107 protein-coding genes, 1 other RNA gene and 3 riboswitches (1 of these 111 only partly in view) are annotated in these 112,168 nt (G+C 37.8%); of the genes, 38 read left to right on the forward strand and 70 right to left on the reverse strand.

The annotated features are described in order from the left end of the window. Both CZ487_RS16955 and CZ487_RS27235 read right to left on the reverse strand, forming a co-directional pair. Positions 1–126, reverse strand: partial view of an acetoacetate--CoA ligase gene (locus CZ487_RS16955; protein ID WP_077213454.1) — the 5' portion only. It extends 1,860 nt beyond the left edge of the window; the window shows 126 of its 1,986 coding nt (coding positions 1–126); the start codon lies at positions 124–126; the stop codon falls past the left edge of the window. Positions 127–259: 133 nt separating this feature from the next. Continuing rightward, positions 260–433: a hypothetical protein gene (locus CZ487_RS27235; protein ID WP_202617845.1), complete on the reverse strand. Its 174-nt coding sequence runs from the start codon at positions 431–433 to the stop codon at positions 260–262. Positions 434–631: 198 nt separating this feature from the next. Here CZ487_RS27235 and CZ487_RS16960 point away from each other — a divergent pair, with 198 nt between their 5' ends. Continuing rightward, positions 632–1,516, forward strand: a complete 885-nt coding sequence (locus tag CZ487_RS16960; RefSeq protein WP_077215364.1) for an SDR family oxidoreductase — start codon at positions 632–634, stop codon at positions 1,514–1,516. A gap of 298 nt (positions 1,517–1,814) precedes the next feature. Here CZ487_RS16960 and CZ487_RS26375 read toward each other — a convergent pair whose 3' ends face one another. Both CZ487_RS26375 and CZ487_RS16965 read right to left on the reverse strand, forming a co-directional pair. Further along, positions 1,815–2,009: a hypothetical protein gene (locus CZ487_RS26375; RefSeq protein WP_139339587.1), complete on the reverse strand. Its 195-nt coding sequence runs from the start codon at positions 2,007–2,009 to the stop codon at positions 1,815–1,817. Positions 2,010–2,029: 20 nt separating this feature from the next. Next, the gene (locus CZ487_RS16965) at positions 2,030–2,299 is read right to left on the reverse strand and encodes a hypothetical protein (protein WP_077213455.1); all 270 of its coding nucleotides are present in this window, start codon (positions 2,297–2,299) and stop codon (positions 2,030–2,032) included. 140 nt (positions 2,300–2,439) lie between these two features. Between CZ487_RS16965 and CZ487_RS27240 the strand changes: the two genes are divergently transcribed. Continuing rightward, the gene (locus tag CZ487_RS27240; RefSeq protein ID WP_202617846.1) at positions 2,440–2,598 is read left to right on the forward strand and encodes a hypothetical protein; all 159 of its coding nucleotides are present in this window, start codon (positions 2,440–2,442) and stop codon (positions 2,596–2,598) included. Between the two features lie 62 nt (positions 2,599–2,660). Here CZ487_RS27240 and CZ487_RS16970 read toward each other — a convergent pair whose 3' ends face one another. The 6 genes from CZ487_RS16970 to CZ487_RS16995 form a co-directional block, all read right to left on the reverse strand. Next, positions 2,661–4,142: a flotillin family protein gene (locus CZ487_RS16970; RefSeq protein WP_077213456.1), complete on the reverse strand. Its 1,482-nt coding sequence runs from the start codon at positions 4,140–4,142 to the stop codon at positions 2,661–2,663. 227 nt (positions 4,143–4,369) lie between these two features. Beyond that, positions 4,370–4,566: non-coding RNA, 6S RNA (gene ssrS, locus CZ487_RS16975), on the reverse strand. Positions 4,567–4,660: 94 nt separating this feature from the next. After that, positions 4,661–6,079 carry an amidase gene (locus CZ487_RS16980; RefSeq protein ID WP_237562909.1) on the reverse strand — a complete coding sequence of 473 codons (1,419 nt, stop codon included), beginning with the start codon at positions 6,077–6,079 and terminating at the stop codon, positions 4,661–4,663. Positions 6,080–6,121: 42 nt separating this feature from the next. Beyond that, positions 6,122–7,693 carry a class I adenylate-forming enzyme family protein gene (locus tag CZ487_RS16985; protein WP_077213458.1) on the reverse strand — a complete coding sequence of 524 codons (1,572 nt, stop codon included), beginning with the start codon at positions 7,691–7,693 and terminating at the stop codon, positions 6,122–6,124. Between the two features lie 211 nt (positions 7,694–7,904). Continuing rightward, positions 7,905–8,549, reverse strand: coding sequence for a DUF2085 domain-containing protein (locus CZ487_RS16990; protein ID WP_077213459.1), 645 nt, complete (start codon positions 8,547–8,549; stop codon positions 7,905–7,907). Positions 8,550–8,576: 27 nt separating this feature from the next. Then, entirely contained in the window at positions 8,577–8,795 is a 219-nt protein-coding gene (locus CZ487_RS16995) for a hypothetical protein (RefSeq protein WP_077213460.1), read from the reverse strand. Positions 8,796–8,992: 197 nt separating this feature from the next. Here CZ487_RS16995 and CZ487_RS17000 point away from each other — a divergent pair, with 197 nt between their 5' ends. Further along, positions 8,993–9,172, forward strand: a complete 180-nt coding sequence (locus CZ487_RS17000; RefSeq protein ID WP_077213461.1) for a hypothetical protein — start codon at positions 8,993–8,995, stop codon at positions 9,170–9,172. A gap of 17 nt (positions 9,173–9,189) precedes the next feature. Here CZ487_RS17000 and CZ487_RS17005 read toward each other — a convergent pair whose 3' ends face one another. After that, positions 9,190–12,360 (reverse strand): DEAD/DEAH box helicase, encoded by a 3,171-nt coding sequence (locus tag CZ487_RS17005; protein ID WP_077213462.1) that lies wholly within the window; start codon positions 12,358–12,360, stop codon positions 9,190–9,192. Positions 12,361–12,547: 187 nt separating this feature from the next. On the opposite strand from CZ487_RS17005, the gene CZ487_RS17010 reads away from it, so the two are divergent. Further along, a complete protein-coding gene (locus CZ487_RS17010) occupies positions 12,548–12,829 on the forward strand; it encodes a ferritin family protein (RefSeq protein ID WP_077213463.1) in 282 nt (93 codons plus the stop codon). Positions 12,830–12,846: 17 nt separating this feature from the next. Beyond that, positions 12,847–13,194 carry a spore coat protein gene (locus tag CZ487_RS17015; RefSeq protein ID WP_077213464.1) on the forward strand — a complete coding sequence of 116 codons (348 nt, stop codon included), beginning with the start codon at positions 12,847–12,849 and terminating at the stop codon, positions 13,192–13,194. A gap of 43 nt (positions 13,195–13,237) precedes the next feature. Here the strand turns inward: CZ487_RS17015 and CZ487_RS17020 are convergent, their stop codons facing one another. Both CZ487_RS17020 and pdxR read right to left on the reverse strand, forming a co-directional pair. Then, complete coding sequence (locus tag CZ487_RS17020; RefSeq protein ID WP_077213465.1) at positions 13,238–15,430, reverse strand: putative bifunctional diguanylate cyclase/phosphodiesterase; 2,193 nt, start codon at positions 15,428–15,430, stop codon at positions 13,238–13,240. 244 nt (positions 15,431–15,674) lie between these two features. Further along, complete coding sequence (gene pdxR, locus CZ487_RS17025; RefSeq protein WP_077213466.1) at positions 15,675–17,072, reverse strand: MocR-like pyridoxine biosynthesis transcription factor PdxR; 1,398 nt, start codon at positions 17,070–17,072, stop codon at positions 15,675–15,677. Between the two features lie 128 nt (positions 17,073–17,200). Here pdxR and pdxS point away from each other — a divergent pair, with 128 nt between their 5' ends. The 3 genes from pdxS (at position 17,201) to CZ487_RS17040 (ending at position 19,421) form a co-directional block, all read left to right on the forward strand. Beyond that, positions 17,201–18,088 carry a pyridoxal 5'-phosphate synthase lyase subunit PdxS gene (gene pdxS / locus CZ487_RS17030; protein WP_077213467.1) on the forward strand — a complete coding sequence of 296 codons (888 nt, stop codon included), beginning with the start codon at positions 17,201–17,203 and terminating at the stop codon, positions 18,086–18,088. Continuing rightward, the gene (gene pdxT, locus CZ487_RS17035) at positions 18,089–18,709 is read left to right on the forward strand and encodes a pyridoxal 5'-phosphate synthase glutaminase subunit PdxT (protein ID WP_077213468.1); all 621 of its coding nucleotides are present in this window, start codon (positions 18,089–18,091) and stop codon (positions 18,707–18,709) included. 94 nt (positions 18,710–18,803) lie between these two features. Continuing rightward, complete coding sequence (locus tag CZ487_RS17040; protein ID WP_077213469.1) at positions 18,804–19,421, forward strand: TVP38/TMEM64 family protein; 618 nt, start codon at positions 18,804–18,806, stop codon at positions 19,419–19,421. Here CZ487_RS17040 and CZ487_RS17045 read toward each other — a convergent pair. From CZ487_RS17045 to CZ487_RS17055, 3 genes are all read right to left on the reverse strand, one after another. Further along, positions 19,418–19,975: a GNAT family N-acetyltransferase gene (locus CZ487_RS17045; protein ID WP_077213470.1), complete on the reverse strand. Its 558-nt coding sequence runs from the start codon at positions 19,973–19,975 to the stop codon at positions 19,418–19,420. The two genes, CZ487_RS17040 and CZ487_RS17045, sit on opposite strands and share 4 nt — an antisense overlap. 133 nt (positions 19,976–20,108) lie before the next feature. After that, entirely contained in the window at positions 20,109–21,785 is a 1,677-nt protein-coding gene (locus tag CZ487_RS17050) for a long-chain fatty acid--CoA ligase (protein ID WP_077213471.1), read from the reverse strand. Positions 21,786–22,026: 241 nt separating this feature from the next. Then, positions 22,027–22,413, reverse strand: a complete 387-nt coding sequence (locus CZ487_RS17055) for a globin domain-containing protein (protein ID WP_077213472.1) — start codon at positions 22,411–22,413, stop codon at positions 22,027–22,029. A gap of 166 nt (positions 22,414–22,579) precedes the next feature. Between CZ487_RS17055 and CZ487_RS17060 the strand changes: the two genes are divergently transcribed. Both CZ487_RS17060 and CZ487_RS27245 read left to right on the forward strand, forming a co-directional pair. Next, complete coding sequence (locus CZ487_RS17060) at positions 22,580–23,587, forward strand: DUF3231 family protein (RefSeq protein WP_077213473.1); 1,008 nt, start codon at positions 22,580–22,582, stop codon at positions 23,585–23,587. A gap of 74 nt (positions 23,588–23,661) precedes the next feature. Next, positions 23,662–23,802: a hypothetical protein gene (locus CZ487_RS27245; RefSeq protein ID WP_202617847.1), complete on the forward strand. Its 141-nt coding sequence runs from the start codon at positions 23,662–23,664 to the stop codon at positions 23,800–23,802. 66 nt (positions 23,803–23,868) lie between these two features. On the opposite strand, the gene CZ487_RS17065 is transcribed toward CZ487_RS27245, so the two are convergent. Further along, a complete protein-coding gene (locus CZ487_RS17065) occupies positions 23,869–24,762 on the reverse strand; it encodes a LysR family transcriptional regulator (RefSeq protein WP_077213474.1) in 894 nt (297 codons plus the stop codon). Positions 24,763–24,917: 155 nt separating this feature from the next. Here CZ487_RS17065 and CZ487_RS17070 point away from each other — a divergent pair, with 155 nt between their 5' ends. The 5 genes from CZ487_RS17070 (at position 24,918) to pabB (ending at position 30,014) form a co-directional block, all read left to right on the forward strand. Further along, the gene (locus CZ487_RS17070) at positions 24,918–25,316 is read left to right on the forward strand and encodes a CidA/LrgA family protein (protein WP_077213475.1); all 399 of its coding nucleotides are present in this window, start codon (positions 24,918–24,920) and stop codon (positions 25,314–25,316) included. Beyond that, positions 25,292–25,981, forward strand: coding sequence for an LrgB family protein (locus tag CZ487_RS17075; protein WP_077213476.1), 690 nt, complete (start codon positions 25,292–25,294; stop codon positions 25,979–25,981). The genes CZ487_RS17070 and CZ487_RS17075 overlap by 25 nt, the downstream gene beginning before the upstream one ends. A 197-nt stretch (positions 25,982–26,178) precedes the next feature. Next, positions 26,179–26,886: an NAD-dependent protein deacylase gene (locus CZ487_RS17080; RefSeq protein ID WP_077213477.1), complete on the forward strand. Its 708-nt coding sequence runs from the start codon at positions 26,179–26,181 to the stop codon at positions 26,884–26,886. 111 nt (positions 26,887–26,997) lie between these two features. Beyond that, a riboswitch (Lysine riboswitch) is annotated at positions 26,998–27,177 on the forward strand. 122 nt (positions 27,178–27,299) lie between these two features. Next, positions 27,300–28,184, forward strand: a complete 885-nt coding sequence (gene dapA / locus CZ487_RS17085) for a 4-hydroxy-tetrahydrodipicolinate synthase (protein WP_077213478.1) — start codon at positions 27,300–27,302, stop codon at positions 28,182–28,184. A 78-nt stretch (positions 28,185–28,262) separates the two neighbouring features. Further along, entirely contained in the window at positions 28,263–30,014 is a 1,752-nt protein-coding gene (gene pabB, locus CZ487_RS17090; protein WP_077213479.1) for an aminodeoxychorismate synthase component I, read from the forward strand. A gap of 72 nt (positions 30,015–30,086) precedes the next feature. Here the strand turns inward: pabB and CZ487_RS17095 are convergent, their stop codons facing one another. Both CZ487_RS17095 and CZ487_RS26760 read right to left on the reverse strand, forming a co-directional pair. Further along, positions 30,087–31,247: an acyl-CoA dehydrogenase family protein gene (locus CZ487_RS17095; protein ID WP_077213480.1), complete on the reverse strand. Its 1,161-nt coding sequence runs from the start codon at positions 31,245–31,247 to the stop codon at positions 30,087–30,089. Between the two features lie 246 nt (positions 31,248–31,493). Further along, on the reverse strand, positions 31,494–31,664 hold the full coding sequence (locus tag CZ487_RS26760) for a hypothetical protein (RefSeq protein WP_154676049.1): 171 nt from the start codon (positions 31,662–31,664) through the stop codon (positions 31,494–31,496). Positions 31,665–31,889: 225 nt separating this feature from the next. Here CZ487_RS26760 and CZ487_RS17100 point away from each other — a divergent pair, with 225 nt between their 5' ends. Together CZ487_RS17100 and CZ487_RS17105 are read left to right on the forward strand one after the other, a co-directional pair. Continuing rightward, positions 31,890–32,471, forward strand: coding sequence for an LOG family protein (locus CZ487_RS17100; protein ID WP_077213481.1), 582 nt, complete (start codon positions 31,890–31,892; stop codon positions 32,469–32,471). 180 nt (positions 32,472–32,651) lie between these two features. Then, complete coding sequence (locus CZ487_RS17105; protein ID WP_202617848.1) at positions 32,652–33,632, forward strand: NAD(P)H-dependent flavin oxidoreductase; 981 nt, start codon at positions 32,652–32,654, stop codon at positions 33,630–33,632. Positions 33,633–33,740: 108 nt separating this feature from the next. On the opposite strand, the gene CZ487_RS17110 is transcribed toward CZ487_RS17105, so the two are convergent. Continuing rightward, entirely contained in the window at positions 33,741–34,229 is a 489-nt protein-coding gene (locus CZ487_RS17110; protein ID WP_077213483.1) for a GNAT family N-acetyltransferase, read from the reverse strand. Positions 34,230–34,420: 191 nt separating this feature from the next. Between CZ487_RS17110 and CZ487_RS17115 the strand changes: the two genes are divergently transcribed. Together CZ487_RS17115 and CZ487_RS17120 are read left to right on the forward strand one after the other, a co-directional pair. Beyond that, positions 34,421–35,248 (forward strand): alpha/beta hydrolase, encoded by an 828-nt coding sequence (locus CZ487_RS17115; RefSeq protein WP_077213484.1) that lies wholly within the window; start codon positions 34,421–34,423, stop codon positions 35,246–35,248. Between the two features lie 231 nt (positions 35,249–35,479). Continuing rightward, positions 35,480–36,454 (forward strand): siderophore ABC transporter substrate-binding protein, encoded by a 975-nt coding sequence (locus tag CZ487_RS17120; RefSeq protein WP_077213485.1) that lies wholly within the window; start codon positions 35,480–35,482, stop codon positions 36,452–36,454. An 82-nt stretch (positions 36,455–36,536) separates the two neighbouring features. On the opposite strand, the gene CZ487_RS17125 is transcribed toward CZ487_RS17120, so the two are convergent. Beyond that, the gene (locus CZ487_RS17125; protein ID WP_077213486.1) at positions 36,537–36,815 is read right to left on the reverse strand and encodes a DUF1292 domain-containing protein; all 279 of its coding nucleotides are present in this window, start codon (positions 36,813–36,815) and stop codon (positions 36,537–36,539) included. Positions 36,816–36,955: 140 nt separating this feature from the next. On the opposite strand from CZ487_RS17125, the gene CZ487_RS17130 reads away from it, so the two are divergent. Continuing rightward, positions 36,956–37,252: a hypothetical protein gene (locus CZ487_RS17130; protein WP_077213487.1), complete on the forward strand. Its 297-nt coding sequence runs from the start codon at positions 36,956–36,958 to the stop codon at positions 37,250–37,252. 72 nt (positions 37,253–37,324) lie between these two features. Here CZ487_RS17130 and CZ487_RS17135 read toward each other — a convergent pair whose 3' ends face one another. From CZ487_RS17135 to CZ487_RS17145, 4 genes are all read right to left on the reverse strand, one after another. Then, positions 37,325–38,785, reverse strand: a complete 1,461-nt coding sequence (locus tag CZ487_RS17135; RefSeq protein ID WP_202617849.1) for a glycoside hydrolase family 3 protein — start codon at positions 38,783–38,785, stop codon at positions 37,325–37,327. Beyond that, positions 38,758–39,084: a glycoside hydrolase family 3 N-terminal domain-containing protein gene (locus CZ487_RS27250; protein WP_202617850.1), complete on the reverse strand. Its 327-nt coding sequence runs from the start codon at positions 39,082–39,084 to the stop codon at positions 38,758–38,760. Before CZ487_RS27250 ends, CZ487_RS17135 begins: the two co-directional genes overlap by 28 nt. Before the next feature lie 199 nt (positions 39,085–39,283). Then, positions 39,284–39,610, reverse strand: a complete 327-nt coding sequence (locus CZ487_RS17140) for a hypothetical protein (RefSeq protein WP_077213488.1) — start codon at positions 39,608–39,610, stop codon at positions 39,284–39,286. 152 nt (positions 39,611–39,762) lie between these two features. Continuing rightward, positions 39,763–40,134, reverse strand: a complete 372-nt coding sequence (locus CZ487_RS17145) for a hypothetical protein (protein ID WP_077213489.1) — start codon at positions 40,132–40,134, stop codon at positions 39,763–39,765. 221 nt (positions 40,135–40,355) lie between these two features. Between CZ487_RS17145 and CZ487_RS17150 the strand changes: the two genes are divergently transcribed. Beyond that, complete coding sequence (locus tag CZ487_RS17150) at positions 40,356–40,739, forward strand: SET domain-containing protein (protein ID WP_077213490.1); 384 nt, start codon at positions 40,356–40,358, stop codon at positions 40,737–40,739. A gap of 143 nt (positions 40,740–40,882) precedes the next feature. On the opposite strand, the gene tatA is transcribed toward CZ487_RS17150, so the two are convergent. The 3 genes from tatA to CZ487_RS17165 all read right to left on the reverse strand — a co-directional run bounded on the left by tatA (position 40,883) and on the right by CZ487_RS17165 (position 43,663). Continuing rightward, a complete protein-coding gene (gene tatA / locus CZ487_RS17155) occupies positions 40,883–41,080 on the reverse strand; it encodes a twin-arginine translocase TatA/TatE family subunit (RefSeq protein ID WP_077213491.1) in 198 nt (65 codons plus the stop codon). A 22-nt stretch (positions 41,081–41,102) separates the two neighbouring features. After that, entirely contained in the window at positions 41,103–42,818 is a 1,716-nt protein-coding gene (locus CZ487_RS17160; RefSeq protein WP_077213492.1) for a GMC family oxidoreductase, read from the reverse strand. Positions 42,819–42,892: 74 nt separating this feature from the next. Then, positions 42,893–43,663 carry a gluconate 2-dehydrogenase subunit 3 family protein gene (locus tag CZ487_RS17165; protein WP_077213493.1) on the reverse strand — a complete coding sequence of 257 codons (771 nt, stop codon included), beginning with the start codon at positions 43,661–43,663 and terminating at the stop codon, positions 42,893–42,895. A 114-nt stretch (positions 43,664–43,777) separates the two neighbouring features. Here CZ487_RS17165 and CZ487_RS17170 point away from each other — a divergent pair, with 114 nt between their 5' ends. The 7 genes from CZ487_RS17170 to CZ487_RS17200 all read left to right on the forward strand — a co-directional run bounded on the left by CZ487_RS17170 (position 43,778) and on the right by CZ487_RS17200 (position 51,906). Further along, positions 43,778–44,476, forward strand: a complete 699-nt coding sequence (locus CZ487_RS17170) for a hypothetical protein (RefSeq protein WP_077213494.1) — start codon at positions 43,778–43,780, stop codon at positions 44,474–44,476. A gap of 348 nt (positions 44,477–44,824) precedes the next feature. Further along, the gene (locus tag CZ487_RS17175) at positions 44,825–45,520 is read left to right on the forward strand and encodes a response regulator transcription factor (RefSeq protein WP_077213495.1); all 696 of its coding nucleotides are present in this window, start codon (positions 44,825–44,827) and stop codon (positions 45,518–45,520) included. Next, positions 45,513–46,517 carry a sensor histidine kinase gene (locus tag CZ487_RS17180; protein WP_077213496.1) on the forward strand — a complete coding sequence of 335 codons (1,005 nt, stop codon included), beginning with the start codon at positions 45,513–45,515 and terminating at the stop codon, positions 46,515–46,517. The genes CZ487_RS17175 and CZ487_RS17180 overlap by 8 nt, the downstream gene beginning before the upstream one ends. 100 nt (positions 46,518–46,617) lie before the next feature. Then, positions 46,618–47,382 carry an ABC transporter ATP-binding protein gene (locus CZ487_RS17185; protein ID WP_077213497.1) on the forward strand — a complete coding sequence of 255 codons (765 nt, stop codon included), beginning with the start codon at positions 46,618–46,620 and terminating at the stop codon, positions 47,380–47,382. Then, complete coding sequence (locus CZ487_RS17190) at positions 47,369–49,315, forward strand: FtsX-like permease family protein (RefSeq protein WP_077213498.1); 1,947 nt, start codon at positions 47,369–47,371, stop codon at positions 49,313–49,315. The genes CZ487_RS17185 and CZ487_RS17190 overlap by 14 nt, the downstream gene beginning before the upstream one ends. Positions 49,316–49,508: 193 nt before the next feature. Next, positions 49,509–50,255 (forward strand): hypothetical protein, encoded by a 747-nt coding sequence (locus CZ487_RS17195; RefSeq protein WP_077213499.1) that lies wholly within the window; start codon positions 49,509–49,511, stop codon positions 50,253–50,255. Between the two features lie 19 nt (positions 50,256–50,274). After that, entirely contained in the window at positions 50,275–51,906 is a 1,632-nt protein-coding gene (locus CZ487_RS17200; protein WP_077213500.1) for a glycosyl hydrolase family 18 protein, read from the forward strand. An 80-nt stretch (positions 51,907–51,986) separates the two neighbouring features. On the opposite strand, the gene CZ487_RS17205 is transcribed toward CZ487_RS17200, so the two are convergent. Beyond that, a complete protein-coding gene (locus CZ487_RS17205; RefSeq protein ID WP_077213501.1) occupies positions 51,987–53,186 on the reverse strand; it encodes a phosphoglycerate dehydrogenase in 1,200 nt (399 codons plus the stop codon). Between the two features lie 227 nt (positions 53,187–53,413). Beyond that, positions 53,414–53,494: riboswitch (ZMP/ZTP riboswitch) on the reverse strand. A 117-nt stretch (positions 53,495–53,611) separates the two neighbouring features. Between CZ487_RS17205 and CZ487_RS17210 the strand changes: the two genes are divergently transcribed. Continuing rightward, positions 53,612–54,379: a DUF3891 family protein gene (locus tag CZ487_RS17210; protein WP_077213502.1), complete on the forward strand. Its 768-nt coding sequence runs from the start codon at positions 53,612–53,614 to the stop codon at positions 54,377–54,379. A gap of 64 nt (positions 54,380–54,443) precedes the next feature. Here the strand turns inward: CZ487_RS17210 and CZ487_RS17215 are convergent, their stop codons facing one another. The 3 genes from CZ487_RS17215 to CZ487_RS17225 form a co-directional block, all read right to left on the reverse strand. Next, positions 54,444–56,279 carry an S-layer homology domain-containing protein gene (locus CZ487_RS17215; RefSeq protein WP_077213503.1) on the reverse strand — a complete coding sequence of 612 codons (1,836 nt, stop codon included), beginning with the start codon at positions 56,277–56,279 and terminating at the stop codon, positions 54,444–54,446. Positions 56,280–56,499: 220 nt separating this feature from the next. Then, positions 56,500–56,772 (reverse strand): hypothetical protein, encoded by a 273-nt coding sequence (locus CZ487_RS17220; RefSeq protein ID WP_077213504.1) that lies wholly within the window; start codon positions 56,770–56,772, stop codon positions 56,500–56,502. 31 nt (positions 56,773–56,803) lie between these two features. Continuing rightward, a complete protein-coding gene (locus CZ487_RS17225; protein ID WP_337189750.1) occupies positions 56,804–57,253 on the reverse strand; it encodes a 4-vinyl reductase in 450 nt (149 codons plus the stop codon). A gap of 137 nt (positions 57,254–57,390) precedes the next feature. Here CZ487_RS17225 and CZ487_RS17230 point away from each other — a divergent pair, with 137 nt between their 5' ends. Next, entirely contained in the window at positions 57,391–59,019 is a 1,629-nt protein-coding gene (locus CZ487_RS17230) for a sensor domain-containing protein (RefSeq protein ID WP_237562910.1), read from the forward strand. A gap of 123 nt (positions 59,020–59,142) precedes the next feature. Here the strand turns inward: CZ487_RS17230 and CZ487_RS17235 are convergent, their stop codons facing one another. From CZ487_RS17235 to CZ487_RS17280, 10 genes are all read right to left on the reverse strand, one after another. After that, positions 59,143–60,102, reverse strand: a complete 960-nt coding sequence (locus CZ487_RS17235; protein ID WP_077213506.1) for a nucleoside hydrolase — start codon at positions 60,100–60,102, stop codon at positions 59,143–59,145. A 135-nt stretch (positions 60,103–60,237) separates the two neighbouring features. Then, a complete protein-coding gene (locus tag CZ487_RS27255) occupies positions 60,238–60,528 on the reverse strand; it encodes an HNH endonuclease signature motif containing protein (RefSeq protein WP_077213507.1) in 291 nt (96 codons plus the stop codon). A 428-nt stretch (positions 60,529–60,956) separates the two neighbouring features. Next, positions 60,957–62,699 carry a CocE/NonD family hydrolase gene (locus CZ487_RS17245; RefSeq protein WP_084783325.1) on the reverse strand — a complete coding sequence of 581 codons (1,743 nt, stop codon included), beginning with the start codon at positions 62,697–62,699 and terminating at the stop codon, positions 60,957–60,959. 23 nt (positions 62,700–62,722) lie between these two features. Further along, a complete protein-coding gene (locus CZ487_RS17250) occupies positions 62,723–64,969 on the reverse strand; it encodes a molybdopterin-dependent oxidoreductase (protein WP_077213509.1) in 2,247 nt (748 codons plus the stop codon). 252 nt (positions 64,970–65,221) lie between these two features. Then, positions 65,222–65,974, reverse strand: coding sequence for an NADPH-dependent oxidoreductase (locus CZ487_RS17255; RefSeq protein ID WP_077213510.1), 753 nt, complete (start codon positions 65,972–65,974; stop codon positions 65,222–65,224). Positions 65,975–66,052: 78 nt separating this feature from the next. After that, positions 66,053–66,571: an RNA polymerase sigma factor gene (locus CZ487_RS17260; RefSeq protein WP_161949664.1), complete on the reverse strand. Its 519-nt coding sequence runs from the start codon at positions 66,569–66,571 to the stop codon at positions 66,053–66,055. 39 nt (positions 66,572–66,610) lie between these two features. Next, the gene (locus CZ487_RS17265) at positions 66,611–68,587 is read right to left on the reverse strand and encodes a DUF6449 domain-containing protein (protein WP_077213512.1); all 1,977 of its coding nucleotides are present in this window, start codon (positions 68,585–68,587) and stop codon (positions 66,611–66,613) included. Further along, complete coding sequence (locus CZ487_RS17270) at positions 68,562–69,461, reverse strand: ABC transporter ATP-binding protein (protein WP_077213513.1); 900 nt, start codon at positions 69,459–69,461, stop codon at positions 68,562–68,564. Before CZ487_RS17270 ends, CZ487_RS17265 begins: the two co-directional genes overlap by 26 nt. Next, positions 69,448–69,843, reverse strand: coding sequence for a GntR family transcriptional regulator (locus CZ487_RS17275; protein WP_077213514.1), 396 nt, complete (start codon positions 69,841–69,843; stop codon positions 69,448–69,450). The genes CZ487_RS17270 and CZ487_RS17275 overlap by 14 nt, the downstream gene beginning before the upstream one ends. 181 nt (positions 69,844–70,024) lie before the next feature. After that, the gene (locus CZ487_RS17280) at positions 70,025–71,437 is read right to left on the reverse strand and encodes a hypothetical protein (protein ID WP_077213515.1); all 1,413 of its coding nucleotides are present in this window, start codon (positions 71,435–71,437) and stop codon (positions 70,025–70,027) included. A 246-nt stretch (positions 71,438–71,683) separates the two neighbouring features. Here CZ487_RS17280 and CZ487_RS17285 point away from each other — a divergent pair, with 246 nt between their 5' ends. Both CZ487_RS17285 and CZ487_RS17290 read left to right on the forward strand, forming a co-directional pair. After that, on the forward strand, positions 71,684–72,937 hold the full coding sequence (locus CZ487_RS17285) for a sensor histidine kinase (RefSeq protein ID WP_077213516.1): 1,254 nt from the start codon (positions 71,684–71,686) through the stop codon (positions 72,935–72,937). Between the two features lie 258 nt (positions 72,938–73,195). Beyond that, complete coding sequence (locus tag CZ487_RS17290) at positions 73,196–73,537, forward strand: hypothetical protein (RefSeq protein ID WP_077213517.1); 342 nt, start codon at positions 73,196–73,198, stop codon at positions 73,535–73,537. A 184-nt stretch (positions 73,538–73,721) separates the two neighbouring features. Here CZ487_RS17290 and CZ487_RS17295 read toward each other — a convergent pair whose 3' ends face one another. The 5 genes from CZ487_RS17295 to CZ487_RS17315 form a co-directional block, all read right to left on the reverse strand. Beyond that, positions 73,722–74,018, reverse strand: coding sequence for a ferredoxin family protein (locus CZ487_RS17295; RefSeq protein WP_019154102.1), 297 nt, complete (start codon positions 74,016–74,018; stop codon positions 73,722–73,724). Beyond that, a complete protein-coding gene (locus CZ487_RS17300; RefSeq protein WP_077213518.1) occupies positions 74,018–75,313 on the reverse strand; it encodes an FAD-dependent oxidoreductase in 1,296 nt (431 codons plus the stop codon). The genes CZ487_RS17295 and CZ487_RS17300 overlap by 1 nt, the downstream gene beginning before the upstream one ends. Continuing rightward, entirely contained in the window at positions 75,297–76,331 is a 1,035-nt protein-coding gene (locus CZ487_RS17305; RefSeq protein WP_077213519.1) for an electron transfer flavoprotein subunit alpha/FixB family protein, read from the reverse strand. The genes CZ487_RS17300 and CZ487_RS17305 overlap by 17 nt, the downstream gene beginning before the upstream one ends. Continuing rightward, positions 76,331–77,158 carry an electron transfer flavoprotein subunit beta/FixA family protein gene (locus CZ487_RS17310; RefSeq protein ID WP_077213520.1) on the reverse strand — a complete coding sequence of 276 codons (828 nt, stop codon included), beginning with the start codon at positions 77,156–77,158 and terminating at the stop codon, positions 76,331–76,333. Before CZ487_RS17310 ends, CZ487_RS17305 begins: the two co-directional genes overlap by 1 nt. Positions 77,159–77,395: 237 nt before the next feature. Then, a complete protein-coding gene (locus CZ487_RS17315; RefSeq protein ID WP_077213521.1) occupies positions 77,396–79,306 on the reverse strand; it encodes a helix-turn-helix domain-containing protein in 1,911 nt (636 codons plus the stop codon). 351 nt (positions 79,307–79,657) lie between these two features. Between CZ487_RS17315 and dctP the strand changes: the two genes are divergently transcribed. Both dctP and CZ487_RS17325 read left to right on the forward strand, forming a co-directional pair. Then, positions 79,658–80,731 (forward strand): TRAP transporter substrate-binding protein DctP, encoded by a 1,074-nt coding sequence (dctP, locus tag CZ487_RS17320; RefSeq protein ID WP_077213522.1) that lies wholly within the window; start codon positions 79,658–79,660, stop codon positions 80,729–80,731. 237 nt (positions 80,732–80,968) lie between these two features. Further along, entirely contained in the window at positions 80,969–81,916 is a 948-nt protein-coding gene (locus CZ487_RS17325; RefSeq protein WP_084783326.1) for an L-lactate dehydrogenase, read from the forward strand. A 54-nt stretch (positions 81,917–81,970) separates the two neighbouring features. Here CZ487_RS17325 and CZ487_RS17330 read toward each other — a convergent pair whose 3' ends face one another. The 9 genes from CZ487_RS17330 to CZ487_RS17370 form a co-directional block, all read right to left on the reverse strand. Continuing rightward, on the reverse strand, positions 81,971–82,174 hold the full coding sequence (locus CZ487_RS17330) for a CLC_0170 family protein (RefSeq protein ID WP_077213523.1): 204 nt from the start codon (positions 82,172–82,174) through the stop codon (positions 81,971–81,973). Positions 82,175–82,188: 14 nt separating this feature from the next. Continuing rightward, positions 82,189–83,406: a Ger(x)C family spore germination protein gene (locus CZ487_RS17335; RefSeq protein WP_077213524.1), complete on the reverse strand. Its 1,218-nt coding sequence runs from the start codon at positions 83,404–83,406 to the stop codon at positions 82,189–82,191. Further along, entirely contained in the window at positions 83,387–84,496 is a 1,110-nt protein-coding gene (locus CZ487_RS17340) for a GerAB/ArcD/ProY family transporter (protein WP_077213525.1), read from the reverse strand. Before CZ487_RS17340 ends, CZ487_RS17335 begins: the two co-directional genes overlap by 20 nt. A gap of 1 nt (position 84,497) precedes the next feature. After that, the gene (locus CZ487_RS17345) at positions 84,498–86,111 is read right to left on the reverse strand and encodes a spore germination protein (protein WP_084783327.1); all 1,614 of its coding nucleotides are present in this window, start codon (positions 86,109–86,111) and stop codon (positions 84,498–84,500) included. 171 nt (positions 86,112–86,282) lie between these two features. After that, the gene (locus CZ487_RS17350) at positions 86,283–86,555 is read right to left on the reverse strand and encodes a hypothetical protein (RefSeq protein ID WP_077213526.1); all 273 of its coding nucleotides are present in this window, start codon (positions 86,553–86,555) and stop codon (positions 86,283–86,285) included. A 121-nt stretch (positions 86,556–86,676) separates the two neighbouring features. Further along, positions 86,677–87,618 carry a magnesium/cobalt transporter CorA gene (corA, locus tag CZ487_RS17355; protein ID WP_077215367.1) on the reverse strand — a complete coding sequence of 314 codons (942 nt, stop codon included), beginning with the start codon at positions 87,616–87,618 and terminating at the stop codon, positions 86,677–86,679. Between the two features lie 97 nt (positions 87,619–87,715). Further along, positions 87,716–89,314, reverse strand: coding sequence for a YndJ family protein (locus tag CZ487_RS17360; protein WP_077213527.1), 1,599 nt, complete (start codon positions 89,312–89,314; stop codon positions 87,716–87,718). After that, entirely contained in the window at positions 89,304–89,915 is a 612-nt protein-coding gene (locus CZ487_RS17365) for a DUF4166 domain-containing protein (protein WP_077213528.1), read from the reverse strand. The genes CZ487_RS17360 and CZ487_RS17365 overlap by 11 nt, the downstream gene beginning before the upstream one ends. A gap of 8 nt (positions 89,916–89,923) precedes the next feature. Next, positions 89,924–90,826, reverse strand: a complete 903-nt coding sequence (locus CZ487_RS17370) for a DoxX-like family protein (protein ID WP_077213529.1) — start codon at positions 90,824–90,826, stop codon at positions 89,924–89,926. Positions 90,827–91,025: 199 nt separating this feature from the next. Between CZ487_RS17370 and CZ487_RS17375 the strand changes: the two genes are divergently transcribed. Beyond that, a complete protein-coding gene (locus CZ487_RS17375) occupies positions 91,026–91,889 on the forward strand; it encodes a mechanosensitive ion channel family protein (protein WP_154676050.1) in 864 nt (287 codons plus the stop codon). A gap of 358 nt (positions 91,890–92,247) precedes the next feature. Then, entirely contained in the window at positions 92,248–93,186 is a 939-nt protein-coding gene (locus CZ487_RS17380; RefSeq protein WP_077213531.1) for a magnesium transporter CorA family protein, read from the forward strand. Between the two features lie 333 nt (positions 93,187–93,519). Here CZ487_RS17380 and queE read toward each other — a convergent pair whose 3' ends face one another. Genes queE through queC form a run of 3 tightly spaced genes read right to left on the reverse strand, consistent with a single transcriptional unit; the run spans position 93,520 to position 95,389 of the window. After that, positions 93,520–94,236, reverse strand: coding sequence for a 7-carboxy-7-deazaguanine synthase QueE (queE, locus tag CZ487_RS17385; RefSeq protein WP_077213532.1), 717 nt, complete (start codon positions 94,234–94,236; stop codon positions 93,520–93,522). Then, positions 94,229–94,705, reverse strand: a complete 477-nt coding sequence (queD, locus tag CZ487_RS17390; protein WP_077213533.1) for a 6-carboxytetrahydropterin synthase QueD — start codon at positions 94,703–94,705, stop codon at positions 94,229–94,231. The genes queE and queD overlap by 8 nt, the downstream gene beginning before the upstream one ends. Before the next feature lie 3 nt (positions 94,706–94,708). Next, complete coding sequence (queC, locus tag CZ487_RS17395; protein ID WP_077213534.1) at positions 94,709–95,389, reverse strand: 7-cyano-7-deazaguanine synthase QueC; 681 nt, start codon at positions 95,387–95,389, stop codon at positions 94,709–94,711. A gap of 32 nt (positions 95,390–95,421) precedes the next feature. Further along, a riboswitch (PreQ1 riboswitch) is annotated at positions 95,422–95,464 on the reverse strand. A 178-nt stretch (positions 95,465–95,642) separates the two neighbouring features. Here queC and CZ487_RS17400 point away from each other — a divergent pair. Continuing rightward, positions 95,643–96,413, forward strand: a complete 771-nt coding sequence (locus tag CZ487_RS17400; RefSeq protein ID WP_139339651.1) for a class I SAM-dependent methyltransferase — start codon at positions 95,643–95,645, stop codon at positions 96,411–96,413. 55 nt (positions 96,414–96,468) lie between these two features. Here CZ487_RS17400 and CZ487_RS17405 read toward each other — a convergent pair whose 3' ends face one another. The 10 genes from CZ487_RS17405 to CZ487_RS17450 form a co-directional block, all read right to left on the reverse strand. Further along, complete coding sequence (locus CZ487_RS17405; RefSeq protein ID WP_077213536.1) at positions 96,469–97,443, reverse strand: NAD(P)H-dependent flavin oxidoreductase; 975 nt, start codon at positions 97,441–97,443, stop codon at positions 96,469–96,471. Positions 97,444–97,795: 352 nt separating this feature from the next. Further along, complete coding sequence (locus tag CZ487_RS17410) at positions 97,796–98,464, reverse strand: aspartate/glutamate racemase family protein (protein WP_077215368.1); 669 nt, start codon at positions 98,462–98,464, stop codon at positions 97,796–97,798. A gap of 119 nt (positions 98,465–98,583) precedes the next feature. After that, on the reverse strand, positions 98,584–100,041 hold the full coding sequence (locus CZ487_RS17415; RefSeq protein WP_077213537.1) for a CoA-acylating methylmalonate-semialdehyde dehydrogenase: 1,458 nt from the start codon (positions 100,039–100,041) through the stop codon (positions 98,584–98,586). Positions 100,042–100,062: 21 nt separating this feature from the next. Then, positions 100,063–101,259 (reverse strand): iron-containing alcohol dehydrogenase, encoded by a 1,197-nt coding sequence (locus tag CZ487_RS17420; RefSeq protein WP_077213538.1) that lies wholly within the window; start codon positions 101,257–101,259, stop codon positions 100,063–100,065. 192 nt (positions 101,260–101,451) lie between these two features. Further along, complete coding sequence (locus CZ487_RS17425; protein ID WP_077213539.1) at positions 101,452–102,684, reverse strand: MFS transporter; 1,233 nt, start codon at positions 102,682–102,684, stop codon at positions 101,452–101,454. A 194-nt stretch (positions 102,685–102,878) separates the two neighbouring features. After that, the gene (locus CZ487_RS17430) at positions 102,879–103,874 is read right to left on the reverse strand and encodes an LLM class flavin-dependent oxidoreductase (RefSeq protein WP_077213540.1); all 996 of its coding nucleotides are present in this window, start codon (positions 103,872–103,874) and stop codon (positions 102,879–102,881) included. Between the two features lie 14 nt (positions 103,875–103,888). Next, positions 103,889–104,173, reverse strand: a complete 285-nt coding sequence (locus CZ487_RS17435; RefSeq protein WP_139339589.1) for a DUF3219 family protein — start codon at positions 104,171–104,173, stop codon at positions 103,889–103,891. A gap of 151 nt (positions 104,174–104,324) precedes the next feature. Continuing rightward, positions 104,325–105,800, reverse strand: a complete 1,476-nt coding sequence (locus CZ487_RS17440; protein WP_077213542.1) for a TerD family protein — start codon at positions 105,798–105,800, stop codon at positions 104,325–104,327. 238 nt (positions 105,801–106,038) lie between these two features. Continuing rightward, a complete protein-coding gene (gene htpG / locus CZ487_RS17445; protein ID WP_077213543.1) occupies positions 106,039–107,892 on the reverse strand; it encodes a molecular chaperone HtpG in 1,854 nt (617 codons plus the stop codon). A gap of 124 nt (positions 107,893–108,016) precedes the next feature. Next, positions 108,017–108,769 carry an NRDE family protein gene (locus CZ487_RS17450; protein ID WP_077213544.1) on the reverse strand — a complete coding sequence of 251 codons (753 nt, stop codon included), beginning with the start codon at positions 108,767–108,769 and terminating at the stop codon, positions 108,017–108,019. Between the two features lie 348 nt (positions 108,770–109,117). On the opposite strand from CZ487_RS17450, the gene CZ487_RS28180 reads away from it, so the two are divergent. Next, positions 109,118–110,500: a methyl-accepting chemotaxis protein gene (locus tag CZ487_RS28180; protein WP_237562911.1), complete on the forward strand. Its 1,383-nt coding sequence runs from the start codon at positions 109,118–109,120 to the stop codon at positions 110,498–110,500. Positions 110,501–110,572: 72 nt separating this feature from the next. Here CZ487_RS28180 and CZ487_RS17460 read toward each other — a convergent pair whose 3' ends face one another. Further along, positions 110,573–111,496 (reverse strand): ketopantoate reductase family protein, encoded by a 924-nt coding sequence (locus CZ487_RS17460; protein ID WP_077213546.1) that lies wholly within the window; start codon positions 111,494–111,496, stop codon positions 110,573–110,575. Positions 111,497–112,168 lie beyond the last annotated feature (672 nt).

Here is a 112,168-nt window from a genome sequence, read left to right on the forward strand (position 1 = left end):
ATAGTCTTCAAATTTCAAATTACGATTTCTTTCTAACCATTTCATATACTTTACTAAATTAGAAGTATTCTTGTATTCTTCAGACGGCTCCCAAAGCAGGGTGCCTTCCGTTACCTTTTGTGCCAAATGCCTCTCTCCCTTCTTAATGGCCTTAGTTTTAAATCTATTATATAACTATTCGGAATAGTAAGAAATATTTTCTTTGTTGAGAGGCATTCGACAAGCCATCATTATTTCAACAGTAATAATTAAGATGCTGTTAAATTAACGGATAGTACGGTTGATAACGCGGATGTACATAAAAAGGCGGTCTAGGACCAATTTTTGGAAGTTTAAAAATATAGTTACTGGCAGTGTAAAGAACTGCTTCTTTTTCATCAGAATGGTTCATTACGAGCAACCGTACAATCGGGCTGTATTGATAATCTTGCATGATTATTTACCTCCTCTGCTTACGTCTCCTGATTTTACTGTATTCATGATTTCTTATAAAAGAGCCCGTACTAAGACAAATTTAGATAGGCACTCTATGTGTTTACCCATCATATAGTAACGCAATAATGTTTTTTCCTGAGGAGGTTGCCCATTGTCTAAAAACAAAAGGAATAAAGATACTGGCCAAGAATATCCGATGCACCCCAATTACGGTAAAATTACGCAATTTGAAGAGGTTGCCCTTACGGTTCCTGAGCAGCGGCAACTACGACAGCCCGGTGTTGAAAAATATATGGTGCCCAGACCCATCATTGAAAATCCAAATTACCAAGGAAGCGAAAAACTTAAAGGAAAAGTTGCCATCATAACAGGAGGAGACAGCGGGATTGGTGCTGCAGCAGCAATTGCATTTGCCAAAGAAGGAGCGAATGTTGCAATTGCTTACTTAGATGAACATGAAGATGCCAATCGTACGAAAACGAGGATTGAAGAAATCGGTCAGGCTTGCCTGCTGCTGCCAGGTGATTTAAGGGAAAAGCAGCAATGTATTGATATCGTTGAAAAAACCATTAAGACTTTTGGTCGTTTAGATGTCCTATGTAACCACGTCGGAATACAGTTTCAACAATCGAGTTTACTTGATATTAGTGATGAACAATTTGACGATACCTTTAAAGTAAATATTTACTCGCATTTTTATACTACTAGAGCTGCACTTCCCCATTTAAAAGCAGGAAGCTCCATCATTAATACTGCTTCCGTTGTGGCTTATTATGGACACGATCAATTGATCGATTATAGTGCAACTAAAGCAGCCAATGTTGGTTTCACCCGTGCACTCGCAAATAACTTAGTGTCAAAAGGCATACGAGTAAACGCGATTGCACCTGGTAGAATCTGGACACCACTTATTCCGGCAAGCTTCTCAAGCGACCAAGTTCCACTTGCAGGAAATCCAATGGACCGCCAAGGACAGCCGTTCGAGCTGGCCCCTGCTTTCGTTTACTTAGCATCAGATGATTCCCGATTTGTAACCGGTCAAACCATCCATGTCAATGGAGGACAGGTGATGTCTTCTTAAGGAACTGTTACTTGGCTCATGGAAATAGGTACTAATCTTCATTATGGCTATGAGAACCGGTTCTTGTGTAGCGCGAGAAAGAGATGGTCTTCACCTTGGCTATGATGACCGTTTTTGGTTCATAGAACATAGAAACTGGTCTTCATCTGGGCTATGATGACCGTTACTCGTACTGCGAGAGGAAGAACCGGTTTTCATAAGAAGAATGATGACCGTTCTTGGTTCATAGAACACAGAAACTGGTCTTCATCTGGGCTATGATGACCGTTACTTGTACTGCGAGAGGAAGAAGCGGTCTTCATAAGAAGAATGATGACCATTTTTGGTTCATAGAACATAGAAACTGGTCTTCATCTGGGCTATGATGACCGTTACTGGTGCGCTGAGAGGAAGAACTGGTCTTCATTAAACGAGATGAAGACCAAATCATCCCGGTTGTCTGGAAGAATAGGTACTCAAAATCAACAACAAAAGCTGGTTTCGTCATAGACATGGTTGAAACCAGCTTTTACTTTATTCATCACGATAAAATGACCTTACTTTTTCTAAATCCTCCAACAATTGATACACTTCATCCTGTGTTAGGCGCAGCGGCAGTTGATCGTATAATGTAAGTACTTGTCCATCCTCGTCATGTTTATGTTTTAATAAATATTCGTAAAGATTAGTTACCTGGTTCTGTTTCATTGTTGATTGTGTTTCAAGATGTTTGAAAGTTTCCATTGAAAACTCATTTAATGCCGCATCAAATTCCCCGCCAATGATATTTCCGTTTAATCTCACACCATATGCCCCCTTATTCTTATAAACCTAGTATGTCTAATTAACAGAAAAAAGATTATTCTGGATGCCACGACAGCCAATATTTTTCAATTGTATACATTCCCTTATTTTTCGAATGCTACATAGCAGGAGGTGGTATTTTGGAAGAGCAGAAGCAAAATAAATCGAAAAAGATTGGCCAAAAATACGATTCCATGAATGCAATGGATCAAGGCACCAATTTAATCTCACAGGTGATTAACAATGCTACTGGTCTTGATGAGGGGAATGATGGTGAAAACCCAACTAATAAACGATAAAAATCCCTTATAACCTGATTCAAACAAGAGAAACTCCTCATCATTGACGAGGAGTTTTTCCATTAGTTTGCTTCATCAGTATTATGGTCTTCTAATTTTTCAACTGCCACCGGGGCTTGCTGGTTATTTGGTGTACCTCCGTTTCCTCTTGTAACATACGATTTCAGCAGCTCGCTTACATCAAGACCGATCATTTCCTTTAATGGTTCTTGCATATCGACCATTGTTCTGGTGATACTTTTCCCAAATGAAGGCACTCCCTGACCATTCCCTGAATCAATAATTTTAACGGATTCAATATTATTAAGCGGCTGTGCTATTTTTTCAGCAAAAATCGGCAGCATCTCGATTAGCTTTTCAGTGATAATCACATCACCGTGCTTTTCCATAGCCTCGGCGAGCAATTTCCGGGCTTCTGCCTCGGCTTTCCCGCGTTCACGGATAACATCAGCTTCAGCAGAACCTTCCTCACGGCGTATCCTTGCTTTAGCTTCCCCGTCAATTTCCGCCTTTCTTGCTTCCGCTTCCGCTTTTCTAGTAGTTTCATAGTATTCTGCGTCTGCTTTTGTCATTCTGACCTTACTTTCCTCTTCCTCTAATTTAACAGCACGTTCGCGTTCTAAGAATTTCAGTGTTAATTCTTCTTCCTTCACTTCTTTTGCCAGCTTTGCTTTCTCCAACTCATAAGACTGTTCGGATTTGGCACGAGCACGTTCTGTTTCCTCTTTAAAAGAAGCATCCTGCAAATCTTTTTCCTTTTTTGCTTCAGCGATGGCAATTTGACGTCGGTATTCTTCTTCTTTTGCTTCCTGATCCGTTTTAGCTCTGTGTATGCGAGTCTCTCTTTCACTGTTAGCTTCAGCTATCTCAGCTAGCTTGCGAACCTCTGCGATACGCGGCCTTCCTAAATTTTCTAAGTATCCATTTTCTTCATCAGCATCACGAATATCTGTGAGGCCTAATGAGGTGATTTTAAAGCCCATTAAATCGAGCTGTTTTTGAGCTATTTCGGAAACATCATGATTGAACTTTTCCCGGTCACTATTGATGTCCTCAACCGTCATCTTCGATAGAATTGCGCGAAGATTACTCCCCAGAACCTCAATAATTTCTGATTCAATTTCATCTTGATCTTTTCCTAAAAATTGCTCTGCATAATTGGCAATCCCATTTAAGGAATCAGCTACCTTGACCATTGCAACTGCATCAGCCACGATCGGCACACCGCCATTTGTATACACTCTAGGTGTTGACAGCATTAATTGGAACGATGTTAGATTAACTGGGGTTGCAGTTTGAAAACGCTTAAGGCGGTAACCGCCTCCTCTGATAATTTTCATCGAACGCCCTTCGTCATCTGTGAAAATATTTGACTCTTTTTCAGGGTCTCCAAGCTTTGGACCGGTAATGATTAAAGCTTGGTTGGACCTTGCTGTTCGATATCTAAATTTCATCCAAAAATAATATCCCACACCAACAATAGCTGCTACAATTAATATTGGAATCAACAGCGCGAGAAATCCAAAAATAGTTGACAAAAAAATCTTCCCCTTTCCAAGTTGTTTATTTTTGAAGGGAGAATCATGGATATATATTACTTCTTAGGAACTCCGAAAATTTTTAACTGATTATTCCGAATCTTAACACCATATGATTTTCAAGATCTCCCCTTCTTCCTGCTACAATAACTAATACGAACATAACGATGAAAAGTTTCAAAAAACACAAAAAAACCAGCTTCCGATTAGGAAACTGGTTTGGGTTTCAATAGGTTAAAGCCGCTATTGCCGTAATAAATTTATAAGAAAGTTTTAGACCACACTCCTCAAAGTGGGTGTTCGCAGAAACATTCCTGCCTGTCCTCCTTGTCTTATAGACGGAGGCATGTCATTCTCGTTTCAATGTAAAACTCCCTATTACAGCTTAAAGGTTAAAACTTAATTATGATTACGTACAATGCAGCCTGTGTTTTTATAATAATGTATTTTTATTTATTTTTCAATGGAATTATCTTGAAAATATAAATTTCCATAAACGCGGTTGTCTTGAAATAGAACCTTCGTTAAGCTAAGGACGGTTCAATATAAGTCTGAAAAGCCGTCTCATAAGCATGGCAAGCTTGTAAAACAAGTTTGTCAGCAAATCTGCTTCCGGCTACTTGTAGTCCAACCGGAAGACCTGCCTCCGTTAATCCAATAGGCAGTGATGCAGCAGGATGGCCTGTTAAATTAAACGGCTGTGTTAGCGTCCAATCTGTAGCAGGATTAACCGTTTTACCATTAATTTGATCTGGTCCCTGTAAATTGTGATCAAATGCTGTTGTTGCCGTTACAGGTGATATGAGAAGATCATATTGATTAAAAATCCTCTGGAATTCTTTCCAAACTCTCGTTCTCACTAATTCTATCTGCTTGTAATCTACAGCGCTTATTTTTCTGCCAATTTCAATGATCCTTGCTATTCCTTTTGAGAAGCTTTCTGGGTTTTGGTCATACAGCATGCCGTAATTAGCAGCCATTTTAACGCACCACAGGCCAGAAAACGCCCTTGACAGATCGCGGATACTCTCACCTAAGGAAAGGTCAACTTCTTCAACATGGCATCCGAGCGCACGGAAATTTGCTGCTGCTCGATGTATCACTTTACTGACATCATGAGAGATTTCATAAAGTCCAAAGTTCGGGGAAAACGCTATTCTTAAACCTTTCATATTATGTGATAAATCTTGGTAATTTTCATCAAGTCCAGGGACCGAACTTGGGTCGTTTGCGGAATAACCTTGCATGACAGAAAACAACAAGGCAGCATCCTCTACAGTCCTTGTCATGGGACCATTATGAACAAATGGATGCTGTGTCCCAAAGGAATTCTTTTGATCACCATCATGAGGAACTAACCCAAAGGTAGCCTTTAAACCAAAAATTCCAGTCAATGCTGCTGGTATTCGGATAGAACCCCCGCCATCACTGCCTTCCGCAATAGGAGCTAACTTCGCTGCTACGGCAACAGCTGAACCACCGCTGGAGCCTCCAGGAGTCAGCGAATCATTCCAAGGATTTTTTGTTACCCCAAATAATGGATTATCAGTCGTACCTTTATGACCAAATTCAGGAGTATTTGTTTTACCGAGAATAATTCCTCCCTCTGTTCTAATTCTTTTTAGGAAAGTAGGCTCACAGTCCGGGATATAGTCCTTAAAGATTGGGGATCCATATGTAGTAACCATCCCTTTTGTCGGCGTTAAATCTTTTATGGCAACAGGTATTCCGTGGAGTTTTCCAAATCCCTCATCTTTCATGATTAACTCTTCTGCTTTTTTAGCTTCTTCTATGGCCCTTTCATTAATTGTTACAAACGCATTCCATTTAGAATTATGTTTCTCAATTCGATCCAAATAAGCATTTACAACTTCAAGCGGGGATAATTCCTTTTCCTTCATAAGTTTTACTAGTTTAGTAGCTGAATAATCTGTAATAGACAAGCTCTTCACCATACTTTCTCAATATATTCTTATCACTTTCTATTAATTTATCCCTCTATCTTTTGCAGCCCAATACTGACTTTTCAAAGCTTTCTTATCTATCTTTCCATATGGTGTTAATGGAATATTTTCAACAAACTTTATTTCCTTCGGACGCTTATAAGAGGATAGCTGCTGACACAATTCATGAATGCTTTCTACTGTTGGCGGATTTTCCTTCGATGGAATTATCACAGCCATCACAGCCTCTCCCCAATCATCATGAGGAACTCCTATTACGGCAGCTAATTGTACACCTGGATGCTTTCCAATCAAGTTCTCTACCTCTGTTGTATACACATTCATTCCACCGCTTATGATCATATCTTTCTTTCGGTCCAATAAATATAAATACCCATCTTCATCCAGCATTCCAACATCCCCTGTATGGACCCAGCCCTGAACAATGGTCTCCTCAGTTGCATCAGGTTTATGGTGATAAAACTTCATATTATATGGGGTACTTGCAAGAATCTCACCTTCTGTCCCATGAGGTACTTCATTTCCGTTATCATCAACAATTTTTACTAAGCTGCTCATTACTGGCTGACCACAGCTTCTCAATCGTCTTTGATAAAGGTTGTCATCCATACGATGGTCATCTTTGCGAAGGGTGGTAATTAAATTTGGGGCTTCTGTCTGGCCATAAATCTGGATGAAAACCCTTCCAAAGATATTTAATCCTTGCTTTAGTCTCTCCGCAGTGATCGGTGCAGCTCCATACATGATCGTACGCAGAGATGAGAAGTTGTATTCTTGGTCCTTAATTTCATCCATCACTCGATAGATCATCGTTGGGACCATAAAGGTAAAAGTAATTCTATTTTCATGTATTCGATTTAAGACTATCTGAGGATGAAATCCTTTCTCCACCCAATGCTCAGCACCTTTAAGAAGTCCTGCCAAGACGACCATTCCCGCAGAATGCGGCAATGGGGAAGTAATTAAGATTTTTTCATCATGGTGGATTTCTAATTCCATAATATGTGCGAAAGTATTTTGAATGACGTTTCTTTGATCATGAACAACCCCTTTAGGAACTCCAGTTGTTCCACCCGTATAAAAAATCCCAGCAATATCTGTTGGAGAAGAATGCACTGCAACATCGGTCTCTAATTCGTTTCCTTGAAATTCATCCCAACTCATCCAATTATTAGGAAGTAATTCTGATGTAGAGAGTCCAACAACTAATTTTACGTTTCGTACATTACTCTCAATGTTCTGAAATTTACCAAAAAAACTTTCTCCCATAATGACAATCTCTGCACCTGAATCATTTAGAATATACTCGATTTCTTTTTCGCCAAGCATACTATTTAATGGTACCTTGGCTCCACCGGCTTGAACAAGCCCCATATCACTAATGACAAATTCAAGACAGTTTTCCATCATGAGCGCGACTCTTGTATTTGCTTGCACACCATGACGAAGTAATGCATGGGCGACTCGATTAGATGCCTTTTTCAAATTTTGATACGATAATTTCTTTCCTTCAAAAATCAATGCTGTTCTATTACCGTATTTTGTTAATGCATGATTGTATAATTTGTTTAAGGTATTCAGCTTTCCTTCCAAAGATTCTCCTCCTTTTCAGGTATTCGATATAGAAGATCGTACCGCTTTTATTTATTCTAAAAGGATAATTGTTTTATCGTCAACACAATTTTGATTATTCAAAAAATTATTAATCCTACTCCTTATATCATCTCCAGGGGATTTACTCAAAAAAAATATAATAGAATACTAAAAAGACCTAACCACCTCATAAGGTTAGGTCCTAAGATTGCTAACTTGGCAATATCCAGTCATGAAGATGGGATAGAATCACCAAAGTTAGGATACAACTCATAAGAGATAAACATGCCGATACATAATGATTTTTGATTTTCTTAAAAAATAAAAAAAACAAACTTGTAACCCAAATAATAATCGTCCCTATTACTAAGAAATTTAATAATAGGAAAGGTAGCATCGAAAGATATGTTAGGATAGAAATTACACCTGAAGCCAGTAAAGGGATAAAAAATTCCCTCATATTCGTTAAAACGGGTGTTTGAAATTTCTCTTTGAACGAATGTGATAATAAAGGAACAACAAAAAAGGGCAGTACTGTACCAAATACAAATCCTGTAATAACACGGATGAGATTATTTGTTGTATAAATCCCTAAATAAGATCCAAAGCCATCTATCATTAATGGAAACAATAAAAGTAGAAGAAAGAGACTGATTTTAGTAGAAGGAATAGTGGAAGATACGTATCTTTTTTTCAAAAATAAATATAACAAGGAACTAAAAATTCCAATGTAAATACCTGCACACCGACTGCAGATTGGTAAGTAATGACCGTCGATCATAAATGTACGTTCTGGCAACTGATGACAAATCGCTTTTCCGAGGAAAAAGGTGATATGTTCCAGGGTTTCAAGCATCAAAAAACCACCTTTAAATGCAAAAACCTAATAGCCATAGAATGCTGGCATAACTGAAAAAGCGGAAGCAGCAAACCAACAAACACAGCTTAAAACAATCGCTACAATCCCAACAATTAAGCATGTTTTACCTATTTGTTTCTTTTCCATGTCTGCATCATTCATCCAAACAATCCCCAATATGATTCCAGCCACTGGAACAAAGAACGAAAGGAGATACAGTAGAACTTTCACTCCTCCAGACATTTTCGTGACACCTCCACTAAGTAAACTATCCTCCCTGAAAAACACACCTACTTTCATTTGTATGTATTAATCAACAAAACTTTACTTGATATTTCAGCGGCTGTATATTTGTAACATTTGTTATATTTTTGCAATATTTATGATATAATCCGACTGGATACAAATAATTTCCAAACCATCATCTTGGAGGATTACTTATGGAAGCAGCATTTGCGATTATACCTTTTTTATTTATGCTTGTTATCTATTTCGCCGGCCTTGGGTTTGTGATATGGTTCGCAATCACTCTCATTAAATCACAAAAAGAACGAAATGCCATCCTAAAGGACATTTCGAACAAGCTGGATAAAATTGAGTTCAAAAATAAGGAAGAGTGACCTCTTCCTTTCTTGAACTATATATTGAATATTTCCCGTATATCCTCTTCTGTCAGAGTATATTGTTCTTTACTTTTCACATCAATGGTTTCATGAATTAACAATCTTTTCTTTTCTTGTAACTCATTCATTTTTTCTTCTATTGTTCCCCGAGCAACAAGCTTAATCACTTCAACCGCTTTTTTCTGCCCGATACGGTGAGCGCGGTCCTCTGCTTGTTCTTCCACTGCAGGGTTCCACCAGTTATCATATAGAATTACCGTATCCGCTCCGGTCAAGTTGAGTCCAGTTCCGCCTGCTTTTAAAGAAATGAGGAAAATGGAGCGTTCTCCCGAATTGTAGCGTTGGCATGTTTCCAGCCTTTCCTCAACAGAAGTCTGCCCATCAAGATAGAAGAACGGCACACCCTTATAAGCAAGTTCTCTTCCTATCAGCTGAAGCATCTTCGTGAATTGTGAAAAAATCAATACTTTCCTTCCGGCTTGTTGAGACTCCTTTATAATTTGCTGAAGCTGCTCAAACTTCGCTGAGCTCCCTTGGTAATCATGCACAAACAATGCTGGATGACAGCAAATTTGCCGCAATCTCGTTAAACCCGCAAGAATCTTGATTCGATTTTTTCGTAACGTATCCTTGTCAAGGTGCTTAAGAGTATCATGCCTAAGTTTTGCTAAGTAAGCTGCATACAGCTTTTTCTGTTCAGGAAGAAGATCGATGACTTCTATGGATGTTTGTTTTTCAGGAAGTTCTGACAGCACATCCTCTTTTAATCTACGAAGCAAAAAGGGCCGGATTCGCTTTGAAATCATCATACGTGAAAGCTCACTATATTCTTTTAAACCTAGAAAGAGTTCAGGAAAAACAACATGAAAAATTGCCCAAAGCTCTTCTAAAGAATTCTCAACGGGAGTACCTGTTAACGCAAAACGATGATCAGCGTTTAAGAGCTTTACTGATTTAGCAGTTTGTGTGTACGGGTTCTTAAAAGCTTGAGCTTCATCAAAAAATATTGTATGGAAATTTTGCTTTTCAAACCACTTAATATCTCTCCGCAAGATCGGATAGGAAGTAATATAAATATCCGTTTCTTCATCCTTAAGCCTCTTTTGTATTTCAAATCTTTTGGCTTTATTTCCATCTATAACCTGCGCTTTTACCTCAGGAGCAAACTTCAACAGTTCACCCAGCCATTGATAGGTTAAAGAAGAAGGGCTGACAACAAGAATCGGCTTTTTGCTGCCACGAATATTCAGAAGTTCTGAAATGATATAAGCAATTGCTTGAATTGTTTTCCCGAGCCCCATATCATCAGCAAGAATGCCGCCAAATCCATAATGAGCAAGAGTCTTCATCCATTTGTATCCAACCTTTTGATAGTCATGCAAGACCTCATTGATACTATCTGGAATGGCCACATCGTTTTTCCCGGGATGTTGGAGGTTCATTAAAAATTCACTAAACGACTCTTCATGTTTGAAAATATCTTGATGCACATATGGAAGACCACGTATCGTCGGCATCGTTATGAGTGTATCGAATTCTTCCTCCTGCTTAGGGACAGCCTTTAAAAACCGTTGGATCTCTTCATACTCCCTTGTCTCCAGAGATAGGAGGGTTCCATTTCGAAGGCGATAATACTTTCTTTTTTCCTCTAATGCTTGAAGAACTTCACGAATCTCTTTGTCTGGTATTCCATCCATCTCAAACTTAAATTCAAGCCAATTACTCCGCTCTTTCTTGATCCTTACTCTAATTTTAGGAAAATTTTTTCCTTTATAAATCCTGTTTCTTACCGCTGTCGTTGCATATATTTGAACCAGCTTTTCAAGTTTTGGGATCGTGTGAACTAAAAAATCATATTCTAATTTTTCATTCTGCAAAAAATACCCTTGACCACTGCTTGAAAACTTGGCATCTTCCATTAGTTTAAGAATGGCATCCTCTTTTACTCTATCTCTTGTAAAAAGAAGAGCAGGACTGTCTTCTCTTTTTTCCAATGGATTAATCATGATATTTTCATAGTGAAATTCTAATCCTGCCAGTAGCCGATTGCCGACACGATCCAAAAACAGCTTTGCAGCTAATGGAATGTTCGTCATTGCAGCAGATATACTAGGTGAAATTTCAACTTCCCCTAAATTTCTTAAGTTAGGTACAATTTTATCTAAAAAGAAGCTTAATTGCTCTTTGGAAATCGGGAGCTGCTTACTTCCTGAACGTTCGATCATTTGTGTTAATTTCAACAGCATACCAAAACCTTCCATGTTCATTACGGTAAGAGTACCATCTACAAGTACGGAGCGATATGGCTTTAACACGCTCATTTTGTCCAAGCCATTCAAAGCCAATTGATAACGTCCTTCTCCTAATTCAGCCAATATGAATTTTAAAGATAGGGGTGCATGAGCAACTTTAAAATCTTCATTTGTATGTTCCCATGTTACTGGTGCTTCATCAAGCATAGGGAGCAGCTTTTCCCAAGAAGAAGGTGGTATGATTATAAAACTTTTAAATTCTTTACGATCCCACTCCTTAGACAAGTTATTGCTGTATATCCGTTCATCTTGGGCAATTTGGATAAACTGCTGCAGCACCGCATCATCTTCTGTTCTGAAACATTGCTCACTTGGATTGAAAAGCGGTGTCTTCCCCCCTGTTTTTAAGTCTTCTAAGAAGCCTCGAATATCCTCCACTTCTCGTGCTTCAAGCTTAATCCCTGCCCCTATGAGCTGCGTACCGTCACTTAATTGAATAAGCTTCAATAAATACTCAGGCTGAAGAATTTTCCTTTGATCAAAATGCATCTGACGTGTTCGCGTTTTAAGAGCTTGTTCCTCAAAAAAAGAAAACAAATGGGGTGCTTGTTCCTGCCTGTCTGACTCTTCCTTTTTATTTGGATAGATTTGTTCCTGTTGATGATAAATAGCATGCAAAACAGCCGCTATATGCTGGCAATCCTTCTGAAAAGAGGCAAGCTTTGGACAGCTGCAATCTGCATAAAAACCGCCTCGGCCATCACTTTTAATGATTACATTGAAATTTTCCAAAGCATATACCTTTGCTTCACAGTACCCTTTTTCGTAACTTTCAATTGCTACTCTATTGCCGCGGAAAAACGTCTCACCTTTTTTAAAGGAAATGGTTCCACATCTATCTTTAATTATTTTTTGTGTTAATTTTATATCCAATTTTCTGCTCCTAACTCGCATTGCATTACCTTTTATTATAACAATAATAAGAACATTAATTAATCTCTTTTGTTTATCATGATTGCTTGGAATTTTTACCTATAGAGCAGCACAACTTAAATACGAATAATTACACTTTAGTTGAACATTCTAAGGATGTTAACAAAACCGTTAAAGGAGAAGAGATATGCAAAATATGCAGCAAAATATGCAACCGCAGATACCAACACCCCCGCGAGCAATTACGTCAAAAGATATTCTTTATTTAAAAGATGCTTTATCTTGGGAGCTGTTAGCATTTAAGAAATTTCATTTCTTAGCCCAGCAGTCCACAGATCCAGAAATAAAACAAGCACTCGACAAAGCTGGTGCAATGCATCAAAACCATTATCAACGATTGCTTACCCATTTACAGGTGGATAACAATACAGCTATGGCCAATATCCCAAGTCCTAATCAACAGCATTAATAAAAGAGGTGAAACACATGCAAAATCAACAATCGCAAAATAATAACCAAATCGCAAATCAACAAACTGGACAATTGCCAAAAGTGAAAGGCCCGGAGATGAATGATCGTGATTTTGTGAACGACGGGCTGAGCTCATGCAAGTATTTAACAGACAGTCTTAATATTGCGATTCGTGAAGCAAGTCATGAGCAGTTATATTCTGACTATCTGCAAATTCTTCAAGAAACACACCAAAGTTGTCGAGAGCTTTATAATTTAATGTTTCGAAAAGGCTGGTACAAGCTTGAAGCAGAAGAACAACAAAAAATTGATCAAGCCTACACCCAATTCAGCAACTATTCATCGCAATTCCCATATCATTAAACATAGAAAACAGGCACCTTCAAATGGAAGATGCCTGTTTTTTTTACATTACATTTGCTGGAACCAAAAATTGAATGATCTCACTTTCATTGACAGGCGGGCTAAATAGATACCCTTGTAGTTCATGACAGCCAATTTTAGTTAGTACATCCCTTTCACTCACTGTCTCTACCCCCTCTGCCACGACATTAAGGCTCAGCCTATTTGCATACTGTAAGATGGCTTCAACTAGTAACTCCTTTTTCTCATCCTTATCGATTCCGTTGATAAATTGTCTATCTATCTTAATTTCATCAACCGGAAGCTTTAATAAATGGTAAAGAGATGAATAGCCCTTGCCAAAATCATCAATCGAGATCATAACCCCTAAATTTTTGAGTTGCCAAAGCATCTCGGCAACTTCATGAGGATTTTCAATAAATACACTTTCTGTCACTTCAATTTTTAAATATTCGGGCTCCAATCCCACTCTTTCCAGAACCTCAGCCACCATAGAAACTATATAATTTTGTTGAAAATGTTTTGCAGAAAGATTAACAGAAATAGGGATTTGCAAGCAGCCTTGGTCCTGCCATTTTTTGTTCTGTAGACATGCATTTGTTAGAGACCACTTATCAATATCGTAGATAAGATCACTATCCTCCGCTATCGGAATAAATGCAGCAGGAGAAACAACCCCCAGCTTTGAGTCTTTCCAGCGTATCAAAGCTTCTAAGCTTGTCACTGCACCAAAATGAATTTTAGGCTGGTAATAAAGCTCAAATCCTCCTTGCTCCACCACATTGCGAAGTGCATTTTCAATGATAAAGCGTTCTTGAAATTTGTTTTTCATAGATTCATCAAAAAATTTGGAAATATTTCCTCCCGACTCCTTTGATGCATACATGGCAATGTCAGCATACTTTAGTAATGTATCCAAATCCCTCCCGTGATCAGGATATACACTAACCCCTAGACTGGCAGTAATGAATTGAGACTGACCTTGGAGGGAAAACGCTTCAGAAAACTTCTCTAATACTAGTGCTATCGTTAATTCGATTTCTTCACGGTTCTCAAAACGATGGACAATAACAAACTCATCTCCGCCCATTCGAAAAATGTCCCGCCCATTTTTTTGTAATCCTGCTAATCTATTAGCTGTAATTTGAAGCAATTCATCCCCAGCATCGTGACCTAATGTATCGTTTATCTGTTTGAATTGATTTAAATCAATAAATATAATCGCAATCTTCTCTTTTTTGTCATCTATTAGAATTAAATCCTTAACATAATTTTGAAAATGAAGACGATTAGGCAGCTTTGTTAGATTGTCATAAAACGCTAATTTGTGTAATTGATCCTCAGATTCTTTTAGTTTTTTCGTTTGCTCTGTCAATATTCGGTTCATTTCAAGACTTTCTTGAAATAGGTTTTTAAGTGTGTTGGCCATATTCATAAGATTGTGTGTTAACAAACGGAGCTCAGAAACATAAACGACAGGCCACTCTACTGTTTCTAATGATATAAGTTTTTGTGGCAGGCCAGTTGTAACGGTGGTCAATTGCTGTAAATTTTTCATAAAGATTCTACTTACCACTAGTACGAGAATAATTATAAATATAGCTAACAAAAGAAATAAAAGCAGTACCTCTTTCATATTACTTATATCCATTGTCATTACTAAAAGAAATGGAACTAGAATGGAAGTAAAAGTAATATGAGAAAGGAACTGATGAATTGATACACTATTTTTATTCAGATGGTTAAGCACTTTATAAAAAGGGAAATAGGCTAACAACATATCCGCAATCAAAACGTTTAATAACCCATTGACTATGACTCTGCTCAATTCAAAATATAAAGACTGACCAGTTAGGTATGGTGCATTCAGAAAGTATAAAGCTGCTAGACCAATCGTCAGCCAAAACAAACCATCAACAAAAAACATTTTTGCTCTGCGGCCTTTATAAAAAAAAGCACCGACAAAAGCAATCTCGATTATTCCGATCGCTGCGTAAGCAATACTGTACAGCCCATCTCGGGCAAATAATAATCCGATCACCCCAGCAACTAGCCCCGCAACCAGTCCATAAAGACGAAGAATTAAAAATAAAAAGACGCTCGTTAGAGTCAAAGTAACACCGAATGTAATATGAAAGCTTACTGATGAGCAGCCAATTACAAATCCTGCAAGAATAAGGAAGAGAAAAAATCCTTTATCGAACCATAAAGCTTTGAAGGCTTTGAAATCTTTCATATCTAGCAACCTATTCCTTTTCAAAAATTCAATAGATTTACAATAAAAAAACGCTTCCTATTAACACCGTCATATCAGTGGTAATATCTTCATAATCATATCACACAGAGAATTACTTGGACATTTTTACCTTTTATTTTTCATTCGAAAATTTGCACTCCCTATCAACGCTACATATAAAAACACACCATCTTTGGGAAAGATGGTGTACATTTTAGAATGATAGTTCAGTACTAATTCTCTCTTAAAATCCCCAGCTTTTAAGCAAAGAGACCACCGCATTTTCTAATTCTTCCTCTGGAATCCCAGCAAAGCCTAAAATAATTTTTGGCGGATTTTGATATTTTTTTTCTAAAGAATAAGATGACATAGGGTAGATCTTTATATTGGCCTCAAAGGCTTTTTGGACAAGTTCTTGTTCATTTAGGCCATTATTAACAACAAGAACCGTATGCAATCCAGATTGCTCCCCAATAACTGTTACCTTATCTTGATAAGGTTTTAATATTTCTATCACTTTTTCCAGCTTTCGTCGATACACTTTTCGCATCCTGTTTAAATGTCTTTCAAAATCTCCCTCTCTCATAAACTGTGTTAAGATATGCTGATCTATTCTTGAGACTGTAGAATGATAGAATGATAACTTTTCTTTGTAGCGCTTCATGAGAGGCTTTGGCAGGACCATGTAACTAATCCTGATGGATGGCATTAATGATTTTGAAAAAGCTCCTAGGTAGATCACTTTTCCCCCAAGATCCATGCTTTGCAAAGAAGGGATTGACTTGCCGCTGTATCGAAACTCACTATCGTAATCATCTTCAATAATATATCGATGATCCTCAGCTTGCGCCCACTTTAATAACTTTGTCCTCCGATTTACAGATAACACCGTACCATATGGGAAATGGTGTGAGGGTGTAACATAAACAACATTTATTTTCGACGTATCGATGCGATTGACCTTCACACCTTCTTCGTCCACTTCAAGCGGATATACTTCATTCGGATAACTTTTCAGAATCCTTAAAATTAAATGATATCCTGGATCCTCGACACCATATACTGTTTTTTCATCAAATAACAGAAGAAGCTGCTGCAGCAGGATCTCGATCCCTGCCCCAACAATAATTTCCTCTGGTGCACATTGCACTCCTCGTGCATGATACAAGTAATGGGCGATCTCTTGACGAAGTTCATACTCTCCTTGAGAATCTCCAAGAAGAAGAAGGGAATGATTATTTTTATCAATCGTATTTTTTGCGTATTTACGCCATCTCGTAAAAGGAAAATTCTCCGTATCAATTGCACTCGGGTGAAAATTAAACTTCACTTTTTCTTCTTTTACTTTCGTTTCGGCCGACAAATGATCAGAAGTCTGCACGTACTCTAAATCCTCATAGGCCATCACAAAATACCCTTTTCGCGCCAATACCTCTACATAACCTTCAGCCGTTAACTGTTCATAAGCAGTTTCAACTGTATTCTGGCTTATTTTTAGGAAATCTGCTAATTTTCGCTTTGATGGCAGTTTTGTTCCATAAGCTAATCGGCCTTCTGTAATTTCTTTTTTAATATATAAGTACAATTGTTCATATAATGGAATATCAATTGAACGATTTAAATGACAAGATAACATGTCCATTTCTAGCATCCCCTTTATCTGACCCTGCTATTTTTTAAAAAACTGAATCTTCCAATGTAGTCACTTACTTTTTATACTAATGAATGTATTCAAAAAAAACAATAGATTTACGAAATGGAGTGAATAAAATGGAAAAAAAATTAGGAACTGATAATGTTAAAAGAGGAATGGCTCAAATGCAAAAAGGCGGCGTGATTATGGATGTTGTTAATGCCGAGCAGGCAAAAATAGCGGAAGCAGCTGGAGCTGTTGCTGTAATGGCATTAGAAAGGGTCCCATCAGATATTCGTGCTGCTGGCGGGGTTGCTAGAATGGCCGACCCTCGTATTGTGGAAGAGGTGATGAATGCAGTCTCCATTCCTGTCATGGCAAAAGCTCGTATTGGTCACATCGTTGAAGCGAGAGTCTTAGAAGCAATGGGAGTAGATTATATTGATGAAAGCGAAGTGTTAACTCCTGCCGATGAAGAGTATCATCTATTAAAAAGTGATTTCACTGTCCCCTTTGTCTGTGGGTGCCGAGACCTGGGAGAAGCTGCACGTCGAATTGGTGAAGGAGCAGCTATGCTTCGTACAAAAGGGGAACCTGGTACTGGAAACATTGTTGAAGCAGTTCGCCATATGCGTATGGTACAAGCTCAAGTCCGTAAAGTATCTGTCATGAGTGATGACGAATTAATGACTGAAGCAAAAAATTTAGGGGCACCATTTGAAATCTTAAAGCAGATTAAAGAATCTGGTAAGCTTCCCGTTGTAAACTTTGCTGCTGGTGGTATTGCAACACCTGCTGATGCCGCCTTGATGATGGAGCTTGGAGCAGACGGAGTATTTGTGGGTTCAGGTATTTTTAAATCGGAGAATCCTGAAAAATTTGCAAGTGCGATTGTACAAGCTACAACCTATTACACCGATTATGAGTTAATTGGGAAGCTTTCTAAAGAGCTTGGTAGAGCCATGAGAGGAATTGAAATCTCAAAATTATCTCAAGAAGAAAGAATGCAGGAGCGTGGCTGGTAGATGACAGTTATTGGGATCCTAGGACTGCAAGGTGCTGTTGAAGAACACGCTAAGCAACTGCAAACTCTTGGTTTAGAAGCGGAAGTCATTAAAAAAACAGAGCAGTTAGAGGAGATTGACGGGTTAATTTTGCCAGGCGGTGAAAGCACAACCATGAGAAAATTGACCGAGCAATACGGCTTTCTTGAACCAATTAGAGAATTTTCCGCGAAGAAAAAGCCTATTTTCGGAACTTGTGCAGGAATGATTCTGATGGCAAAAGAGCTTTCTGGTGTTGAGGAAGCTCATCTACAGATTATGGATGTTCGCGTGAAGCGGAATGCTTTCGGACGACAGCGCGATAGTTTTGAAGCTGAGCTCGACATCGTCGGTATCGATACCCCCTATTCTGCTGTGTTTATTCGTGCTCCCTTTATCGAAAGTGCCGGTGAGCATGTTGAAGTACTTGCAAAGTATGATGGTAAAATTGTTGCAGCAAGAGAAGGTCATATTCTTACCTGTGCTTTCCATCCCGAGTTAACAGACGACACTAGCTTTCTTCAAATATTCGTTAAAATGGTCGAGAAGCACAAACAAAGATTAAAATACAGCTTAGTTGAAGAGGGAAGGCAATCACCATAGTGTGATGCCTTTTTTCTTGTGAGGCTATTATTGTTAATTTCACTCCACCTTGCAAACAATAATGAAAAGAGGATTAAACTATGGAGTGTTTAACATGAAGAAATGGTTAATACTTATTATTTACGCAGCAGCTATCTTATACGGATTAAAATATAAGGATTTCATTTTAGATTGGATACAATCCAGCGAAACCGGCAATCTCCATATTCACTTTGTCCTTTCAATTTTAACAGCATCCATTCCCGTCATACCATTTACTCTGTTTGCAGGTTTAATGGGAGCAAAATATGGCGTATTAATGGGAACATTCATTAACTGGATTGGCGGGGTCTTTGCAGCGGTACTTTATTTTGTACTTGCACGTACTTTTCTAAAAAACTATTTTGAAGTTGTCATTAATCGAATGAAAGGCATTCAACGTTTTCAATTTATGCTTGAAAAAAATGCTTTTATTGCTTTATTAATGGTGAGAATGCTGCCAATTGTTCCTCCGCCTGTTGTAAATTTGTACTCAGGAATGGGCAACATTCCGCTCAGCACTTTTTTTACAGCAACTGCTATTGGACAAATCCCTCCTATGTTTTTAATTGCATACAGTGGTCATCAAATTTTTACGTCTTTATTGCATCTTATATTAGGAATTTCCCTGTACATTGTCTTTACTCTTTCTATCCTTTTCATATATAGAGCATGGTTTGTAAAAGCATATTAACTCGTTGTGTTTCGAAAGGATACTTTATGAAAGGCTGTAATGATCTTAAACAGATCCTCTCCTTTCATAACAGTTCTTTTTTGATCAGATAAATCAAGCCACATCGCCTGATACGGTTCAGGAATCCATTTATAATGATGAATATAATCATCTGCAAGTACAAACCCGCATTTTTGCCAAAAAAGTATTCTTTTTTTATTTTCCTGTTTGTCCTCACACTCTACTTCAATGATTAACCTTTGGAATGCTTCTTGAGAAAGTGCCCACTCCTTAACATATTGAAGCAATTCTAATCCAAGTCCATGCCGGCGATATTCTTGACGAACAGCCAAATAGTCGATGATGATGACACTTGAACCTTCTAAGGAAGCTGTTATGGCAAAAGCCGCCACCTCATTTTCTTCCATTGCGGCATGAAAAGTGCAAAGGCCTTTGGCTGACATATTCCGCAGAATTTTTTCAGGCTTGGCTCCATGCTTAAAGGACTGCTGATAAATAGGCCTGATTTTTTCCCATAACTCTTCATCCCAATGATTGATCGTAATAAATTCCATAGTAGGAAATCTCCTTTTTCCAAAGCTATTTCTTCAATGATACTGAACATTAATTTATTTTTCCAATTTGGAATTACAACCCTTTAAAGAGAAAAACCCCCAGCACTTTGGGGGCCATCATTAAAAATATGAACTAGTTTGGGAGGTTCTGCCGCTTTTTTAATTCTTCTTCCTGAAGCTGTCTCCATAGTATTTTTCCGCTTCCAGAAATAGGAAGTCTATCAACAAATTCAACAAATCTTGGATATTTATAATTAGCCATTTGCCCTTTAGACCATTCAATAATTTCGTCCTCTGTTACCTTCCCCTTTTGAGATTCTCGTAAAACAACGACCGCTTTAACACTTTCACCTCTTCGTTCATCAGGAACACCAATCACACACACCTGCTCAATAGCTGGATGTTTATATAGGGCTGATTCCACTTCTGTTGGCCAAACCTTGAATCCTGCAGCATTAATCATTCTTTTATAACGATCCACGATAAAAAAGTAACCATCTTCATCATATTTGGCGATGTCTCCTGTGCGAAGAAAGAGTTTATCATCAATCGTTATGAATGTTTTCTTTGTTTCTTCTGGCTTCCTCCAGTACCCTTTCAAAACCTGTGGCCCATGAATAATAATTTCACCTTCTTCATTTGGTCCAAGTTCTTTCAATGAAACCGGATCAATGATACGTGCATCAACACCAAAAGTCGGTATCCCCAAACATTGCAATTTCGGGTGGTCCATTGGGTTAAAGTGTGAAGCCGAGATGGTTTCCGTTAATCCATATGCTTCAATGTATCGAAGTCCTGTTAAATTAAGTAAATTTTCCCCCACTGCTTTTGGCAGCGGAGCTCCTCCTCCGCCAATAAACATAACACTATCAAAATCAGATTCATTCAGGTTATCGTTTGTAAGAAAATCGACCACCATCGTACTAATATTGATCCAATGACTGCATTTATATTGCTTGATCAGTTGATGGGCCAATTTTTTATCCCATCTTGTCATTAGAACGATAGTAGAACCACAATAGATCGGTATATGCATGCTGTGAACCATTCCTGTCACATGAAATAATGGCAATGTAGCAAGGCATACTGAATCCGCAGTCATATCTACCCATGCCGCACCGCTAAGGATATTGGCCTGTATGGTATCATGTGTATGCATACAGCCTTTTGGCCTGCCGGTTGAACCAGATGTATATGGCAAGGCAGCAAGATCTTCCGAAGTTACACCTGTTCCGTTCGGTATAAGATTTGCAGCTAATGCATCTTTCCATGCTGTAACGTTTTCCTCAATAAAGTTCTTGCGTGGAGTACTGATATCTTCATGCAGCTCTTGTTGAAAATCAGATGAAATATACTCAGAGTACGCTGCTACTATTAAATGCTTCAGATGAGTCTTGTCTAGAAGAGGGATCATTCTCTCCGCTAACTCTTGGCCTGCAAATGCAACTTTTGATGCACTATCCTCTACATACAAGGATAATTCCTCAGTTGTGTTCATAGGATTGACTGGAACAACAACGGCTCCTGCACGCAGAATTCCATAGTAGGCAATGATAAATTGCGGGGAGTTTTGCATATTGAGAAGAACCCTGTCCCCTTTTGACACATGCAGATGTTTTTGCAGGTATCCGGCCATTTTATTTACTTGCTCAAAAAGTTGTTCATAGGTGATCGTCGTCCCATAATAAAAGATTGCTGTCTTATCAGGATAACGCTGTGCAGAAACCTCCAGGTTGTGATCCATCGTCGTTTTTGGAATGGTAAGTGATATTGGTTTTCTTTTTGGCCAATGTTTAAAGTGTAGCTTCATTAAAGTGTTCACCACCTAATAATATTTAATAAAACGCTTACAATTAGAAACTCAGTTCTTATGTAGAACTCCATTGACGTTTGCTGCTCCAAACATTCTCTAAAGATATTATATCGTTTCTTCATTTATTAATGAACTGAATTTTTTAAATAATAATAATATTTACTCAATTACAGACAAAAAAAGAGAATTCTTATCTGCACATAAAGAATTCTCCCAGCGAACTTTTTTTATCTATTTCCTATTCAGCTGTGTTTACCATTATTGCTGCTACCTGCTCTAACCTCTTATAAAAGAACTCCCCCGCCGGGATTCCTTCTAATCCTACTTCCTCGAATGCTTCCTTCATACATCTCAGCCAGGCTTGTGCCCGCTTTGGCGTGATCTCAAACGGAAGGTGCCGCTGTCTCATTGCAGGCTGTCCAAATTCTTGACTGTATAGGGGCGGTCCGCCTAAAAACTGTGTTAAAAACATTCGCTGCTTTCTCATAATTTCGGCCATATCCCCCTCAAATAAGGGACTTAAAACAGGGTCTTGATAGACACGAGGATAGAACGCTGCAACTAATTTGTTGATTTTTTCTTCCCCTATTTCATCATAAAGTGTTTCTAAACGAGGTTCATTCACCGTCTTCAACCTCCGATCTAATTTTTTTGTATTATAACCTATTCTATTTTTTATTAAGTGATATTTATCACACTACTAGTACCCGCTCGCTTTTTCCAGCTAATAACATACTTTTCTCTAATCTGTACACAATAAAAACAAATTATGAAAGCAGGTGTATGTTTTAGTGGATGATAAGACTAAAATTCGATTAACGTCTGCTGAAATGACGTTCCTATGGACTCAATATATTAATGATACGGCAAGTATTTGTGTGACTAGACATTTTTTGGAAAAGGTTGAAGATGATGAAGTGCGTCCTGTTATTGAATCTGCATTAAATGGATCAAAAGAGAATGTCGATTTTTTAAATAAATTTTTTGAGTCTGAGCAGTTCCCTATACCTGTCGGCTTTACTGAGAAAGATGTCAATCCGGGTGCACCGAGGATCTTTTCTGATACGTACGTATTGATGTACTTAAGAAATATGTCAGTATTAGGAATGGCTGCTGCGGGTGTTGCAATCGGTTTGGTCACAAGACCTGATGTAGTTAGCTTTTTTAAAAAGGTTCTAAGTACAGCAGTTAAATTACAGGATTTAACAAGAGAATTAATGTTAAAAGAAGGAACCTATGTTAGACCTCCATATATTTCTACACCTGACAAGGTAGATTTTATTAAAAAGCAACAATTCTTATCTGGATTCTTCGGGGATGTGAGACCTTTAACAGCACAGGAAATTACGATGTTATTTAATAATGTTCAAACAAATGCCATAGGGAAAACATTAATTATCGGTTTTGCTCAGACTGCTCAAAAGCAAGAAGTAAAAGAGTATTTTTTAAGAGGGCAGCAAATTGCACAGAAACATGTTGATATCTTTAGTAATATTTTAAAGAAGGAAAACTTACCAGCTCCCATGTCATGGGATACTGCCATTACAGATTCTACAGAGCCTGTCTTTTCAGACAAACTCATGATGTTTCACGTTTCTGCAATGATAGCTGCCGGGATTGGGAACTATGGAGCTTCAATGTCAGGGAGTCCAAGACGGGACTTGGGAGTGAAGTATGCTTCACTGATCCCTGAAATAGCGCTATATGCGGAAGACGGAGCAAATATTATGATTAAGCACGGATGGTTAGAAGAACCCCCGCAAAGTGATGATCGAGAACATTTAATCAAAGGAGAATAGATAAAAATGTCTAACTCCTCTAAGGTTAAATCTTTTCATTATGGACAATTTAATGATTGTGGAGGTGAAAGCAAATGACTGAGAAAGAATTTCCAAATGTAAGTCTGGGCGGCAAGATTGCGAAAGAGAAAGGTAATGGCGGAGATCAAGTGCACGGACGTGAAAAAGAGAATAAAAACGAAAAGTTTAATACTAATCCAAAAGTGGACCTGTAATAAGATTCACAATGATCCAAAAAGGGCAAATCAATGAATATCCCCTTTTTGGATCAACACCCAATGCTAAAAGGAACGATTAGGCTGCACGATTAAGTTATTTTCCATTTCTTTCGATATTTGAATGAATGCTTTAACAAGCGGAGACCGATTCTTCCGGAGGTACGAAACTCCCATTGATACAGTGGGTAAATCCTTCATATCAATATACGTAACATCCCTCGTATGTAAATGAGATGCCGATTGTGGAACAACAGCGATTCCTAAACCACCTGCAACAAGGCCAATAACCGTTTGAAATTCTAATGCCTCCTGCTGAATTGTTGGAGCACATATCTCAATAATTTTATCATAAAAGTCTGACCAAGTTCGTCTGGACAACATGATGAATGGGTACGAATCTAAATCTGCAAGATTAACAATTTGCTTCTTTAATAGCGGGTGATACTTTGGTACTGCAAGTACACAAGACGTTCTAGATACGACATCTGTCTGCAGTGGACCTATCTTCACTGGTGGTCTAAGAACTCCTATATCAATCTCCTCAGCGCACAATGCTTCAATTTGATTCGGTGTCGACATTTCGGTTAGTTTAATTTCAACTTCTGGGTGATTCAAACGAAATTCTCTCAGTATAGCAGGAAGAATATCATAAGTAGCTGACCCGACGAATCCTACTTTAATTGTCCCGACTTTTCCATGATGAATCCGTTGTGCCTCTTTAACAGTACGGTTCAAGTGATAAATTGCAGCCGAAACTTCCTTATAAAAAAATTTCCCTGCTTCTGTTAATTCCACATGGCGATTATTTCGAAAAAAAAGAGGAATTCCAAGTTCCTTTTCTAGGTTTTGAATTTGTAAACTTAAGGGTGGCTGGGTTATTAAAAGTCTTTCCGCCGCACGACTAAAGTTTAATTCCTCAGCAACAGCAATAAAATAGTGCAATTGTCGAAGTTCCATACAACACCCCTCTTATTAATTATTTAAAAAATATATTATTATCATTCAAATTATATATTTTACAATTATACGCCTTAAAGATATGATAACACATATTAAAAAACAAGATACTATTCAAAATTTTTAAACAAATAAAAATAAAGGAGGACTGGACCTTGAATTTAGTAAAAGGGATCTTCCAATTAGGGATCCTTTACGTTTTTTTTCTATTGGGTAATTTGCTGCAAGAAATTTTATATATCCCTCTTCCAGGCAGTATCATCGGCTTATTGTTATTATTAGCAGCAATGTTTTCGAACATTTTGCCTGTACACTGGATTCAACAGGGAGCAGGATTTTTACTCGCCATTTTGCCTCTTCTACTAGTACCAGCAACGGTTGGCATAATGAATTATCCCAGCCTTTTTTCGGGTAAGGGCCTTCTTATCTTTTTAATTGTTATGACAAGCACCGCAGCAACAATAATCATCACTGCTAAAACCAGCCATTACCTTGAAAACGCTAAGCTTAAAAGGGAGGAGAAGAAAATGTGCTCCAAACACCTATCGCATTAATAATTATTGTTATAACTGTCATTATTTACTTGGGTATGGTTACGTTATACCGGAAGTTTCCAATCCCCTTCCTATTACCCGTCTTAACATCGACGATCTTCATTATTGCAATCCTAAAGAGCTTTGATCTTTCTTACGATTTTTATATGACTGGCGGTCATTGGCTGCACTCCCTTCTTGGGCCGGCAGTTGTTTCCCTTGCCTATCCATTATTTCACCAAAGAAAGACAATTATAAAACATGCTCTTCCCATTTTAGCAGGAGTGCTCACTGGTTTAATTTCGGGAATGTTTACTTTATTTTTATTAGCAGAAATAATGTCTATCCCTAGAGATATCCTTTTATCCATGATTCCTAAATCTATTACTACGCCTGTCGCCATGCAAGTGGCTAATGACATTGGAGGAAACCCAACGCTTACTGTTGCTTTTGTGATGATTGCAGGTATTTCTGGAGCTATTATGGCACCAAGTCTGTTAAAATGGTTTCGTATTCGCAGTTCGTTAGGGACAGGTATTGCATTAGGAAGTTCTTCACATGCTATAGGGACTTCAAAAGCGTTCGAGTATGGAGAGTTTACTTTTTCCATAAGCTCTGTTTCCATGACATTAAGTGCAATAATTGGACCAATATTTGGATTTCTCATTTCGAAACTATTATTATAGAACGCAAAGTACAAAACACTGTTCATTTCTTGACAGTGTTTTTCACTATTTAGATATGTATTACCTTGTAAAAGTTAAAATAAACTTTCTCAGAAACACTTGGAAGCTTAGTTCCTGTTAGCAGAATTGTTTTCATTATCCTCAGTAAACTCTATAATATAGGTAACATCCTTACTGGAAAAGGAGTGACGTTTGTTTTGCTAGAAAAGTGGTTATTGGAATCAAACTATACAGTTGTTTTCACTGGGGCTGGCATGTCAACAGAGAGCGGCCTTCCAGACTTTCGTTCTTCGAAAGGATTATGGAAAAAAAAGGACCCTGCCAGACTTGCAAGCACGGATGCTTTAAACAATAATGTCCATGAGTTTATTGATTTTTACCGAGATCGTGTATTAGGTGTTAAAGAATATCAGCCTCATGAAGGACATCTCATCTTAGCAAAATGGGAAAAACAAGGGATTATTCAATCTATTATCACTCAGAATGTCGATGGCTTTCACCAGCTCGCCGGTTCGAAAAAAGTAGCTGAACTACACGGAACCTTGCAAAAACTACACTGTCAAGCATGCGGGAATATCTACAGCAGTGAAGAATATATTAACGAGGAATATTATTGCGTCTGCGGCGGGATCTTGCGGCCTTCGGTTGTTTTATTTGGGGAGTCTTTACCGGAAAAAGCCTTTCAATTTGCATTAGAGGAAGCGCATAAATCAGAGTTATTTATTGTTCTAGGATCTTCCTTAACCGTTACGCCCGCCAATCAATTTCCTCTAATCGCCAAGGAACAAGGATCAAAATTAGTCATTGTTAATCATGATCCAACAGAATTTGATATGTATGCTGATCATGTAATTCGAGACAGGAAAATCGGTGAAGTACTACAGCAACTTTCAAAAAACATATAAATACCATGTTAAAAATTATTTTTCAAAGAAAATTCAAAATTAACCTTGCATTTATCAGCATATATTGATATATTACATTCAATTACATATTCCTATTTCAAATACTTTTGAAGTGAGGATAGAGGTGCAGAGACCAATAGTACATAATGGGAGGATGATGAGATCCTTTGAACATTATGGAAAGGGGTATTTGCCGAAGTGGAAAGGAACTCATCATTCTTGAAACTGGGCCTGTTATTGAATAAATGCAGGACTGTCATATAGGAAACTATATGGAGGGCTATCTTACGCACGGGAACGATTTCAAATGTTATTGTTCTAATGCAACAGCGTCCCTCGTTGTTGTTTTTTTGCGTTTGTTTTTAAGAGCCTTCCCCCTCTAATTAAAATAATGACAAGGGTGTGAAGAGATCATGAATTTCGGAAAAATTATTACTGCAATGGTTACTCCATTTGATCAAAAAGGTGAAATTGATTTTAACGGTGTTCGTACATTAGTTAATTATTTAATAGCAAACGGGTCTGACGGCCTTGTCGTAGCTGGTACCACAGGAGAATCTCCTACATTAACAACAGAAGAGAAAGTAGAGCTGTTCAAATATGTAGTTAAAGTTGTCGAAGGAAGAGTTCCAGTTATTGCAGGAACTGGTTCTAATAATACAAGAGCCTCTATCAGCTTAACAAAGCAAGCTGAAGAAGCTGGTGTAGATGCCATTATGCTCGTAGCTCCTTACTATAACAAACCTTCACAAGAAGGATTATATCAGCACTTTAAAGCAATTGCAGACTCAACAAAACTTCCTGTTATGCTTTATAATATCCCAGGACGAAGTGTTGTTAATATTAATGTTGATACAGTTGTGCGTCTATCAGAAATTGAGAATATTGTTTGTATTAAGGAAGCTAGTGGAAATCTTGATGCGATGGCAGAAATTATCAGCAGAACTCCTAGTGATTTTACTTTATACAGCGGTGACGATGGATTAACATTGCCTGTTCTATCAATTGGCGGAGCTGGCGTTGTTTCCGTTGCTGCTCACGTAATGGGAAATGAAATGCAAGAGATGGTCTCAAGTTTCTTAAAAGGAAATATTCAAGATGCAGCCGCTGCCCATCAGCATCTTCTTCCGAAAATGAAAGCATTATTTGCGGCACCTAGTCCATCCCCTGTTAAAGCAGCACTAAATCTTAGCGGTGTTCCTGTTGGAAGCGTACGTTTGCCAATGGTTCCTTTAAACGAAGAGGAAATGAGAACATTGCAGAATGCCTTACAGCTAAACGTTGCAAGAGCTATCTAATGACAAAGTAATAAAAAATGGAACAGTTACTAGCTGTTCCATTTTTTCATCATGAAAATAAGGATGATATTTAAAGACATGAATAGAAAAAAGCCTCTTTTATCTTTTGAATTTGCTGGTACCGCGGGAGTTGTCCCTCATACATTCAGCGATCCGGAAAATATCATTATCGCAAATACAGTTGAAGAAGTACTTCCATGTCTAGAATCTGTTCAACATGCTGTTGATAAAGGGTACTATGCAGCTGGATTTCTATCTTACGAAAGCGCCCCTGCATTTGACCCTGCTTTTAAAGTTAAGGATGGAAACACGATGCCATTACTGTGGTTTGCTATTTTTTCGGATGTGACACATGAACCAATTAATGGAGATGGACCCTATACACTTACAAAATGGAAGCAGAGTGTCAGCATGTCAGAATATGAAAAAGCGATAGATTCTATCAAACATTACATAGAATGCGGTGACACGTATCAAACAAATTATACTATTCGTCTTACCTCTCAATTTCAGGGTGATGATATCTCTTTTTTTAAGAAACTAAAAAATGCACAAGCCTCGGATTATTGCGCATATATCAATACGGGTGACCATACTATTTTATCGGCTTCACCTGAGCTATTTTTCCACTTAGAAGGAGAGAAAATAACGACCCGTCCCATGAAAGGAACGATAAAAAGAGGTACGTCATTTGCTGAAGATGAGAAAAATGCAAACTGGCTATACCATTCAGAAAAAAACCGTGCAGAGAATGTCATGATCGTCGACCTATTGCGAAATGATCTGAACATGATTGCACAACCAGGTACTGTTCATGTTCCAAAGCTGTTTGAGATTGAACGATATCCAACACTGTATCAAATGACTTCTACCATTGAGGCTAAAGTATCTCGAGATTTGCCCCTTTTTCAACTTTTTAAAGCGCTGTTTCCTTGTGGATCGATAACCGGTGCACCAAAAATCAGCACAATGGATATCATTTCGGAATTGGAAACGATGCCGCGTGAAGTATACTGTGGCGCAATCGGCTTCATTACTCCAAAAAAGGAAGCGATTTTTAATGTGCCGATCAGGACTGTGATGATCGAACAGTTAAGTGGGAAAGCGACTTATGGTGTCGGCGGCGGAATTACTTGGGATTCAACTTCTGATGGAGAGTATGAAGAAATCCTCACAAAAGCAAGGTTACTAGAGGAAAACACTATAGATTTTCAATTATTGGAGAGCCTTTTGTTAGATCAAGGTCAATATTTTTTAATAGAGGAGCATCTTTTACGATTAGAGCATACTGCTCACTACTTTGGTTTTCAGTGCGAGATTGGAGATGTAAAAAAGGCCTTATTAGAGTTTGCCCTTAAACATCCAGAAGGACAATGGAAAGTACGGCTTCTTTTAGATGAAAAGGCAAATCTGCTAATGGAAGGAGCACCGGCCACACCACTTGAATCGCCGCTAAAAATGGTGATTGCTGATCGACCCATCAATAAAAACAATCCGTTCTTATACCATAAGACCACAAATAGATCCATTTATGATGAGTTCCAAGAACAGAAGAATCCAAACGCTTTCGATATTCTTCTATGGAATGAAAATGGCGAGCTAACAGAATTTACGAACGGGAATATTGTTTTAGAGATAGATGGTGAACGTTGGACACCTTCTGTGACAAGCGGCCTTTTAGCAGGAACTTTTCGAAGTCAATTATTGAAACAAGGAAAAATACAGGAAAAAATCTTATTCATTTCCGACATTAAACGAAGCACTAGAGTTTGGTTTATCAACAGTGTTAGGAAATGGGTTGAAGTACAATTTATAGATGGGCAGCAATAAAGCGAACAGTTAGACTGTTCGCTTTATGTTTATTCTTTTAATTGACGGTGTCTTGAACCCTTCATGGAGCTCTCAATTTTTATGTTCTTCAATCGCCGCTTGAGCTAGCTTAGAAATTGTCATATCATCCATTGGGGGATTATGAAGCCCAGCTCTTACATCACGATAGTATCTTTGCAGGGGATTGGAAAGCTGAAGACTTTTCGCTCCCACCAATCTCATCGCCTTATCGACAATTGTAATGGCCGAATTTGTGACAATATGCTTAGCGACACTCAACTCATTAGTAAGATACTGCCGGCGTGATTCGTCGTCATATAAATTAGCAACGCTATATAGAAAATGCCTTGCACTCATTAATTCTAAATCGATCTGCCCGATTAAACTCTGTACATTTGGCAGCTCACTAATCGTGCCTTTTATACTATTGGGAGAATAGCTCGTTGCATACTCTACTGCATAATCACGTGCAGCTTGTGCTATTCCTAAATAACATGCAGGGATGTGCAGCAGCCAGCCATTTAACTTATTTCCACGTGGAAGCTGGTTTATTTCCACTAGGTTTTCACTATCTACCATAACATTATCAAGAATAAGGTCATGACTTTCTGTTCCTCTCATCGCAATAACATTCCAGTTTTCCTTTATGGATAAGCCATCCGTTCCTCTTTCGATGAGGAAAAATCCGAGTCCGTTTTTTTCCTCTATCCACGCAGATACAAGGAAATGAGTTAATACAGGAGACATAGTAGTGAACGTTTTATGCCCCGAAACAACCCACTTTTCCCCTTTTTTAATGGCAGATGTTCCTGGACGGCCTCCACGAGTTGGGCTTCCTGTCTGAGCTTCACTAGCTGCCCGATTTACTAAAGCACCCTTTGTAATTTCATTGGCAAAAACCTGCAGCTTTTCTTCTTCCCAAAGCTTATTTTCAAATAGTTCCCCAACGACACTTTGATGCCACCCAATCGATAAGCCGGTTGCACTGTCAAAGCTGGCAATGGTTTCTTGCAGCAGGACCATGTCAGTTACACTGAATCCTTCCCCGCCGTATTCTCTAGGCAATGTCGTTTTTGTATACCCCATCTCTACAAGTGCAGTAATATTTTCTTTTGGAAAAATAGACTTTTCATCTATCTCTTTTGAATACCTTTTAAAGGAATCTTCATACTTGTATACTTTCTCAAGCCAATGTTTTTGCACAGGCGTTTTAACAAATAATGATTGAGACACACAAACACTTCCTTATTCTAACAATTTTTATTCTACCCCATAAAAAACAAAATATAAGTAAATTAGTATAATCATATTGTTCTATTATATATATATATATTATAACAATGTTTATCGATTATAAGGAAATGTATTGATAGATAACAAGCATCATTGTGAACAAATCCTTCTGATAATTATAGGAAAGAGCTGTCTTCACAAGACAGCCTCTCATACTGCATCCGTCTGTTTTAAAAACCATCTAGATCATACAATCGGTTTCCCTGCATCGGGTGAAAGATTAGGATCTCCCCCACCTATAATCTGTGGGCCATTACCCTCAATTGAATCTCGTTCCGCTTCGGGAATCAAACTGCCTTCAAGCAAATCCTGTTTTGTATGTTCAAGTTTTTTATTTTGATCCTTCTCTTTTGGCATGAACTAATCCTCCTTTATTTCTGCTACCTGCTGAGACACAGAGTTATAGAATTATCATGTTCTATGTAAGCAATATTTATTTATATACCAGAAATTTCATACTATGGTGTTTGCTAAAAATTAAACACTATTCACATCTGTTAAACTTAATGATTATTTTACTTTAATACACCTATAAATGTTTTATAATAATAATAATAATGAATGAAGAGGAGGAGGTTCTATATGAAAGCACTAGCCGTATTTTGTGGATCTAGCAAAGGAGCATCACCTATTTATATACAAGAAGCGAAGAAATTTGGCGAAGAGCTTGTCAAGCGAAACATCAGCCTTGTCTATGGCGGTTCAAGTGTCGGGATTATGGGTGCTGTGGCCGACTCGGTATTAGCTGGCGGCGGCCATGTTACAGGTGTTATGCCGGACTTTCTAGATAAGCGCGAAGTCACCCATAGAAATTTAACAAATTTAATTATTGTAGATACGATGCATGAGAGGAAAGCAAAAATGGCAGATCTCTCCGATGGGTTCATAGCATTGCCTGGAGGGGCTGGAACACTTGAAGAATTTTTTGAAATTTTCACATGGGCGCAGTTAGGACTGCATCAAAAACCACTTGGTATTTTAAATATTAATCACTATTACGATCCTCTTGTTGCATTGTTTAACCATATGACCACAGAAAACTTCTTGGATGAAAAGTATCGTTCAATGGCGATTGTCAATGACAATCCAGGGGAACTTCTTGATCAATTCGCTGCATATACACCTCCATCAGTAAAGACGTATCTACATGAAGATCAGACTTAATATCTTACAAGACGCAGCCTTCTCCAACTTGGAGAAGGTTATTTTTTATGTTTTTCTAGTTTTGAACATTTTGTGACAATTACATATTATCATCTACTTTTAGGAGCAGGTATAAGATATCTCACAGTTTATTCGCTGAGCTGCTGTTAAAATTAAACAGAAGTTATATGTATACAAAAAATGAAATGGGGTTTTCTTTTGAAGTTACCAGAATTAAAAATCGGCCATATGACACCAGAATTTCCAATCATTCAAGGAGGCATGGGTGTAGGCATTTCACTTAGCGGACTAGCATCGGCAGTTGCAAACGCTGGGGGGATTGGGATTATTTCAGGTACGGGCATAACAGTTGATGAAATGAGGGCACATATAAGAAAAGCGAAGGAATCTATAAAGGATTCCGGCTATATTGGAGTTAACGTGCTTTTTGCGATGAATGATTTTGCTGAAAAGATGAAAGCAGCTATTGAAGAAAGAGTTGATTTCATTATCTCCGGTGCTGGAATTTCAAGAGATATGTACACGTGGGGAAAAGAAGCTAACATCCCAGTTATTTCGATTGTGTCTTCAGCAAAGCTTGCTAAATTATCCGAACGGCTTGGAGCATCAGCAGTTGTAGTTGAAGGAAATGAAGCAGGTGGACATCTTGGTACCGACAGACCCTTGTTTGATATACTACCCGAAGTAGTTGCTGCAGTTCAGATACCGGTTATTGCTGCTGGCGGAATTATGACCGGAAAAGACCTCGCACATGCCCTAAAAATCGGCGCTTCCGGAGTGCAGATGGGAACGAGATTTGTAGCTAGTACCGAATGTGATGCTCCATTATCATTTAAAAAGAAATATGTAGATGCCAGTCAAAAAGACATGATAATGGTCAAAACAACGGTCGGTCTTCAAGGTCGTGCCATTAAAAACAAATTTACTGATATAATCTCAATTCCTGATCAAAAAGTAAAAATTAAGAAGTGTATTGATTGCCTAAAAAATTGCTCCTATCGCTTTTGTACACTAGACTCCCTGAAAATATCAATGAATGGTGATTGTGAGAATGGTCTTGTTTTTGCTGGAGCAAGAGTGAATGAAATTAAAGAGATTCTTCCTGTCAAAACCATTATTAACAACATTATGATGGAGTATAAATCTTGTATTGATTTTTAAATTTGAATATCTGAACCTTAAACCAGTTATGTAAGTACGCTTTTAATATATAAAGATAGCCTGATTGCTATCTTTATATATTTTATGTAACTAATCCCCTCAAACACATCAATTAAGCTTTTTAATCATGTTATACCAGGTAACTCCTCCATGCTCAGAATTAGAAATCCCCCTATTCATAAATCCGAATTTTTCGTAAAAGGATATTAACTCCTCTTTGCATGTCAATGTAATCCCCTCTCGATTACATTCTTGAGCTTCCCTCTCTAGTTCTTTTAGTAAAGCAGCAGCAACTCCCTTTTTTTGGAACTTCGGAGTGACAGCTATACCCAAAATACTTTGATAACCCTCTTCAGGCGGGTTTGGTTTTATCTCACTAAATAAATCATCTGTAATATATGGACTTTCAATCACCGGTCCATTGACTAAACCAACGATCACTCCATCTTCTTCAGCAACAAAGAAGCTGTCCGGAATAAGCTTAATGCGTTTTTCAAAGGCCGCTTGTGTCGCTGCTTCTTCCTTTGTAAAGCATTGCGTTTCAATCTCAATAAGCTTTGGTAAATCTTCATACAAAACATTTCTAATTTTTAACATTTAATAACCCCCGTCATATTTTGTTCCCTGATTTATATCCCTTAATTTGGTATATACACCATAATCTTATCATGTTTTTTTAACATTCTCCCAAATGGATTAACAGATGCTATGATTAACAATTTAACTACAGCTTAATTATAAAAGCGTGCTTCTAACTTTATTATTTAATAACAAAAAGGGGTTTTCAAGTGATCACATTTACGATTAGATCCATTCAAAATAAAGATCTTACTTTAACAGCGTACATGATCGAGTATCCAAACACACTTTGGAAAAACGAATACTGGCAGCCTCAAGAGAGACCTGCTGTTATCATACTACCTGGCAGCGATTATTCACATTTATCTGAAAAAGAAAGTGAACCTGTTGCATTATCCTTCCTTAGTGAAGGTTATCAAGCTTTTGTACTTAATTATCCTGCGGGTGGAAAATCTGGCTTTATAAAAACATTAGAGGATGTTTCGAGTGCTTTATGGTATATTCGATCAAATGCTGAGGAATTTAGAATTGATGAGGATAAAATTGCTGTCTGTGGTTTTTCTACTGGTGGACACCTGGCCTCTATGTTGGGAACGCAATGGAATCTGTCCGGATTAGCCGAAAAATTACAATTTCCTTATGAGGGAAATAAACCAAATGCGCTCATATTAGCCTACGCACTAACGAAATTTATCCCATTTAACCTTAACCATCATATCTCTGCAGCATCAATGCTGCAAGACGACTATTCTTCCAGTATTGTTGAACATGTGAACAAAGAAACACCTCCAACCTTTATATGGCAAACGAGAGAAGATGAAATCATACCAGCAATAAAATCGAATAGGTTTGCACAAGCATTGCATAAACATAGTATTCCTTATGAATATCATGTCTTTTCTAAAGGTTCTTATGACCTGTCAACGGCTGCCGCTTTAACGAACGATACCCGGTATACTCCATCTAATAGTAATAAATGGATTCCATTATCAATTAATTGGCTAAATGACCTCTTTGATTTTTCCCAAATTCACTAAATAATATAAAGAAATATGAAATAGACTATCCTGCCAACTGGATAGTCATCCTCATTAAAAAGATAGTTTCATAGTTCATATTTGTACTGCATCTCTTTTATAAATGATAATGATAATTTATCTCATTTAAGTATTGACATGTTTCAGATAATTTAGTTTAATAAATACAGTGATACATATTGATAATGATTATCATTAGCAATAAAACAATAAATGAGTGGAGTGAACAAAATGTTTAAAAAGTTTTCATTATTTTTGATGTTGGTAATGGTCGTGGCCTTTGCTGCTGCCTGTGGAAGTGATAGCAGCAAAGATTCTAGCAGTTCATCTGAAAGTGCGAATGCTGAATCAACTGCGGGAGAAGTTTCTGAAGAGATCACTATTTCACATTTATTAGGGGATACAACAGTATCAGTAAATCCTGAAAAAGTAGTCGTTTTTGACTTCGGAGTATTAGATTCATTAGACAAATTGGGAGTTGAAGTAACTGCCGTACCACAATCAAACATACCTACTTATCTATCAAAATATGAAGACAGCAAGTATGAAAATGTTGGGAGCTTAAAAGAACCGGATTTTGAAAAATTAGCTGAAATAGAACCAGACTTGATTATCATCTCTGGAAGACAACAAGATATGTATGAAGAATTAAATGAGCTTGGACCAACTATTTTTATGGGCTTAGATACATCAAGATATATGGAATCATTTAAGGAAAATATGACAACATTAGGTAAGATTTTTGACAAGGAAACAGAGATTGAAGAAGAAATTACTGCTGTGGAAACCTCTATTAATGGTTTAAATGAAAAATTATCAGCAAATGAAAGCAGGGGTTTAATTATACTAGCGAATGAAGGAAACCTTAGCGCATATGGACCGGGTTCTCGTTTTGGAATCATTCATGATGTCTTCGGTGTGAAACCTGCTGATGAGCAAATTGAAGTATCAACACATGGTCAGAATGTTTCACCAGAATACATTGTAGAAAAAGATCCTGATTATTTATTCGTAATTGACCGTGGTGCTGCGGTAGGCGGAGAATCTTCTGCAAAATCAATCGTAGAAAATGAACTTGTTAAAAGTACAAACGCTTATAAAAACGATCAAATTATCTATCTAGATCCCAACTACTGGTACCTATCAGGTGGAGGACTAATTTCTGTATCTGAAATGGTAAAAGAAATCGAAGAAGGCTTAAAATAAGGAAAAACCAAAAGAGAGAATTCATCTTGATATCATATGATCAAATGAATTCTCTTTTTCTTTACAGGATAAATAATAGCGGTTATGAATTTTGATCTTCTTCATCCATCATCTCATCAAACTTAGCAGTCACTCTTTCAAACTCTTCATCACTTTCAATTGCGGCAAAGTCACCTTCCTCATCTACTTTTAAAAAGAAAACATCAATATCCTCATCATTCTGCTGCTGTATGTCTTCAACAAAACCTACCGCAACGTACTCTGTTTCGTCCAGTGTCATCGTGGCCAAAACTTCCACTTCTTGCTCTTCATTTTGATCATCGCTGATAGTGAAAACTTCTCCGACTTCAGTTTTTCCCATGGCGTGAATCCCCTCTCTTTAAATTGACTTCCATTTAAACAGTATCTTCCATTCATGAAAAAATAAACCCTCTTATTGTTTTTCATGTTCTTCTTTTCGGAGTATACTGTCTATAGAAAGTTTTTGAAGGAGAATTAAGAATGAACCCAAAAAACATGGAAGAAAAAATCATCGAAAACTACCAAAAAGATGAAAAAATGATGATCCTCGTCTTCGCACAGTGGTGTGTGAATCATGACCTCGATCCTGAAGAACTTTATTTACGCGCTTATCCAAATCAAGCGTCTAATCCAGCGCTCAGAGAAGCCCTTGAACTAACTGTTCCAAAAGAAGAAGCCGGAGAAATAGCACACCAAACCTTGCTAGGTGTCTTATCACTTTTTGGAAATGATGATTTAGCTTTTGTTGTAAATGAGGAAATAAATAAAAGGAAATAAAAACTTAAACTTTAGAAAAGGATCATTCCCTCTATTTATTTGAGGGGAATGATCCTTTTTTAAAATTAAATATTAAATTCTGGTATCAACAAATCCGCAGTATGCATCAACAGCACTCTTGCCTTTGAATTCAGATCGTCCCATTAATTTTTCCACCAGCAGCTCAAGCGTTTGCTTTTTGCTGTCATACGTATTAATGTACGTTTTTACTTGTGGTACATCAGAGAGATGATATGGGTATTGCACAGATACAAAAATCGTTGGAACTTCATGGATATAGAATGGAATATCTGGTGTCCCTTTGCTAGCAGGCCAGACAATCCTTTGGACTGTACCTGGATTAACATTGGCCAGATTAATGATAAGATCATAATTGTCTGTCAAATCAGTAATCGGTCTCTTTTGCGCATATACATTTGCAATCGCAGCCATTCTTTCCTCTTCTGGAAGTTTCATGATCTTCTCTTCCGTAGATTCCCAAACCGTTACTTGGAATCCTTGTGCTTCTAACATTTCTTTCATCATGTCGACAGCTTTTTCTTTGCTGCCAATCAATGCACCGAATCCGCCTTGTACACCTTTAACGTCAACTAATAATAAGCGTTTGTATTTTTCAGGAGTGACTGGCCAGATGTCTTGCTTATCTTTTACAAGCGTAATCGCTTCATCAGCAACTTGCTTGAAAAGTGCCGTATTTTCTGGCAGGCCAATTTTTGCCAATGCTTCCTCTTTTGGAGGTAAAATTTCAGTTTTTGCTTTCTTATGAAGACCTAGCATTGCTTTCAAGCCTAGTATACGTTCTAATGCTTCTTGCAGGCGTTCTTCAGTAATAATTCCCTCTTTGTATCCGTCCATCATATAACCGAAATCTTCATCGGGATCATTAAAGAATAGGAATAAGTCACAGCCAGCTGCTATTGATGTAGGAAGCAGTTTACTTCTCTTCATCGCACCTGTCATCCCGACCATATGGCTCGCATCTGTCACCACAACACCATTAAATCCTAATTTTCCACGTAATAAATCTGTTGTTAGCTCTTTAGAAAGAGTAGCAGGTAATAGTTCTTCATCTTTAATATCAGGGTTGAAATGTTTTTCATATGCCGGCATATGGATATGACCTGCCATAATTGATGGCAGTCCAGCGTCAATTAAGCCTTTATAAACTTTTCCGTATGTCTTATCCCATTCTTCCGTCGATAAGCTGTTTACACTAAAGGATAAATGCTGATCTCTTTCATCCACTCCATCTCCGGGCCAATGTTTGGCTGCTGGAGCAATACCGCTTTCTTGAATACCCTTCATGTAAGCTAAGCTCAATTCCAATACTAAATCTGGATCAGATCCAAATGAGCGGCTAGATATAATTGGATTGCGCCAGTTGTAGTTAATGTCAACAATTGGTGCAAAGCTCCAGTTACATCCAATTGCCGCTGCTTCCACTCCAGAAACTCGTCCCATTTCATAAGCCCATTTAGGGTCCTTTGTTGCGCCTATTTTTACTTCTAATCCAACTTCAGTCCATCCGTACAAGCTCCATTACCACCTGCTTCGGTGTTTGCAGCAATTAGCAATGGAATTTTGCTATTCTCCTGAAGAATTTTATTTTGATCATATACTTCTTCAGATTTCCCAGGATTATAGCGAACTGCGCCAATATGATAATTATTTAGCATATTTGTTAGATACTCTTCAGTTCGACTAGATCCCATATTCACAAACAACTGACCGATTTTTTCCTCAATTGACATCGATGCAATCGTATCTTGCACCCACTTTATATCATCGTCAGATAAGTGATAAGGTTTTGCCTTTAAATCTACTTTAGACATTATGTACTCTCCTTTTGGTTCTTGATGTTCAAACACTTCAATATCTTTCCCGGGTTTTAATCATGTAACTAATAACATCTCTTAAAAATTTGGTGATTATTAACAAGAAGCAGACCCTTCGCAACCCCTTGTATACTAGTATATTAATATAATCATGGGAAAAATGCCAATCATTTGATAAGTAAAAACTAAAAAGATATTATTTCTTTTTTTCATTTATCTGTTCCCTGATACTTTCCAACTCCTCTAAAGAAAGGTCACTTAATGATTTTTGAATTTCAACTTCTATTTGCTTTCTGTTGCGTTCGCGGTACTGGTCCCACCACTCCCTAAGACCTTCGGTGTTATTAAGAAGAACTTCAATATCGATTTCTTCTACGTCATCATCCGACAAATATTTCAATACGGCCGCTAACATCGTATTCAGTTTGGCAATTTCATCTTCGTACTTTTGTTTAATTAATTCTTCTTCCTGATTCTCCTGAACCTTCTCATTCTCGTCAGCTTGTGCAGACTTACGTGGCATTATTTCACTCCTTACCCTCATTACTTTTGAATCATATGAATATTATGTCCAAAATACAGATTTTTTTGATGTAAGGTTAATGCCCACCATACAAAGCAGGGTTCATGATCAAAAAAAAAAGCCCTTATGGCCTACTCTTTATGTAGCAGAGGTTATTCTATTTTCTTAACATAAATAGCCTTAGTTGTGTTTATTGAGAGACAGCCTTTTATGTCTTCTTCCTTTAATAATCCTAAATTAAGTGCAGATTTTATCTTGTCTTCATCTGGTCTTTTTTGAATAAGGTCCATCATATTTAAATCCTCTAATCTTTTAATTGTTTTTTCTTGTTCAAACTTTTCTGTTTTTCTTACTTGCCTTTGAATTTGATATTCCTCAATTGTGAATTCACCTTTTATATTTTCGCCAACTGATTGATCAAAAAAATCATTAAAAACCTTCTTCATATCGTTCAACTGCTTATCGATTTTCTTTTTCTGCAGATTTAATTGTTCAAACCGTTGCAGCATCTCTTTTGTAATCATCTAACATCGCCTCGTTTCTAAGGAGTTATTAAATGATATGGATAAAAGAAGTACGATATAACTCTCTTGTTTGACTTTATCTTTAATAACTGGATTACCATAAAATGAATTAAGAATGGAGATAATATACTTAAATGAAAGTGAATTAGGAACCAATTACTTACAATATATGATCAAGAGTGTTACAGTTAATAGGAAATCTTAAAAAGTGAGGTAAACGAATGATTGAAATAAAACGATCTCCACTCAGTGATGGGGAATTTGATAGAGGCGTATTCGCAACCTGTGACATCAAAAAAGGGACCCTTATCCATGAAGCGCCTGTCATTTCTTACCCTAATGAACAGCATAAGCATATTGAAAAGACACTCCTCGCTGATTATGCGTTTGAATATGGGGTAAACCATTCAGCTATTCTTCTTGGATACGGTATGCTGTTCAACCATTCTTATGAACCTAACGCAATTTATGAGCTTAATTTTGATCAACATACCATTGACTATTATGCTTACAAAGATATTAAAGCAGGTGAAGAAATACTTATTAACTATAATGGCGATGTTGACGACAAAGAACCGTTATGGTTCAATATGGACAAAGATTAAAGATTGGTACCTTTTTCCCTAATGGGGAAATACTAAAACTAAAAGCTCTGCAGAGGTCCCCCTCTTAACAGAGCTTTTTTTTACTGCCATTTTGCCAGACTTACTCCTGATGTATCATAAAGTAATCATCTTTTTGTTCAGTTCTATATTAATTCATTTGGTTTTCGCTTTTTGTCTATGTCTTCGTCTTCATCTTCCAAAATAGAATGGGTAGTCCTTCTAAATTCTGCTATTGTCTTTCCGAAGGCTGAGCCTATCTCGGGTAATTTTTTTGGACCAAAAACAATTAATGAGATCATTAAAATAAGTATTAAGCCCGGAACACCGATATTTGAGAGCATAATAACATCCTTTCAACAAAATCTAAGCTAAGATACCACCCTTTTGACTGTAGGAGATAATTCCATCTGCTGCTCGATATGCTAAGGCACCAACTGTTCCAGTAGGATTATATCCGCTATTGTGAGGGAAATTGACGGCACCGACAACAAAGAGGTTTTCAAAATCCCACATTTGTAAATAGTTATTAACTGCAGACGTATCAGGGTCACCTCCCATGATTACCCCGCCAGTATTATGTGTTGATTGATAAGTGGTAATTTCATAAGGACCTAATTCCTTGAGAGAATCCACGTGGTCTGCTCCCATCTCCTTAACAATCTCAGAACACTTATTAGCTAAGAAAACAGCAAGTTGTCGATCCTGCTCTTCAAAATCAAATGTAATCCGCATTAATGGGTCCCCAAATGCATCCTTGTAGGTTGGATCAAGGTCAAGATAATGATGTTTAAATGGCATACTCGATCCCTGCCCGCCCACCGACAATGTTCGATTGGCATACTTAACAGAGTTTGCCTTAAATTCTTTTCCCCAAGTCGGTGTACCTTCAGGAACCTTATTATTTTGAATTGGTCTATGCCCTGTTTGCGTAATGCTGATTGACCCCCCATGGATAAACTTTAGGTCGGAGTGGTCAAAATTATCGCCGTTGAAATCATCTATGGTCATTCCGAGTGCTCCAGCACCAGCAAAATTATTAAACTCTTCCTTCTCGAAGAATCCTGTTGCATTTCCCTTCATTACTTGGTATGCATAGTTTTTACCAATTACGCCTGTACCTGTTTGCGGATTATATGGACGGCCAATCTGAGACGTTAATAACAAACGGACATTATTAAACACATAACTTGTAAGAACAACAATATCTGCGGGCTGTTCTATTTCTTCACCAGTTGTTAAATCCGTATACAATACACCTGTAGCTTTATTCCCAGACTTTAGTACCCGCCTTACATAAGAATGTGTTCGAATCTCAAATTTACCAGTCTTTTTCGCAACTGGAATAACCGTTACAACCGGATCTGCTTTTGCCCCATATTCGCAGCCAAACCTTTCACAAAATCCGCAATATTGACAGGCAGCACGTGAGATGCCATCAGGATTTGTATAAGTCTCTGACAGATTTGCTGAAGGAAGAATATAAGGATGATAGTTCAACTTTTTGGCAGCTTCTTCAAACATATTTAACTGAGGAGACTTCTTCATCGGAGGTGTAGGGTATTGGTCAGACCTTTTCCCTGCCAATGGGTTTTCTTCTCCAGAAATTCCTGCCATTTTTTCAAACTTATCAAAATAAGGCTCCATTTCTTCATAGGTTATCCCCCAATCTTGAAGAGTCATTTCAGCAGGAATCTTATTTTTCCCATATCGTTCTATCGTTTTTGTGCGAATTTCAAAATCATAGGGAAGGAAACGATACGTTTGTCCATTCCAGTGGACACCAGAACCTCCTAGTCCTTCTCCTAATAAAAACGACCCGTATTGCCGCATTGGCAATGCACGTATTTTTTCATTGCTTCTAAACGTGATTGTTTCTTTTGAAAGATCTTGCATCATTTCGTAACGAAGGGCGTACCTAAGCTCATCATGAACCATAAAATAATCTTCCGTTTTCCGTTCTTTTCCTTTTTCTAATCCAACTACATTTAATCCCTTTTTCGTTAATTCCGAAGCAATAATTCCCCCTGCCCAGCCAACACCAACAACTACGACATCCACTTTTGGTAATTTTTTTGCCATTATATCACCCCATTATCCAAACTTCTGAAGAAACACTTTCCAGCCATACACGATACCTTCATGCTTTTCAAACGTTATGAATGACTGCCAAGATGACTGCGCAAGCTTTGTGGAGGAATCTCCTCGAAGCCTTTTTCAATGATTTCCGTATATGCCATTTGACTCCCTGGATATTTTCTCATTTTCCAGCCTGCCATATTTCGGTTTCCACTATATAGAGGATCACAATAGGCACCTTCTAAAGTGCTTCCTCTAAGCAATTTAAAGAACCCGCTTGCCGAAATCGTTGTCAATTTAACATTATCCTCTTCAAAATCCTTTAAGATTGTATCTTGATCCTCCTCCGATAATTCAACAAAGCCCTTATTATACTTAGTCATGCTATAATTTTGCATTTCACGAAGACCGATGTCGAAAATTTCACGTCTATTCAAACGTCCTTGATAGCCCTGGACATTTTCCCCTTTGAAAAAAGGCGCTTGCATATATTCTCTTGCATTTAACCCCCAGCTACCATTCAATTGGTGGTCGATAAAGAAAGCCACCCCTAGATCTTTGGCCCCAGGGCCATTATCATCTGCTGGAAAAATTCTCTCAGTAGCAGCCTCGACAATTTTATATTGTTCTGGAGTAAAATACATGAGTGCCATTGTAAAACTTTCTGCTGTTTCATTTTCTTCCTGAGGCGGAGGATCATTACTATCTTGATCCTTTGCAGGCAGCAAGTTCCCTAAAATGCCTCCCACAGCAAGTCCGCCAAGGACAAAACCTGAATTCTTAATAAATTTCCGTCGTGAAGATGATTCTGGATTTTCTTTTTCATGCTGTTTAGTTTCATCTGCCATTAAAGCACCTCCCAACTTTTCAAAAATTAGGTTACCCCATAAATATCCATTCATACCAAAAATGTAAATGGGTAATAATAAGTTTCATAAAAAAACTTTCCGAGGTGGTAAATTATGAAGATAATTAGGATGAAATCAGTGGTATTGGTATATATGCTAGGCATCATATTTACCCTATCTGCTTGTGCTGGTCAGCAAAACGCAAACGAAAGTGCTCATAGTAACAATCTACACGAGCCAACAGCTGACCCCACAAATGTATCCAATACAAACCTTGATGATGCAGCAGTCATTCCAAGTGTAGATAGCGACAAAAAGCAGTCTACTGATGAACACGGAGGAACTACTCATGGAATAGGTTCAAATGTATACAGTCTAATTGGAAGCTCAGGCCTCCATGATGGTGGGATTTCTTCACATTTAGAATCAAGGCTAAGTGGAGAGGGCATTGACGGAATTAAGGTTTTTGTTCTCGATGATACCGTAATTTTAGCTAGAGCAAAGGCAGATGCTACCTCAAATCAATATGATCCAATTCAAAACCATGTGTTGTCAGGGGAAAATGGACTATCTGGAAAGGGAGATCCTGACGGCACGAAGCCTGCCGAGGTATCAGATGATAATTTACAAAAAGCGCAGGAATATATGAAGAATGTCTTCAATGACAATGTTCAAATTCTAACGATTACTAATCCTGAGGCAGTAGCATTAATCGAAAAAATTAAAACAAATTTATTTTCAAAATCTGTTCCGTATAATCAATTGGCTAGTGATATTTCTATGTTAATAAGGATGACTCAGGAAAAACAATAATAAAACTACTTATATTAAAGTAACAGCATTATTTGGATTTTTATAATTCCTAATGAAAAGGATTACCATATTTATATTTATTCACTGTGAAAGACAAAAGCGAGTGATATAAAATGGTACTCCTATTTTTTTGTTTTATAAATACTTATACATTACATTTTCCATCCAATCCAGATTGTTTCCCTAAACTTTCCTTAGAGTAAAAAAAATTTCCTTTCCAACCTCATTTCGAAACAAAATTCAATACAAATACTCCTTCTTTTCATATAATTAATTTAAGAGTAAATATGGATTCGTATAAATACTCTAATATAGTTATAAAGATTACCGATATGTAGGTGAATAGAATTGTTCAAATTGTTATTAATTGAGGATGATAACACACTTTTCCAAGAAATTAAGGATAGATTAATAGGATGGTCTTATGTCGTGTACGGGGTCATAAATTTCAATAACGTTTTTCAAGAATTTGCAGAGATTAAGCCAGACCTCGTCATTATCGATATCCAGTTACCGAAATTTGACGGCTTCCACTGGTGCCGAATGATTAGACATCATTCAAAAGTACCGATCATTTTCTTATCCTCACGTGATCACCCGATGGATATTGTGATGGCGATGCAGCTAGGCGGAGATGATTTCATTCAAAAGCCTTTTCATTTTGATGTTCTCATTGCTAAGATTCAAGCCATACTTCGCCGTGTCTACAATTACAACAATGAAGACATACAACTTAAAACATGGTGTGGAGCTGCCATTGATTACGAAACTAATACTGTTACAAATTATATAGGATCGGTTGAATTAACGAAAAATGAATTCTTTATACTGAAGGAATTGCTTAAACATAAAAACAAAATTGTTAACCGAGATGATCTCATAAAAAGTCTCTGGGAAGATGAACGGTTTGTCAGTGATAATACGTTAACTGTTAATGTAAATCGTTTGCGCAAGAAGTTGGATGAGCTGCAGCTTGGACAATTTATAGAAACGAAGGTTGGTCAAGGTTACATCGCTCTAGAAGAGGAAATACAATATGATTAAGGCTTATTTTTTAGAAAAGCTTAGTTGGATCCTAATGTTTTTTTTCATCCACATCCTAATTCTTTTTGTAGCGTTTATCGATGCTGCAATTCCCTTTATGCCCATCCTTTATATTGTATTTTTATCGTGGATTTTTTTTACTATTTTCTTTTTCCTGCGCTATCATAAAGAAATTAAATTCTACAAGCATCTTAAAGAATGGGATAGCGATCTAGATTTAACAAGAATTCCGACTTCCGACAGCCCATTTCAGAAGATTATCGTAGAGAGTTTAACTAGTAACACTAGTTATTTAAAACAGCTAGCACTAGATGATAGGAGAATTCTTGAACAGGAAAAGGATGAGCTATTAGCTTGGATTCATGAAGTAAAGACACCTCTCACCGCCATGCACCTCATGATTGACAGATTAGAAGAGGAGAAAACGAAAGAATTGATAAGATACGAGTGGATGCGAATTCATCTTCTCCTTGACCAGCAGCTTCATCAACGGCGTATTCCTTTTTTGGAAAATGATTTGTATATTGAACAAACGAATCTTAAAGACATTATTTATCAAGAAATAAAAATGCTTAGGCCTTGGTGTATGCAAAAAGGAATTGGTTTTGATATAAATTTGCAAATTGCGAATGTATTAAGTGATGCGAAATGGCTGGCTTTTATCTTAAGACAGCTTATTACAAACGCTGTGAAGTATAGTGAGAATTCTGATATCGAGGTGAATAGTTTTACTGTGAAGGACCAAGATGTGCTCGAAATAAAAGATTTTGGGCGCGGTATTGATTCTAAAGACTTGCCTCGAATTTTTGAAAAAGGGTTTACCTCTACAGCAAACCATCAAGATCATAATGCTACAGGGATGGGATTATATTTAACCAAGAAAGTTACAGCCCCCTTATTAATTAAAATTGATGTACAATCCGAAGTAGGAATGGGAACTTTATTTACTTTGATGTTTCCAAAAAAAAACGATTTCGACCACATTTCAAGCGTGTGACAAAATTGTCACATGCTTTTATTTATTGTTCGCTAAATCGAGGGAATCGTCTCCTTCCCCTTATTATAATAAGATTAACGAATAAAGGGAGTGTTAATAAATGATCATTTTAGAAGCTGCAAAAATTCATAAAAGCTATGGAAGTAAGTTAAATAAACAAGAAGTATTGAAAGGCATTGATCTTCATATCAATCAAGGAGAATTTGTCAGTATTATGGGTCCATCAGGATCTGGGAAAACAACACTGCTAAACGTTCTATCATCGATTGATCAAGTTAGTGAAGGTTCCATTAAAATTCAAGGAAAAGAAATTACCAATATGAAAGAAAAGCAACTAGCAGAGTTTCGTAAAAAACATTTAGGGTTTATTTTTCAAGAATATAATTTATTAGATACATTAACAGTTAAAGAGAACGTACTGTTGCCACTCTCCGTTGCAAAAGTATCAAGAAAAGCTGCAGAAAAGCTATTTACAGATCTTGCAAACGAATTAGGTATCTACGAAATAAAAGATAAGTATCCTAATGAGATTTCTGGCGGGCAAAAACAACGGACATCTGCTGCACGTGCTTTTATTCATGAACCTAGTGTAATTTTTGCAGATGAACCAACTGGAGCTTTGGATTCTAAATCTGCATCAGATCTGCTAAATAAATTGGCATACTTAAATCAAAATCGAAATGCAACTATAGCAATGGTGACACATGATCCCACTGCAGCAAGCTTTAGCAGCAGAGTCATTTTTATTAAAGATGGTCGTATTTATACGCAGCTGAGAAAAGGAGACCAGTCTAGAAGGAGTTTCTTTCAGGATATCATGAAAACTCAAGGCGTCTTAGGTGGTGTACATCATGAGAGTAAGTGAGCTAATTCTTCGCAATCTGAAAAAGAATCTGAAAAACTATTACCTTTATGTGTTTGCTCTCATTTTTAGCACAGGACTGTATTTCGCCTTTGTCACCTTGCAATATGATCCGGCATTAGATCAAGTAGAAGGGACGGTTAAAGGAGAAGCTTCAATTCGCGCAGCATCCATCTTACTCGTTGCAATCGTATCCATTTTCCTCCTTTATGCAAACAACATCTTCATAAAAAGACGAGGAAAAGAGATTGGTTTATTCCAACTGATCGGAATGACCAAGGGGCGTATATTTCGCATTCTAACCGCAGAGAACTTTTTGATTTACTTCGCTTCCCTTTGTATCGGAATTTTTATCGGTTTCTCCATGTCCAGACTCATTCTGATGATTCTATTTAGAATTACACAAGTTGAAACAGAAGCGGATTTAAGGTTTTCTTCAGAAGCCTTTCTTCAAACATTTGTTGTTTTTAGTATCATCTTTGGTTTAATCATGCTTATGAACTATTTCTTTATAAAAAGACAAAGCATTCTATCTTTATTTCGAGTTGTTTCAACAACTGAATCTAAAATGAAGAATTTATCTTTATGGGAAATGTTTATCGGATTAATTGGAATACTTCTAATCATCGTAGGCTATTTTGTGTCATCAAAATTATTTAGCGGCGACATTACTTCCGTAACTAATCTTTTTCTTGCCATGGTCTTTATACTTGGATCTGTGATTATAGGAACCTACCTTTTTTATAAAGGATCTGTCAGCTTTGTATTCCATCTCATTCGAAAGCAAAAGAAAGGTTATTTAAATGTACAGGAAGTATTATCCCTTTCTACTATTATGTTTAGGATGAGGTCAAATGCGTTACTGTTAACGATCATTACGACTGTTTCTGCTTTGTCTATCGGCTTACTGTCATTAAGCTATATCGCCTACTATTCGGCTGAAGCAAAGGCCAGGAATTATGTAGCTGCAGATTTTTCTATAAATACTCGAGAAGATGCTGAGATGTTTACACAAGCTCTAGACAAACACCAAGTTGGATATAGGACAACAACCATAGATGTTATTCAAGCCGAAGGGAATATAGAGCAAATTATAGGAAATAAAATGGAAGGAATGAACTTTGATCCTACCATCATGTCTCTGGCTGTGATCAGTGATAGTGCTATTACAGAATTGGATCTTTCTAAAGATGAGGTTTTATTGACTGGTTACAATGACTTACTGCAAAAATTTATGGGGTTAAAAAATACAGGTACAATTGAATTAATCGGGAAGAACAAAAGAGTTCCACTTACCTATTTGGGGATAGAAAAAGAGTATTACATTTCCGGGTATTTCACGAATGGCGGTACTCCTGTCGCGGTTGTTGATGACGAGATTTTTGAAGCATTAATGGATGATATTGACCCTTCTTTGCAAAGAGAATCTTCAGTATTTATTGGGATTGATTTAAAAGATGATGAAGAGATTGCAGAAGCTGATGGTATTTTCCAAGAATTAGGATTGAGTAAAAACAGATTACATGATTCTCGTTTCGAAATAAGTAATAATGAGAAGAAAAATATGGGATTGATCATGTTTATCGTTGGCTTCCTCGGTCTTACCTTCTTAATAACATCCGGATGTATTCTATATTTTAAGCAAATGGGAGAAAGTGAAGAAGAAAGGCCAAATTATAACATATTGCGTAAACTAGGATTTTCACAATCAGACTTGCTCAAAGGAATAAAAGCCAAACAAATCTTTAATTTTGGGATTCCTTTAGGTATCGGGTTACTGCATAGCTATTTTGCTGTACAATCTGGATGGTTTCTATTTGGAACTGAAATTTGGACCCCGATGCTGATCGTCATGGCTCTGTATACAGTATTGTATTCGATCTTTGGCTGTCTTTCCGTTATTTACTATAAAAAAGTAATTAATGAGGCGCTTTAAACGAAAAGTAAGTAACTTAAATACATTTGAATTATTTAACCTGCCATCACGGGATCTTTCATCCCCATTGTTGGTGGGTTAAATATTCTTCTATTGAATATTTTTAATGAACACTCCAAAAGCTTATATTATCTAAAGCGTTTTCTCAGGATAGGTTATGCGCGGAAAACGAGAGATAAATGGAGGGGTTTTGTTGAGTAGAAATATTCCTAGTATTATTATAACTATTTCCATCTTTTTGTTGACTGCATGTCAGCAAGATAATGACCAGTCATTAGAAGGACAATCAAAAAATCATAATTCACCTCTCCCCCTTTCCACTACGGACAAGCATGATGAGACTCTTCAAGATTCTGATCCTTTGAAAAAACAGGAGCAGGAAGAGATACATATACCAGATTACAATCCACCAGGATTTGGAGTACCGCAAGAGGAACCAGCTAAACAATCTGATACAGAGAAGCAACTAACTTCTGATCCTGATCAAACCGTTGAATCAGCTAAGTTTCATCTTCCTTTTCAAGACTTCCAAGATCGATGGAATGCAGTCAGTCGTGAACAAGGGTCAGATCTTCAAATCGCAGCTTTCGATTTGATCAGTTCAGATGAGGACTCTTATTATCAATGTTTATTTGATCATCATCTTGTACTACGTGTGTTCACTTCAAATCAATACGTTCGAAGTATACAGATGTTGAACAAAAGTAGTTCCAGCTCAGATCTTATTGATATGCTAACTGGCTGGAGCCATATCGTCATGATGTTTAATCCTGACATTCAGTTTTATCAAGTTGATGGACTCTTTCATGATCTTGGTGTTGGACCAAATTTGGATCTTAGCGAAGTGAAGGAAAAAACCATACTTTTCTCAGGTATCCAATATACCGTGAAACCAATCAACTCTGGTTTCCTGTTTCAAGCTGCGTATCCCGACAACTAGTTATGAAAGGATTGCTACTATGAAGAATGTGAAATCAGTATTATGGATGATTCTTGCCATCTCCCTAATTTGCAATAGCTCCATTCCTGTCAATGCACAAACAAAACTTTTCAATATGTCTTATCTATTCTTTGGCGGCCCAAGCGGTTATTTAAGGCAAGTCGATGCAACAAAGGGCAGTTTGGATGTGGTGTCACCGAATTACTTTGATATAAATAAAGATGGAGAATTAGACATAACCTGGACGCTGCAATCCTCCTTTATTACCGAGATGCATCGAAGAGGGTTAAAGGTTGTACCTTTTTTGTCTAATCACTGGAACGTATCTGCTGGAACCAATGGGCTTAAGAACCGCCGGGCACTTGCCCGAGCTATCGCTGATGCGATTGAAAAATATAAGCTTGATGGAGTTAATGTCGACATAGAAGGTGTTGGTTCAACCTATAAAGACGATCATACGGACTTTATCAGACTGTTAAGACAGTACGTACCTAAGAACAAGGAAGTGTCTGTTGCAGTTGCTGCAAATCCAAATGGCTGGAAGACCGGATGGCACGGCTTTTATGATTACAAAAAGCTCTCAGAGTATGCAGACTATTTAATGATAATGGCATATGATGAAAGCTGGGAATCTCCTGATAGTCCAATTGGTCCCGTTGCCAGTATCACGTTTTCAGAGCGATCCATTCAATATGCTCTTACAGAAGGCGTTCCCAAAGACAAGATTGTTTATGGTCTGCCTTTTTATGGCCGTATATGGAAATTGGACGGACCTACGCTTGAAAATATTAAGATTACAGGAAGAGGAATCTCAAGTACAAGAGTCGAGGACGCAATAGAGGAATTCAACGGAAAAGTCCAGTTTGATGAAGCAAGCCAGTCCTCCTACGCTACTTTTACCATTCCAAAAGGAAAATCCTTCTTTATTGGCAGCACCAAATTGACACAGGGGGATTATATTATCTGGTACGAAAATGAACGTTCGATAAAAGCCAAACTGCGATTACCCAATAAGTATGGAATCAAAGGGACTGGTTCATGGGCGCTCTATCACGAAACTCCTGACACTTGGGATTATTATTCTTTATGGCTGAATGGCAGCTATTTTGTCGATGTGACCTCAAAGCATTGGGCGGAAGGACATATCCATTACGTATCTCAAAAGGGTTGGATGACAGGAAGAACTAGTACAACTTTCTCTCCAAATACGCCTCTGACGAGAGCACAAGGAGCGGTCATTTTAATAAGAGCTCTAGGGAAAGAACAACTTAAACCAAGGGAATACCATTTCGATGATCTAAAGGGGCATTGGGCTCAGGAAGAAATTGAACTCGCCAGGGAATTAGGGTACTTAGATGGAAAAGCACCAAATAAGTTTGACCCTGAAGCTAATTTAACAAGAGAACAACTAGCAAAAATTCTTTATCAAATTTTTGATTATCCGTTGGACGCGGGAGTAGAAAGCGCCTTTTCAGATATTTCCGCTGATCGCTGGTCACTGCAGCCAGTAATGGCTATTTATCACCAAGGGCATATTGGCGGATATGAGGATGGCACATTCCGTCCTACTAACAAATCAACAAGAGCTCAAATGGCTAAGTTAATGGAACTGATGTCTAAGGACATTGAAGCCATAAAAAATGAAACTTAAATGATATCCAATAAGGTATCCATATTCATAAAAGAAAGAGACCATTTAGGTCTCTTCTCTAGTTCATTATCAGATTTTAATTAGATAACACGTACATTAACGATTCCATCAATTGCAGAAATTTTTTCTTCTAAACCAGGAATCACATCACCATTTATCTTGTTATCGATATCGATCATTGTATATGCATAATCTCCACGGCTTCTGTTTACCATGTCAGCAATGTTTAGTTCATAATTTGAAATAGCTGATGTGATTTGTCCAACCATGTTTGGAACATTCTTGTGGAATGCAGCGACACGGCGCTTACCAGTATAATCTAAATATGCATTAGGGAAGTTTACTGAGTTCTTAATATTTCCAGTATCAAGGAATTCCTTCACTTGGCGAGCTGCCATAATTGCACAGTTTTCCTCAGATTCTCTCGTTGATGCACCAAGATGTGGGATTGCTACAACGTTGTTCATCTTTAATACATTTTCATTAGGGAAGTCTGTTATATATTTACCAACTTTTCCACTTTCAAGTGCTACAGCCATATCTTCTTCGTTTACTAGCTCACCACGGGAGAAGTTCAAAATATGAATACCATCCTTCATAATGCTGAATGTTTCTTTATTAAACATTCCTCTTGTGTCATCAGTTAATGGAACGTGAACTGTGATATAGTCACTATTTGCAAATAATTGTTCAAGTGACATCGCACGTTGAACATTACGAGATAAATTCCATGCAGTGTCAACAGAGATGAATGGGTCAAAACCAATGACATCCATATCTAAATCAAGCGCGTCGTTTGCAACTAAGGCTCCAATTGCTCCCAATCCAATAACGCCTAATGTTTTTCCCTTAATTTCTTTCCCAACAAATTGTTTCTTTCCTGCTTCAACAAGCTTTGGAATTTGTTCACCTTCACCATCTAATGACTTCACCCATGATACCCCGGCAAAAAGATTACGAGAAGATGCCATCAATGACGTTAATACTAATTCTTTTACAGCATTAGCGTTAGCTCCAGGTGTATTAAAAACAACAATTCCACTTTCCGTACATCTATCAACCGGAATATTATTCACTCCAGCACCAGCTCTGGCAATTGCCTTTAGGCTGCTGCCAAATTCCATTGAGTGCATATTGAAACTGCGAAGAACAATAGCATCTGGGTTCTCACTGTTATCATCAATAGTATATCGATCGTTATTAAATACCTTTAACCCGCTTTCAGCAATAGCATTTAACGTCTTAATTGTTTTTGTGTTGTTCACTGCAATTGTGCTCATATTGTCTTCTCCTTTTAAGAAAGTTTTCAAATTACTACATTATTTTTTATAATAGAAAAATTTACGATAAAATAACAGTAGTAAATGCATCTAATTACTATATTAACATTAAAATATCCAAAGTTTCGATAAAAATTTTAATGTTCTAAAAATGAAACTAGAAATTAACAAAAAGTATACTTTGCTATCCCCCCTAATAAACATAAAGAGGTAAGGGATAAATCCCTTACCTCTGCCCAGGCGAACGGCTAATCGTTACTATGTGCTCCCTCGCGGTTGTCCGCGTTTCGCCAGTTACACATAGCCTTTTCATTTGCTTTATAATATCAGATTTTCTAAAAATCATCAACCTAAAAATTATAGTATTTTGAAGTTTTTGTCTAAAATCTTTAAAGTAATTTTATTATAAATCAGGAGGTGAAATCATGATTGTTGCACAACAAAACGACAGCTTTATAATGATCAATCAGCATGATCATGCAAAAGTATCAGGTTTGTTAGCAGAGAACTGGAGAGATGATTACTTCTTCGGGGTTGAAAGAAAACTAGATGTAATTTTTGCTATATACGAGCATGACCGGGGATGGATTGACCTAGATAAGAATCCGCTATTAAATAAGCGAACGCAAATACCTTTTTCCTTTATAGATTATCCATTAGCTCCTAAAATTGCCCACTATAAAAAGGGGATCGATGAAGTAGAATTCAAAAATAAATATGCTGCACTACTATGCAGTTTGCATTACGGATCATTCCTCCAACATTCTGACGATCAATACAGTCAAAATTTTTACAAACAGGAGGTACAGAGACAGCAAACTCTCTTAAAAATGTTAAATATAATAGGAATCATACAGAAAGAAAAACAACTGCAATATCATTTAGATATGTTGAAATTCTGCGATAACCTATCCTTATATATATGTTTAAATAAACCTGGTGTTGATAAATCTAAAGAACACCCCTTTTATCGGAATGGATTTTCACAACGCTTCCATTTTGCCAATAATCAGCGTATCGATGCGCACTGGAAAGATGAAGAAACCGTCAGTCTTTCAGTCTCCCCGCATGCGAAAGAAGTAGAGGTATTGTTGCCATATAAAGAAGTAGAAAAAAAGCATATCCTGGAGTTCGGTCTTAGCAAAGCCTTTCACAATGCTCCTCATTCAACAAGAAAGGTTAAGTTTATATGATGAATTCCTTGATATATCAGCAAAAAAAGGATAGTACGCATACTATCCTTCTAAAACACTAAGCCTAGCTGACTGTTATTTCAATTTCAACTTCATAATCATCATCATCTGGTGTTAAAATAACTTCTTCATCATCTGCGTCGATGTCAAAGATCGACTTGATATAGGAATTGTCTTCTAGTGCTTCCGCAATTTCTTCTGCAACTTCTTCAGCAGTATCACCTTTTTCAACTGAGAATCTGACGGTAACATTAACATTTTCATTTTTTATTTTCATATGAAGTTCATAGGTTTCATCAAAGGCTGCAGTAGACTTAACTGAAATCTTCCAGGATAGCTCTGAGCTAGAGCCTTTTATCGTGTCAGTATCCAAACCTAAAGCATCTAAAACGGCTTTGTCTCCACTAAATTGAATAGCAGGAACCTCATTTTTCGGACTGTTAATCGACTCGAAGATAAAGCGATCGCGATTAGCATCAAATGTAACCTTCACACGTTTAGCATTTAAAGCATCCTCAATTGCTTCTTCTAACTCTTCTGCAACTTCTTCTCCATCTTGCTGATCTCCGTTTATTTCTTCCACATCAACCGTTGTTCGGGTTCCATTATTAATTCGAATCGTCAGTTTTCCATCCTTCAGATCTGGTGTTTCGTCATTAACACGGTCTCCTGTTAATTTTGCTTCTTTAAAATCTGCACCTTTATCTGAATTCTTTACAACATTGAATTCTAACGGTTCTTGTTCTTCTACATTAAACGCATAAATCGATTCAATCTGATCTTTAACAACGACAATCACTACTTGCATATTCTTTTCTAAGTACTTAAAGTCTGCCAGTTTACCATTTATTTCAATTAGAACATTATTAGATACTTTAAAAGTTTTCGAGTCAATTTTTAACTCTCTATCAACAACAGAAACCTCGGAGATTTTGCCTGTCACAATACGATCAAAAGCAACCCCTTCTTCTATAGTTTCATCATCTGTGGACTTATAAGCATTAATTTCCACAATTTGCTCATTTTGAATAAGCACTCTGACTTCCATCTTAGCTTCTAAGTCTGCTAATTTAGCTGTTTTTTCATTAATTTTAACTTTGGCTTCTTCCGAAACTTTTAAAGTAGCCGACCCTATTGTCAATTCGTTTCTATCAGCTGCAATATTCGTAATTTCCCCTGCCACAACCTCAAAACGTTCAGGTTCATTAACGGGATCCTCTTCTTTAGCCTCTAGTTTATCAAAAAGGCGATTGGCAAAAGTCGCCATCTGTGCGCGTGTGACTGAATTATTTGGCCTAAACGTATTATCTTCATGGCCTGTAACAAGCTTATTATCCACTGCAACAGCTAAGTTGATTTTCTCAATAGCACTTAGGTCTGATATATCTGTAAAAGTTAAACTTCCTAAGTCAATTGCAGTGTTATTATTCGTATCCAGTGCATTGGCCAATAGATTTGCAACAAACATTCTCGTAGCTGACTCCCCAAATGGCTGAATGTCTGCCCAGCTAATAATCTCATTATACAAAGCTAGTTCAACCGTTTCCTTTGCATACTCTGGAATCCACCCCATGTAGGCATCACCATCTGTAAGCAGATCGTTTGATCTTTGCTTAAGAACATTCATGACAATGGTGACCGCTTGTAATTGCGTGACAGGGTCATTGGGACGGAACGTGGAATCAGGGTAACCATTGATCACCCCATGTTCTGCCATTCTTTCTATCGCTTCTTGAGCCCAATGATTTTCAATGTCTGTGAATACTACAACTGAAGATTCTTGTTTATTTTCGCTTTGAACTCCGTCAGCACTTACAGCCGCTCCATAGGATAAAGTTAGCGTTGCGGCTAAAACACCCGGTAATGCTTTTTTCATCCACCAGTTAGATATACTAGGCATCTATTATTCTCCCTTCATTACTTACAATTTCATCATATTTTACCACATTTTTCATAAAAATTGTCATAAAAATAGATAAAATGAAATATATATTGGTATTTTGTCAAATAATTAAAGACTCTTAATCTATTCATCACTAAGAAAGAACTAAATACTTTCCCCTATAATCGAATAGAATGAAATGCAAAAAGGAGAGTTCTGCTGCAACTCTCCTTTTTGACTATAAAATAACATGTGCCGCTATTAAGCCGAAAAAAATAAAAGCCATCTTATAATGAAACCTTCTTCTCTTCCCGGTCGCCTTCTGACTTCTTAACAATCCACTGAATAATAGAAGCATCAGTACACATACCGATAAACTTCCACTAATGATTTTTGCTGTCCATAACTGATCATATTGAGCATAGACTATTGGTGGAGGCTCCAAAATATGATTAAAAATATGGTCAAGATATTTACTGTCAACCACCTGGCTACCATTTTCATCCTCCAATTCCTACCCTGCGGATAGCATACCCCTATTATTAAGAGATTCTAATAATATATTCGCAATGTTCATCTCCATTAACATTGCATTTCACTTCGCGGATCGATATATTCCCTTCATAAATCGTTGAAATGGCACCTTCTAGAATCGCTCCTTCTAAATCACATACCATATTTCCTTCTATTATAGGTAATCCATCACAAAAGCAATCCTCAATGGCAATATGCATCTCATTTTCTGTCTTTTTAACAATTCTAGGAATTCCAATTTTCAACTCTTCAAAGATATGTAAAGCATCCTCAATTGACTGTACAGGCATACTTTTGCCAATTTCCCTGCCAACTGTAATCGTTGTATTCTTCCCCTTCATTGGCAATCCTTGATACATCCCAATTAATCGAACAGAACGAAATAACTCAAGGGGCACATCAGCACCAAGCTTGTCCCTTTTTATTTTTTTCATATCATCAAATGTGAATAAACTCACTTCTAAAACCCCCAACCTCTTAAAAGGCTCTTATTACCGTTATTATACGTTCTCGTAAATTTCAAAACAGTGATGCAAATCAATGTTTTGAATTATAAATGAGCATAAAATTAAAGTTGAAAGTGCAGGTGGGCGTTGTGGAAGAAATACAAAGGGGTACTTATAAAGATATTTTTGAACAATTGGATACAATGGCTCTTATTACCAATGAGCATGGAAATATTATCACTGCTAATACAATTTATTTTACAATGAGTGGTTTTAGCCGAGAAGAAGTTATTAACAAAAAGATAGAATCCTTCATTATAGGGAACTATCATCCTGAGAAAAGCAGTCAAAGCGAGGTTTTTGTAAAAACTAAGGACAAAAGTGAAATCCTCCAATGGCTTATTGTCAACCCGGTCTATTTCAACCGTAACAGTGATTCCTTGTGTATTTGGCTGTTGACTGACTTTCAAGTAAGCGGATACGATCCTTTGACGAAACTGCCAAATCGTTTTCTGCTTCACCAGGAATTAAACAAAGCCATCTTAACAGCTAGGAAAAACCACTCTATTTTTGCAGTTTTATTTTTGGATTTAGATCGATTTAAGTTTGTCAACGATACTCTTGGCCATTCCTATGGTGATATCCTTCTGCAGGAAGCAGCGTTAAGAATCAAACATGCCATCGGCAATCATAATATGATGGCACGTATGGGTGGAGATGAATTTGTATGTGTCCTCGATGATGTTGAGGACGAAAAAGGAGCAGAACAATACGCTAAAAAAATAATTGCGGAATTCGCTAAAACATTTGTCCTTAAGGAAACCGATATTTACATAACGACAAGCATTGGAATTAGTATGTTTCCATTTGATGGGGATGATGTTGAATCTTTAGTAACTAACGCAGATACTGCGATGTATCGTGCAAAGAAAAAAGGCCGAAATCAATATGAAAAGGCCAAAGCAGATATTAGTGCTGGAAGTTTTGAAAAATTATTAATTGAAAACAGCCTGAGAAAAGCATTAGAAAAAGATGAACTGCTATTATATTATCAACCGCAGGTAAATTTGAAAACCAATAGTGTCACATCAGTGGAGGTACTGCTTAGATGGGAACATCCTGACCTAGGAATGATTTCACCTGGAGAATTTATCCCCATTGCCGAAGAAACCGGGCTGATTCTACCTATAGGCGAGTGGGTGTTAAGAAAAGCTTGTCAGACGATGAATGACTGGCAAAAGGCCGGACATCCTCCTGTTAGAGTTGCTATAAACCTATCTGCAAGGCAATTTCTCCAGCATGATCTTGTAGACCAGATTAAAATGATACTAAGTGAAACATCTTTGGAGCCTAATCTTTTGGAACTAGAGATCACCGAAAATATGGTGATGCACGATGTACATAAGGCAATAGGAGTACTTCATCAATTAAAAGACTTGGGTGTAACTATCTCAATCGATGATTTTGGCACAGGTTATTCTTCTTTAAATTACCTAAAAGAATTCCCGATTGACACGCTCAAGATTGATCGCTCATTTATCTATGATATTGATAAGAATTCTAACAGCGTTGCCCTCACAAAAGCCATCACAACCCTCGCACATGATCTAAATTTAAATGTAGTAGCGGAAGGCGTAGAAAATTATAAACAGTTATCTTTAGTCAAGCAATTTTCATGTGATTTCGTTCAAGGCTTTTATTTTAGTAAACCATTAAGCTATGATCATATTACTGATTTCTTGCTTAACCAAAAAAATACAATAAGGAAAAATGCTTGAAAATAGACTGACTCTAATGTATTCCTTTATGGACATTGGGGTCAGTCTTTTTTGAAGAGTTTTTTTCATAGTCAATGCTGTGGTAGCTTAGTTTTCAATTATTCATTTACTGAACAAAGCTGCCTATTTGTTATGCGTTAGTGAACTTGTCATTATTTTCATAAAATCCTTAATATAGGCATGATAATCAAAACTAAGTGCAATTCGATCTAATGTTACCAATGGTTCGGCATCTGGCTTTACTCGAAAATCAGCTATCGTTCTGCCTCTGGATTTTTCGGATGTATCTACTCTGACACGTCTTGAGATATATTGGAAATAATGCGGATTTACTACAGCAAAAAGAGTGATGGCATCATGCATAGGGGATCCGTTAAGCCCTGGAATTAATTCTTTATAGGCATTTGTATAGTACTCATAAATCGGCTTTATCAACGTGGAGAATGGATTTTGTTGCTGTGCTGAGATCACATCAATCATTTGTGGAGTAACAATAGAATGATTCGTTACATTCAGTGGGATAATCGTGATATCTCTTCCTTTTTCTAAAACCAAATCGGTGGCAATTGGATCGCCGTGAAAATTAGCTTCGGCTACAGCCGTTACATTACCTGGATAATTAAATGCACCACCCATAAGGTAAATATCCTGCACAGAGTTTACTATATCCTCACCAAGCAATAGGTAAGCAGCTGCAAGAGAAGTACTTCTGCCGGTATCTACTATCGTCAATTCATCCTTATATTTTCTAATTAATTCAAAGGCAAAGTTAAAATCACGAACATTGGCTGTAAAATTCTCCGGCGGACGGATGGGCCCTAACCCTTCTGGGCCGTGTATTTCGGGATAATAAGTTACAATCTCTCCTGAAAAAGGGCCCTTAGCTCCCCTAATTATCGGAATGTCCGGTCTTCCACCTAACTGCAAGAGATAAGCAGCATTATCGGTTGCTTGCTTTTCATCAACATTGCCGAACCCCGTTACTACACCCACCAAATCAATTTCAGGATTTAATAATGCGTAAATGATGGCAATGGCATCATCAATTCCTGGATCACCGAAAAGCAGCACTTTTTTCATCATTAATCTCCTTATAATCTTAATTCAATTATAAGATATCTTATTAAATCATGAATCAATAGGTGATAGTCCAAGTTCGAACCCTCACGATCTAACTACTCCTATGACTAAAATATAACTATTCAAGTGTTTTTAATTCTACCTGCCTTTTCTTCTCCTTTCATTAGATTTTTTAATTTTCATGACTTTAGTAGGTGGCTGCTTCCGAATCCAGTTGATAAAACGTGAAAGTTTCTCATCTTTGCGCAGCTCCTCTATAGTCCTTAAGCGAGCAGCAATCTCTTCATTTGTGTATAGAGCATGAATCTGTTTGTGACAGGGTATACACAAAACGGACGTCGGTTCAAATGTCCCTCCCATTTCTTTGGGGAGCAGGTGATGAATTGTTGTCTCTACATTACTTCGGCCACAGAGCTCACAAACCCCCATAACGCCCCTCCTCTTTCATTCATAATGATAAATGTTAAATGAAACACGAAACTGACCCTCTAGTTCAGAAAAAGCCTGACATGGCAATTAAAAGGCCTTTTTATTATTTCCCATTTTCACAAATTCGTGAGAGGAGTTGATATTTTCCAGTTTTATTTTACAGAACTATGTACGGAAGCCCGCTTGTTTTCTCCGATTACGACCGGATAATGGATTGGTTCATGCAGCTTATTATCCTCCTGCTTTTTCTACATTCATTTGTATAGGTGATTTTAGATTTCCTATAGTCAAAAAATTGAAGTTCTACCCAGCTAATCTCTTATACTAAAAGGAAAAAGCAGGAAGTTAACAAGCATACTCTGCGGAGACAGTCAAAACAATATTAGTGATAATCCCTCAATCTCATTGTCCTATCACACTTATAGCTATCAAGTAGCGGGTCTCGGAATAATGGGCAGTACAATGTGGGAAGGATATTTTTCACTATGATGAACTCTCTGTGCAGCAGAGATCATAGAATCGCTATCTCTCATTGATTCACCAGTGTTAAGATTGAGGTCAAAGCGCGGAAAATTACTACTCGAAATTTCTACGCGAATCTGATGACCTGTTTTAAATAGATTACTTGTTGCCAATAAATCAATTTCATAGCGGTAAACGACATTAGGCTCGATCAAGGAAGCCTTCGCCTCGTCACCTTCTCTATATTTCGCACGAATAATTCCGTCTGCTATATTATAGGCCTTCCCATTTGGATGTACATCAACGAGCTTTGCTGTAAAATCTGTATCTACAGCTGAGCTCTCCGCATAGAGGATAACCCTCAGCGGCCCCGTTACCTCGATATCTTCCTCCAATACTTCACTGCTATAAACAAGCACATCCTCCCTTGTTTCAATGGTTTGCTGATCGACCGGGCCCCGCGGATAATGAGCTGGCAATAAGTGATTTCCTCCTAATGTTGGAACTGGATTAGCAGGATCATAAATGTAACGATCATAGCCTTCCATAACCGGTGGATTCTTACTTAACTTTCCATCACCATCTTTAGTGTTGGCATTCCCATTACTATTAAAATAATATGGTGTGTAGACTGCACGCTTCAAAGGCCATTCCTGTTCATCACGCCATTTGTTTTCACCCATGACAAAAATTTTGACTGGTGCTTCCTTTGTAATTCCGTTATCCATTCCTTTTAACCAATAATCAAACCATCTAAGCTGCAAGCTAGTTAAATCTGTTTTTAATTCGAGCAGCATACTGGATGCGCTTAAACCAAAATTCAGCTCTCCGACAGCTGGTTGAAAACTAGCGTGAACCCACGGACCGATCATAAGCTTAGTTTGTTCTTGATCCTTTAAACCTTCATAATGTTTGAGGTTGCCGTCTAATAAACAATCGTACCAACCGGCAATGGTAAATGCTGGCACCTTCAATTGGTCTTCTTTCCCTATGACACTAATTTCTTTATGAAATTCATCTAAACGATCATGATTCAAAATATCATGGACGAAAGAGGCATAACCTTCCCCCAGCTTCATCCATTCACTGTCCTTTAGAGGCAGTCTATTAAATGCTTCCGTCTCTATATTGTCAATGGCATGAATAAGCTCCATAAATTCCTTTATGAAATCCTCTTTCCCCTTTTTAGCTCTTATGACAGCATTTGGTCCTATTGTCGCTAAGCTCCATGAGCCCAATAAACCAAGCTCCAGCGCTCCCCCGCGATACATGAACACATTCGTTCCCCAAGTAATCGGAAATATCGCTTTTAGATGCGGAGGCTGCATGACTGCTGCTTGAAATTGAGTCATCCCCATATAGGAGAGCCCAAACATCCCTACATTTCCATTACTATATGGCAAACTGGCCGCCCACTCTACTGAATCATAGCCATCCATAAATTCATTCTTATAAATATAAAAGGAATCTCCTTCCGACGCAAAACGGGCACGAACATCTTGAATGATCACCACATAACCTTCGTGTGCTGCAGCAATTGGATCTAAAACTAAAGAGGATAGAGGCAAGAACGCCTTATTATAAGGCATTCTTTGTAATAAAACGGGATATCTCCCGTCTCCATCAGGTCTGAACACATCTGCATACAATTTGGTACCATCTCGCATGACAGCTTTCACATTTCTTTCGTGTATAATTTTGCTCATCATTATCCCCCTCTAAATCAATTAGATTAATTTAAAATCGGTTCCAACACCACCGGAATTCCATTTAAGACCGCGTTTCCTGACAAATCTGTCTCTAAATCATCCGTGAGGATATTCATGTTCACACCAGCATGTTTGCTGGCAGTTTCTATTCGAGTGCCTGAAAGCTGATGTCCCCAGCCATGAGGAAGGCTGATAACACCCGGCATAATATTATCGTTAATTTCTGCGGCGGCTTGAAGCTCACCTGTCCGAGAAATCACTTTTACTCTTTCCCCATTCGACAGACCCAGCTGCTGGGCATCCTTTGTGTGAAGCCATAATGTACATCGTTCTTTCCCTTTCACGAGGCCCTCAAGGTTATGCATCCACGAATTATTTGATCGTAAATCTCTTCTGCCAATTAACATGAACTTTGACTTACCATCAGCACATTTTTGACGAAGTCTCTCAATATCTCTAACAATCAATTCTGGTGCCAGTTCCACTTTCCCTGAAGGAGTTAGCAAAACTTCCGGAATACGAGGTTTTAGCGGTCCTAGGTCAACTCCATGCGGGTGCTCTTCTAAGTAAGCCAAGGTTAACCCTCCTGGATTTCTGCCGAAATGATCCCCGTATGGTCCTACCCTGATTAAAAAGTCGAGCAATCTAGAAGGTCCTTTTCGCCCAGACAATTCTTCGAGAATCTTCACAGCTTCGTATTCAAAAATAGGAGAACCAGTCCTACTTACTTCCTTTTTTACCATTGCGGTAATCAAATTGGTATCCAAAGCTTCGACTGGATCTTTCTCCAAGTCTTCATCACTTAATTCTGCCATGAGGTGAAGAATGATTTCCCATTCATCAGGCATGTCAGATGGAAGAGAGAAAACTGATTTTGAATAATTTGAAATATTCCGAACAGAGAATTTATATAGCGCCAGATCATAATGTGCTTTCTCTAAAGGAGATGGTGCTGGAAAAATAACATTTGCATTCCGGGTAGTTTCGTTTAAATAAATGTCAATACTCACCATAAAATCTAATTGTCCCAGCGCCTTTTGCAATCGCTTACTATTAGGTGCAGAAAGCGCCGGATTTCCTGCAAATGTCAATAGTGCCTTTACTTGACCATCACCTGGATTTTCAATTTCGTCTGCCATGGTATTAACAGGGAGCTCTCCAAGCACTTCCGGAACACTGCGGGTTCTGCTATGAAAACGGCCAAAATGAATACTTCCTTCTTTTCTTCTTTTACTGCTGGCAGTCACCCCGCCAGTCGCTGGATTCGTGAACATAACACCGCCTTCACGATCTAAGTTACCGGTAAGTGTATTAATGACGTTGATCAACCATGTGGTAACGGTTCCAAATGATTGTGTACATGTTCCCATTCTTCCATATACAGCTGCTTTAGGTGATGATGCCAGGTCTCTCGCCACTTTACGTATATCATCAGCCTCTATTTCACATAAAGAAGATACTTCTTCTGGAGAAAAATCTGACGCTGCCTTCCTTACTTCCTCGACCCCGTTGACATAATGCGCTAGTCTCTCAATAGAAATAAGCTCCTCCTTAAATAGAGTATGTACAATCCCTAGCAGGAATAGAGCATCTGTTCCCGGGCGGATCATATGATGCACATCCGCTTGCTGAGCCGTTATTGTCTTGACGGGATCAATGACAACAAGCTTACCACCACGGTTCTGTAAATCTTTTATTCTTTTTCTCATATTCGGTGCGGTCATCATACTTCCATTTGAAACAAGTGGATTGGCACCAATGATCATTAAATAATCAGTACGATCAATGTCTGGAACTGGGATGTTAATGACGTCGCCAAACATAAGCTCGGCTGCAAGATGTTTTGGAACTTGGTCCATCGTACTCGCGGAAAATACATTTTTCGTTCCTAGTGATCTCACGAGTTGGCTAAAATAGAGCTGTCCGGCCAGTGTATGTGCACTCGGATTTCCAATGTAAACACCTAGAGAACTTGAACCGTATTTTTCCCGGACACTTCTCAGCCCTTTTGCCGCTTCCCTAAACGCTTCTGTCCAAGATACTTCACGCCACACCGTTCCTTCTCGAATCATCGGTTTTCTAATCCGGTCTGGGTCATCATGAAGCTCCTTTAAGCTGTATCCCTTCGGACATAAATACCCCTTACTCAAAGGGTCAAGCTTGTCTCCACGGATATCGACTACATTTTTTCCAACAGTATGAATTTCCAAACCGCAAGTTGCTTCACACAATGGACAAGTTTTATAGGATACTACTTTTTCTTTTTCCAATAAATTCTCTCTCCTTTATTTGCTAATAGATTTCTTCTTTATGCCTAAAATAGTTTTTATTTAGTTATCATGAGGAGTTAAAAAAGCTAATTCCATAATATGTATTCGAGCTAATCCTTTTTATTCCTTCTCATGTGTGCTTGGCATTTCCGTCTCCTTGATAAAGAAATAAGGCTGGCTCAAAAAATGAGCCAGCCTTATTTCTTCAACTACCTGTTAATATGTAAAAATCATGGTTGCCATAATCTTTTTCTATTGATAACGAAAACCTTGTTTCCGAAGTGCAGGTGTAACATTTTTCTGATAATGCTCAAAGCCGGTATCATAGAAGCCAGCTGTCCTGCTTGACCAATTTGCCGAGCTCTTTCCATTTGTACGTTCCTTCATGTAGGTTGAGATTTTTTCATCGTATTGGTCTATAACAGCACCTTGAATTTCAGCATTATACTGCTCCTTATGGAAAGTGGCAGCAAGCGGGAGGCGGGGCTTTTGTTCCGGGATGTCTCTAGGGTGGCCCACCACCAGTCCCGAAATAGGAAACACATATTCAGGGAGCTCTAACGTATCAATAAATACCTGAGGGTTCCGACGGATTCCGCCAATTGGAACTATCCCCAATCCCATTGATTCCGCGGCATTGATTGTATTTGATAAAGCGATCCCCACATCTGTAGATCCTATAATAATGGCTTCAATATCATCGACAATTTGAAGCGTTTTGCCATTTTTTTCTGCAGCAACCTTTGCTCGATAAAAATCTAGGCAAAAGATAAAAAATACGGGTCCTTCTTCAATCCATCTCTGCTTGCCTGCTGCCTCAGCTAACTTTGCCTTCTTTTCCTGATCTCTTACTTCAATAATACTGACCTGCTGACCATTGACCCAGTTTGGTGCTGCTATAGCAGATTCTATCATGGCTTTAACCTGCTCTTCTGTAACATCCTTTGCCGGATCGAATTCACGAACAGATCGATGGTTTTTTAAAAGCTTGACAGTTTCGTTCAATTTAACTCCCCCTTTTTTCTTTATCATACTTTTTGTTAGGGAGGCAAATCAAACGATTAGCATAAAAACCGGACTCAGCTACCCAAGAATGGTTTTTAGCTGTTTTCTGACACGATAAAAGTTTGTTTTAACTGTTCCTTGCTTTAGATCAAGCTGCTGGGCAATTTCTTTTTCCTGTAATCCATTCATTTTCAAAAGAAATACATTTCTTTTATCAATTGACAACCCTTCGATGAAGCGGAGAACTTCCTCTTGTAGAAAGGTTAGCTCTACTTCTTTTTCAACATTACGAGTAGATTGTAACGTCGAGTTATGACTTTCATCTAGAATCGTATTTTCAAAAAATACTTCATTGTTCCGCTTCTCTTTTCTTATATAATCAATCGCTGTCCGAGTTGCGATCCGAGCCAGCCACGGCCCCATTTTATCCACATCCTGTATGGTATCCATTTTCTTATAAGCTTTCACAAATGTATCTTGTACAACATCTTCCGCTTTGTGATAGTCCTTTGTTATACCATAGGCTGCCTGAAACAATCGCCCACTGTACTTCGAACATATTTCATTCATATCTACACGAGAATGTAAGTCGGTCAATTCCATCCTCCTCTCCCTCGATTAACGCTTTTATCTCACCTATTGAAAATATTCCTTCAAAACCCCAGGTGCCACGTCATCAGCCAGCCCTGAAATAACCGGATACTTTGCCTCCTCAAAAAAGAATCCAACCAAGTAATCTGGCTTTGTTTCATCGTAAATGTAATACTCTGTTGACTGTTCCATCATTGCTTTTAACTCATCTTTATCTGAAATTTTAATGACTTTTGGACTTTGTTTCATTTTTTCATAAAGTGCTTCATTAGAAATCGCCATACGATCACGATTATTAATCTCCAAATCACTTGCTCTGACTACTAACGCATGTGCAATATCGTTCACACTAACCTTGGCTTTTTCTGCAAGTCCCCGTTCTTCAAGCCATTTTTCAAATTTTTGATAAGATGGTCTATACGGTAAATCAACTGTGTAGTCCTTATTTTTAATAGATATATTAATATAAGATTGAAATCCTTTTTCGTTGTACATCTCATCATACGTGGAAGTGTAAATTTCCTCTTTTAGAATTGAAATAGCCTCCGCTATTTCCTCTTTATTGGCAATGACTGCATTACGATTGACAGGTCCTGATGGATGGATATTCATTATTCCAACATCCTCCATGTCTATCTTAAAAATTCTGTTCGATGCTTCCTTATATTCAGCAGATTCATGGATTGGCTGATAATATTGTCGGAAGTTATCTTTATTAATGGAATATTCACGTACTAGCTTTCGGCCATTTTCTAATTCATAGACGAAAAATGCCGTCTCAGAATTCAAAGTCTGCTCAGGTTTTTCTTGAATGATTTGCTGATGCAAGCCATGAATGAGCTCAATATTCTCCTCTTCTTCCAAGTAAAAAGGTTGCTCTTCAAAATCCCCCATATATAAATAAGGATTATCGCTTAGATGGACTCTTTTAACATCTTCCATTTCAGGTACGCGATCTTCAAAACCCAATAAGTCAAACTGCACTATTACTACAAGTACGACCAGACCGGCAGCATAATAGAAATACTTTAATAGATTACTAAATACACGCCATGTTTTTTGGATTACCATCTCCGCTGTCATATAACCGACAAATGAACCGAACACATATCCAAATATGATCCAAATCGTTGAATCTGCTTGCACTTCCCCAAAGTAGAACGCTGCAAACAACGCTCCGCAAATGGTTGTTCCTAATCTAAAGACTGGCTTAAGAATTGGAAACACCAAAGCTTGTGAAGCAGCTTCCACTTTTCTTTTTTTGTACAGATAAAGCGCTAAAAGATACAATACGATAGAAATGATGCCATATATCAAAATGATATGGGCACTGATGGTCCCACGGTTAAGCTGCTCTAAAATAACCAGCGGTGAATAATACATGATTCCATCATTTAAATAATAGTCGTCAGGAAATCCATATAGGAAAAATTGTAGATTATATGTACATAGCACAATTAGCCCTACTGGAAGCAAAAGGAAGATGTAACTTAACACTCCGTGGACAATCGACAGTCCGGTAATCATCCCAATAAAAACAGCAGCCATATACACAATAATATTGAGAATAACAGTCACACCAGCCCAATAAAAAATATCTCTTAGTTCAAAATACAGTTCAAGATCCCATACTTGATACTGAATGAGTAAGATAATCATCGTTAAAAAGATTGGAATAATTAAGAAGAAAAGCCCCCATAACGTAAACTGGTGAAAAATTCTTTCTCTTTTGATTGGCAGACTATGAAATAAATCTGAGCTTTGTTTCACCTGTAAAAAGCGAAATAAAAACACTGCCAAAAGAACTGGTATAGCAATTAGTGCTATTATTTGGAGTTCATAGTTGTAGCCAAATAAAGTCTCTACTTCCCATAATTGCCGGTATTTGTTCGTTTCCGTCATTAATAGATGAAGCGGGAGTGCAAATACTAAACCTAAAAAGTAAATAATTGATACCCATCCAACCGTTCTATTAATCTGTTTAAACAGCTCCCTATTAATCAAGGATATTTTTGATTGCATAACCAACATCCTCCATTTCATAAATAAATATTTCCTCTAATGTGAGTGGCAGGATATCTAGAAGGATAGGCTTAAATTCGTTCACTTTTGAAAGGATCTTATCGCTATCTCCTCTGACAATCGAAATGAGGACACTTCCTCGTTCCTCTTGATGCAAAACCCTTACCCCATTGAATACTCCATCGGGGACACCATTCTTAAAAGCTATTTGAATCTTATGTGTATCGGATTTAAGATCATCAAGATCCTTTTCCATCAGCATCTTTCCTTTATGTAGTATCCCTACGGAGTCACAAATATCTTCGACTTCGCGAAGATTGTGGGAAGAAATCAGAACAGTCATTTCTCTCTCAGCCACATCATCAATAATCAGGCTCTTAATATTCTTTCTAACAACAGGATCGAGACCATCCATGGGTTCATCTAGTATTAAAAGATCCGGCATTGTTGACAGAGCTAGGATAAAAGCAGCTTGTCTTTGCAGCCCCTTCGAATATTTATGAAGTTTCTTTTTTGGGTCGATCTCAAATGATTTAATTAATTGTTGAAATCTATTTTCGTTCCAGTTTTGATAGACACTTTTATAGAATTGGCCCATATGCGTAATCGTATATTGTGAGAAGAAAAATGGATGATCTGGTATAAAAAAGAGACTGCTTTTAATTTTCTTTTGTTCATAGACAGGCTCCCCGTCAACGGTTACTGTTCCTTTATCCTGTGTATAAATACCCGATAATAGCTTCAATAAAGTGGTCTTACCAGCACCATTCGAACCTAATAAACCGTAAATAGAACCCTTATTAATCGTAATACTTACATTTTCTACTGCTTCCGCATCTTCAAACTTTTTACTTACTTGCTCAAATTTGATCATCTATTTGTTCCCCCCCAATCCCTGCTTCGACTTCTCTAACCATAAAAACAATTTCTTCAGCTGTAATTCCCAAGTAGATGGCTTCAGACAATAATTTTAGTAAGTCATTTTTCATTTTCATGATTTTTTCATCGTTTTGTTTAGGTCCCGTTGGACTTACAAAACTTCCCTTTCCTTTAATTGAATAAATATAACCTTGGGATTCTAGTTCACGATACGCTTTTTGGATCGTGTTCGGATTAATTGTTAAATCTTTAGCCATAATCCTTACAGAAGGCAGCTGTTCATCCGCTATAAAAACTTCATTGATAATAAGTTCCTTCATTTTATCTACCAACTGTTCATAAATTGGTTTTCTGCTACGTATATCAAGTTCGAACATAACAACCCTCCTACTCTGTATTAACTGTACTATCATTCGTAATACACTTAATACAGTTGTTATTATATTCTATCTCACAAAAAATGAGAAGTAGTTTTCTGAAAAATTTTCCAAAAAAAAAAAAACGAACAGTCCTTAAAACTGTTCGTTTGACTATAAGCGGCTCTACAACTAACATTCCTTATAAAAAATACACCATTAATTGCACATAGAGTTGTACCATAAAGTAAATGACAAGAGCATACTTCCAATTGAATTGGATTCCATTCTTAAAGCCATTCAATCCATTAGCACTGCTTAGCACAATTAACGGCATAATCATTGGAGACAAAAGAATGGAAATCGTGCTTCCGGAGGTAACCGCAAGGACAACTAGTTCAGGAGGATACGGCAGGTTAAGATTTGCTAAGATTCCCCCTACCAATACTAGTACTGTTAATGGACCAAGACCAAAAAATCCTAGGACAATAACCATGAACGGCAATAAATATAAGACATTGAGAAACGGGAGTAAGGATTGAAGACTATTAATACCGTTAATAACGATTTCCGCAAAGTCTGTTTGTTTTAAAGAATAAATCACCATTCCAGCTCCAAGCATTACACTAAGTTGAAATGACTCTTGGATAAGATCCTTATGTATATGTTTTTTTGCATTATGTACAAGCTTCCAAATTTTCTTTTTTACAACATAGAAAGAAAGAGTCCAGACTACGATAACCAATGGTATTAGCAGCATAAGCTCGATCCCTAAAATAGCATTTAGCAGAAATATTGCACCAAATAACGAAATAAATAGAATAATAAACTCTATAACAAGACGCTTTATTTGTTGTTTACTAACAAGATGTCCGAGCATTTCCTCAATTTCAGACCGCAAGCTCGCGGTTAAATCAACACCATAGCGTTTTTCTTCAAAATGAGAAAAGATGAGTGCTGCGACCACACCAAAAACAGCCACTCCAAAACCTTGAAGTATCGTAATCCAAAGGGAGGCCCCCATCACCTCGATCACAAATATAAAACTTGGGATCGTGACAACCCATATTACGGAAAGGGAAAATCCTCGTAAAATGGCCGTCCCCTTGAACCTTTCCCAAACCTCTCCCTTCTCATTCTTTAAAATCATATTGACAAATTGGTACATGACCGGGATGGAACCAAACATCAAGAAATAGGCGATGATTTGCGTAAAAGACACCATTCCAAAATACATTTTTCGGCTTGTATCGAGCATCTTATGCGCAAAGCTCATAATTGCTTCAATATAAGTTTCTTCTCTTAATACCCAGCTGACGATTGGAACAATAACTAAGAGCCCAATAATTTGCCGCATTTGAAGCAATGCGTTCAGAAAGCCCTCTAATATAGGAGAACCTGAGAATATAAGAATAAAAGAGCCAATCAAGAACAAGAAAAAGGGAAGCTTAAAACGTTTAAACGGGAAGGTAAAAAATGCGAATAAAAAAAGAAACAAACCACTGATTGATAAGATTAATAGCAAGAAACTATTCTCATAAAAATATGTGATAAAGTGCAGGATTGAATAAATGAAAATACTCGCCCGCAGTCCCCATGAAGTAATCTTCTTCATATAAGTAATCCCTCAAATCTTTTTACGTAAAAAAGGAAAGGAAATGATCCCCCTCTCCTTGTTAGAAAATGTTAATGTACATTAATTTTACCATATCTATGGAAACGGTGACATAGGTCGCAGCACCTTGCGAAGAAATTTGAACATTAACGATCTAATTATGAGATATATCACAGAAAACATTATTGACAATTTGTATAATTATTTATGAAATGTTTGTGAACGTTCTTGCTTGGAGGTGTGCCTATGTCTTTCGCATTCGAAAGACTTCTGGTGAATGTCTTATTTTTGCTGCTGCCTATCTTTATTTACCAGATTTTTTTGCTCGACAAGGATAAAGTCAGATCAGATTTTAAAAACCCTTTATTTGCGATTTTAATGTCTTTATCTATTATTCTATGTATGAGTTATCCAATTGAATTCTTCCCTGGTTTCATGTTTGACCTTCGCCAAGTTCCGTTTATTATTGGGGCACTATATGGCGGTTATCGATTTGGAGCATGGCTTTTAATTACGATCCTTGGCTACAGGCTGCTAATTGGGGGAGACGACGTTTATGTGAACTTTTTGGTTGTCACATTAGTTGCGATTATTGTTCCAATTTTATCGAAAACATACATGAAATTAAATCTAGATAAAAAGATCGTGTTTTCCATTTCAATCGCAGTTACTACAGCACTTTTAACCATCTTTTTATCGCATTATATATCAGATATGCCATTTGCATATTCTTCTATCTCATTAAATTACTTTATGATTCAAGGTTTATCCATGTGGCTTCTAGTCTACCTCATGGAAACGATGAAAAATAATCATCAAATGCGAAAGGAATTGGCAAAAGCAGAAAAAATGAGTGTGATTAGTCAACTCTCTGCAAGTATATCACATGAATTAAAAAATCCAATCACGATTACCCAGGGATTTGTGGAAGCATTAGAGGATGAAAATTCTCAGGAAAGAAGAAAAGAATATGTAGGTTATGCATTAGATGAACTGCAGCGAGCCCAAAACATTATCTATGAATTTCTGGCACTCACCAAACCTGACCTGAACACGATGAATATCATTAATATTTCTCAAGAGCTTGCATATGTTGTAAATTTAATGAAGCCCTATGCGAAAGCAAATTCCGTAAAAATAAAAATGGAACCACTCGCAGAAGACTGTAAGATCGTGGGCGACCATCAAAAAATCCGCCAATGCTTTATTAACATTGTTAAAAATTCAATCGAAGCAATGGAAAACGGCGGAGAACTTCATCTCCGGTCAACGGTGAACAGTAATAAAGTGTATATTGATATCATTGATAATGGAGTTGGAATGACCCCTAAAGAAATTAGTCAACTCGGCACCCCTTACTACTCCACGAAAGAACAAGGAACAGGGCTTGGAATGATGATTGTTTTTAACGTCATTAAGAAAATGAAAGGGGATATTAAAATTCAAAGTCAAAAAGGCAAAGGAACACAATTTACGATTATGTTCCCGTTGTCATCATGACATTATTTAAGGTATCCATACTAAAAAACGCCTTCTATTTTCTATTTAATCCAGAAAAAGGACGGTGTTTTTTTTATTTCTTTGAAAACCAAATTATTAATTAGTATGCTTTTTGTTCATTTCTAAAAAAAGGTAAATCTTTCCTATACATCTCACATATATATAGTATTAAAACATAAATAACTCAGCTCTATTTACACTAATGCCCCCTATCCCACTATCACTTTCCCTATAAATTTTATTAAAGGAGAGATGTGTATGAAAGATCCACTGAATTTTCGAGAGTTCTATCAGAAAGCCCCCATATTAATTAAAAGAAATGATCTGTTAGCCATTCAGAAAGAAGCAAAATACGCCAAGATTTTTCGTCAGTTCACCCATTGGTTAATCGGTGTAGAGGGTAGGTTCGGAGGTACAAGTAAATTTCAATGGAGAGTCGTAATTTTTCCTTCATATGAAAGCGGAGAGTTCAATTGTAAGTTCCCCTTCTTTAAAACCCCTTTTCTTTCTTCATTCGATGAGGCTTTAGAGCTTTTAAGAAAAATCGAGTTAAAAGCCAAGAAAGACGAACTAATGAAGGTCACCCAACACTCATTCTGAAATTGAGATGCATTCTCAGTTTCCCTTTTAAAATCATATGTGAAAAAAGTACATATCTAAAATTCCTTACGTCAACGGTTAACATCTTTACTTTCCTCTCATAATCCTTTATCTAAACAAGCTCCTTTAACCAAATAAAAAAGGACTACCTATATTATAGTTAGCCCTCAATATTTTTAACGAATTATCCTAACCGAAATACAATTCCGTGGCCGCCCTTCGGATATTCCCATTTAATGTTTTGATGCGGACAGCCAATCCGGCAGCTCCCACACTCATGACAGCCTTCATATCCGACATGCATTCTAATATCTTCCCATTTATAGATTTCTGCGGGACAAAAGATCGTACAAATTTTATCAGGACATTTTGTTAAGCAAATGTCTTCATCTTTTACATGGAGATGAGATTTCGTATCTGCGTTAAAGCGAACAAGGTACTGTTTTTCTTCGATAGACTGATGTTTCTTCTGTTCACTCATTATTTGATCACCTTCCAGGCCCGATAAAAATCACGAGCAATTTTCATTTTCTCTTTTGTAGAACCAATGTCACTCCATATCTTCTTTTGCTTTTCCCATTTTGAAGAACCATCCACGGTAAACATTTGACTAGCTGCTTTGTTCATCATCGGAATATACTGATCGAAATATTGAGGGAACTTATCAAAATGATGGGTGGAATCCTTATATTTTTTCATATCTTGACCGACAAACCCATTCAATAGCTTGAGTCGATATTCATCAAGCATTCTTTCAGAAAAATCTCCTGCCTCCTTTGCTTGAAGGATCGTTTCCGCTGCCAATCTTCCTGATGTCATCGCCAAATTTGATCCTTCACGGTGAATAGCATTTACTAATTGAGAGGCATCTCCAATGACAATGACTCCGTCACCAACAATTTTTCCCATAGAGTTATAGCCGCCTTCAGGTATCAAGTGCGCCAAATACTCTTGAGGTTCACTTCCTTGAATATAAGGGCGGATCATCGGATGGTTTTTTACATATTCAAGCAAATCATATGGCCTGATTTTATGCTTAATTAATCCAGAAAGAAGTGTTCCCACCCCAATGCTCAATGTATCTTTGTTTGTATAAAGAAATCCTGTCCCAAGTATGCCTTTTGTGGCATCCCCGAATAACTCAATGGTACAGCCCTGGTTGTCTTCCAAATTAAAACGGTCTTCGATTACTTTTTTATCGAGCTTTAGAATCTCCATTGTCGCCAAGGCCACTTCATCCGGTTTGTACTCTTTATGAAACCCGAGAGACTGTGCTAATAATGAGTTGACTCCATCCGCTAGAACTACAACATCCGCATACACATCACCATTAGGACGATCCGTTCGTACACCGACCACTTTTCCATTCTCAACAATACACTCTAATACTACTGTTTCATTAATGAGGACTGCCCCTTGCTCCACAGCCTTCTCAGCAAACCATTGGTCAAACTTTGCCCTAAGCACTGTAAAGTTATTGTAAGGTTCCTTGCCCCACTCCATTCCCTTATAACCGAATGTTACGGCAGATTCTTTATCCATCATCATAAATCTTTGTTCAACAATCGGGCGTTCCAATGGTGCTTCTTTATAAAACTCTGGGATTACGTCCTCCATCATTTTTCGATAGAGAACACCACCCATTACATTTTTCGATCCTGGATACTCCCCCCTTTCAAGAAGTAATACATTTGCTCCGCCCTTTGCTAAATCATATGCACAGGATATCCCTGCTGGACCTGCCCCAACAACAATCGCATCAAACTTCTCTGACATGACTGACCTCCTCCCTGGAAATAGCCTTTTTAAACTGTTCTATTAAAATAGGAACAATTTCAAAAGCATCCCCCACTATTCCATAATGACTAGCTTCGAATATTGGAGCCTCACTATCTTTATTAATGGCAATAATTAATCCAGAATTTTTCATTCCTACGATGTGCTGTATGGCTCCTGAAATCCCTATCGCAAAGTATATTTTCGGTGTAACAGTGACGCCTGTCTGCCCTACCTGACGGGCATGTTCGACCCAGCCAGCTTCCACCACATCACGGCTTGCGCCTACAGCTCCTCCAAGCGTTTCTGCCAATTGGTGAATAAGCTGGAAACCTTCCGCACTTCCAAGTCCTTTTCCTCCAGCCACAATGATATCAGCTTCATCAATCCGAACCTTTTTTGTTGTTTCCTTCACGATTTCCAATACTTTTGTGCGAATATCTGCCTCTTTCAATGATATTTTCTCCTCAATCACCTCGCCTTTTCTGCCCGGCTGTGGATCAAGTGCCTTCATTACTTTTGAACGAACGGTTGCCATTTGCGGCCGATATTTTTTACATAAAATCGTAGCCATAATATTTCCGCCAAATGCAGGGCGGCTTGCCAATAATAAACCTGTTTCCTCTTCTACATCTAACTCAGTCGTATCCGCAGTCAAACCTGTTGGCAAATCAGTGGCCACCGCACTAGCCAAATCTTTACCTGTGGATGTAGCACCAAATAGGATGATCTCCGGCTTATGTTTATTAGAACAGTCCAATAGTGCTTTCATAAACGATTCGGTACGATAATGCTTGAAAATAGGCTGATCGTATACATAAGCGATATCTGCTCCATATTCAAATATCGTAGCCGCTAGGCTTTTAATATTCTCCCCTATTAAAATACCACCTAGCTCCACTCCCCTTTTATCCGCAAGCTTTCGACCAGCTCCTAATAGTTCAAGAGATACAGGTGCAATGACGCCATCCTTTTCTTCAATAAACACCCAAACGCCCTTATAATCTTGAAAATCCATCAAGATTCCTCCTTTACACTAAACAATTCTTTCCTTTCAAGAATGATAGAAAGTAATTGCTCAACTTGTTCCTGTGGAGAGCCTTCAAGCATAGTTCCTCCTTCTGGTTTTGGAGGCGCCCATACTTTCGAAACAATCGTTGGTGAACCCTTTAAGCCTAATTGCTTAATATCTACATCTTCTAAATCATCTACTGACCATATATGCGGTTCGTACCTTGCTGCCTTCAACATATTTGGAAAAGGAGAATACGGTACCTCATTAATGGTTTTTTCAACAGAAAGCAAACACGGCATTGAAGATTGAATCACTTCATGCCCATCTTCAAGCTTCCGATGTACCACGCAATAGCCCTTTTCCTGTTGTATTTCTACAACTTTATTGACCGAAGTCAAAGGAGGAATATCAAGTCTCCGGGCAATTCCAGGACCCACCTGTCCGGTATCGCCATCAATGGACATTTTTCCGCAGATAATAAGGTCAACCGGCTTGATCTTCGAAATTTTATCGATCGCTTTTGTCAAGGCATAGCTCGTTGCTAAAGTATCAGCACCTGCAAAGCGGCGGTCTGTAATTAAATAACCTTCATCAGCCCCAATTTCAATACATTTTTTTATTGCTTTAACAGCTGGAGGGGGCCCCATTGTTAGTACCGAAACCGTTCCACCATACCTTTCCCTAATCCGAACAGCCTCCTCGACAGCATGTGCATCGTATGGATTTAAAATTGCAGGTGCAGTCCTGCGGTCCATGGTGTTTGTTTTTGGATTCATTTTAATGATTTTCGTGTCAGGCACTTGTTTAATACATGCAACAATATGTAGCATATTTATATTAGCCTCCTTCTCACTCGAAATCCTGACCCATTTACATAAGACAGATTTTGGTGATCATATTCCTAAAAGCCATTTAAAGCCTGTTTACTTTTACTATATTAACTCGACAAAAGATAAATGCGAATTTTCTGAAAATATGCCAATTTGAAAAAGGACAGTTGCCTGTCCTTTGTTGGTTAACATCCGTTATTTTTTATCAGTTAATGCAAAGACCAAAACTGTGTTGATTCATTTTGAGTGCAATAAACGATAGATCAGCAATGAAATTCGGAGATTTAATTTGATCTGTGGATCCTTAAGGTCTAATCCAATAATTTCTTCAATTCGCTTTAGCCGGTATCTTAACGTATTGTAGTGAACGTGTAATTCGTCCGCAGCGGATTGAATAACTGATTCATGATCAAGAAATACCTGAAGGGAGTGAATTAAATCATTGCCGCTTGTATATTGATAATTGATCAATGGCCCTAAGTACTTTTCACAAAATTCTTTCATGGAATCAAAGTTATTTCCTTCGAACATTACTCCCACTACGCCTAATTGATCAAAGTGAATGATCTCTCCCTTTTTGTTAAACTGCACAGCGAATTCCGCTGCTTTTTTTGCTTCTTCATACGCCTTTTTATAGCCTGTGAATCCAGTTATTTCCTTGCTTACACCGATAACAGCATTAGAAACAGCACTATATTTTCCAAAATCAGCAAGAATCGTTCTGGCTAACCTATCTGTCTTTGATAATGGAACACTTACTATCAGTTTCTGACTATTCACCATACTTAACGGCAGTCCGGAACCTGTTAATCGGTATCTGATTTTCTCTAATATTTCATCTATCAGTTTTGTATGGCCTTCTTCACACAGGGGTGACAGAACTAAAATCTGATGGTGTTCTTCGAGTGAAATATTAAGATGTCTTCCCCTTCTTAATAAATCCTCCTCAGACTCTAGTCCGTGAATTAAATCATATAGATAATCTTGTCTTAAGCGAAGCTCCACCTCTATGCTTGTCCGTTCCTTACTAATTTTTAATGACAAAATATTTTTCGATTGCTCTATCGCCATAAAGTCAATATGATCATATTGATCATCAAATCTTTTCGGAATTACAAGATATGCAACCGTTCTCTCGTGAAAAACAACGGGAAAAGTAGTGTAAAAAATATGATTTAGCTGAAATTCAAGATTTGTGTCTACATCCAATCGTTTTGTATGACGAAGAATACTCCGATATATATCTTTTGGACAATCAAATTCAGTTAGATTTCTATTATCCTTCGACGGGGAGATTTTGCAAATAATATGGCCAAACTCATCCATTAGCATGATCGGCTGATTTATAAACTCTGCAAGCTTTTGAATAATGCTTTCATATCCTTGTTCTAAAGCAACTTCGAAGATATTTCTATGTAGTTTAGATACTCGCAATTCGTTCGCATACAATCGCGCATTATTAATGGCAATTGCTACTTGAGAGCAATAGTAAGTCAACATCTTAATATGGATATCCGATGATGAATAAGGTCTATTCCTTGCTAAATAAATAAGCCCTATCAACTTATCTTTCACTAATAAAGGTGCTGCAATCAGAGATTGTATATTTTCATTTTCAATTAAAGTCGCAGCCAGTGAATCAATTAGGTATTTCTCATTTGCGAGGTTGCTGACAATAAATGGCTTCTTATATTTAGCAACCAAACCTGTAACGCCTGAATTTATATCTTGTTTAAAATCTAATAATCTCTCACTTTGTGCACCTGCCGCAGCTTTCATACAAATCTTTTTCTCATCTTGGTCCAATAATGCAATCATGACAAGATTTGCTTTAGAGATTTTTCGTAGTGAGTTCGAGCTAGTATATAAGATATGTTCTAACGGTGCTAGTGAAGTTACTTCTTTATTTATTTGATGAAAGAGCTCCAAAGTATTTGAAGTAAAGCTATAATAATATTCCTTTTGTTTGATATCCTCTATGCTGGTTAGATGCCTTTTTACAGTGGGCAGTATTTCTGCAGGAAGCTTTTCTTCCATGTTCGTTAAAAATTCTTTCCAATTTGCTCGTACATACGTGCCTTTAAATAGAAAAGAAGCTTCTGTTAATACTTCTAATAAAGCTAGACTGGTATTGTTTATAGTTGCCAAAGGTATGCACCCACTTTGTAAGGTATAGATAACAATAGTATACTATAAAATATCAAAGTTGTTATAATATTCTAAATTAAAATTAGGTTTTTAAAAATGTGATAATTAAACGAACTATCAGAATATTTTTAGCAACTTCTGCTATAGATTTACCGTTCTCCTTACCTTAGAATCACAGATATACGTTTGGTTATGAAAAATGAGTTGTTTCACACAACGGAAAGGAAAGCGCTTTCCCAAAGGCTTTCAGTTAACGAAAGCAATCATTCAATCCATTATAAGTAGATTCATAACCTGCGATATTGTCAAGGTTCTACAGAAACATTCAAACAATTTTTAGGGGGTAATACAATGAAAGCAAAGTTTTATTTTATTCTCATCACCATGATTGCTGTCTTATTAGCGGGATGCGGTGCAAATTCTACTAGCCAGTCTGGGGGAGCCGAAGTGACCGAAGACAATGAAACGATCAAACTAAAAGTGGCTGCTTATTTCGCCAGCACATCACCTATTTATTCAGCAGTAACTGAACCATGGATGAATAAAGTAACTGAACTAACAGATGGTAAAGTACAATTTGATTACTATCCAGGTGAACAACTTGGTAAAGCTGGCGACTTGCTGAAGCTTACAAAGGATAAAGTTACAGACATAAGCATAACTGCTGTTACCTATACTCCAGATCTTATGCCAATAACAAATACACTTGCCGGATTACCTAACCTAAGTGAGACGACACATCAAGGAACAATGGCATACTATGATTTATTACAAGAGAACGACGATCTTCTGCAAAACGAGTATTTAAATCATGGTGTTCGACCGATTTTAACTCATGTTTCTCCTACTTTCGAAATTTGGACAACAGGTAAAGAACTGCGTGTGCCAGAAGATTTAAAAGGTGTGAAAATTAGGACTGCGGGCGGAGTCTTAAATGACGTGTATGAATATTTGGGAGCTGTACCTGTTGCAGTTCCACATGCGGAAACATATGAAGCCGTCGAAAAAGGAGTAATTGACGCATATAGTTCTTACAGTATGGGCGCGAAGAGTGCAGGTCTTGAAGACTTGCTTGAATATGGTGTTTTCCCTCATATTGGGACAACCATCCATGCGTTAACGATAAACGAAGAGATCTGGAAGGGCCTTCCTGAAGATGTACAAACTGCAATGATTCAAGCTGGGAAAGAAACGATGGAACTAGCCAGCGAGGTCTATACTAAAGATACGGACGCTTTTAATGAAGATTTTGTTGCAAACGGAGGCACCATTGCAGAATTGACACAAGAAGAGCAAGATCAATGGAAAAAAGTCTTTGATGATTTTACAAAAGAGTGGATAAAAGAACATGAATCAGATGGTCTTCCTTATGAAGATGTAATTAATATGTATAAAGAAAAACTAGAACAATACAAGCCCGAATAAAATAATAGTATAACAAACGAAAACACCGTTAATAGACAGGTGTTTTCGTTATTTTCTAAACAGCTGCTGCCTTTTAAATATAGCTGTAACAAACTTTTAGGTACTTTTCACAAAAGATACTTTGACTTTTTTTTATCTAGATGTAAAAATATTAATATTGTGAAAAAACTTTCTAAATAGAATAGTATCTATAATTAAAATCTAGTAATCTACATTGTCTTACAAGGAGAGGTCAACATGGAAAAACCAGTGCGAAAAGTAGGTATTATTGGAGTTGGGCATGTCGGAAGCGCAGCCGCATATTCAATTATTCATCAAGGAATTTGTGAAGAACTGACGCTTGTAGATATTAAGGAAGAAAAGATGATCGCGGATGCAATCGATTTTTCGGATAGTATTAGTTTTTTACCATGGAGAACAAAAGTGAAATATGGCAGCCTGCTAGATCTAAAGGACCATGATGTGATAATTATCAGTGTAGCAGGTGAACAATTGCTTCCCGGTATTACAAGGTTAGATGTTCTGAAAAGCTCTGCAGAAATTATTAAATCTATTATTCCTTCCTTAAAAGAGGCAGGATTTAATGGGATTTATGTCGTAGCAACGAACCCATGTGATATCATTACTTACTTAACTTGGAAACTATCGGGACTTCCTCGAAATCAAGTATTTGGAACAGGAACTGCTCTTGACAGCAGCCGCTTTAGAAAGATAATCGGGGAATATTTAAATGTTGATCCTCGCAGCATTACGGGTTACACTCTTGGAGAACATGGAGATTCACAAATGGGAGCATGGTCACATGTCACTGTGGGTGGAAAGCCGATCCTTCAATATATGGCAGACAATCAGATCGAACCATTTGATTTCGATGATATTGTTCAACAGACTAGAATAGAAGGCTGGAATATATTAAGCAGAAAAGGAAATACATCTTATGGAATAGGAAATGCGCTAGCTTTTATGGCTAAATCGATCCTTAATGATTCTCATAGTATAACGCCGGTTTCATCCGTTTTGGAGGGAGAATACGGTGAACAGGGCCTTGCCATAGGCGTGCCAGGAATAGTATGCCGTGATGGACTCAAGCAAGTCATTGAGTTGAATCTGAATCAAAAAGAAAAGGAACTATTTAAAAAATCAGCTAACACTATTAAAGATAGCATTGCTACCTTAGACCTCTAGAATAAGTGTGCGTCCCCACTGACTCATGCAAGTGGGGACTTTTATACCTTTACTTCACCAAAACCATTGCTTCAAGATCAAGTCGGCTAAAAAAAGCATTAGCCCCAATGATATGTTCACCCACCCAAGAATTTTTGCTGTCTTTCTCTCTTTTTTTAATCCTGCAATCTTATAAGCTGAAACATCTTCCAATAAAAGAAGTATGCCTGTTACGGCAAAGACAAAAATTGAATAGCTTGTAAAATCGATACTTTCCATTTCTTACACTTCCTTTAACGAGCCTTCATTCCCGTACGGCGTATACTAGTGATTACCTCAATATCATAAGTTAGATTTGCATAATGATCCTGCCAATTTTCTTTTGTATTTACATTCTTACTCCAAAAATCAGGAAACTTCCCTCGAAAATGCTCTCCAAAGCCAAAGATATCCGACTTTGCTTCCTGCGTTTTTGCAATCAATACTTCCAAACCCTCTTTAACCATCTTAGAGAACTCATTTTCAAGCGCCTTCGTATCATCTTCATCTATGTGAGTTGGCATCCTGCTGTCAATTTCTTCAATTTCACTTTCATAGCGGATTTTCAAATAAATATGCGGCTTTCCGTTTTTTAAACTTGCTTTTACCCTGGTTTTCCGTTCTACTGCTCGTACTAACACTTCCTGCTCCAATTCAGGAGGTTTAACAAAAATCCCATAGCCCCCTTCTTCTGCTCCAATCCCAGCCATAAATCCCCCAATCTGCAAAGGATCGGTTTTTCCAACCATTTTATCACCTTTAAAGTAAGCAAGTCCGTTTATTTGGATGTTCGATTTTCCTTTAATATTAAAATAAGGAAGATAACCATCCTGCCCTTTGCTTGATAGAATGCTCCAAAACATCCCAATAAAAGTCTCGGGAAATTTACCTAACTCAATTAGACTATCAACCATTTCAGCTAAATAGAGTGATGGAACACGTTCTAGCTCTGGTTTTATTTCCATATACTTGGCGGCCCTTTCTTTTGAAACCACTAAAGCAGCTGTTCTGCGGATTTCCGGATTACGTCTTAAATAATCAGTAAACCGGTCTACCCCATCCCGGGCTACTTCTTCATTCAACACAATTAATCTTAAATGTCCTAAGAAAACCTCAGATGCTACCTCCTGTTGAATATTCAACAAAGCGTCTTCTAGCGTATGACCTACAGCACGAACTACCAGTACAGGACTCCTATCTCCGCCGCCAATCTGCGGACCAAGCGGAATACGGCCAGGAATCGCAATTTGAACCGTTAACTTGATTAAGGACTCAGCTGGAATATCTATCTTTCCTTTTCTATGACTGATTTCATCTTCCTTTTCTTCTTCATCAGGATCAGCTTTATCAATCCCAATAGCAAGTACAGTCGCCCTGCTCTCAATTTCACGGCTATCCCAGCAGCCGGTTAACAATGGAACAAGGAGGATTACTAAAAAGATCTGCTTCAATTTAGGCTTGCTTCGATTCATCTTTACTCCCCCTCTTATTTCTTATCAAATCCCAGCAGTATAAGACCATCGGATAGAAGAAAGTGAATATCAGGCCAACTTTTCCTATAAACAGAATGATATCGTAAAGTTGTAAAATGTTTTGCGGTACCATTGCTAGAGTAAAGATAAATGGAAGAAGAAAATAAGCAAGCATTTTATGATCCTGTAAATTAAAGTATTCTTTTAAAGACTGAATGGTCAAAAAATAACTCGCAAATATCGTGGTAAAAACGGCAATTACCCAGACAGAAATAAAGACAACATCCAAACGCTGTAATATATTTCCTGGTAAGGAGGTTGTCCTCGCAAGTTCTAATGTGGGCCAATATAATTTCTTTATTTCTTCCGTTCCAAAAATAGAAACTGTTGCCGCCACAATCAATACATATAATCCCCCTGAAATAAAGATTGCCCAAAGACTAGCCTTCACTGCCGATTTTGGGTTCTTCATAGTCGGGATGATTAACGTCATCAAGAATGACCCTTGTAATAAGGCAGCTACTGTTAAAGCTCCATTAAAACTATCTTTTAAATCGCTAGCTATAAAAGGACGCAGATACAGAAAATTAGCATTCTTTAGGGATAGAGCGACGATGATTAACACTGGCGCCAAAATGATGGGTATATAAAAACTATGAATGTAGACAAAAGTATTCATCGTATTGCGTGCACTTATTGCAGCTAATAACAGCATCACAAGTACTGTTACTTCAAGCGGTGTTTCCAATAAAACAGCCGTTATGACAACTGCTCCAAACTCACGAGCAGCGAGAGCTGTTAAGACAAGAAAAAATAAAATAACCAATAAGCTGAAAATTTTCCCTAACCATTTACCAATGATATCTTCACTATATGAGATGATCGTCTTATTTGGATGGCGCAAACCGAGTTTTGTAATAATAATTAGTGCGATCGCACCTATACCGATCCCTAACACCGTAATGAATGGAGCTCCAGTATCCCCAGATCTTACTGCAAAGAGAGGCAATGGCAAAACACCTACCCCGATCATTGTGCTAATTAAGATCGTCGCGGCTTGAAAGGTCGTTACCTCCCGAGTCTTCTCCATGCTATGTATCCTCCCGCTGGTCATTTCCTAATTTATTATGCTGAAGTTCCTTGTTATTTTGTGCCCCTAATCTGTCACGATTAACAGGTTTTAGGAAATTAGGACGATTAGGCATCCACCACAATGGACTTCTAATGACAACATCTTTCATTCCCTGCGAGTTACCAGGAGATACCGGTGCCATATAAGGAACACCAAATGATTTCAATGAAAGCATATGATTGAAGATAAAAATAACCCCGACAACCACTCCATATAGACCAAATATTCCAGCCAATACTAAAATCGGAAAACGAAGCATCCTTAGTGCAAATGCAGCCACATATGCTGGGGTTGCGAATGAACCAATTGATGTTAGCGCTATCACCACTACCGTAATAGGACTAGCCAATCCAGCATTTACGGCCGCCTCCCCAACTACCAGCACTCCTACAATCGATAACGCTCCACCTACCTGCTTCGGCATTCTGACAGTCGCTTCACGCAGCACTTCCATTGAAATTTCAATAATTAATACCTCGATAACTGCTGGGTAAGGAACACCCGCCCTCCCTCCTGCAACAGCTACAGCAAATTCTGTAGGCAAGAGTTCTGGATTAAAAGATATAAATGATACATAGAGCGAAGGGAAGATTAAAGAAAAAACAAGTGCGAGCATCCGAGCAAGCCTGGCAAAACTCCCCATGAGAAACCTGGAAGAATAATCATCAAATGTTTGATAAAACTGGTTAAATACAACGGGAACCAGCAGAGCAAACGGGGAACCATCCGCGAGTATCGCAACCCTTCCCTCTACAAGATTGGAAACTGTCTTATCAGGTCTCTCCGTACTTTGTGTCTGAGGAAATGGAGAAAAAGGATTGTCTTCAATAAATTGTTCTAAGTAACCAGTATCTAAAATCGCATCAATATCGATCTCAGATAAGCGCTTTTCCACTTCATTAATGACTTGTTCACTGGCAATGCCCTTTATATAACAAAAAGCAACTGTTGTTTTCGTTAATCGGCCAATCTTCATCGTCTTAACAACGAAGTCTGCAGTAGGAAGCCGAGCACGTACTAAGGCTATATTTGTTGATATATTTTCAATAAATCCTTCACGCGGTCCCAAAACAGCCTGCTCAGTTTCAGGTGAATCAATCGACCGCTTATCTACCTTTCTCGTATCAATATGGATTGCCTCTTCTATTCCGTCAATTACAATAACCGTTTCTCCGAGCAAAGTCACATTCACTAATTCATCAAATTCACTATTAAGCTTAGCTTTGCTGTCATAAAGGATTTCACTAAACAAAATACTTATAAGTTCATCCAGCAGAATATCTTTTTTCAATAAATGTTCTGGTTTATACATTAATGGTTTTAAAATATCATTATTAATACGATTCTGATCTGTTAAACTGTTAACGTACATTAGAACAGCAGAAACTTTGCCAAATACTTTAAAGTGCTTGATAACAAAGTCATCACTTTCTCCAAGCATTTCTTTCATATACATAACATTTTCATCTAAAGTTCCAGATATTTTTTTTGGGCCTTCCTCTAATTGCTTGCTTGGAATTTCATCAATGGGAAGCTTCTTTTTCCTTCGGGTGCGATGACGAAATACAGACATATTATCACCACTTTTTAGTTTAGAGTGCTCTACTTATATAAAATTATTCCACGCCAACAATATTTTGGAAAAGAGCTGCTGTCACCATTAAATCTAACTCCTAAACAAAAATAAAAGAGCTTTTCTTCTTGTATTCCAGAAAGAAAAGCTCTCTTTATAGATATTCATGTTTTATAAACATTGAAGAATTTTATACTCCTTTAACATTTGTCTTAGCTTAAACATTATCGTGTTATACATTTCAGATTTATAGATTTGCAATAATCCTTTTTTAAGAGTATTCCCCGTAAAGAAGATATCAATCCGCTTGTGGACATAGCGGTCAATTTGTTCTTTGTAAAAAAGCTTTTTCTGTTTAATTTTTTCATTAATGTCATCGCATAAAGAAAATGTAAATTGTAAGATAGAAAACTCCAGTTCACCACAGAACTCACCAATGCCCATTAGACATACCTCCTTAATTGTCAAGATTGTTGAATTAAAATTTACATTACTTTTACATTATTTTAATCCATTATTTACAAAATTCAACCCATCCGACAAAACTATACAAAAAAAGAATGGTTTATTTAAACCATCCTTTACGCCACAACCATATAAGCATAGTCGTACCAATTACAAACATGACACATAATACTACGTAGTAACTCCAGCGCCAGGATAGCTCCGGCATGTATTCAAAATTCATGCCATATATACTTGCAATAAAAGTTAATGGGATAAAAACTGAAGTCATAACCGTAAGTGTCTTCATAATCGTATTCATCCGATGAGCATTCAATGAGATATAGCTGTCACGCATATCATTCGTCATCTCGCGATTAGAGTCTACAATTTCAAGCAGTTTTAACAAATGATCATAAATATCCATAAAATAAACTCGTTGATCCTTCGGGATAATGACTCTTTCTGAATTAAGGATCCGATAAAGCAGTTCACTCATGGGATGAATGGTTCTTCGCAGCTTGTGCAGCTGGCTCCTAATTTCAAAAACATCTTCTATTAAATCTGGGTTAATCTCCTTCATCTCTGCCTCATTTACGTTATCCTCAATTTTATAAATATTCGGGAAGTATTCATCGACAATTTTATCCATTAGCAAATAAAAGATATACAAAGCACCTTTATCCCAAACCGTGGAATCTTCCATTAATCTTCTTTGAAGCAACTGTATTTCATTAGATGGCGAAAGATGGAAAGTGACAATAAAGTTTTTTCCAACAAAAACGTCTACTTCTTCCGCGGCCAGCGTATGCTGGTTCAACGTATGGAGAACAAAAAAATCATACCCATCATAATAATCAAGCTTTGGACGTTGTAAATATTGAAGACAATCTTCAATGGCGAGCGGATGGAATTGAAAATGCGTCCTTAATAGGGCTGCCTCATCTTCTGATGGCGCATAAAAATCTACCCAATACCAGCTAATATCATGATCACCTAACTGTTCGACCGGTACATCTTTTTTCAACTTATAATCTGATGTTAAAACCATTGTTGAAATCATATCAGGAACACCTTTTCTTACATAATAAAAAACATTATCTATTAAACCATTAATAGATAATGTTTCCCGAAAATAATGCATTTATGAATATCCTTGTTCATTGTTCCTTTCTAAGGATACGGTAATGAATATTTAAAAAGGGAACAGAAAAGAACCACATCCGATGCCGAGCAATTAGTGAACCATCATCTTCTTCTCTAATATGAAAAGTTTCTTCGATTGGAAGTGCCAGCAAAAATTCCCCTACTGCTAAATAAATACCAGAATCAGAAGCCGCACTTCTTTTTTTACTAGTCAACTGCAGCCCTTTTTCAACTTGAGTCAACTCTAGCACCCCGATCATGGAAGACCAAGGAAGCGGCAGAGCAATGTTCATATAGGTTTGTTGATTATTTTCATGCCAAGAATAAATGGCTGCAAAAATCACTTCCCCATTCGCTTTTCTAACCCAGGCTCTTGGAGATTTTCTTCCATCCATCTCTGCCTTTACTGTCACGATATCCCCTGTCATCTCAATTTGTTTTTCAGATAACGGAAGATTAATTTGCTGAAACCGTCGGCTGAATATCCTGTACACTGCTGCGAAAGGCTTAAACCAGGGTCTCCACTTTATTTCAGCAAAAAGGCGGTAATTCAATGTATTTTCATAAAAATCGAGAATGCTTTGGGCTATGCTATTAACATTAATATCAGGGGTAAAAATTGACATATTATCAACCAACCCCTTTTGTAACCCATCCTCCGTTATTTCACTCAGCAGCTTCTCACCAATGATCCTTTTCCCCCGTATGTTACTTACGGGAAAGGTTCGTTTTATAATTCGGTAAGGTGGAACAGAAATCATCCATCCAGCCACTCCAAGTAAGGCAAATATTAGGCTGTTTAACACTCCATGAAAGCGAAGCATAGTATCGATACTCACCAACATTGAATTGATAAAGTTTCCATACGCATATACCAATGAAAATAGAATGGTCACTCCTAACGATGAAAAGGAAATAACAATCAGCCATTTTTGCAAAGTGCTGGGAAGATGTGCCCTGCTTGAAAAAATGATTAGCATATAAATAGCTGCTATATATAGAAGCACGGAAAAAAGTTCAATCCACACTGAATAAGTGATCCCTACGGCAAGAATAAGAGGTAATAGCAATATCATCCATGCCGCCATTGAGTAGCCTCTCGGTTTGTACAACCTCCCAAGGAACCCTACAAAAACCGGCAGTAAAAACGCACTGTAGTGAAAATGAATTGCTGTCAGCCATGTGATGATAGGAGAAAATCCAGTATCAATTTCTGTAATATGAGCAAAAAACCACATCCCGCCAATACTTAAATAAATAAGAGCGACGTCAATGGCAAACTCCTCTAAATGCACAAACCCTCTTCTAAAAAATCTAGACACCCCATAAAGAGCAACCATAAAGGTGTAAAGCAAATAAAAAGTCCCCCACAGATAATCCCATCCCGTCTCGGGAGTGAAGTGAAGAACAATCACGGAAACAGAGGCAATCAAAGAGAAAAGAGGAAAAACTGCAGCCCATCTCTTTTCCTCTTTTATAATCGAATATAAAACTATTGGGATATAGACAACTTGTGCCACAGTTAACAAAAGCAGGTATGCTGGTTCTTGTCCATAAACTGCAGCCAGCAAAAAAAGTATGATAGAAAATAGCATTAGTTTATTAACCCTCATTGGGGACAAACTCTCCTTCGTAGGCAAAAATAGTTCCAAAGATAGGATTTTTCACCTGTACGGATATTTGAAATGTTTTGCTATGCTCGCAATATTTTTCAGTAACAAACGCCAATCCTTGAAACCACTTCGGAAGTGGAATCTCCAAATTACCTAGCACAAGTCTTTGTTTCCTTGAGTTTATTTCGATCGTTCCTTCGCTTGTAACACGGAAGGATAGATCTGAATAAAAAACAGGAGGTTCACCTAGATAATCTTTTACAATTTTCCTTTCTCTATCAAGGCTCATTAAAGCATTAAAATAACGTCTCTTTTTACCAAAATAAAAAGTTCGTTCCCAGTGAATTTGGGTTTCACCATTTTTTCCTTTATAGGGTGTATTGATAATTGAAAAAGGGATATCCTCGCCTTGTTCAGGAAAAAGTAATTTACATTTTACCCCCATCAAAAAGAGAGCGTATAGATACCTAGGTCCACCTTGAATCCTTTTCATTACACCAGTCGCTTTAAATGGACTTTCGTTTGGAAACTCATATCTTTTTTGCAGCATTGGGTGTAATTTATAAAAATCTTCTCTTAGTATCTGTTTATAAATGGACATCTTATCAGTCACCTCTTTCTTTTGCAGCTTTTTGCAGTCGGAAGGTCTCTGCTTACTAAATATCCTATAATGGAAAGAGCTAGTAAACTAACATTAAATGTTAATGGATTAAAAGGTTGACTCAGCATTCCTGGCCCCGAACTAATAGCTGCTATCGTTAACAGAGGAAAAAGAATGATCTGCAGCAAGAATAGCGCTCTTTTTTTTCGAATCAATAGCCATAGTACTCCAAAGAGAATTTCAGCAACCCCAATAGAAAATACAAGCCAATAAGCAAAACCATCCGTAACGGACAAGAAGCTCTTTACCATATTCAGTTCTTGTTCATGCATATAAATTAGTTTAGGTACTAGTCCGTGATAAACCCATATGAAGAAAAATAGAAGTGACGTCAGCCAAGTGCAAACAAATCGAATATATTGAGTAGATGGTTTTTCGTCCCTTTCAATCCATCTTTTCAAAACATCAAAGCTAAGGGCTGTTCCCCAGCCTATCAATGGACGAAAAAGAATCAAATCTAGCAGTCTTCCTATAAAACCAAAATTTACGTTATAGTCATATTGCGTTAAAAACGTAATAGTCTCTTTATTCGGTCTATACTGCCAATAGCCCTTTCCCTCGCGAATAATTGAATAGGGCTGATCGGTTCCAAAATGCAGCGAAGACGTTCTATTTTCATTATTTCCATGATGTGTTCCAACTGACTTTCCCCACCCTTCAATTTGCAGACAGGGAGCTATTTTTGTTTTGTAAGAAAAAAGTTGAGGTTCGTTAACTTCTTTCGGCAAATACGTAATAGAAGAAAAACGTAAATCCCATTGCTCATGAAGGTGTGGCTCCTGCGTAGCTTCCCATAAGTCTTCCATCTCAGATTCTATCTCTATTTCAACATATATAGGCTTTTGTTTCACGGTTCCCCCTCCGCTTCCTTAATGATTAAATCAGTATGTAAATAAAACGTAATGTCTCCAAATAATTGTAAATAACGAGGACTAATTATCCGTTTTTTTAGATTTACAAGTTTATTACTTTGGTTAATAGGATATATGTTAATATAGTTAATGCTAGCATACTTTTGCTTTGCTGTGATACATAGAAAGGATGGTATTTTTGTTCAGTATTGATAAATTTAATTGGGAAGGTCTGCTTCTAAATGCTGGAATAACTGCATTAAAAGTAGTCCTTATATTCATTGCTTTTATGATTGTAAAACGCATAGGCATAAAAGTAATTGACCGGTCTTTCAAAAAATTAATGTCCCGAAAAGATGTTACTGAAGGTCGTGCTTTGACGCTTCATAGATTGGCAGAGAATATTTTTTCATACGTTCTTATTTTCATCTTAGCCGCAACCTTATTTAATATATTCGGTCTATCGGTTGCAAGCCTCATTGCTGGAGCCGGAATTGTTGGCCTAGCCGTTGGTTTTGGTGCCCAAGGTCTTGTAAGTGATGTCGTAACTGGTTTCTTTCTATTGTTAGAGAAACAAATCGATGTCGGCGATTATGTAACGGTAGGAAGCTATGATGGGATTGTCGAATCAGTCGGGTTGCGAACTACACAAATACGGAGTTTTGATGGTACATTAAATTATCTTCCTAATCGTGATATTACGAGTCTTAGCAATCATTCCCGCGGCAATATGCGAGCACTTGTTGACATCGGAATTTCCTATGCTGACGATATCGACAGAGCCATTGAAATCATGCAAACTGCTTGCGACAAAGTTGCACAAGGGAATCCTGTTATTGTTGAAGGCCCTAGCGTTATTGGTGTACAAGCTTTTGGATCATCAGAAGTGGTCTTACGTGTAATTGCAAAAACAAAAAATATGGAGCAGTGGGCCGTAGAACGAGAGATGCGTAAAGCGATAAAAGAAGCATTTGACACAAATGGAATTGAGATACCCTTCCCGCATCAAGTCTATATCCATAAAAATGAAGAAAGTCCTGAGAAATTACGAGATCAGGCATAATAAAAGGTCAACAGGCTTAAAAAACTGCCTGCTGGCCCTTTTCTTTATAGCTCTGCTTTCTAAAAATATCAGTTCCTGCATCCAAATTCCAACATTTTAAAAAGCACATTTTTAAGTAATCACGTTTACAATTAATTTCTCTAAGAGTATGATAATGAAGGGTTTATATTATATAAGAATAAAAGAAAAGGAGTTGATTGTTTTGTGTAGTTTAAGTTCTAATGAACCTGAACCCAGTTTGCACAGCGGAGGAAGTCATGAACGTTCAAATTTACTAAGAGTTGATTTCCTGCCTATCAACTCCTTTTATTCGTTGGGCCTTTATTGACTTTCTCATGATTATGAGGAGGTTTTAAACATGATGAAAATTTACTTAACCAACGAAAATGGTAGTTTCCAAGAAACAGCTGATTTTTCTAAAGGCTGCTGGATTAATTTAATTTCCCCGTCAGAGGATGAAATCAATCATATCGCTAGTCATTTTAATATTCCTCTTGATTTTCTTAGAGACCCCCTTGATGAGGAAGAAAGATCCAGAATTGAAAAAGACGATGAGCATGTACTAATCATTGTTAATATCCCGCTTGTTTCTAAAGATGAAAAAGATTTATCTATATACGATACCATCCCATTAGGTATGATTATCAGCAAAGATTGTTTCATCACCATTTGCTTAAAGGATAACCCTATTTTCCACTTGTTCTCTCAAAATAAAGTGAAACAATTTTACACCTATAAAAAAACGAGATTCGCTTTGCAGATTCTTTATTTAATCTCAACATCGTATCTCAAATATTTAAAACAAATTAATAAGAAGACAAATGAGATCGAGAAAAGGCTTCAAAAATCTCTTAAAAATAAAGAGCTATTTTCTCTATTGAATTTCGAAAAAAGTTTAGTGTATTTTACAACATCCTTGAAGTCGAATAATATTGTTTTACAGAAAATGCTGCGAACCAACTATCTGAAAATGTATGATGATGATAAAGAGCTCTTAGAAGATGTTATCATTGAAAATCAACAGGCAATTGAAATGGCGGAAACACACACGTCCATTTTAAGCGGGATGATGGATGCTTTCGCTTCTGTCATCTCAAACAATGTAAACATCGTGATGAAATTTTTAACATCTTTCACGATTATTTTAGCGTTGCCAACGATGGTCGCAAGCTTTTACGGAATGAATGTTCCAATCCCATTTCAGAACCATCCAAACTCGTTTTTTGTTGCGATCCTTATCTCTGTGATTATTTCGGGAACGACAGCGTTTATTTTTTGGAAAAAGAAGTACTTTTAGGATCGCATTTTCATGTTGACAATTGAATAAGTGACAATAAAAAACAAGGTAATAAATTCATACATTACCTTGTTTTTTGTTGATTTCATAAGGATGTTCCTTCCGAACTGTTCGGAACTCTTGCCGGGTTCTGAATCATTCGGAAGGCTGATCCGATTATATGTTTTCGGAGGAGGGTTCCGAAACCTTCAAAACCTCCCTACAAGGTTCATAAGGTAGTTCCGAAACATTCGGAACCTTCCTGAAACCTTTCGGAGGCATGTTCCGAAACCTTCGAAGCCCCTAATAAATTGCTAGAAACCCAATTTCGAACTTTTCAAACCGAAATGTTGATTACACTCCCCTTTTATTTCCCCATACATACGTATGCAGCTGCGGAAGAACTTTTACATCCTTTAACTCGTGATCCTCCATGACTTTATCGATGAGCCATGAATATTTATCAAGCAATCTCCTTATTAAAGAAGCGTCGTCAGTGGTCCTGCTATCATCATTCCCAACTTGGAAAAAGAATGGAACATCAGGGTAGCGAAGATGGATTTTCTTAGCATAGAGAAAATCGTTATCATTAAAAATAACCACTTTTAAACTGATGTTTTGTTTTTGCAGATTATGAACGATATCATCTAATATTGTAAAATCAGTTTCCATACCTGAACTAGGAGGTTTCGGAGAAATGGTCAGTTCATCAATTTCGTAAAACCAATCCTGCCATCTGCTTCCTTGCGTCTCCAATCCTATTTTTATATGATTCTCTTTTAATATAGAGATAAGTTCACTCAGATTTTTTAATAGTGCGGGATTTCCTCCAGAGATTGTTACAAATGAAAATCCATCGCCGCCAAGGTTTCTTAACTCCGTCCAAATTTCCTCGGCTTCCATTTGTTTAATAAATTCTTTTCCTGATCCGTCCCATGTGAAGGCCGAATCGCACCAAGAACAAGAATAATCACATCCAGCAGTGCGGACGAACATCGTTTTCTGACCGATAACCATTCCTTCCCCTTGAAATGTCGGACCAAAAATCTCCATTACCGGTATTTTACTCAATGCTCATCCACTCCCGTCTTGCTTCTGCATAGCTTGTCGGAGTTTCAAAAAGCCTTACAAACTCTACTCTCGCCCCATCATATTGTTTCTCTCGACACTGAATAGCTTCTTCCATTTTTTCAAAAATCCAAACAACCATGTTTTCTGCTGTTGTATTCATTGGCGGCAGTGTTTCATTCAAGTAGCGATGATCGAGGAAGACTTCAATTTCATTTTTCCAAATTTCTTTTATGTCACCAAAATCGATTAGTAACCCTCTTTCATCCACGAAGCCGCTAATGCCAAAAACAACTACATATGTGTGTCCATGAAGATTTTTACATTTCCCATCGTAATTGTGGAGATGATGGGCTGCATCAAATGTGAATTCTTTGCTGACAAGAACCCTTTTTGAATGATATTTTAATTGCTCTTTTGTTATATCCTCATCTATTTTCTGGAGTTTATCTACGATGCGAAATCCATACATAAGTTAAAACTCCTCTCTCTTACTTAAGTATTCATCTAATCCCCTTTTACGAAGCTTGCAGGCTGGGCATTCGCCGCAGCCGTCAGCGATTACACCGTTATAGCATGTTAATGTTTTTTCACGGACAAACTCAAAGCCGCCTAGCTCATCAGCAAGTTTCCATGTTTCCGCTTTATTTAACCACATTAATGGTGTATGTATAACAAAACCTTCATCCATTGATAGGTTCAATGTCACATTTAATGATTTAATGAAAACATCACGGCAGTCGGGATATCCACTGAAATCTGTTTCGCACACACCCGTCACTATATGTTTTGCTCCAACTTGGCTTGCTAGCACCCCTGCAAAAGACATAAATAAAAGGTTTCGGCCGGGAACAAAGGTAGAAGGAAGTCCGCCATCCTCGCCATCTCTCACTTCAATATCATTCCTAGTCAATGCATTTGGAGCTAGCTGATTTAATAAACTCATATCTAAAATATGATGCTGTATCCCAAGTTCATTCGTGATATTTCTAGCACAATCAATTTCTGTTTTATGGCGTTGATTATAATCAAATGTAACGGCAATCACTTCATCAAATTTCTTTAACGCCCAAAATAAACACGTCGTACTATCCTGTCCGCCGCTAAAAACAACAACAGCTTTTTCTTTCTTCACTTCTTTGCACTCCTTTAAAATAGAAAAACAGGACCACTAAGAAAGCAGTCCTGTTCTTCTTAGTTTTTTTAAGAGGGTAGCTAGAACCTCTACCGCTGAAGCGGATTTTATTTTTTTCATTCTTCATTATATCATAATTTGAAAATAGAAATGATGATTAATTATATTCAGCACTAATTCTAAATATACAAATAATTTACACAACGCAACGAATCTTTTTAGTATAATGATATTTACAGATTAACTCAGTAAAGGGGATATTACTTTGGGAAATATGCAGCAACAGACAACAGACCAGTGGAATGCAAACTTATATGATATAAAACATTCTTTTGTATCAAGCTATGGGAACTTTCTCATAGATTTGTTAGCTCCAAAAAGCGGTGAAAAAATTCTTGATCTTGGATGTGGAACTGGGGATTTAACCAAAAAACTAAATGAACTTGGTGCTGAAGTAATTGGAGTGGATAAATCTACAAATATGGTAAGTGCTGCCATGAAGAAATATCCTGAAATACCATTTCGTGTTGCTGATGCGACAGATCTTCCTTTTAAAGATGAGTTCGATGCCGTTTTTTCAAATGCTACACTGCACTGGGTACAAGAACCAAAGAAGGCGCTGGAGAGCATTTATGCTAGTTTAAGAGAAAAAGGACGATTTGTTGCAGAATTTGGCGGTAAGGGGAATGTACAAACAATAGCCCAGGAAATGATTGACCAGCTCCAGCATGCAGGACTGGGCTATGAAAAGGAGAAGAATCCTTGGTATTATCCAAGCATTGCAGAGTATTCCACTTTAATGGAAGAGGTTGGCTTTAGGGTAACCTTCGCTCAGCATATTGACCGGCCTACTCCATTAGAGGGCGAAGATGGGTTGAGAAACTGGATGGATATGTTTGGAAATGCTTTTTTTCAAGGAATAACCGAGGAACAAAAAAAGTTCATTCAAGCAAGAGTAGAAGAAAATTTAAGAAGTAAATTATATCAGGATGGAAAGTGGGTCGCCGATTATATCCGTATCCGCGTCATCGGTGTGAAAGAATAACGATAACAAATTAGAGAAGGGTTTCTAGTAATCTAGAAACCCTTCTCTAATATAGTTAACAGTATTCGCTAGACCTAGTAATTAGACTTTCTCTTGCTGCCACATACTCGCGGTGCAGCTTCGCAATATATTCTCCTGCACCTGTTACTTCCTTAATTGCCCCAATGCCTTGGCCGCTGCCCCAAATATCCTTCCATGCTTTAGGCTTGCCGTTTTCTTTAAAGCTCATTTTAGAAGGATCGCTTTCAGGCAGATTATCTGGATCCAAACCTGCAGCTTTAATGGAAGGGGCTAGATAATTTCCACTTACACCAGTAAAAAGGCTGCTATAAACAATATCATCAGACGTACTTTCTACAATTGCTTGTTTGTAGCCATCTACTGCACGAGCTTCATGCGTAGCAATAAAAGGCGAACCGATGTAAGCAAAGTCTGCCCCCATCGCTTGTGCAGAAAGAATCGCGCTTCCTGTCGCAATAGAACCAGACAAAGCAAGCGGACCATCGAACCATTCGCGGATTTCTTGAATCAATGCAAACGGACTCTTCGCTCCAGCATGCCCGCCAGCTCCGGCAGCAACAGCAATTAAGCCATCTGCTCCTTTATCAATTGCTTTATGGGCAAAGTTATTATTGATGACGTCATGCAAAACGACTCCGCCATAGCTATGCGCTGACTGGAAAACTTCTTCACGTGCACCTAATGAAGAAATGATGATTGGCACTTTGTACTTTTCGCACATGGCCATGTCATGTTCCAGTCGTTCATTCGTCTTATGCACAATTTGATTGATCGCAAACGGAGCAGCAGGCCGGTCAGGGTTCTTTGCATTGTAAGCTGCAAGCTCCTCAGTAATCTCTGCAAGCCACTCATCCAGTAAAGATACCGGGCGTGCATTTAGTGCAGGCATAGATCCCACGATCCCTGCCTTACATTGTTCAATTACTAGCTTTGGATTACTAATGATGAAAAGCGGTGAACCAATTACGGGAATCCGCAATCCTTGTAGTGCTGATGGTATATTTCCCATATTTTTATATCCTCCATTCGTTAAAAAAAGTGTTAGGTGACCGATTTTTCCAATACTGGCCAGTCCAAATATTGCAGAACTTTAAATATTTAGAAAATAATATGTATTGCGAGCGTGAACAACATTTTTTCAGTAAAAAATTAATCTGCTTATCTCATAATTTACAATAATTAAATAGTAGTGTCAAGTTAGAATTCAGAAATTTCAAAATAATAATAGACCGTTTAATTTTTTAACGATTACTAGACTACTAATATCCTATTACTGAATTCTGAGGAAAGATGAGCTAAGCTTTCAATTACATGATAGATAAAGAAACCCTTTCATCTTCAAAAGGGTCTCTTTATTTTCTTTAATTCCTATTTAATTGTTTCAGTACGGCTGATGTCAGGGTATCTAATGGCTGTATTATTCTTTTGCCTGTTTCTGCCTCTGCTTGTTTTGCACCATCTACCATTGATAGCTGAGCTACAGAAATGACATTTGATGTCTCTCTTAAATATGTTCTTAAAGAAGATGAAACTCTTTGTTTATACTCTTCTTTTTTTCCCTGCATCATTAATTCAAACGTGTCTTCGATAACCTCGACTTCAGCATTTAATTTCTTTCCTTGAGACTCGGCATACTGTGTTAGACGATCCATTGTGCCCTTCACGGTAGCTGGATTCGTAAACAAAACCATCTGCGGTTCATCGTTTGAGCATATGTATTCAAAGAACGGCTCATCAATTTTTATTACTGGAATGGAAACATCAAGCTGTTCTTCCTTTAGCAATGCAATATAGTTGGTACAAGTTATCAAGATAGCTTCAGCATCACAGCTCGCAATCCATTGGAGCTGTTCCCTTACTTTTTTCTCCGCCTCGGACGGATGAAAATCACCATGGTGTGACACCCGGTGCATTAAACCAGGATCAACAAAATGAACTAACTCTAACTCGTAACCAGAAAAAGCCTTTTCTATGTACTCAATATTTGAATAATGCGAATGAAGACAAGCTAATCTCTTCGTCACTTTTATCACCTCGCCTACTAGAATACCCTTTTTAGGTACCAGGTACCACCAAAAGACACTGTCTTTTGAAGGTACCTGGTACCTAAAAAGGACAGTGTCTGCTGGGGGTGGACATTTAGGCTGGTTTACCAGCGTGTGGTGACCATTTTTTTACGGGTGTAGAATTCGACTCCGTCTTTTCCATTTGCATGGAGGTCACCGTAGAAGGAGTTTTTCCAGCCTGAGAACGGGAAGAATGCCATTGGTGCTGGAATATTAACATTGACTCCGAGCATCCCAGCCTCAATTGTTTCCCGGAAATGCCTTGCTGCTTTTCCGCTTGATGTATAAAGAACGGCTCCATTCGCGTAGTCTGATTGATTAGCCAGACGAATAGCTGCCTCTAAGTCCTTCACGCGGACAATACTAAGAACAGGTGCAAAAATTTCGTCCTTCCATATTTGCATATCCTCATTCACATGATCAAATATCGTTGCGCCCAGAAAATAACCTTGCGCATTTTCTTTCACATCAATCCGCCCATCTCTTATCAGCCTTGCTTTTTCCTTTTCACCCAATTCAATGTACTTCATTACTTTCTCCAAGTGTGAAGAGCGGATTACCGGGCCAAGGAATACATCCTCATCCAAACCATTTCCAACTGTAATATCATTGGCCGCTTCTACGAGCATTTCTACAAATTTATCAGCGATATCTTCTTCTACTGCTACAACGGAACAAGCCATACAACGCTCACCGGCACTGCCAAAAGCGGCTCCGATGATCCCATGAACTGCTTTTTCTAAATCACAATCAGCAAGGACAATTGAATGATTTTTAGCTCCAGCAAGCGCTTGAACTCTTTTTCCATTGGAGGCTGCCGTACGATAAACATATTCAGCTACCGGCTGCGACCCTACAAAAGAAATGGCTTTAACGCCTTCATGCTCCAATAATCCATTCACAACATCATGTGCTCCGTTCACAATATTTAAAACTCCATTGGGCAACCCAGCTTCTTGAAACAACTCAGCCAATCGGCTGGCAAGAATTGGTGTACGTTCAGACGGTTTTAATATAAACGTATTTCCGCATGCGATTGCCAACGGAAACATCCAACACGGTACCATCATAGGGAAGTTAAAGGGCGTGATCCCTCCAATTACTCCAATAGGGTAACGATACATAGCAGATTCCATATCCGTTGCTATATCAGGCAGCACCGATCCCATCATTAAAGAAGGTGCACCTGCTGCGAATTCCACACATTCAATTCCACGCTGTACCTCCCCGCGGGCTTCCTCTAAATTTTTCCCATTTTCTTTGGTTATCAATTCTGCCAGTTCCTCTGTATGATCTATTAACAGCTGCTGATACTTGAAAAGAACGCGGGCACGCTTTGGAACAGGAGTCTGACTCCATGACTTGAACGCTTCTGCTGCTGCTTTTACCGCCTGTTCCACATCTTCTACACTTGATAAGGGTACATAAGCCAAAATTTCCCCAGTTGCAGGGTTCGGAACAATTTCCGTTTTTTTTGAAATCGCATCTACCCATTGACCATTAATATAATTTTTAATGTTATTTTCAAGACCTGTTATCATATATAATCTCTCCCTAAAACTTTATATTAGTGACTGATTGTCAGAAAATTGGTAGCTGTAACAAACTCGATAAAGCTCTTCAATCTCTTCTTTTCTTGGAACTTTAGGATTATTTGCAGGACTTCCACTATCAAGCGCATCATCCGCCATCTTATCAATCGCACTTTCAAAATCGTCTTTGTCGATCCCCCATTCTTTTAGATTAGGAATCTCTAAATCTAAGCACAGCTTCTTTACTTCTGATACCGCAAACACAGCACGTTCTTCTAAAGGAAGACCTTCTGCTCTTTTTGAAAAAATAACTCCCAGGTCAGCCACCCTTTCTATGCAATTCTCTTTGCTATATTCTAATACTGCTGGCAATAACATCGCGTTCGAAACACCGTGCGGAACATGAAAAAGAGCACCGATCGGCCGCGACATTCCATGAACAAGGCAGACAGAAGCATTTGAAAATGCGGTTCCGGCCTGAAGTGCCCCTAAAGCCATTGCTTCGCGCGCCTCAATATCATGTCCATTCTGAAAAGCTTTACGAATATTTTTGATAATAAGCTCCATTGCAGATAAAGCAAACATATCTGTCATAGGATGTGCTTTCTTAGATATGTAGGCTTCAATCGCGTGACTTAGTGCATCCACACCCGTTGCTGCCGTTACTCTTGGGGGAGAAGAAATGGTTAAATAAGGATCTACGATCGCAACTTCTGGAAGAAAAGCAGGCTGTTTAATCATCATTTTTACGTCATTTTTTGTATTGGTAATAACCGTTACATCAGTTGCTTCTGAGCCTGTCCCAGCAGTTGTTGGGATAGCAATATGCGGAATCCCCTTTACCTTTGCCGTTTTTCTCCCTCCCATATAGTCGCCAATGTACCCATTATTCGTCATCAGCACCGAGACCGCTTTAGCCGTGTCTAGACAGCTTCCGCCTCCAATTGATATGATTAAATCACAACCTTCATCCTTACATTGGTTCCACGCTTCCTCAACGTATATATCTACTGGCTCGGATTCGATACCTAAATAAACGGTATGTTCAACTTTATTCTCATCTAATAACTCCTTACACTGATCTACAAAGCCAAGTCCTGAGATGATACTGTCGCTTACGATAAGCGCTTTTTTCCCTCGCTGTGCTGCTTCTTTCCCAACATTTCGCAAGGATCCCCTGCCATAGAAAATAGTTTCGGGCATCCTTAAGGCTGAATACTTCTCCAACAATCTCTCCCCCTTTTTTCCGCTAGTATGAAAGGTTACTGAGATGCTTTCGTCATAGGTTCAACACCTTTCCCTATATCATATCTTAAAATTATATGAATTTTTAGATATTTTTATCAATAATTTTCTTTATTTAAACGAAAAAGCATCCTCTGCTTTTTCACAGAGAATGCTTTTATAGATTTTGCATTACTAAGTTAATTCTGTATGCATCGTTTCACGTCCAAATAATACGGCGATGACCCCAATGAGAATACTTGCACAAAACAGTGTAAAAATAAAGCCGATGGAAACGCCCGCTGCTACTAATGATCCTACAAGTAGAGGACCAAGAATTCCTCCAATTCTGCCAACAGCTGCAGCCATTCCTGTCCCTGTCCCGCGAATAACGGCAGGATACTGTTCCGGACTGTACGCATAGAGGGCTCCCCAAGCACCTAAATTGAAAAACGATAGCAGTATTCCAGATGTTATTAATACCACAGTAGTCTCAGCGTTGCCAAAAACAAGCGCAGAAATGGCTGTTCCTAGTAAAAAGGTAGAAAGAACAAACTTACGGCCCAACTTTTCAATAAGCCATGCTGCTGTAAAATAACCAGGCAATTGTGCTAATGTCATAATCAGCACGTACTCAAAGCTTTGAATCATGCTAAAACCCTTCATAACCATTACGCTTGGCAGCCACAGGAACATGCCGTAATAGGAAAATACAACGGTAAACCACACGACCCATAATACAAGTGTGGACCTAATATATTCCTTTGACCAAACATCTTTTATGTTTTGGAATACCGTTCTTTTCTCGGCCTTTTTTGGAGAAAAGGCAGGAGAATCCGGAAGATTCAGCCTTATGTAGAGTGCATAAAGTGCAGGAATTGCGGTTAATATTAATGCAACCCTCCAGCCGTATGATGGAATGATAAAATAGGATATAACCGCTGCAAGCAGCCAACCGAATGCCCAAAAGCTTTCAAGCAGGACAACCGTTCTTCCTCTGTCCTTTGCTGGAACACTTTCTGAGACCAATGTAGAGGCGACCGGTAATTCCCCTCCAAGGCCCATTCCAACGAAGAATCTTAATATTAAAAAAGCTGCTAGAGTTGTCGTAAAAGCTGATACACCACTAGCTATTGAAAACAAGAGCAACGTTATAATAAAGATGTTTTTCCTGCCAATTCGATCTGCCCATAAACCAAATAAAAGTGCCCCGACAGCCATACCTATTGAATTAACACTGCCAATCCAGCCCATAGCTTGTGGTGATAATCCCCAGTCTGCACTTAACGCGGCAATAACAAATGACAAGATGCCGACATCTAAAGCATCAAACATCCATCCAAGCCCCGCTACAAAAAGCAGCTTTCTTTTTGTAATTGGCTGTGCAGAACGAGCATTACTTCCAACCGTACCTGAAACTGTAGACATAATATCCCCCTCTTGTCATGACACCTATCTTTACATATAAACTTTACTCCTAAACGGTTTATAACACAAGTAAAAAATTTCAATAAAGCGGCAGATGATAGATGCTAGTTTGTTCAAGATTATTTTGCTTCATCTATATAGAATTAATGCCAATTACTACAAAAAAGCTCTCTATTCATAGAATAGAAAGCTTTTCACCTTATGAACTGATCAGCAATCAATTCGTAGGAGCGGATTTTATCCTCAGGAGAGTGTGTAATCGTTACGATCATAATTTCATCAGCATAATAGTTTTCCTTTATATCGAGAAGTTTAGCTTTCACTTCAGCAGGATTCCCAATAATCATGTTTTCTTTCATTTTTTTTATTTGATCTTTCTCTTTCTCGTTAAGAGGATATCTTTTGGCTTCTTCTATAGTTGGGACTCCTGCCTTCATATCTTGATCTTTGAGGAGTCTCCAAATAAGTGAACTTAAAGCGATCTCTTCTGCACGATCAGTCGTCTCTGCACAATATGCGCTCACGGTAACAATCACTTCAGCCTTATCTCCAACACTTCTAGCTTTAAACGAATTCAAGTATTGCTGAATAATTTCCTTTCCATCTTTGTCACTCATAAATTGGCCAAAGGTATAAGAAACTCCCAGTTCTCCTGCTAAAATGGCACTTTTTTTACTTGTCCCGAGAAGCCAAGGTACGGGCGGAATATCCGGGATAGGTGCTGCGTTCAAGGAAGAAAATTTATGATCATCAGGAAAGTCACGGTAAACAAAATGAAGAAGCTCTTTAAGGGAATTGGGCATATTCCAAACTTGCTGTAGAAAATTTTCAGATAGTGCTTCTGTTGCTTCAGCCGACCCGCCAGGTGCACGGCCAATCCCCATATCGATACGCCCTGGGAACAATGTAGACAGCATATTAAAAATTTCCGCTACTTTATATGGTTTATAATGCGGCAATAAAACGGCACCTGACCCGATCCTTATGTTGTTAGTATGTGCACCTATAAAACCGAGCATGACCTCTGGAGCAGGGCACGCTAACCCTGGGAGATCATGATGTTCAGCAATCCAAAAGCGCGTATACCCTAACTTTTCTCCCGCTTGACTTAGTTTCATTGATTGATATAGAGCTTCCTTGGCACTTTTAAAAGCAGAAATGGGAGCTTGATCTAGTATACTTAACTTCATTGATTGTCTTCCCCCTACTTCTTCTCTTCTACCAACGTTATTTTGTAATCCCCTACTTTTCCTTTTTCATATAAGTTAGTGATTGATGTAGAGTACTCATGAATACTACCTCTAAATGAAAGCTCACACTCCGGAACTCTTACATCAAAAGTCCCTTCATATAATAGGGTTGCAATGTCATGATAATCCTCACTACTAACTTTAAACTCTAATGAAAGTCTTGTTCGTCCATCTTTTGTATCTAAATTATACCGCTCCACTTGGATTTGGCGGTTGTTAAGAATGATCTCTTTTGCCAAAGTATCGTCTCCTTTTCTTATATACAAAAATAATACCATTTACTTAAAAGCCGAACAAATTGCATGTTCAGCTTTCCTGTTAATTAAAAAGATTTTAGATGAATCTCATAAAAAAACATCCGCTATATGAATACAGCGAATGTTTTTATGATTATGATAAAAACTCACCCGGATTTAATCTAAGCTCATTACATATATCACGAATAGTTTCCTGCTCAGGAGAATCAAATCTTCCGTCAGCAAAGCCTATTGCAATCCCATAACGGACAACTAAGCGAGCCAAGTCATGCTGATCGCGGACCTTTCCTACAGCCCTTAACGCTTCACCTCTGCCCACAATCGGGTCAACTTGCAAACCGCGCACAAAATGGTCAAACCGGGCCAAAACCTGGTTCGTATTAAATGAACGGAGCTCATCACTTTGATGGATGAAATCATGTACTTTTTGCTGCTCACTGTGATCTAGATGTCCATCTGCCATCGCAACAAGAGCACAAGATGCCATCAACGAATCTAACACACTGCTGTTAGTATTATACTTTTGCAGCAGTTTCCTAGCATTTTCTTTTTGTTGTTCGAACATCTTTTTAAAATCCGTTTGATCTAATGACCATTTATATTGACAAGAGTTACACTTAAACTCCATCTTATTTGAACCTAGAAATCCGCCTAGAATACCAACTGGTCCTAATACAAGCCCTCCAATTGCCGCTTTTCCAATCCCGAAACCTTTTTTCCCTGAAGTCACATAAGTCGACTTGCATCGAGGACATTCTATTTCATCTCTTGAGGACTGAAGCTGATAATGACCGGAGGATTGATTTCCGATTGTTTGTTGTCCTCCAAACGAACCGCTGCCTCCAAATGAGGACGGATTTTGAACATCCCTTGATGAAGTTAAGGGCTGGTATGCACTTGGCTGTGTTCCTTGGCTAAAAGTGCTAGCATTATTTTGCATGGCAGAAGCTGAATTCTGCTGGTATGCCGGCATTGATTGATTAGAGTAGGATGGGTTAGGGGCGCCTTGATATGGCGGTGAACTAGGCTGACTTTCTTCGACCTCTAAGCCAAAGTTTTTACATAAAGCCCCCAGCCCTCCTTGGAAGCCACTCCCAATCGCATTAAATTTCCACTCATTTTGATGACGATAAAGCTCTGCAACCACAATGGCTGTTTCTACCGTAAATTGCTGTAAATTGAATCTTAATAATTCCTCTTGTGTTTGTTCATTGACCACTCTTACGTATGCATTTGAGATATCGCGGAAGCTCTGTCCTTTAATTTGCGCATCGTGGATGGTAATAGAAAAAGCAATTCTTTGAATATGCTGCGGAATACTCGGGAGGACAATTCGAAGCTGCTCATCATCATGATTACCCGCCCCTGTTTTATTATCTCCGCTATAAAAGACTGATTGCGCACCGCCGACAGGATTGTTATAAAAGATAAAATCTTGTTCATCTCTAACCTTCCCGTTCTGATCTAGCAAAAAAGCCGATGCATCAAGATCATAGCTTGGACCGCCAGACTGGTTCACATCCCAGCCTAAGCCAACAAGTATGTTTTGTAAGTTAGGTCTATTCTTTGTTAAGTCTACTTTTTGTCCTTTAGAAAGAACAACTGCCATTTACCTCTCCTCCAATTATTGCTTCTAGATCTATCAGTTTAACTCAATTCATCTACTACTGTTATGTAATGCCTACCAACTATTCTAACGTAAAACCACTACTAAAATAAAGTTGAAAGACCCAAAAAAGAAACGGCCCCGCTCATTAAAGAGGGATGGCCGCTTTGTTTTAGGGAAAATGATCGTTTAGATGTATACATTGTGATCAGACGAACTTAAAATTTTAAACAATCTTTCTTCACACCATTACCTTGCATATATCATTCGTAAACTCGACTGGATCTTGAATTGGCAGACCTTCAATAAGAAGCGCTTGATTATAGAGAAGGTTTGTAAACAAACTCAGCTTTTCTTTATCATTTTCATAAGAAGCTTTTAATGACTTGAAAACCTCATGATTGGTGTTGATTTCCAGTACTTTATCTGCCTTAATATTTTGATTATCCGGCATCGCATTAAGAACCTTTTCCATCTCAATCGTCACTTCTCCATCTGTTGAAAGACAGACTGGATGGGTTTTTAATCTTTTTGACACACGAACATCTGATACTTTTCCTGCTAAGATGTTCTTCATAGCATCAAAGAGCTCTTTATATTCTTCTGTATCCTGGCTTTCATCATGGTCTTCTTCTATACCTAGATCACCGCTGGAAACAGATTTGAACTCTTTTTCCTTATACGTCATTAACATTTTAATGGCAAATTCGTCGACGTTTTCTGTTAAGAACAGAATTTCGTAACCTTTATCAGCAACCAATTCTGTTTGTGGCAGCTTAGCAATCCGCTCATTCGATTCCCCTGTTGCATAGTAAATATATTTTTGCTCTTCAGGCATCCTTGAAACATATTCATCTAGTGTCACTAATTTCTTCTCTTTTGATGAGTAGAACAACAATAGATCTTGGAGCATTTCCTTATTTGCACCGAAGTCACTGTATACCCCATATTTAAGCTGTGTACCGAATGACTTGAAAAACGCTTCATATTTCTCACGATCATTCTTTAAAAGATTCTGCAGTTCACTTTTAATCTTTTTATTAATATTCTTTGAAATCAACTTTAACTGGCGATCATGCTGAAGCATCTCCCTGGAAATATTAAGAGATAAATCCTCCGAATCCACCATTCCCTTTACAAAACTAAAATAATCCGGAAGCAGGTCAGAACATTTGCTCATAATCAATACGCCATTGGAATAAAGCTCTAAGCCCTTTTCGTATTCCTTTGAGTAATAGTCAAAAGGTATGTTTTCAGGAATGAAAAGGATCGCGTTATATCGAATCGTACCGTCAACGCTGATATGAAGATGTTTGATTGGCTTATCAAAACCGTAGTGTTTCTCATTGTAAAACTTCTCATAATCCTCATCAGTGAGCTCATTTTTATTTTTCTTCCAAATTGGAACCATGCTGTTGATGATTTGTTCTTCCGTATGATCTTCTGATTCGTCGCTGCTCGTTTTTTCATCCATTTTAATTGGATAGCGGATAAAGTCTGAATACTTCTTAATGATTTGCTTCAAGCGATATTCTTCTAGGTAATCATCATAGATTTCGTCTTCACTATTTTCTTTTATTTTCAAAATGATTTCAGTACCGACTTCTTCCTTATCACAAGTTTGAATTGTGTAGCCATCTGCACCTTCAGATTCCCATTTATACGCTTCACCGCTTCCTAATGCTTTACTCTTAACCGTGACAACATCAGCGACCATGAACGCTGCGTAAAAGCCTACACCGAACTGACCGATAATATCATAACCATCTTTCAGCTCGTTTTCACCTTTAAAAGCTAGTGAGCCGCTTTTTGCAATTGTTCCCAGGTTATTTTCAAGTTCATCCTTCGTCATCCCAATTCCAGTGTCGATGATCGTTAAAGTCCGAGCTTCTTTATTAGGGATTACTTTTATGTAATAGTTATCTTTATCAAAACTAACATTCTCATCTGTTAATGCTTTGTAATAGATTTTATCAATCGCATCGCTAGCATTAGAAATCAACTCTCTTAAGAATACCTCTTTATGCGTGTAAATCGAGTTGATCATCATTTCTAATAAACGTTTTGATTCAGCCTGAAATTCTTTCTTAGCCAAAGTGACCTCTCCTTTCCATAATAAAAACTATTAGCACTCTCTCTCTCCGAGTGCTAACCCGACATCATTTTAATATCATATTATTTTCTTGCTGTCAACGGATTTTATCAAAAGGACATCTCCTTTATAGGGAGATTTTATAAGTCTGTTCCTTACCAGACTCCTCCGTAAATACTCGTTCCGTATACTTTATCTCTTCTTCTGACATTAACATGACGGTTGAAGCCCTCGTCCCATACCCCTCGCTTTTTATAAACATCGGTGACAGGATTCTTTCCATTTCAACAGAAACACCTGTCTTAGGGAGCAGATGGTCTTCTGCGCGTTCAGAGTTCTGCAATAGAGCAAATAAATTTTCTGTTAATACATCCTCTTGTTGTTCCTTGATAATATGACTCATTCCAGCCTTTCCTATTTTCACTTTTGGCCACTCAGTATTGAGGAGATGATTACTTACCCCGTATATCCCTGGGGTAAGAGACATTAATTTTTTTCCTATATTTGAATAATAAAAAAGCTCATTCATATCTCCAGCTAGTAAGTTATAACCTGGATAAAGATGATCAGTCTTTTCCAAATCCATTAAATATTCCTTTGGATCTTTTCTTAGCGCATTGAGCACCAATTCACCGCGCGACCTCTTCCCTTCAGTGGTTTGTTTTGGATCACGAAAATTGGTTAAAGCAGAAAAGCGCCCGTTTGTTGTAACTCCCATCCAAGTGCCCATTTTTTCTAAATCTCGTCCTGCAAGAACCTCTGGATAATCCCCCCAAAAATGAGCAGGTGCAGTTGGTCTTTGATAATATTCATCGCGGTTTGCCGCAACGATTAGTTTATACACTGGATGCTGTTGGTACGCAAAAAGGATTAAACACATCTTGATCACCGCCTTTAGTTTTATTTGCATAATCTATTTTATCAGAATTATATAAATCATTTCACTTAAAGGATTAGATGTTCTATTAATATTGTTAACATTTTTAGTACTTTTTTACCAAACGATATGAAAATGGTCTGATATTTCTTATACTATGACTATAAAAATATCATTGTGTGTCACCCATAGGAGGCGATTCTCTTGAAGAAACATGTTATCATGCTTTGGTTAACTGCGTTTACGCTCTTTCTATCACTTTTTACCCATGTACTGCATAGGCAATTTTGATTTTTAGATACTTACACAATGATTAGAGGGGTCGGAATCTTAAGCAACGGAATTTCTATATTGCAAAATATATTTTTGATTACACCCTTTATTTTTTTCTTTTTTGCACTACTTTTCAGAAAAAATAAACAAAACCACCTATTACCATTACTCATAACACTTTCATTAACCTTCAGCAGTATCTCCATTATTGCTGGTGGAGGCGGCTTAATAGAATATCATTTCTCCATTTTTATGGTCATCGCGTTAATTGCTTACTTTGATTCTGTTAATCTCATTATTATTTCTACTGTTATTTTTGCAGTTCATCACTTTGCAGGTTACTTTTTATTTCCAGAAATTCTATGCGGAACGAAGGATTACGGCTTCACTTTATTAATGATTCATCCAGTTTACTTACTCTTAACAAGCGGAGCAAATATACTTTTACTTATAGCCAAGCAAAAACAAACACAACGCTTAGAAGAACAAAATACATTACAAAAACAGCGTGTTCAGGCGATCATTGAAAAACTTACAACGACATCACAGACGATTGTTAGTTCAGTGGAAGAGTTAAATGCAGGTTCTGAGGAATCAACAAAGGCTAGTCAAGAAATTGTCTCTTCGATCCAAGATTTATCCCATGGGGCACACAGTCAATTGAAGACTGCTAGAAAAAGTGAAGAGCTTATCGTTGGAATCATTGAAGATATTCAAGAGATTACTAAGCTCTCAGCTGGAGTTAGTGAACTGTCTATAGACACTACTAGACAAGCACTCAGAGGCAAAAAATCAATAGATGAAATGGTTGATAAGATGTATGCAATCAAAAAGGCCGTTGAAGATGTCTCCTCACTAATTCACAACCTTGAGAAACAAACTGAAAGCATCAGTTTCATTGCAGCAAAAATTTCTGAAATTTCGGGCCAAACTAAAATGTTAGCTTTAAACGCATCCATTGAAGCGGCTAGAGCAGGGGAACAAGGAAAAGGCTTTGCCGTTGTGGCACAGGAAGTTAGGAAGCTCGCTAGTCAAACCGATACGTCAACAGAAGATATTACAAAGGTCGTTTATGATATCCAAGCAGAGATGCAAAAAATTATATCAGCAATGGAAGAAGGTTCGAATGAAGTTGAGCAAGGAATTACTAATGTTAATGTAACAGATAAAGTTTTTCTAAAAATCCTTGACGCTGCTTCAGAAGTAGAGAAACAGATAAAGAATGTCTCAAATCTATCATCCCAGATGACTAATAGTTCCAATGAGGTTTCAAAGGTTGTAAATGAAATGTCTGGCATCACAGAAGAAACTCTGGCAAATAGTGAAAATATATCTGCCGCAACACAGCAGCAATTAGCATCTGTTGAAACATTGGAAAATATCTCTAAATCATACAACAAGATGGTAATAGAACTAGATGAACTTGTCGATAAGATTAGTTCATCGATTGAGAAATCCTAACTAAAGAAAGCCTGCAGTATCTTTCTTGATAGTGCAGGCTTTTTAAATCTTTTATAAAAAATGAGTAACCAGCTATTTCGTTTTCTTTAGATCGCTGCTCTCTAGATATTTTAAGATATGATAAATTGTTTCAATTGTGGGAACAGACATATTAAGTTCCCTGCTTTTTCTCACCACATAACCGCATAATGACTCTATTTCCATTTTTTTGCCGTTAAGCCGATCCTGGAGCATTGATGTTTGGTGATTTCGGGCTTGTTCTGCATTTGGGAAAATATTTTCCTTAAAGTAAGAGCTAAACTCATAGCCCAGCTTTTCACCCACGCTAATTACCTCAGCGCAAATCTTTTCAGCAAGAGCTCGCAAATTTGGTTGATCTAATATATCTCCGGTGCTTGCTTCCATCGCTGCCGATAGCGGGTTAAATGTTACATTCCATATATATTTTTTCCATTTATTATATAATATTGTCGAAGAATGTTTCGCAAAGATTCCAGAATCTTTTAAAGCTGCAGCAATTTCCTGGGCAGATTCCAATGCTGAAGATTCCAATTCACCTACGACCAGGCTAAATTCGCCATTTTGTTGAATAACACCTGGCTCCTGAACTGCAGCTTGAACATAGGTAGCACATGAAAATACTCTATTCTTGCCAAAAATATCCGCTAAAATCTCCTCATTATCTACCCCATTTTGAAGGGTTAAGATATATGTATCTTCTCTTAAGACGTTCTTAAGGTTCTTTGCCGTCTCTTCCGTATCATTCGATTTCACGCAGATAAGCACTATATCCGAGTCACTCAACGAAGCTGGATCATCACTAAATATTCCATCCACCTTCATGATTTCTTGATCTGATTTTACAGTTAGTCCGTTTTCCCTCATCGCCTTCAAATGCTGACCTCTGGCGATAAATGTCACTTCATGTCCTGCCTTGTGAAGGACACTTCCAAAAAAAGCCCCAACCGCTCCTGCTCCCATAATCCCAATCTTCATTCCAGTTCCCCCCTGAATTAATAGTTCTTGTCTATTTATTCTCTAAGAAAAAGAGTCTAGTATAATTTCGCCAAGACAACCTTAAACTCCTTTTTCTATGGAGAGAGTTAGTCATTCATTTATTTGATTGTTCATGCATTCTGCTACAGTATACCTCTTTCTGCTGAAAGGGGCATGGGTTTATACCTTATGCCTTCTTAGCGATATAAAACTAGTTTGTTAGGAGATATTTAGGCTTTCATTCAACTCATGAAGACCTTTTCTCTAGCTCTCTAGAATGATTTCGGCTTTCATTCTTCTCATGATGACCTTTTCTCTAGCTCTCTAGAATGATTTCGGCTTTCATTCTTCTTATGAAGACCTTTTCTCTAGCTTTCTAGAATGATTTCGGCTTTCATTCTTCTCATGATGACCTTTTCTCTAGCTCTCTAGAATGATTTCGGCTTTCATTCTTCTCATGATGACCTTTCCGCTAGCTCTCTAGAATGATTTCGGCTTTCATTCTTCTCATGAAGACCTTTCCTCTAGCTCTCCAGAATAATTTCGGCTTTCATTCTTCTCATGATGACCTTTTCTCTAGCTCTCTAGAATGATTTCGGCTTTCATTCTTCTCATGATGACCTTTTCTCTAGCTCTCTAGAATGATTTCGGCTTTCATTCTTCTCATGATGA

It is taken from the genome of Robertmurraya dakarensis (assembly GCF_900156875.1).
Lineage (GTDB): Bacteria > Bacillota > Bacilli > Bacillales > Cytobacillaceae > Robertmurraya > Robertmurraya dakarensis.

Bases quoted from the DNA above. Each gene is read 5' to 3' on its own strand.
- CZ487_RS17125 (WP_077213486.1), bottom strand. From the start codon at position 36,815: ATGGGAAAAACTGAAGTCGGAGAAGTTTTCACTATCAGCGATGATCAA.
- CZ487_RS17205 (WP_077213501.1), bottom strand. From the start codon at position 53,186: ATGAGCACAATTGCAGTGAACAACACAAAAACAATTAAGACGTTAAAT.
- CZ487_RS17440 (WP_077213542.1), bottom strand. From the start codon at position 105,800: ATGGCAGTTGTTCTTTCTAAAGGACAAAAAGTAGACTTAACAAAGAAT.
- CZ487_RS17045 (WP_077213470.1), bottom strand. From the start codon at position 19,975: ATGGAATTTATTACGATCAATCATTGGGATGAAGAGTTATGGGAAAAA.
- CZ487_RS27250 (WP_202617850.1), bottom strand. From the start codon at position 39,084: ATGTCTAAAGTAGATTTAAAGGCAAAACCTTATCACTTATCTGACGAT.
- CZ487_RS17285 (WP_077213516.1), top strand. From the start codon at position 71,684: ATGTCTTTCGCATTCGAAAGACTTCTGGTGAATGTCTTATTTTTGCTG.
- CZ487_RS17000 (WP_077213461.1), top strand. From the start codon at position 8,993: ATGGAAGCAGCATTTGCGATTATACCTTTTTTATTTATGCTTGTTATC.
- CZ487_RS17405 (WP_077213536.1), bottom strand. From the start codon at position 97,443: ATGGGAAATATACCATCAGCACTACAAGGATTGCGGATTCCCGTAATT.
- pdxR (WP_077213466.1), bottom strand. From the start codon at position 17,072: ATGGACATGTTATCTTGTCATTTAAATCGTTCAATTGATATTCCATTA.
- CZ487_RS17020 (WP_077213465.1), bottom strand. From the start codon at position 15,430: ATGAAAGATTTCAAAGCCTTCAAAGCTTTATGGTTCGATAAAGGATTT.
- CZ487_RS17140 (WP_077213488.1), bottom strand. From the start codon at position 39,610: ATGCCACGTAAGTCTGCACAAGCTGACGAGAATGAGAAGGTTCAGGAG.
- CZ487_RS17200 (WP_077213500.1), top strand. From the start codon at position 50,275: ATGAAGAATGTGAAATCAGTATTATGGATGATTCTTGCCATCTCCCTA.
- CZ487_RS17065 (WP_077213474.1), bottom strand. From the start codon at position 24,762: ATGGAACTTCGACAATTGCACTATTTTATTGCTGTTGCTGAGGAATTA.
- CZ487_RS17380 (WP_077213531.1), top strand. From the start codon at position 92,248: ATGATGAAAATTTACTTAACCAACGAAAATGGTAGTTTCCAAGAAACA.
- CZ487_RS17450 (WP_077213544.1), bottom strand. From the start codon at position 108,769: ATGTGTTTAATCCTTTTTGCGTACCAACAGCATCCAGTGTATAAACTA.
- CZ487_RS17460 (WP_077213546.1), bottom strand. From the start codon at position 111,496: ATGAAGATTGGGATTATGGGAGCAGGAGCGGTTGGGGCTTTTTTTGGA.
- CZ487_RS17270 (WP_077213513.1), bottom strand. From the start codon at position 69,461: ATGATCAAATTTGAGCAAGTAAGTAAAAAGTTTGAAGATGCGGAAGCA.
- CZ487_RS17050 (WP_077213471.1), bottom strand. From the start codon at position 21,785: ATGAAGCTACACTTTAAACATTGGCCAAAAAGAAAACCAATATCACTT.
- CZ487_RS17170 (WP_077213494.1), top strand. From the start codon at position 43,778: ATGAAGATAATTAGGATGAAATCAGTGGTATTGGTATATATGCTAGGC.
- CZ487_RS17100 (WP_077213481.1), top strand. From the start codon at position 31,890: ATGAAAGCACTAGCCGTATTTTGTGGATCTAGCAAAGGAGCATCACCT.
- CZ487_RS17360 (WP_077213527.1), bottom strand. From the start codon at position 89,314: ATGAGGGTTAATAAACTAATGCTATTTTCTATCATACTTTTTTTGCTG.
- pdxS (WP_077213467.1), top strand. From the start codon at position 17,201: ATGGAAAAAAAATTAGGAACTGATAATGTTAAAAGAGGAATGGCTCAA.
- CZ487_RS17430 (WP_077213540.1), bottom strand. From the start codon at position 103,874: ATGAAGTTAAGTATACTAGATCAAGCTCCCATTTCTGCTTTTAAAAGT.
- CZ487_RS17130 (WP_077213487.1), top strand. From the start codon at position 36,956: ATGAACCCAAAAAACATGGAAGAAAAAATCATCGAAAACTACCAAAAA.
- CZ487_RS17165 (WP_077213493.1), bottom strand. From the start codon at position 43,663: ATGGCAGATGAAACTAAACAGCATGAAAAAGAAAATCCAGAATCATCT.
- CZ487_RS17345 (WP_084783327.1), bottom strand. From the start codon at position 86,111: ATGTCTGTATTTCGTCATCGCACCCGAAGGAAAAAGAAGCTTCCCATT.
- tatA (WP_077213491.1), bottom strand. From the start codon at position 41,080: ATGCTCTCAAATATCGGTGTTCCGGGCTTAATACTTATTTTAATGATC.
- CZ487_RS17400 (WP_139339651.1), top strand. From the start codon at position 95,643: ATGCAGCAACAGACAACAGACCAGTGGAATGCAAACTTATATGATATA.
- CZ487_RS17105 (WP_202617848.1), top strand. From the start codon at position 32,652: ATGAAATGGGGTTTTCTTTTGAAGTTACCAGAATTAAAAATCGGCCAT.
- CZ487_RS17295 (WP_019154102.1), bottom strand. From the start codon at position 74,018: ATGAGTGAACAGAAGAAACATCAGTCTATCGAAGAAAAACAGTACCTT.
- CZ487_RS17280 (WP_077213515.1), bottom strand. From the start codon at position 71,437: ATGAAGAAGATTACTTCATGGGGACTGCGGGCGAGTATTTTCATTTAT.
- CZ487_RS17415 (WP_077213537.1), bottom strand. From the start codon at position 100,041: ATGATAACAGGTCTTGAAAATAACATTAAAAATTATATTAATGGTCAA.
- CZ487_RS17040 (WP_077213469.1), top strand. From the start codon at position 18,804: ATGAAGAAATGGTTAATACTTATTATTTACGCAGCAGCTATCTTATAC.
- pdxT (WP_077213468.1), top strand. From the start codon at position 18,089: ATGACAGTTATTGGGATCCTAGGACTGCAAGGTGCTGTTGAAGAACAC.
- CZ487_RS17300 (WP_077213518.1), bottom strand. From the start codon at position 75,313: ATGTCAGAGAAGTTTGATGCGATTGTTGTTGGGGCAGGTCCAGCAGGG.
- pabB (WP_077213479.1), top strand. From the start codon at position 28,263: ATGAATAGAAAAAAGCCTCTTTTATCTTTTGAATTTGCTGGTACCGCG.
- CZ487_RS17145 (WP_077213489.1), bottom strand. From the start codon at position 40,134: ATGATTACAAAAGAGATGCTGCAACGGTTTGAACAATTAAATCTGCAG.
- CZ487_RS17265 (WP_077213512.1), bottom strand. From the start codon at position 68,587: ATGCAATCAAAAATATCCTTGATTAATAGGGAGCTGTTTAAACAGATT.
- CZ487_RS16990 (WP_077213459.1), bottom strand. From the start codon at position 8,549: ATGCTTGAAACCCTGGAACATATCACCTTTTTCCTCGGAAAAGCGATT.
- CZ487_RS17210 (WP_077213502.1), top strand. From the start codon at position 53,612: ATGATTGTTGCACAACAAAACGACAGCTTTATAATGATCAATCAGCAT.
- CZ487_RS17330 (WP_077213523.1), bottom strand. From the start codon at position 82,174: ATGGAAAGTATCGATTTTACAAGCTATTCAATTTTTGTCTTTGCCGTA.
- dapA (WP_077213478.1), top strand. From the start codon at position 27,300: ATGAATTTCGGAAAAATTATTACTGCAATGGTTACTCCATTTGATCAA.
- CZ487_RS17325 (WP_084783326.1), top strand. From the start codon at position 80,969: ATGGAAAAACCAGTGCGAAAAGTAGGTATTATTGGAGTTGGGCATGTC.
- CZ487_RS27255 (WP_077213507.1), bottom strand. From the start codon at position 60,528: ATGGGGGTTTGTGAGCTCTGTGGCCGAAGTAATGTAGAGACAACAATT.
- CZ487_RS17275 (WP_077213514.1), bottom strand. From the start codon at position 69,843: ATGTTCGAACTTGATATACGTAGCAGAAAACCAATTTATGAACAGTTG.
- CZ487_RS17120 (WP_077213485.1), top strand. From the start codon at position 35,480: ATGTTTAAAAAGTTTTCATTATTTTTGATGTTGGTAATGGTCGTGGCC.
- CZ487_RS27235 (WP_202617845.1), bottom strand. From the start codon at position 433: ATGCAAGATTATCAATACAGCCCGATTGTACGGTTGCTCGTAATGAAC.
- CZ487_RS17010 (WP_077213463.1), top strand. From the start codon at position 12,548: ATGCAAAATATGCAGCAAAATATGCAACCGCAGATACCAACACCCCCG.
- CZ487_RS17310 (WP_077213520.1), bottom strand. From the start codon at position 77,158: ATGCTACATATTGTTGCATGTATTAAACAAGTGCCTGACACGAAAATC.
- queD (WP_077213533.1), bottom strand. From the start codon at position 94,705: ATGTATGGATTTCGCATCGTAGATAAACTCCAGAAAATAGATGAGGAT.
- CZ487_RS17015 (WP_077213464.1), top strand. From the start codon at position 12,847: ATGCAAAATCAACAATCGCAAAATAATAACCAAATCGCAAATCAACAA.
- CZ487_RS17340 (WP_077213525.1), bottom strand. From the start codon at position 84,496: ATGGAGAAGACTCGGGAGGTAACGACCTTTCAAGCCGCGACGATCTTA.
- CZ487_RS17425 (WP_077213539.1), bottom strand. From the start codon at position 102,684: ATGTCTACAGTTTCAGGTACGGTTGGAAGTAATGCTCGTTCTGCACAG.
- CZ487_RS27245 (WP_202617847.1), top strand. From the start codon at position 23,662: ATGACTGAGAAAGAATTTCCAAATGTAAGTCTGGGCGGCAAGATTGCG.
- CZ487_RS17245 (WP_084783325.1), bottom strand. From the start codon at position 62,699: ATGATGAGCAAAATTATACACGAAAGAAATGTGAAAGCTGTCATGCGA.
- CZ487_RS17185 (WP_077213497.1), top strand. From the start codon at position 46,618: ATGATCATTTTAGAAGCTGCAAAAATTCATAAAAGCTATGGAAGTAAG.
- CZ487_RS17235 (WP_077213506.1), bottom strand. From the start codon at position 60,102: ATGATGAAAAAAGTGCTGCTTTTCGGTGATCCAGGAATTGATGATGCC.
- CZ487_RS17290 (WP_077213517.1), top strand. From the start codon at position 73,196: ATGAAAGATCCACTGAATTTTCGAGAGTTCTATCAGAAAGCCCCCATA.
- CZ487_RS16995 (WP_077213460.1), bottom strand. From the start codon at position 8,795: ATGTCTGGAGGAGTGAAAGTTCTACTGTATCTCCTTTCGTTCTTTGTT.
- CZ487_RS26760 (WP_154676049.1), bottom strand. From the start codon at position 31,664: ATGCCAAAAGAGAAGGATCAAAATAAAAAACTTGAACATACAAAACAG.
- CZ487_RS17190 (WP_077213498.1), top strand. From the start codon at position 47,369: ATGAGAGTAAGTGAGCTAATTCTTCGCAATCTGAAAAAGAATCTGAAA.
- CZ487_RS17335 (WP_077213524.1), bottom strand. From the start codon at position 83,406: ATGAATCGAAGCAAGCCTAAATTGAAGCAGATCTTTTTAGTAATCCTC.
- corA (WP_077215367.1), bottom strand. From the start codon at position 87,618: ATGATTTCAACAATGGTTTTAACATCAGATTATAAGTTGAAAAAAGAT.
- dctP (WP_077213522.1), top strand. From the start codon at position 79,658: ATGAAAGCAAAGTTTTATTTTATTCTCATCACCATGATTGCTGTCTTA.
- CZ487_RS17365 (WP_077213528.1), bottom strand. From the start codon at position 89,915: ATGTCCATTTATAAACAGATACTAAGAGAAGATTTTTATAAATTACAC.
- CZ487_RS17160 (WP_077213492.1), bottom strand. From the start codon at position 42,818: ATGGCAAAAAAATTACCAAAAGTGGATGTCGTAGTTGTTGGTGTTGGC.
- CZ487_RS17350 (WP_077213526.1), bottom strand. From the start codon at position 86,555: ATGGGCATTGGTGAGTTCTGTGGTGAACTGGAGTTTTCTATCTTACAA.
- CZ487_RS17215 (WP_077213503.1), bottom strand. From the start codon at position 56,279: ATGCCTAGTATATCTAACTGGTGGATGAAAAAAGCATTACCGGGTGTT.
- CZ487_RS17110 (WP_077213483.1), bottom strand. From the start codon at position 34,229: ATGTTAAAAATTAGAAATGTTTTGTATGAAGATTTACCAAAGCTTATT.
- CZ487_RS17150 (WP_077213490.1), top strand. From the start codon at position 40,356: ATGATTGAAATAAAACGATCTCCACTCAGTGATGGGGAATTTGATAGA.
- CZ487_RS16960 (WP_077215364.1), top strand. From the start codon at position 632: ATGCACCCCAATTACGGTAAAATTACGCAATTTGAAGAGGTTGCCCTT.
- CZ487_RS26375 (WP_139339587.1), bottom strand. From the start codon at position 2,009: ATGTCTATGACGAAACCAGCTTTTGTTGTTGATTTTGAGTACCTATTC.
- CZ487_RS17180 (WP_077213496.1), top strand. From the start codon at position 45,513: ATGATTAAGGCTTATTTTTTAGAAAAGCTTAGTTGGATCCTAATGTTT.
- CZ487_RS17305 (WP_077213519.1), bottom strand. From the start codon at position 76,331: ATGGATTTTCAAGATTATAAGGGCGTTTGGGTGTTTATTGAAGAAAAG.